This window comes from Streptomyces boninensis (assembly GCF_048572725.1).
GTDB lineage: Bacteria > Actinomycetota > Actinomycetes > Streptomycetales > Streptomycetaceae > Streptomyces > Streptomyces boninensis.
Genome location: NZ_CP183837.1, coordinates 451,461 through 566,803, shown reverse-complemented (window position 1 = coordinate 566,803; position 115,343 = coordinate 451,461). Strand labels below are relative to the sequence as shown.

Below are 115,343 nucleotides of genomic sequence, written 5' to 3'. Positions count from 1 at the left end.
GAGGGCCAGCGGGCCGGCAGCGTCGCCCGGCGCGCCTGGCAGCTGGCGGCGGACTGCGGCGCACAGGCGCTGTGCGACCGCATCCTGCCCGAACGCCGTGCGGCCGCCGGCGACGGCTGGCCACGCGCATCCGGCTCCGGCCGGGCCGGACTGCTCACCCGCGCCGAGCGGCAGGTCGCCGCCCTGGCCGCGGTGGGACACAGCAACCGGGAGATCTCCGCCAAGCTGTACGTCACCATCGGCACCGTCGAGCAGCACCTGAGCCGGGCCTACCGGAAGCTGGGCGTCTCCGGCCGCGGCGAATTACCCGTGGATCTCCACCAGGGCGAAGCAGCCGAGGCGGATCAGCCGGAGGACTCCATCTCGCCCGGCGGCAGCAGCCCTTCGGCGTAGTCGAGCAGCTCCAGGCCCGCCTCGCTGAACAGATACCGCATCCCGCCCAGGCTGTTGGCCAGCTCCTGGGCGCAGCCCAGCACCGAGCGCAGCGCCTCGCCGAGCACCGGCTCCTTCGGCCCCGTGCCCAGCCGCAGCGCCGCCATCCGCAGCCGGGCCAGGTGCACATACACGTAGAGCATGTGCAGGCACTCCCCGGCGGTGCGCCAGTCCCGCTCCCAGGAGACGTAGACGACGGCATCCCGGCTCTCCGGCGAGTCGAAGTGGGCGACGAGGCGCTGCTCCTCGTTGAGGGCGAGCCGCAGCGCCTCGTGGTACAGCGACTCCTGCAGGGTGTACACGCTCGGCTGCGAGAACATGAAGGACGGCACCATGTGATGCAGGCCGAGGCCGGAGAGGAAGGCCGTGAACGGCAGCCCGGTGAAGGTGCAGGAGGCCGTCATCGTGCCCGTCGGCCCCGCCGGCAGCCGGGTCCCGGCCGGCTTGAGCAGCACGAGCGCCGTGAGATACCGGGCCACGACCGCCGCCGCCTCGGGCAGCAGCCCCGGCAGGGTGTCGGCGGCCGCGGTCAGCCGTGCGGTGGTCTTCGGGCCCGGCGTCACCGCCCGTACCTCCGTCAGGCCCACGGCTTTGAGCAGGTGAGGGGCGATGCCGGTGGCGTAGCGCAGGCGCAGCGGACCGGTGCCGACCGCCACCAGCGGATCGGCCGCGGTGCCCAGCACGGCATGCGGCGCGGCGGCGGCCTGGCCGAGCGGTTCCGCGCGGTTGAGCAGCCGGCACAGATACGGCGGCAGCGGGCGGTCGCCGCCCGCCCAGCCGGCGGTGGTGCCGGTGGCGGCCGTGTACAGCCGTGCGTAACGCGAGCGCACGGCGTCGGGGGTGCTGAGCCCCCAGGCGCTGTCGGGCCGGGCGGCATCGGGCGGCGTCGGCGCGCCGGTGGTCGTGGTCAACGGGCTCCTCCTGGGTGCGAAACGCTGACGGATGCGGTGGGCAGCCGGGACAGGGAGGCGTGGGCATACACCACCTGATAGCCGGGGAGCGTGAACAGCGACTCGCGCAGCACCGTGGCGGGTTCCGGCATCAGCTCGCCCACGGGCGCCGAGCCGTAGATCAGGGCCCGCTCCACGGTGAAGAAGTGCAGGTTCACGGCATCGACGCGGCGCTGGTAGACCCACCAGGCGCGGCGTTCGCGCTCGGTGCCGCGGCGGCTCAAGTACGCGTCGGTGGCCCGCTCCTCGAGGTATTGCGCGAACCGCTCGGAGGCGATCTGGCCGAGCGTGGAGCGCACCGGCCGGGCCCGCTCGTACAGGCAGTGCCCGACCTCGTGCGCCACGCCGGCCAGCGCCTCGATCGTCGGGGCGTCCTGGCCGTGCAGCACGAGTTGGCCGTCGTCGCCCGGCTCGCTGCGGAACGGCGTGCCCTCCTCGTCGAGCGACGACGCCTCCAGGATGCCGCGGATCTGCCGGGCCCTGGCGCGCAGCAATGGCAGCCGCGGCAGCAGCTCGGCGGCGGGGGCGTGCGTCGGGTGCCCCAGTACCGCGCGGTCGGCGAGGAAGGGCAGCGGCAGCTCCATCAGCTTCACCAGGTCGCGGGCCGTGAGCGGCAGCAGATCCGCGTACTGCCGCAAGGCCAGGACCTGGCGCAGCCGCCGGTGTGCGGCGTCCGACAGGCGGCGAAGCCAGCCGAGTTCGCGCAGCCGGGCGAGCTTCATCCGCCGGGTGGCGAGCAGCGGTTCGAGCAGCGGGCCGCGGCCGAGCACCGCCTGCCGGTGCAGGGCGCGGCGGTGCTCGGCGTAGACCTGCAGCGCCGGAACGCAGGCGCGGATCAGGCCTACCCGGGCCGAGGTGGCGGCGTCGAAGGTGTGGCTCACCCGCGCGGGGCCGGCCCCTCGTCGTCCATGGAGTTCATCTCGTCGCGGATGTCCTTGGCGAGCTCTTCCAGGTCGGTGGGGGTGGTCATGGACTGATAGCGCGGTCCCGCCGATGTCTCGTCCGACGCTTGCTCGCTGTCCGGTTCCGGGACCTGGGACACGGCGGACGGGTCGTCGTTCTCGTGCCAGGACGACTGGCTGTGACTTGAGGCGGACATGGCTCCTCCTGTCGGTGTACGGGGGGTACAGAGCCATCTTCCGGCGACGGTTAAAGCGAGGGTTGTGTGCGCCTTTCGCCTGCCTTGAGCGGATCCGGCCGGGGCGTGACGGTCCGCCAGACGCCGGGACGGACCTCGCGCCACCCTTCCTGCGCCCGGCCGTCCTGGAGGCGGGACAGCCAGCGGCGGGCGTACGCCTCGAGGTGCCGGTCGCCCAGCGTCCCGGCCAGGTCCAGGCACTGCTGGAAGTGCGGGCGGCAGGCCGCGGGCCCGTCGGCATCGAGGGCGAGCAGTGCGAGCACGCGGCGGGCCTCGTAGCAGCCGCGGGCGTCCTCCGGCGAGGCACCGAGGACGGATGTGGCCAGGCGGCTCGCTTCGTCGTACGCGCCGGCCCCGGCCCGGATGTCGGCGAGTCCGGCCAGCGCCCGGCCGCTCTCGGCGCCGCCGGCCTCCAGGGCGCGCCGGTACAAGTCGTCGGCCACCGCCGGGCGGTGGCGCTGCCAGGCCAGGTCGCCGAGCGAGCGCAGCATCCGCACGCGGGCCGCCGTGTTCCGCGACCGCTCCGCGGCCTCCAGGGCGAGGGTGTGCGTGCGCTGCCAGGCGTCCCAGGAGGCGCGGGCCTCGAAGAAGGCGGTGAGCGCGTCCGCCAGCCGTACCACCTGTGACCACAGGCCTGCGCTGTGCGCCTGCTCGGCGAGGTCGACGAGGGTGCCCTCGCGGCGGGCGAACCAGTCCAGCGGATGCGTGCCGTCCATGCGGGCGGCCCGCTGCGCGGTCGCGGCGTGGTCGGCCGCCGCGGCGCACAGCCGGGCCACGGCCGCCCGCTCCCACGCCGTCGGCTCCTCCTGTGCGCGCCGCTCGGCGGCGCACAGCCGGATCGGCTCCGGCAGCTGGAAGCCGCGGCCGCCCGGCTGCGGACCGAGCAGACCCGCCGCCACCAGCGAGCGCAAGGTGCGTTCGGCCCCTTCGGGGCGGGTGCCGAGCGCACAGGCCGCGGCGGCGTGGGAGATGGCTCCGGGCGGGAGCAGGCTGAGCAACCGGGCGGCCTGGCGCGCCGGTTCGGGCGCCGCGTCGTACACCGCGCACACGGCGGCGCAGTACTCCTCGTCGCCGCCGCGGAGTTCGGCGAGGCGGGTCTCCGGTGCCTGCAGCCGATCGGCCAGGTCGGCCGCGGACCAGTGCCGCTGGGCGGCCAGCCGGGCTCCTGCCGCGCGCAGCAGGCCGGGCCAGCCGCCGCAGAGGGCGGCCAGCTCCGCCCAGCCGTCCCGCGGCTCGGGAGCGTCGAGTTCCTCGATCTCGGCGAGGGCGTCCGGCTCGGCGGGGGCGGGCCGCCGCGTGGGTTCGGGAGCGTCCTCATCGAGCGGGCGGCCCGCGGCGGCGGCGAGCAGCAGCCGCGCGTCGGACCCGCTCAGCGCGTCCAGCGGGAAGACGTGTCCGCCCAGGCCCGGCAGGGCCGCCCGGCAGGTGATCAGGCCGACGCAGCCGCCGGGCAGCGGCAGCAGCGGACGCAGATGCGCGGCCTCGGGCGCGTCATCGAAGATCATCAGCAGTCGGCGGCTCTCGGTCAGCTGCCGGAAGATGTCCCGCAGCTCCGCCACCGGCACCGGCAGCGGCTGCGGCGCACCGAGCGCGGTCAGCAGCCGGGCCATGACCTGCGTGGAGTTGAGCGGCCGGCCGTCGGCGGCGCGCAGCGAGATCAGCACCCTGCCGTCCGGGAAGGTCTCGCGCGCCCGGTGGGCGGCGGCCACGGCGAGCGCGGTCTTGCCGGCGCCGGCCGGGCCGGTCAGCTGGGCGAGGCTGCCGCCGGGGAGGTCGTGCATCCAGCCCGCGATCCGGTCGAGTTCTCCCGTTCTGCCGGTGAACAGCGGGTCGAAGGCGGGCAGTTCCACCGCCGTCCGGGCCCGGCCGGCCGGCGGCGCGGCGACCGCGACCGACTGCCGTCCGGCGCCATTGTCCTGCCGCGTCGCGCGTCCGGCCGCCGGCCGCAGCAGCCCCGGATCGCCCGTCAGAATGCGGCTGTGCAGCTGCTGCAGCCGCCGCCCCGGCTCGATCGCCAGCTCGTCCACGAGGGTGCGGCGCAGTCTGCTGAAGGTCTGGAGAGCGTCGGCCTGCCGGCCGGCCCGGTACAGGGCGACCATCAGGTGGGCGTGGAACTCCTCGTGCATCGGCAGCTCCGCGCACAGTGACTGCAGCTCGCCCAGCAGCTCCTGGTGGTGGCCGAGCTGCAGCTCGGCCCGTATCCGCTGCTCCAGGGCGGCGATACGGACCTCGCTCAGCCGCACCGACATGCTGTGCAGCAGGCTGCCGTGCGGGGTGTCGGACAGCAGCGGACCGCGCCACAGGTCGAGCGCCCGGCGCTGCAGGTCGGCGGCGCGGGCGTGCTCGCCCTGCTCCAGGGCCTCCCGCCCCGTGTGGTGCAGCTCCTCGAATACGGACAGGTCCAGCTCGCGGGGGTCGACGCGCAGCACATACCCGGGGGACCGGGTCAGCAGCGCCTCGCGGCCCAGGTCGGGCACGACCTCCGGGAGCATCTTCCGCAGCTGCGAGACGTAGACCTGCAGCGTGGTCATGGCGGTCCTGGGGGGCCCGTCGCCCCACAGCTCATCGATCAGGCCGTCGACCGAGACCACTTCGTTGGAGCGGATCAGCAGGGTCGCGAGCACCACTCTGACCTTGGACGCGCGCGGAGTCACGCTTCGCGTGTCCGCGGCCGTCCTCACATCCAGTGGTCCCAGCACCCTGAATCGCATACCGCTCCTCGTCGGTCGCGCCGCGGTGCAGGAACCTTTGCTCCCCCCGCGGAGCACCGCACACAGTAGGACCCCGGCCACCCCGATTTCGGACAGCGTGGCCCCGTAATTCCGCCGGCTCACCGGGAGAGCGGCAAGGACCGGGTGCCGCAAGGTTCTCTTTAGCTGACCTGCGGACACTGCGTGGGCCGTACCGAGTTCGCTGTGAGGGAGCTACCTTGACATCGACGCCGCTGACGTTCACGGAAGTCCTCGTCGAACGGGCCGGAGCCCTGCAAGAGGCCGAGGCCCATGTGTTCCTGCCCGAAGACGCGGACGCCATGGCGCAGACGCTCAGCTATGCCGGACTGGACGCCGCCGCCCGGACGATTGCCGTACGGCTGCGAGAGCGTCGCGCCCAGGGGCAGCCGGTGCTGCTGTTGTACCCGTCAGGGCAGGAGTTCCTCAAGGCCTTCGCCGGCTGCCTGTACGCGGGGGCGATCGCCGTACCCGCGCCGCTGCCGAGGGACCGCAAGGAGCGCATGCGCCGGGTCACCGGCATCATCCGCGACACCGGCGCCGGGCTGGTGCTCACCGACGCGGCGAACGCGCCGGAGGTCTCCCTGTGGCTGGCGATGACCGGCCGCGGCGACGCCGTGTGCATGGCGACGGACACCGAGGAAGCAGTGGACCCCGGCCAGTGGCGCATGCCCCGGATCACGCCGGACGACATCGCGCTGCTGCAGTACACCTCGGGCTCGACCTCCGAGCCGCGCGGCGTGATGGTCTCCCACCGCAGCCTGCTGGCCAATCAGGCCGCCTTCAGCCGAGTGGTGCGATCAAGCCCCGAGGACGGGTTCCTGAGCTGGCTGCCGCACTACCACGACCTGGGGCTGATCGCCCAGCTGCTGCACCCGCTGTGGCTCGGCGCCCGGGCCGTGCAGATGCCCGCCCGTTCTTTCATCAAGCGGCCGGTGCGCTGGCTGAGCGCCATCGACGCGTACGACACCACCATCAGCTGCGGCCCCAACTTCGCCTACGACCTGTGTGTGCGCAGGGTCACCGACGAGCAGCTGGAAAGCCTCGACCTGTCGCGCTGGCGGGTGGCCCTCAACGGCGCCGAGCCGATCCGCCCGGAGACGCTGGACGCCTTCGCGAGCCGGTTCGCCGCGGCCGGCCTGCGCGCCGAGGCCGTCTTCCCCGCGTACGGGCTGGCCGAGGCGACCCTGTGCGTATCCGGGGGCGAGCCCGGTCGCGGACATCACCGGCGCACCGTCGACGCGGACGGCCTGGAACGGGGCGAACTGCGGGAGCCGCGTCCCGATGCGCCGACCCGCGAGCTGGTCGGCAGCGGCACCGCGGACGAGTACGAAGTGCGCATCGTGGACGCCTCCCGGCGCGAGCTGCCGCCCGGCGGTGTCGGCGAGATCTGGCTGCGTGGCGACAGCGTCGCCCGCGGCTACTGGCGCCGCCCGGACGAAAGCGCCCGCACCTTCACCGCGAGCCTGGCCGGCAGCGACGAACGCTACCTGCGCACCGGCGACCTCGGCGCACTCGTCGACGGGCAGCTGTACGTCACCGGCCGGCTCAAAGAGGTCATCATCCTCAACGGCCGCAACCTCTACCCGCAGGACATCGAGTGGGCGGTGCGTGAAGTCTCCACCGCGCTCGGCTCGGTGCACGGTGCCGTCTTCACGGTGCAGGCCGAGCGCGAACAGCTCGTGGTGGTCCACGAGGTGCGGGTCCAGCAGGCCGACTGGGAGCGGCTGCGCTCGCTCGCCCGCCGGGTGCAGGCCCTCATCGGCCGCGAGTTCGAGGTGCCGGCGGGCAACGTGGTGTTCGTCCGGCCGGGCAACCTGCGCCGTACCACCAGCGGGAAGCTGCAGCGGACCCTGACCCGCAAGCTGTTCCTGAGCGGCGAACTCCCCAGCCTGTACGAGGTGCTCGACCCCGCCGTGCGCAGGCTGATCCGGCCGCAGCAGACCGGACTCGGCGACGAGCTGCTCCGGCAGGGCCCGCCGTCCGGCCGGGGCGCCCTGCGGTGACCGCTCCGGCCGTATCCCCGCCCGCCCAGATGCGGATCGACCGCATCGAGCGGACGCTCGGGGATCCTGCCGAGACCGCCAACCCCGCGGGCCACGCCCGGCTGCTGGCCGCCGACCGGGCCGGCGTCGTCTGCGCCGAGGCCGAGGCGGTGCTGGACGACTTCAGGATGAACGAGGAGTTCGTGCCGCGCGGGCTCGGCGGCCGGTTCGACTCGCCGGAGACGCTGTTACGTGTGGTGCGCGCGGTGTTCCGCCGCGATGTCGGGCTCGGCATGGGCTACGGCATGACCACCTTCATGGCGGCCTCCGACGTGTGGATGCGCGGCAGCGCCGCGCAGCAGCGCTGGCTGGCCGACCGCCTGCTGGGCGGCGCGAAGGCCGCCATCGCCCAGCACGAGACGGCGCACACCAACGACTTCGTCCGGAGCCAGGTGCGCGCGGACCGGGCGGGCGGCCGTCTCACGGTCACCGGTGCCAAACCCGTCATCAACAACCTGGACCGGGCCGAGGCGCTGGTGCTCTTCTGCCGTACCGCCGAGGACCGCGGCAGCGGCAACTACTCCGCGCTGCTGCTGGATCCGCGGCAGCTGCCCCGGGAGCGGTACCGGATCACCCGCCGGCCGTCCGGCGACTCGGTCGGGCTGCGCGGCTACTTCAGCACCGGCGCCCGCTTCACCGGCTGCCCGATCCCCGACGACGCCCTGCTCGGCCCGGCCGGCAGCGGCATCGTCACCTCGCAGCTGTCCTTCCAGATGAGCCGTACCCTGATGGCCTCCCTGGTGGTGGCGGGCGTCGACACGTCGCTGCGCACCGCCGTACGGGTCGACCGCGAGCTGCGGCCCGGGCTGAACGCGGGCGACGCCGCCCGGCCGGACAACTCCGCGGGCACGCTGACCGGAGCCTTCGTCAATCTGCTGCTGTACGACTGCCTCGCCGTGATCGCCACCCGGTCGCTGCAGCTGCGGCCGGCCGAGGCCAGCATCTACTCGGCGGCGATCAAGTCGCTGCTGCCGAAGGTCCTGCGCGACACCATGTACGACCTGGCCACCGTGCTCGGATCCCAGCTCTACACCCGCGAGGGCACCGTCGGGGTATTCCAGAAGCACCTCAGGGACGTGCCCATCATCAGCCTCGGCCACGCCGGCACCGCCGCCTGCCAGGCCACCATCATTCCGCAGCTCGGCCCGCTGGCCCGGCGGTCGTGGTTCGTCGAGGACCCGGCCCCCGCGGCGCTGTTCCAGCCGGGCGGCGGGAAGCTGCCCGCCTTCTCGTACGACGCGCTGGCCCTGGCCGGCCACCGGGACAGCCTCAGCGCCTCACTGCTCGCCGTCGCCGACTCGATGCCGGGCGGCGGCCTGGTGGAACAGACCTTGCGCACCCTGGCGCAGCTGCTCGTCGCCGAACTGAGCGATCTGCGCCACCGGGTGCTCGACCTGGAGCCCGTCGGCACCGAAAGGGCCGCGAACCCCGCCTGGTTCGCGCTGGTCGACCGCTACATCCTGGTCCTCGCCGGGGCCGCCGTCCTGGGGGTCTGGTGGCACAGCGACCCGGTAGTCGACCCGTTCCTCGCCGACCCCGCGTGGGCGGCGGCCGCCCTGCATCGCATCACCGGCCGGCTCGGCTTCCGGGACGTGGAACTGCCCCCGCAGTGCGCCGCTCGCGTCCACCAGGAGGTGCTGGCCCGCTTCGGCGGCGGCTACGGCTTCGACCTCTACAACACCCCGCTGCCTTACTGACAAAGCCTCTGAAGGAGCAGTCACCATGAGTGATCTGGCGGTCGTGGGCCTGGACTGTGCGTTCGCGGGCGCGGACGGACCCGACGCCTACTGGGATCTGCTGATGCGCGGCGCCGACGCCATCGGACCACTGCCCGCACATCGCCGGCACGGCCCGGAGTTCGACGGACTCGTGCAGGGCGCCTTCCTGGAGCACGCCGACGTATTCGACCACGCCTTCTTCTCCGTCTCCCCGCGGGAGGCGGGCGCCATGGACCCGCAGCACCGGCTGCTGCTGCACAGCGCCTGGCGCGCCCTGGAGGACTCGGGCCGCGCGCCGGGCGGCTACGCGGGCAGCGACACCGGCGTCTTCGTGGGCACCATGAGCAGCGAATGGGCGCAGCTGCACCTGGGCGACTACGACCGCATCACCCCGCAGCTGGGCTCCGGCAGCGCCGGTGGCATGGCGGCCAACCGGATCTCCTACCACCTGGACCTCAAGGGCCCGAGCCTCGCCGTCGACTCCGCCTGCTCCTCCTCCCTGGTGGCCGTGCACCTGGCGGGGAACGCACTGCTGTCCGGCGAGTGCGGCACCGCGCTGGCCGCGGGCGTGAACCTGGTCCTCACGCCGGCGCTCGGCCTGGTCTACCAGCAGATGGGGCTGGCCTCGCCCAGCGGCCGCTGCAAGCCGTTCAGCGCGGACGCGGACGGGATCGTACGCAGCGACGGCGTCGGAGTGGTCGTCCTGCGCAGGCTCGAGGACGCGCTCGCCGACGGGCAGCGCGTCTACGCCGTCATCAAGGGGACCGCCGTCAACCAGGACGGCCGCAGCAACGGCGTCACCGCACCCAGCCGTTGGTCGCAGAAGGAGGTGCTGGCCGCCGCCTACCGCCGCGCCGGAGTCGGCCCGGAGCAGATCCGGTTCATCGAGGCGCACGGCACCGGCACCGTCCTCGGCGACACCATTGAATGCGCCGCGCTGGGGGAGGTGCACGCCGTGCGCCGGGACCAGCCGTGTGCGATCGGCTCGGTCAAGGGCAACCTGGGGCATACGGAGGGCGCCGCCGGCATCGCCGGGCTGATCAAGGTGGCCCTGGCGCTGCACCACCGGATCGTGCCCGCGAGCCGCTTCGCCACCCGGGAGAACCCCCGGCTGCGGCTGGGGGAGCGGGGCTTGCGGCTGCTGAAGGCGCCCGTCCGGCTGCCGGCCGCGGGCACCCTGGGCGCGGTCTCCAGCTTCGGCATGGGCGGCACCAACGCGCACGCCGTCCTCGCCACCGCCCCGCGCATCCGGCGCGCCCCTGCCCGCCGCACTCCGGCCGCCGGGGGCGTGTTCACCCTCTCCGCCGACACGCCGCAGGCGCTGCGCCGCAATCTCGCCGCCCAGGCCGAAGCCGTCGCGCGCCGCCCGCGCGGGGACGCGGCGAGCCTGTGCTGGAGCAGCAATCGGGTCAAGACTGGGCTGCCGTACCGGGCGGCCTTCCCGGTCGGCGACACCGGTGAACTGGTGGCGGCGCTGCGCGCGGCCGCCGAAGGCGAGCCGATGGAAGGCGCCGCGCGCGCCGCCGTCGGCAGGGCCTGGCGCGAGCCGGTCGTCGCCTTCCTCTTCACCGGCGACGACGCCCCGGAGCCGGGCCTGCTCACCGGACTGTACGAGGCGTCGCCTGCCTACCGCCGGTACCTGGACGCCGCCGACGCCGCGCAGGCCCGGCACAGCGGCAGCCCGCTGGGTACGGATCCGGCCGCCGCCGGGCGCACGCTTCCCGCGGTGTTCGCGGTCCAGTACGCCCTGTACCGGACCCTCGGCGAGCTGGGCGTGCACCCGCAGGCAGTCCTCGGCCACGGCGCGGGCGAGTACGCGGCCGCCGTCGCGGCGGGCGTGCTCGGCCTCGAGGACGCGGCCCGGCTGGTGGTCGCGCGCGACGGGTGCACCGACGCCGGCTTCGCCCGTATCGCCGGCGAACTGACCTATGAACGGCCGGAGGTGCCCTACGTCTCCTCGTGCTCCGGCCGGGTGCTCGCGAACGAACCGGTGGCCGCCGGGTACTTCATCGCCCAGGCCACCGAGCCGGTCCGGTGGGCGGACGCCTGCGCCGCGCTGACCCGGGACCTGGAGCCGACCGCGCTCGTCGAAGTCGGCCCCCGTCCTTCGCTGCCCGCGGGGGCCCGTACCGAAGACGCCCGCGACATCCCCCTCGTCCACCCCGCATCCGGTCGCGGCGGTGCGGTCCGCGAGCTCGCGGAGGCGCTGGCCGAGCTCTACCGCTCCGGCGTCGAGCCGCGGTGGGACGGTCTCTACTCCGGCGAGCAGCGCCGGCCCGAACGGCTGGAGCCGTATGCCTTCGCCACCGAGCACCGTTTCTGGCGGCAGCCGGCCCGGCGGGAGCAGCCGGCGACCGGGCAACCACCCGCGGACGCGGCCATGACGCAGCCACCGTCGGCGGACCCGGCCCCGGCCGCCGGGGACCAGGGCGACAGCGATCCGGTGTTCCAGGCGATCGTCCAGGCGGTGGCCGAAGTCGGCGGTCACGACGGCGGACTCGTCGGCCGGGCGACCCGCTTCCATGACGACCTCGGCTTCGACTCGGTGATGATCATGCAGCTCAAGGACCGCATCGAGAGCCGGCTGCCGCAGGCCGGCCAGATCACCGTGCAGCAGTTGCTGCCCGAGCTGCACACGGTCGGGACTCTTGCGGCGTTCCTCAGCGAGTGGATCAGCATTGGAGCGGCGACATGACCGATATCCCCATGCCCTCCCTCTATATCGGCGGTACCGGCGTCGCATTGCCCGGGGCGCCGGTCGGCAATGACGCGCTCAGCAAGGCCTTCGGGATCAGCGAGGAGTGGATCGACCTGTTCGTCGGCACCCAGACCCGCCACTTCGCCTGGGATCTGGCCACCGGCGACATCACCCACACCCTGGCCGATCTGTGCGCCGAGGCCGCGGGCAACGCGCTCGCCGCGGCCGGACTCGAGGCGCAGGACCTGGACTTCCTGCTGCTGACGACCGCGACCCCGGACCTGCTGCTGCCCGCCACCGTCAACGAGGTCGCCGACCGGCTGGGCATCGACCACGTGCCCACGTACCAGATCCAGGCCGGCTGCTCGGGCGCGGTGCAGGCCTTCGACGTCAGCCGGGCGCTGCTGGCGGGCGGCCAGCGCGCGGGTTTGATTCTCTCCGGGGACCTGACGGCGCGATTCATGGACACCCACCGCCGCGCGGCCACCATGCCGACCGAGGAGCTCGTCAACTATGTGCTGTTCGGCGACGGGGCCGGCGCGGCCGTGGTGAGCGCCGAGCCGATCGGCGACGGGGTGGAGCTGTGCGGACTGATCCACTGCTTCATCGGGCTCGGCCGCCCGCCGGGGCAGATCCTCGACTGGGACGGCTCGGTCCGGCGCAGCCCCGGGCGGCAGATGCTCCGCGAGGACTACAAGGCGATCGAGGACCATGTGCCGGCGATGGCCGCCGAAGTGCTGTGGGAGCTGCTCGACATCACCGGCTGGAAGCGTGACGACGTCCAGTTCCTGCTCCCGCCCCAGCTGTCCGGACGGATGACCGAGCGGATCACCGCGCAGCTGGGGGTGCCGGAACTGCGCGAGGTGTCCTGCATCGCCGACACCGGGAACACCGGCAACGCCCTGCCGCTGATGCAGATCGACCAGCTGGTGCCGGCCCTCGCCCATGGTGAGCGCGCTGTGACCGTGGCCATCGAATCGAGCAAGTGGATCAAGGGCGGCATGGCCCTGGAGAAGACGGCCGCGCCGGGCCGGGCGGCCGGCGCCGGAGAACGGGGGCGTGAGTCATGACCGCATCGCCGGCCGGATCGCCGGTCGAGCAGCTGCGCCGGCTGCGGAGCGCCGGCCGGCTGGCCGCCGACTGGCCCCGGGTCCGTACCCTGCTGGCCGAGCTCGCCGACACCGGAGACCGTGAGGGGCCCGGCGTCCTCGCCGACTGGCTCGCCTGCGGCCGCATCCTCGCCGGCCTCGATACGGACCAGGTGCTCGCCCGCCATCCCGCCGCCGACCCCGTAACCGTCGCGATCACCGGTCACGCCACCCTGGCCGAACTCACCGACCCGCTCGTCGCCGAACTCGCCCGGCACGGGATGCCCGCCCGGATCGTCACCGGCGACCACGGCGCCTGGCAGCGCGACCTGACCGACGCCGACGGCCATTTCGCCCTGGCCGAGCCGGACATGACGCTGTGCGTCCTCGACGCGGGTGCCGTATTCGGCGAGGTGGGCGTGCCGTGGAGTGCGACGGACGCGGCGGACGCCTGCGAGCGGCTGGCCGGCCGCCTCCAGGCGGTCTGCGCCGCCACCGCCAAACGCGGCGGCATCCTCGTACTCAACACGCTGCCGCTGCTGCGCACCCACACCCATCAGCTGGTGGACGAGCGGCAGCGGTCGGAACTGGCCGCGATGTGGCGGGAGTTCAACGCCCGGCTGCTTCGGCTGTCCGTGCGCCACCCGCACGTCGTCGTCATCGACCTGGATCCGCTGATCGCGGACGCCGGACCGGCGACCGACCCGCGGCTGGCGCAGTACACGCGGGCCCCGTTCACCGTGGAAGTGCTCGCCGGCTACGCCCGCGAGGCCGGCCACATCCTGCGCTCGCGCCGCGGACTGACCCGTAAATGCCTGGTCCTCGACCTCGACGGCACGCTGTGGGCAGGGGTGCTCGGCGACGACGGCCCCGAAGGGGTCGACGCCGACCCGGCGGGCCTGCGCGGGGCGCCGCACGACGCCCTGCAGAAGGTGGTCAAACAACTCGCGGCCCAGGGCGTGCTGCTCGCCGTCAGCAGCAAGAACGACGTGGGCCCGGTCCTCGAGGCGCTGCGCGGGCGCCGGGACATGACGCTCGGTGAGGCCGACTTCGTGCGCGTACACGCCGACTGGCAGCCCAAGGACAACCATCTGACCGGCCTGGCGGAGGACCTCGGCATCGCCACCGACAGCCTCGTCTTCGCCGACGACTCCGCCGCCGAACGCGCCCTGATCCGCGGCCGCCTCCCGGACGTCGCCGTCGTCCCCCTGAACGGCGAGCCGGCCCTGCACGTGCCGCGGCTGCTGCGCGACGGATGGTTCACGGTGCCGCGGCTGACCGCCGAGGACGCCGGGCGGAGCGGCGACTACCGCGGCACGGCCGCCCGCGGCGAGCTGCGCCGCCGGGTCGGATCGCACGAGGAGTATCTGCGCGACCTGCGGATTCAGGTACGGGTGGCGCCGCCGGAGCCGCGCGAGTACGCCCGGATCGCCCAGCTGTCGCTGCGCAGCAATCAGTTCAACCTGACCGGCGAGCGGCTGAGCGAGGCCCGCGTCGCCGGGCTGGTCGCGGATCCGTCGGCGTGGCTGCTCGCCGTACACGTCGAGGACCGCTTCGGCGACAGCGGCCTGACCGGCGCGGTCCTGGCCCGCCACGCCCCGGACGGACTGCGTCTGGAGATGCTGCTGCTCAGCTGCCGGGTCCTGGCCCGCGGCATCGAACAGGGTGTCGTCGCCGGGCTGCTGGCCGCCGCGGCCGCGCGCGGGCTGCCCGCCGTGCACGCCCGTTACCGGGCCACGCCGAAGAACGGCAGGGCCCGGGCGCTGTATCCGGGGCTCGGGTTCACGGTGCGGGCGCGGTCCGGCGGCGAGGAGTTGTTCACGCGCGACCTGTCCGCGCCGCCCGCGGTGCCCGCCCACCTCACGCTCGATCTGCGGCTGGACGACATCCATGGCGCCGCGGGCGCCCACTCCGGGGAGGCCGAGGTTGAGTTATCTCGGCAGTGAGCCGGATCTCGGCGACATCGTCGGCCTGTTCCGGGACGACCTGGGCGTCGAGCTGACCGCGCGCGAGGCGGACGTCGAGCTGGATGACCTGCCGGGCTGGGACTCCATGAACCTGCTGCGGCTGATCATGCTCGTGGAGCAGGGCACCGGACGGCGGCTGCCGCTGCCCGACGTGCTTCAGGCGCGCACGGTCCGGCAGCTTCATCACCTGATCGCCCACGACGAGGCGAAGGGCGGCATGAGGTGACCGCGGCACCGCCCTCGTCGCCCGCGGGAACCGGGGTGCCACTGGGCGAGCCGATCGCGGTCACCGTCACCGGCGCCGACTGGACCCCGTTCCGCACCGATCTGCGCCGGCACGGCAGCGCGCTGGTCCACGGCCGGCTGACCGACTGGCGGGCCGACGGCGACAGTGCGGCGGTACGGTCCGTCCTCGGCCGCGACTGGCCCCGCTACCGGCAGATCGCGCACGCCGAGATCCGCGAGCGCTACGCCGCCTCCCGGATGCTGCTGAAGCACACCGCCGCGGCCGCCCTGCGGGCCGACGCCGCCGACCTGGAGCTGGCCTACGGGCCCACCGGGCGCCCGTCGCTGCGCGGCTGCGACCAGATCGACATCAGCCTCAGCCACACCGACGACCTGCTCCTGGTCGGCCTGACCACCCGCGGCCTGATCGGCGTCGACGCCGAGCTCGCCGGGCGGCAGCTGTACCGCAACAACCTGGACAAGCACATCTGCACCCCGCAGGAGCGCCGCGACCTGGAGCGGCTGCCGCCCGAGGAGCGCAACCCCTCGCTCCTGCGGCTGTGGACGCTGAAGGAGGCGTACAGCAAGGCCATCGGCCAGGGGCTGCAGTTCCGCTTCACGGAGTTCGGCTTCGGCCCGGACGGCAGGCCGGTGCGGGTCAACCGGCCGGACGGCACGCCGGGGGCGGGCGCCGAATGGTTCTTCCGGACCTACGCGCGCGACGTCGCCGGTGTCGCGTTCATCATGAGCGCCGCCGTGCACGACGCGGGTCTCGGCCGCACGCTGGACACTGAGATCACCACGATGCTGGAGGCCGACACCACCGCCGCGATCAACGAGGCGCTGGCCCGGGGCGGCTGAGCGCCGTACCGGCTCAGAAGTCCTCGACCACCATGGTGACCGCCTCGACGACGGCCCGGCCGGCCTGGGTGAGGGTGAGGGTGACCGGCGCCTGCCTGCGGCCTTCGGCGTCCCGTCCGCGCAGCCCCACCACGGCCGCGCAGCGCATCGCGAGATCCGGTTCCGCGTAGCCGCGGAAGTGGACCTTCAGGGCGGCGAGGGTGCAGCGCTCCGTGGCGAATCCGTAGCCGCGGCCGACCGCGAGCAGGGAGGTCTGCCGCAGCGTCTCCAGCTGCGCGAGGGCGGACAGCTGGCCCTGTGCCGCCTCGTCCGGCAGCGGCCAGTCGGCGGGCAGCCACACCCCCGCCGACAGCCGGCCGTTGGCCAGCGGCGCGGGCCCGTGCACCAGGACGTTCCCGGCGAAGTCGCGGCCCACCTCGGCCGGGTCCACCGGCTGCCCGGGCAGCGGGTCGGGCTCCGCCAGCAGCGCCCGCCCGCGGCTGTGCAGCCGGTGGTTGCGATGCGTCATCGGCGGCAGGAACACCACATTCGCGGTCCCGGTGCCGCACGGCATGTCGTCCAACTGCAGGGCGATGCGGAGCTCCAGGGCGCGCGGCACGCCGTCGATGACCTTGTCGGGCCGTACCCGCAGGACGGCGCTCAGCTCGCCCGGGGCGGCGCCGGTACGCCACGTGCCCACGTCCCGGGCGGCGAGGGCGAAGCGATAGAAGACGCCGGTGCGGCGGGCGGGTATGCCGAAGTGGGTGCCGCCGATGAACTCGCCCGTCTCGCGCACCATTTCGGCGACCGCCTGCAGGTCGTGGAAGCGCCCTGGGCCGTCGCACAGCACCGGATGATCCGCGGGCAGCCGGCCGGTGAGGACGAACTCCTCCTCGCAGTCCGGGGAGTCGGCGAGCCCGAAGGGCTCCCAGGACCGCTGGCGGTGAACGAGACCGCGGCTCTCACTGCTCGGTGCTGGTGGTTCGGCCAGCGAGATATCGCCCCTGTCGGCCACGCGGCGCTGCCTTCCCGTAGATGTGCCGGTCATACGGCAGATGTGCCGCACCAACAGGATCGGACGGGAGGCGGGCGGGCTGCCAGCCGAAACCGGTGGCAGCATGCTGACCTGCAGCAAGTTGGCCGTCAGCGGCCGGGCGGCTCCTGTTCCAGGTCGAGCATCCCGGAGAGGGCGACGTTCACCCCGGCCTGGAAGCGGCTCGCGGAGTCCAGCTCTTCCATGATCTCCGAGATGTGGCGCCGACAGGTGCGCACCGACATGCCGAGGCGGCGGGCCACCATCTCGTCCTTGTGGCCCTGTGCCATCAGCCTGATGATCGCCCGCTTGAGGTCCTCCGTGATCGCGCCGGTGTCCTCGGCGAGCGGGTCGTAGCCGGTGCCCTGGGCCCACAGGTGGTCGTACAGCTTGCACAGGAAGGCGACCAGGGTGGGCTCACGGACGACGATGGCGCCGCTGTTGCGCCCGACGACGTTCTGCTCGGGCAGGAAGACGATCTCGCGGTCGTAGATGGCCATCCGGTCGATCAGCTGATCCGTGGTGCGCACCTCGGCCCCGGCCGCGGAGACCTCGCGGATGTACGCCGTGGTGGCCAGGTCGCTGCGGACGGTGTGCTGGTACAGATGCTGCACGCGCAGGCCGCGCTCGAGCCGTTCCAGGGTGCGGCTGCCCGCCGCGTCCAGCAGATCACTGGGGCGGGCCCCGCCGGGCTGGGCGGTCAGCACCTCCCGAGTGCTGCGCTTGCCGCACTCGTACAGCATGGACTGGACGACGCCCGCGTCGCTGATGACGTCGAAAGCCTCCATGCGATTGCGGCGGCGGCGGCTCTCGAAGTACATGGGCAGCAGCGCGAGCAGGTTGGTACGGGTCACGGTCACGGACCGCTGCAGCTGTCTGATCTCCTGCTCCGCGGGCCCGAGCAGGCCGGCGGCCGCGGCATCGGGACTGACGGGGGCGAGCACGTCCGCCTCGCCGGGCATGGGGTGCAGCAGGTGCAGAGCGAGCAGCCGCTCGCCGATGCGGACCGCCTCGGCCACCGATGTGCCCACGACGTCGGCGATCTGCTCCGGCACGTATCGGCCGGCCTGGACTGCTTCCCGATAGGCGGATATGTCTGTTTCATCCATATCGCCGGACATCGGGCCGGAAGGAAAGGTCTCCGGCATCCTGCCGCCACCCCTTTGCGATTAGAGCATTGTTGCCGTGCAACTTTACTTCGCCGGATAACGCTTGGGGGGCGTTTCCCGGACAGTGCACACTGTGTCCTGATGCAAGTCGAGCATCTACGTGGGGAGGGACATGGATATTTCTGGCCTGCGCCACGCCGGTGGCGCATTCCCCGGCCCCGGAGATGGCGAGGACGACAAGGACGACGAGTGGAGGAAGTGACGGCCGTGGCGGGACGCCGTGGCAAGGGCGGTCTTTAGCATCGCCCAAGCCGAGCCCGGCAGGCTGTGCCGGGAGCCGGTTCCCGGATGTCCCCCACCGGTCGAGCCGGGCCGTGGCCCCGCCCAAGGGTTTCTCCAGGCCCAGGGCGGGGCCTCCTTACGGTCCGCCGCCGGAATTTCTCCCCATGGTGTGAGCCACCTGGGCCCGTGAATTCGCATCCAGTTTCTTGAATATCCGGCTCATATAGGTCTCCACCGTCTTCGTGCTGATGTCAAGCCGCGCGGCAATGGAATGATTGGTGTAGCCCGTCGCCACCAGTTCCGCAATCTGCCGTTCTCTGCCGCTCAGCGTCGTGATGGTCTGCTTCCCGCCTTTGACGGCCGGCGCCTGGACGCGTCCGCGCAATTCCCGGGCCGCCGCGGCGAGCGCGGGGGAGCCGTACTGTTCGGCCGCATGGCAGGCGAGTTCGGCACCCGCCGCCGCCCGGCCGGTATGTCCCGCGGCCAGCCGGACCCGTGCCAGCGGCAACGCCAGCACCGCCAGCACAGCCCCCTGTCCGCAGTCGAGTGCCGTGGCCACCCCACGGGAGAGGTGCTCCTCGGCCGCCCGGCCGGCTCCCACGGCCTGTTCGGCCTCGCCCAGCCAGCGCAGCGCCTCCAAGTGTCCGGCTAGTTGACCGTCGTCGAGTGGGCCGAGCCTGCGGGCGGCGGCCGCCGCAGCCCGGCGGGCGCCGGTCTCGTCGGCGGCGGCAGCGCGGGCCGCGGCGAGCAGCGCGAGAGCGGTCGCCTGGTGCCCGGGTGCCGCCGCCGCATCGGCCACGGCGGCGTCCAGCGCACGGTGGGCCGCGGGCAGCGCGTCCGCACCGGCGCCCGGCTCCAGCGCCAGCGCGGCCGCCTCGGCCGTCACTTCGGCAGTCCGGTACGGAACATCCGCGAGCTCGTCGAGTACTGCGCGCGCCTGGTCCGGGCGGCCGGCGAGGCGCAGCGTGCGGGCGTGCCAGACTGCCGCCTCCGCCCGCGCGTCGGCCGAGCCCGCCTCGTGCAGGTGCGGGCACACCTGCTCGTACAGCGCCGCCGCCTGCGCCAGTGAGCCGGCCGCCACCAGCGCCTTGTGCAGCAGCAGCCGCGCCTCGACCGGACCGTGCGGGTCGGCGCCGATCCGGCGCAGCGCACGTACCGACCACCACGGCCGGGTGAACACGCCGTCCCGCGCGCTGAGCGCGAGCATGCGGACGTCCTGCGCCGTCAGCCGCGGTGCCTGCTCCAGCAGGGCCGCCAGTTCCCGGGCGGCGTCGGGCGCGTCGGCGCGGCGCAGCTCCTCGACCGCGCGGGCCTGGGCGGCAGTTCGCCAGCCGGCGCCCGCGGCCTGATGGACCAGAGCGCGCACCAAGGGACGGGCGAAGGTGAAACGCCCCGCGCCGTCCGCGGGTTCGATCAGGCCTTCGGCGTGCAGTTCGTCGAGGCCGCGCAGGACGTCATCGTGGGGGAGCGGTGCGGTGGCGGCGACCGCGTCCGCGCTGAAGCCGGCGCCGATGACGGCCGCGGCGCAGGCGGTGCGCCAGCCCAGTGAGGACAGCGTGTGCAGGCCGAGCGGCTCACCGGTCAGCGCCGGCGGGTTCCCGGCGGCCAGCTCCTGGATGCCGTACAGCCCGGGCCCGGTGCCGCCGGACACCGCGCGCAGCAGGCCGGGCGTCCCGGCCGCGTCGCGCAGCGCGAGCTCCCGCTGCAGCGGGGGGAGTCCGGCCGCGAGCAGTCCTGCGGACGCACCGGCGTCGAGCGGCTCCAGAGCCAGGTGCCGCACCCGGTCGGCGTCATGGGCGACGGCCGTGAGGTGCCGGCGTACGACGGGGGTGCGGTGGGCCCACACGGTGAGCACGGGATTGTCCGGCGGATGCCGGACAAGATGCGCGAGAAAGTCCGCCACCTCCGGGCCCGCCCGGTGTACGTCGTCGAGCACCAGCAGGAGCCCGTTGTCCTGGGCCATCAGCTCCAGCAGCGACCGCAGGGCGTGGGCGGTCCCGGCCGGCGCGGAGTCCCGGTGGCCGCAGTCGCAGCCGCAGCCGGAGCCGGCCAGCGCCGGGAAGTGCGGCGCGAGTGCCGCGGTCGCCCGGGCTCCGAGCCGCTCGAACAGCGTGCCGTCGGCCCGCGCGAGATGCTCGTCCAGCGCGTCGACCAGCACACCGAAGCTGCCCGGCCCGCCGATGCGCGGCACGCACCCCATGGCCACACCCCAGCCGTCATGTGCGGCGGTGGCGGCCAGCTGCCCGAGCAGCCGGGTCTTGCCGCTGAACGGCTCGCCGGTGATCCGTACGAAACGGGCGGGGTGCACGGGGTCGCGGGCCAGCTTCAATTGCCGCCGCAACTCGGCCAGGTCCCGGTCCCGGGCGGTGGTCGGCGGCTCCCCGCGCATCATGTCCTGTCGCCTTTCGGATAATCGGCGGCTTCGGCCCGTGGATTCCCGGCCATTGCGGCTGTCGGGGCAATTGCCCACGCCCCGATGGATCCGGCCCCGGCATCCGAAGCCCACGGAAGGACAAGTCCGGACTGTTCCGGAACGAATACAGGCCGAAGGATGGCACTCAAAACCGACCGGTGCCGGCGCGACGACACCGCCGGACCGGTCGGCGGCAATCCAACGGCGAGGAGCAGGCCATGCCGAGTGGTGCGGACAGCCCGACCGGCCGCGGCGCCCGGCTCGGGTACGGTGCGGGCGCGCTGGTCGCAGGCACCTTCACCACGCTCCCCGGACTGCTGCTGCTGCCGTATCTCACGGACACCCTCGGGGTGGCCGCCGTGATCGCGGGTCTTGTGGTGCTGGTGCCCAAGGCGTGGGATGTGCTGCTCATCCCGGTGGCGGGCCGCCTCAGCGACCGCACCGCCCGCCGCCCGCACATCCTGTTCGGCGGACTGGCCGCGGCGGCCGGCTTCGCGCTGATGTTCTCCGGCCTCAGCGGCGGCGGCTGGGGAGCGGCGGTGACCGCGGCCGGCTTCTGCCTGGCCGCGACCGCCTTCGCCTTCTTCCAGGCCGCCTACGCCGCCTTGCCGGCGGAGGCCGCCGACCTGGCCGGGGAGCGGATGCGGATCGTGGCCTGGCGGGTGGCCGGCATCGCCGTCGCCGCCGTCTGTGCCGGCATGCTGGCGCCGGCCGTTGTCGACGCCGGCGGCGGCGGGCTCGCCGGGCACCGCTGGGCGGGCGTGTTCGGCGCCCTGCTGATCGGCGCCGGGACGCTCGCCGTATTCGCCACCACCGCCGCCGCGGCGGACGCCCGCGCCGTCGGCCGCCCAGGGAAGGATCAGCCGGGACGCACGACCGCTCGTGCCCTCTGGGACGCGGTGCAGGCCAGCCCTTCGTTCACCGCCCTGCTGCGCTGCACCGTCCTCCACGTCGTCGCGACCGGCTGCCTGCTGGCCGGCACCCCGTACTACGCCGAGCACGCCCTCGACGACAAAGGCCTCGTCGGGCCCATGGTCGCGCTCTTCGTCCTGCCCAATCTCCTGCTCACACCGGCCTGGCGCAGGTTCGGCGCCCGCCGCGGCCAGAAGACGGGGATCATCGTGTCCTCGTCCCTGTTCGCGGCCGGCTGCCTGCTCCTGCTGGCCGGCCCGCTGCTGCCGCTCGCCGCCCTCGCCGTCATATTCCTGGCCGGCTGCGGCCACGCGGGACAGCTGCTCTTCATGTACGGGATGCTCGCCGACTGCACCGCGGCGGACCGCGCCACCACCGGGCACAACCGGGCCGGCGCGATGTCGGGTTGCTTCTCCGCGGGCGAGACCGCGGGCCTGGCGATCGGCCCGTTCGTCTTCGCCCTCGCCCTGCAGCTCTCCGGCTACGCCTCCTCCGGCACCGGCGAAGCTGCGCATCAGGACGGGGCGGCCACCGCCGGGATTCTGACCGGCACCGCCGTGCTGCCCGCCCTCGGCGTGCTGACCGGGCTGGTGCTGCTGCGCCGCTACCGCCTGGGCCCGGCCGCCGACGACGCTACCCGCGGACACGATGCCGTCCGGGAACCGGTCACGCCAGCCGGGCGGGCGGCACGGATTCGGCGCTGAGCGCCGTCGCACGGCCGTCCGCACGGACCAGCTCCACGGCGACGGCGCCCGCCGGCACCACCTCACCCACCACCGCGGCATCCTGCCCGCAGGGGTGCCTCCGTAACGCCGCGAGCGCCAGCTCGGCCGCCTCGGGGGCGACGATCAGGCACACGCAGCCGGCGGTCGCCGCCTGCACCGCATCGACCCCCAGCTCGTTGAGGGCCACCTGCACCTCGTACCTGACGGGCAGCGCGTCCTCGTTGATCCGCAGCCCGAGACCCGTATCACCGGCGTACGCCAGCAGCGTCGCGGCGAGGCCGCCGCGGCCCACGGTGCGCACGGCGCGCAGCGCCCCGGTCGGCACCGCGCCGCGTACCTGGCCCAGCAGCCCGACGAGCGGCGCGCAGCCGGGGGATATGACGCTCTCGTGCCCGAGCGAGGCGCGTACCGACAGCAGATGGGCGCCGAAGCCGCCGAGCGGGGCGCTGACGATGAGGCGGTCGCCGGACCGCGGCTCCGGTCCGTCGCGGGTCGGCCGGCGCACGCCGAGTCCCGCCGTGTGGAGGTAGATCTGGTCCGCCTCACCGGCCCGTACCACGCGCGTGTCCACGTCCATGACGACCACTCCGGCGGCGCCGGCGGCGTCCCGTACCGAGTCGGCGACCCGCCGCACCCGCCGCAGCGGCAAACCCGCCTCGATGACCGCGGACAGGGCCAGGCCGAGCGGGGCGGCCCCCGCGGCGGCGAGTTCGTTGACGGTGCCGCACACCGCCACCTGGCCGATGTCGCCGTCGGCGAAGAAGGGCGGGTCGACGACGTACGTCGCGCTCAGCACCGTCGGCGTCCCCGCTCCCAGCGGCGGGCACGGGCCGAGGGCATCGCCGAGCGCCGTCGCCACGAAGGCGCGCAGGCCGCCGCCCGGCACGAAGCCACGGTCGTCCGGCAGCTCGACGTGGCCCGTCATCGCGAACGCCTCGGAGAAGACGGTCACCGCGTATCCGTCGCTAACACCTGTGCCTGCGCCGTGACCTTGTCCGCCTGCCGCAGCATCAGATTGACCCGTACGCAGCGCCGGCCCTCCGTGTCCAGGCCGGCCGGCTCGGGGCCGGCGACACACCAGAGCGGCAGGTCCAGCTCGGCGTGGCCGCGGACGTGCACGGTGAGTTCGGTCAGGGCCGTGCACTGTGGCGCAAGGCCATGGCCGTGGCCGGCGGCCAGCACGGCGCTCTGCCGTAACGCCTCGACCAGGAGCAGCCCGGGTACGGAGTCGGCGGCGTCGGCAAAGAAAACCGTGCTGTCCGGGTCCACCAGGACGACGGTGGTGTACGCCCGGCCCTCGCGCGTCGGAATCGACACCACCACGTTGTCCGGGTCGACGCGGCCGACCTCCGCCGGGTCGGCCGGGCGCCGTGCCCGTCCGCCGCCCGGCTCCGCCGCGGCGCCGAGCGCCGCGATGCGGCTGGCGGCCCGGTGATTGCGGGCCACGGTCGGCGTGACGAATACCAGTTCGGCCGTGCCTTTGCAGCCGGGGACCCCGCCGACGGCCATCGCGCCCGAGAGCCGTAACCCGCGCGGCACCCCGGCCACCGTCACGGTCGGCGTCGCCCGCAGATCCAGGGCCAGCCGGGCGGCGTCGCCGGCCGCGGCCCAGGCGTCGGTGTTGGTGATCCGTTGCATGAACCGGTAGTACAGGCCCGGTCGTTCGGCCGGCACATCGAAGTGCCGGTGCCCGATGTGCAACCCGGCGCGGCGGGTGAGCTCCACGAAGACCTGTGGATCGTGGCGCAGCGGGTCGTCGTTGAACAGCGGATGCCGCTGCGGCATCTCGCTGCGCACGATGAAGCGTTCCTCGCTCGGCGGTGCGCCGCGCGGGCGCTGCTGGTGATGCAGCTGCCGGTGCACGGTGGTGACATCGAGTCCTGCTGGTGCTTCGGGTCGCGGCATGGCGGGCTCCTCCGGTGCCGGGCGGGCCGGCCTTCTATGGGGCCCGGAACCGGATGCCCAGGCATGGTTCCTCAAGCCTCGCGAGCCCGACGGGCAGCGGCCAAGCATGCGCCGGTGACAGCAAGTTGCCGTGCAGAGACTTCCCGCCGCACACCTGGGCCCGCGTCGCTTTAGCCGTACGCAGGGACCTGTTTGCAGACTCACCCCACAAGGGCCGCAGCGAACTACCTGCCTCCCCGGGCGCGGTCCTTGGGCTCATGTCCGAGCGGCATGGCCGGCACCCGGTTCGACGGCGCTCATCGTCAGGAAGGCGGTCAGGATCATGACCGAGATCTCGGGCGCACCGCGATGAGCGTCACGGTCCGGGTGCCGGCCAAAGTCAATCTCCATCTCGGTGTGGGCCACACCCGGGAGGACGGCTACCACGAACTGGTCACCGCCTTCCAGGCCGTCTCGCTCCACGACACCGTCGAGGCCCGTCCGGCGGCTGAGCTACAGCTCACCGTCGCCGGATCCGACACCGGCGGAGTCCCCGTCGGCCCGGACAACCTGGCGGCCCGCGCCGCCGTGATGCTCGCCGACCGGCTGGGGACGCGGCCGCGGGTGCACCTGCACATCGACAAGCGGATCCCGGTGGCGGGCGGCATGGCGGGCGGCAGCGCGGACGCGGCCGCCGCCCTCGTCGCCTGCGCCCACCTGTACGGGGCCGACGCCGCCCACCCGGCCGTCGCCGCCTGCGCCGAAGAGCTCGGCAGCGACGTACCGTTCGCGCTGTTCGGCGGGAACGCGCTCGGCACCGGCCGCGGCGAGAAGCTGACCCGGCTGCCCGACGGCGGCACGTTCCACTGGGTGTTCGCGCAGGCGCACACCGGCCTGAGCACACCCGTGGTCTTCCGTGAGTTCGACCGGCTCGCCGCACCCGCGCCGGACCCGGCCGCCCCCGACCGGCTCGCCTCGGTCCTCGCCGCCGGCGACGCCGCCGGGCTGGCCCCCCTGTTACGCAACGACCTCCAAGCCGCCGCTCTGCGGCTGCGCCCCGAACTCGGCTCCGTACTGCGGCTCGGCACCTCGGCCGGGGCGCTCGGCGGCATCCTCTGCGGCTCCGGCCCCACCTGCGCCTTCCTGGTCGGCAGTGCGCCCGCCGCGGACGGGCTGGCCCGGGCCCTGGACGGCTCCGGGCAGTGCCGCGCGGTGCACACCGCCACCGGCCCGGTGCCGGGCGCCACCGTCTCCGCCACCTTTGTCAGTGAAGGAGCAGCGTGAATCCCGTAACGACCCGGCCCCCGGAGGGCGCCGCGGCGCCGGTACAGGTGCCGTTCTTCAGTCAGGTGAACACCTTCGAGGAGCTGTGGCCGAAGATCGCGGCCCACACCGAGGACGTGCTCGAGCGCGGCAAGTACTCGCACGGCCGCAAGGTGCTCGAGCTGGAGCGGGCGCTGGCCGCCTACACCGGCGCCCGGCACGCGATCGCCGTGAACAACGGCACCGACGCGCTGACTCTGCTGCTGCGCGCCGCCGGGATCGAGCGCGGCGACGAGGTCGTCGTGCCCGCGTTCACCTTCGTCGCGACCGCGACATCGGTCGTGCTCGCCGGCGGCCGGCCGGTCTTCGCGGACATCGACCCGGTGACGTACGCGATGGACCCGGACTCGCTCGCCTCGGTGATCACCGAGCGTACGAAGGCGGTCATGCCGGCCCATCTGTTCACCCAGCTCGCCGACATGGACGCCATCAACGCCGTCGCCCGTGCGCACGGACTGACGGTGGTGGAGGACAGCGCCGAGTCGATCGGCATGCGCTGGAACGGCACCCACGCCGGGCTGCTGTCCCGGGGCGGCATCCTGTCCTTCTTCCCCACCAAGACGCTGGGCGCGATCGGCGACGCGGGCATGGTCATCACCGACGACGACGAGATCGCCGAGCGGGTGTCGATCCTGCGCCACCACGGCCGGATGGGAAAGACCATCGACCACATCGCCGGCATCTCCAACCTCTCCGGCGCCTCCGGCACCAACTCCAAGATGGATGACCTGCAGGCGGCGGTGCTCTTGGCGAAGCTCGAGCGCCTCGACGCGGACATCGCCCGCCGCGCCACCCTCGCCGCCGCCTACACCGAGCGGCTGAGCGGGATTCCCGGCGTGCTGCGGCTGCCGGCCATCGTGGAGCGCGGCGTCCCCACCGACCCCGTCTTCTACGTCTACGAGATCGAGACCGAGCGCCGGGACGAACTGGTCGCGCACCTCACCGCGCGCGGCATCGGGACCGACACGTACTACCCGATCCCGCTGCATCTGCAGCCCTGCTTCGCCGGCCACGGCCACCGGGAGGGCGACTTCCCGGTCGCCGAGGCGGCCAGCGCCCACGCGGTGGCGCTGCCCTTCTTCCCGGACCTCACCGAGGAGCAGCTCGACTACGTGACCGGCACCATCCGGGATTTCTTCGACGGGAGGCAGCTGTGAAGACCCTGCCCTTCTTCCCGCCCGACCTGTTCGAGGCGGACCGGGACGTTCTGCTGAAGGCGCTGCTGGAGACCGGCACCGACCCGGAACAGCGGTTCATCCTCGGCCGGCGCACGGCGGAGTTCGAGCAGCAGCTCAAGAAGGACACCGGCGCCGGCGACGTGATCGCCTGCGGCAGCGGCACCGGCGGCCTCGAACTGGCCGTCGGAGCCCTGGACATCGGCCCGGGCGACGAGGTGATCGTGCCCGCGTTCTGCTGCCAGCCGGTCGCCTCGTCCGTGGTCAACGCGGGTGCGGTGCCCGTCTTCGCCGACGTCGATCCGTGGACGATGGTCATGGACCCGGACTCCATGGAATCGCTGATCACCGAGCGCACCCGGGCCGTGATGCCCGCCCACCTCTTCTCGATCATGGCGGACATGCCGCGGATCATGGAGATCGCGCGGCGCCACGACCTGCCCGTCATCGAGGACGCGGCGGTGGCCCAGGGCGCGGTGCTCGACGGGGTGCCGGCCGGCCGCTGGGGGACGCTCGGCGTCTTCTCCTTCTTCCAGGTCAAGGCCCTGGGCACCGCGGGGGAGGGCGGCGTGGTGCTCGCCGACGACCCCGAGCTCGCCCGTGCCGTACGCATGCTGCGCAACCACGGGCAGGACGGGGTGACCCGCTTCCTGCACCACCGGGTCGGCCGCAACAGCCGCTTCGACGAGGTGATCGCGGCCTTCCAGCTGCACCGGCTGCCCACCCTCGGCGACCGGCTCGAGCGCCGGGCGCAGATCGCCGACTACTACACGGAGCGGTTCGCCGCCCTGGCCGACAGCGACGTCAAGGCCCCGCCCGCCGGGCGCAACGGACGCTGCTACTACGTCTATTCACTCCAGGTCTCCCGCCGTGAGGACCTGCGGGCCTACCTGATGGAGCACGGCATCGGCAGCCACGTGTACTACCCCACGCCGCTGCCGCTGCAGCCCGCCTTCGCCGCATGGGCGCCCGAGGGCATCGACTGGCCGCACTCCCGCTGGGCGAGCCGGTCCAACCTCGCGATCCCCATCTGGCCGCATCTGACCGACGCCGATGTCGAGCGCATCGCCGACACCATCTGCGACTTCTTCGCCTGAGCGAGACGGAGCACTGCCCATGACCACATCCGTGCAGACCACCCCGCAGGAAGCGGGCGCCCGCCAGGAGTACGTCTTCGACTCCCTGTGGGACCAGGAGACCGAGCGGCTGCGCACCAACGAGGCGATCTGGGACCCCGGCACCTTCGAGCGCTTCAGGTCCCTGGGCGTGAGCGACGGCTGGCACTGCCTCGAGGTCGGCGCCGGATCCGGCTCGGCGGCCCGCCACCTCGCCGAACTGGCCGGGCCCAGCGGCCGGGTCGTCGCCGCCGACCTGGAGACGGTGCGGCTGGACGCCGACCGCGAGGCGGGCACCTTCGAGTGCTGGGAGATCGACGTCCGTGACGACGAGCTGCCCGCCGAGTCCTTCGACCTGGTGCACGCCCGGATGCTGGTGCAGCACCTGCCCGACCGCGAGTCCGTGATCGCCAAGTTCGTACGGGCCCTGCGCCCCGGCGGGGTGCTGTTCCTGGAGGACACCGACTCCTCCACGCTCTTCCGCAGCGCGGCGAGCGAGGACTTCCTGCAGGACGTACGGGCCGCCGGATACGGCCTGATGCGCGAGGCAGGGCACGACCCGCGCGGCGGTCACGTCGACTATCACTTCGCGCTGTCGTCGGGCCTGGAGGACGTCCAGGCGGAGGGCCGCGTGGTGCTGGTGCGCGGCGGCTCCGAGCAGGCCCGTCACTACCAGCTCTGGCTGCAGTTCATGGCCCCGCAGATCATTGCCACCGACCTGGTCGGCCGGGAGCGCATCGACGAGGCGATCGCCGAGATGGGCGACCCGGCCCACAACTGGCTCAGCCAGGTGCAGATATCCACCACCGGCCGCAAGCCGAAGAACGCCTGAAGCTCAAGCGCCGTACGACGGAAGGAGAGGGCATGAGCACCACGACCGCGGCTGTGCCGGCGAGCCGGCTGCTCGCCTACTTCCGGCTGGCCAAGCTGACGTTCTACGACTACTACCTGGCCGCCCCTGTCGTCTGGACCCTGCTGCCCGCCGCACAGCGCGACGACGGGCGGGTGCTGGGCACGCTGCTGGCCGCCACCCTCGGCTGGGTCGCCATGACGGCCGCCACCGTCGCCTTCGACGACGTGCACGGCTACCGCGACGGCAGTGACCACACCAACTACGACCCGGCGCAGAGCCTGCGCAACCGCGCCCGCAAGCCCCTGATCAATGGCGACCTGACGGAGCGCCAGGCAGTGCGGTTCGGTTACGCCGCGCTGATCACCGCCGTCATCTGGCTCGGGATCGCCGCCGCCCTCGCACCGGAGCGCTCCGGCTGGGTGCTGGCCCTGATCCCGTTCCAGGTGGCGATCAGCGTCCAGTACGCGTACGGGCTGCGGCTGAGCTATCGCGGCTGCCAGGAGCTGGTGCTGCTGGCGAGCCCCGGCCTGATGGCGCTGATCCCGTACGGCCTGATCCACGGCGAGCTGAGCGGAGCGATCATCCTCGAAGCCTTCCTCATCGGGCTGTGGTCGCTGCTGGTGTCGGTCTACTCCAACGTCAATGACCGGGTCGGCGACAAGGCCGCGGGCCGGCGGAACCTGGCCACCACCCTCAGCCCGTCCGCGTACCGCATCGCCATCGTGCTGCTGTCGCTCGCCGAGACCGCCGCGCTGCTCGTCGCCTGGGCCGCCGGCGCCGTACCGGCCTCGTTCCTCGCCTGGATGCTGCTGCCGCTCGCCATGCGGGCCCGGCAGTTGGGCGCCGGGATTGTGCGCGGCGACGCGCTGCGCGCCCGGAAGCTCGGCGTCGACACCCACCGCATCGGAGTGGCCGCGCTGCTCGCCGCCAACCTGCTCGTCCTCAGCTGACCCTTCCCTCGAAAGAGCCATGCCGACATGAAGAAGACTCCACGTCCCAAGAATCTGGGCGCGCTGTTCGAGCACTACGCCGGCGCCGGGCCCGTCTGGCACCTCGACCGGCCGTTCGACATCGCGCCCGAGCGCGGCGTCGAGTACGACGTCACCGCGCTGGCCCGGCTGGTCGCCGAGATGTCCGGGCGGCTGTGGGAGGCGGGCCTGCGCTCCGGCGACCGGCTCGCCATCATCAAGGACAACCACCACGACGTGGTGCTGCTGGCCGCGGCCGCCGCCCGCATCGGCGCGCTGCCCGCCATGATCTCCGCCACCAACGACCCGCAGGTGCACGCCGCGATCATGGAGCGGTTCGAGCCGCGCGTACTCGCGGCGTCCGGCTCGGTGCTCGCCGCGGCCGCCGCCGAGGGCGTGCCGCTGGTGCCGCAGACCACGCAGATCGTCGCCATCAACGGGGGCGCGGACCTGGCCCCGAACGCGGTCTCGCTGGCCTCGCTCGAAGGCGCCGACGTCCCGCCGATGAGCCTGCGCCCCGACCACGAGCCGATGATCTGCACCCACACCTCCGGGACCACCGGAGTGCCGAAGCTGGTGGTGCACTCGCCGCAGACCCTCATCGGCGTGCTGACCAAGCTGGAGACGCTGCCGATCCCCGGCCTGTCCATCCGGCCGGACGACGTCTTCGCCTCCTGCATCGCCTTCGTCCACGGCCGCGCCATCACCTGGACCTTCGCCCAGCTGGCCCGGCCGCCGCACAAGGTCGTGGTGCTCGGCGGATCAGAACCCGACACCGCCGCCAAGCTCCTCTCCCAGCACCGGCCGACGGTCCTGGAGGCCTGCCCGAACATCTACCAGCGGTGGGAGCCGCTGACCCAGTCCCACCCCGAGGCCTTCTCCCGGGTGCGTACGTACCTCAACACCTTCGACGCCATCCACCCGCCCACCGTGCGGAAGTTCATGGAGGCCTCCCGGCGCAAGCGCCCGATGTGGGGCCAGGTGTGGGGCCAGAGCGAGACGGGCCCGGTCGCCATGGCCGTCTACTCCCGCAAGCAGATCCGCGAGAACGCCGGCGCCCTCGACCCGGTCACCAACAATGTCGGCCGGCCGATCCCGTTCGTCACCCGCGTGAAGATCGTCGACCCGGAGACCCGCCGGCCCGTGCCGGCCGGCAAGTCCGGAGTCGTGCTCGTACGCACCAAAGGACGCTGCCTGACCTACCTCGGCGAGGAGGACCGGCACACCGAGAAGGACTGGGACGGCTGGTGGAACACCGGGGACCTCGGGGTGCGCTCGCGGACCGGCACCCTGCGCCTGCTCGACCGGGAGGTCGACCTGATCCCCGGCGTCAGCGGCATCGCCCTGGAGTCGGTGCTGCTCGAACGCATCGACCGGGCCACGGAGGTGATCGTCCTCGGCGACCCCGGCGGCAAGCCGGTCCCGGTGATCAGCCTCGCCCACGGCGAGCTGTCCGCGGACGAGTGGAGCGAGGCCACCCGCGGGCTGCCGGAGCTGGCCGAGCCGCACGTCATCGCCTGGGAGGACTTCCCGCGCACCGGCACCTGGAAGGTGCGCCGCTTCGCGCTGCGCCAGCGGGTGCTCCACTCCGAGGCCACCTTCGGCACCGGCCACTGGACCTGACCGGCGCGCCCGCACCGCACCTACCCAACCGACTACGACCGAACGGAACGACGCGATGCCAAAGATCGTGATCATGGGCCAGGGGTACGTCGGCCTGCCGCTTGCCGTGCGCGCGGCCGAGGCCGGCGAGCAGCACACGGTCGTCGGCTTCGACGTCGACGCACAGCGGATCAAGAGGCTGGAGGCCGGCGAGTCCTTCGTGGAGGACGTCGCCCCCGAACAGCTGAAGGCCGTCCTCGCCTCGGGCCGCTACTTGCCCACCACCGAGGAGCGCCGGATCGGCGGCTTCGACGTGGCGGTGATCAGCGTGCCGACGGGGCTGCGCGAAGGCGTGCCCGACCTCAGCCACATCGAGTCCGCGGCGCGCAGCCTGGGGCGCTTCCTGCGCCAGGGCGCCACTGTGATCCTGGAGTCCACCACGTATCCCGGCACCACCGAGGAACTGGTCGCCCCGATCCTGGAGGAGTACTCGGGGCTGAGCGCCGGAGCCGATTTCCACCTCGGCTACAGCCCCGAGCGGATCGACCCGGGGAACCGCGCCTGGACGCTGGCGACCACCCCCAAGGTCGTCTCCGGCATCGACGCCGACTCCCTGCGCGCCGTCGAGGAGTTCTACACGAGCGTCGTCGCCAGCACGGTGGCGGTCAACTCGACCAAGGTCGCCGAGCTGACGAAGCTGATCGAGAACACCTTCCGGCACGTCAACGTGGCGCTGGTCAACGAGCTCGCCATCTACGCCAACGAGCTCGGCATCGACGTCTGGGAGGCGGTCGAGGCCGCGTCCTCCAAGCCGTTCGGCTTCATGCGCTTCACCCCCGGCCCCGGCGTCGGCGGCCACTGCCTGCCCGTCGACCCCGTCTACCTCTCCTGGCGGGTCAACCGGGCCCTCGGCCACCGCTTCCGCTTCGTGGAGCTCGCCAACGACGTCAACGACCACATGCCCGGATACGTGGTGCAGCGCCTGCTCACCGCGTTCAACACCCGCGGCCGCGCCCTCAGCGGCGCCCGCGTCCTGGTCCTCGGCCTCGCCTACAAGCCGGACACCGGCGACGCCCGGGAGTCGCCGGCCGTCCGCGTCGTCGACGGCCTGCTGCGGCTCGGCGCCCAGGTGCGGGCGGCCGACCCGTACGTCGTGGAGTCGGCGCCCATCGACCCGCGGGTGGTACGCGTCGAGCTGGACGCCGAGGAGGTGGCCACCGCCGACGCCGTGGTGCTGCTCACCGACCACTCCGCGTTCGACTACGGACTCGTCACCGAGCACGCCCCGTTCGTCCTGGACTGCCGGCGACGGCTGCCGGCCACCGCCAACGTGGAGTTCCTGTGACGCCCGGCTCCCGGCACGTACTGGTCACGGGCGCGAGCGGATACGTCGGCGGCGCCGTGGCCCGGGCGCTGCTGGACGCCGGGCACGCGGTGACGGGGCTCGTCCGCGACCCCATCGGAGCGGCGCCCCTTGCCGCCGCGGGCGCCCGCCTGCACACCGGCGACATGCTGCGGCCGGACACCTACGTCCCGCTCGTCGCCGGCGTGGACGCGGTCGTGCACGCGGCCCAACTGCGCGCTCCCGGACGGCTGACCCGCTCCCGGATCGGCCGGATGCTCGCCGCCGACGGCGTGATGGCCGCCGCCCTCGCCCGCGCCTGCCTCGCCGGCGGCAAGCGGCTGCTGTACGCCAGCGGCGGCTGGATCTACGGCGACCACGGCGCGCACTGGATCGAGGAGTCGGCCGCCCACCGCCCGGCGCCCCTCGGCACCTGGCACGCCCAAGGGGTGGCCATGCTGCGCGAACTGGGCGGCCAGGGCCTGGACTTCATCGCCCTCCACGCCGGATTCGTCTACGGCCCCGGCGGCAACTTCGAGCGCGCCTTCGCCGCTCCCGCGGCCGCCGGCCGGATCCGCTATCCCGGCGACGGCACCAACTACTGGAGCTGCGTCCACCTGGACGACCTGGCGGCCGCCCACGTGGCGGCGCTGGAGCGGGCCCCGGCCCGGGCGGAGTACAACGTCGCGGACGATTCGCCGCTGCCCCTGGCCGCCTTCGCCGCCGCCACCGCCCGCGCCTTCGAGGCCCGCCCGGCTCAGCCCGTACCCCGCCCGGCCGCCGCCCTCGCCCTGGGCCTGCCCGCCGTCCGCTCACTGACCACCTCCTATCGCCTCAGCAACGCCCGGGCCCGGGCCGAGCTCGGCTGGCAGCCGCGGTACCCAAGCGTCGTCGAGGGCCTGCCGTCAGTGGCCCGGGCCCTGCGCCCACCGGCGCTCACCAGCACCCACAACGCACTGAAAGGGCGGTAAATGATGAGCCTGGATCCAAACGCCCCCGGATGGACCGGGGACGGTCACGCCGTGGTGATCGGCTCCAGCCTCGCCGGACTGACGGCAGCGCGGGCGCTGGCCAACTCGATGGACCGGGTCACCGTCATCGAACGCGACCGGCTGCCCCGCGGCGCCCGCTGGCGGCGCGGCGTGGCCCAGTCCCGGCATGCCCACAACCTCATGGCCGCCGGCCATGAGGGCCTGGAGATCCTGTTCCCCGGCATCTCCCGGGAGCTGATCACCGCCGGCATGGTCCGGGTCCGCATGCCCGAGGACATGCTGCTGCTCGGCCCGCAGGGCTGGATGCCGCGGTTCGACACCGGCCTGTCGATGATGACCGGCACCCGCGACGTCCTCGACGCCGTGGTCCGCCGCCGCCTGCTCGCCGAGCCCAAGGTGACGATCCTGGAGGAACACGAGGTCATCGGGCTCGAGCCGGGCCGCAATGACACCGTCACCGGCGTGTGGGCCCGCCCCAAGGACGCCAAGGCGACCGGCGGCTGGGGCGAGAAGCGACTGATCCCCGCCGAGTTCACCGTGGATGCCAGCGGCCGCAGGTCCCGGGCCCCGCAGTGGCTCACCGAACTCGGCTACGGCGCGCCCGAGGAGTCGGTGGTCAGCGCCAGGACCGCGTACGCCACCCAGGTCTTCGCACCGCCCGTCGGGCACGTCGCCGACTGGACCTGCATGCTGCTGATGGCCTCGCCCGACTGCCCGCGCCAGGGCATCCTGAACCCGATCGAGCGCGGCCGCTGGATGGTGTCGGTCTCCGCCTCCGGCGACGAACGCCCCGCCACCAGCCCGGCCGGCCTGCTGGAGGCGGCCGGCAAGCTGCGCGACCCGGTGCTGCGCGAGGTCATCGAGTCGGCGAGCCCGCTGGGCCCCGTACACGGCTCCGGGCGCACCGAGAACCGGTGGCGGCACTACGAGAAGATGCGCCGCTGGCCCGATCAGTTCCTCGTCCTGGGCGACGCGCTCGGCGCCTTCAACCCCAGCTACGGACAGGGCATGTCGGTGGCCGTGCAGTCGGCACTGGTGCTCGACGAGCTGCTCACCGCCCACGGCACCGTCGTCGGCCTGGCGTACCGGCTGCGGCGCAGGCTCGCGCGGACGATCGCCCCCGCCTGGCAGCTGGCGTCCAGCATGGACCTCGCCTATCCGTGGGCGGCCGCGGCCAGTCCGCCCGGCGCCGTGGATCGGCTCGGCAAGAAGTACATGGACCGGATCGCCGCGGCCGCGGTCACCGACCACCATGCCGCGCGGCTGCTGATCGAGCTGACCATGCTGCTCGCACCGCCCACGGCGGCCTTCCGGCCCCGGGTACTCGCCGCCGCCCTGCGCGGTCCGCGCGGCGAGCTGCCCACCGGGCCGCCCAGCAAAACGCACGGCCCCGGCGCCCGGCGTCCCCGCCCGGCAGCCGCCGCCCGGCCGTCGGCAGAGCCGGCCCCCGCGGCCACCCCGGAACCCGCACAGGCGCGGAGGCAGAGATGACAACCGTCCCGCAGACGTCGCCGGCACCCGCGCCGGCGGGCACGGTCAGCGAGGAGATCACCTTCGGCATCCGCTACGCCGGCGCCGAGTGGACCCTCGCCGCCGAGCTGCTGGTGCCGGCCGGCGGCGCGAGCACGGTGCAGGTACTGCTGCCCGGACTCACCTACGACCGCCGCTACTGGACCGTGCCCGGCGAGCTGGACTACAGCGCGCACATGCTGCGCGCCGGCCACGCCGTGCTGCTCCTCGACCGGCTCGGCACCGGCGCCTCCAGCCGGCCGGACGGCCACCAGGTGAACCTGGATTCCCACGTGGCGAGCATTCACCACGTCGTCCAGGAGCTGCGCACCGGCACCCCGGCCGGACGGTGGTTCCCGCGGGTGGTCACCATCGGCCACTCGTACGGCTCCGGGCTGGCCATCGTCGAGGCGGCCCGGCACCGGGACGTCGATGCCGTGGTGGTCACCGGGATGCTGCACGCGCAGTCGGGCTTCTACAAGAAGGTCGACAAGGTCCACGAGTTCTTCCACCCGGCAGGGCAGGACCCGCTGCTCGCCGGCTCCGGCGCGCCCGCCGACTACCTCACCCAGCGGCCGGGCCGCCGGGCCCGGATGCTCGAGTACGCGCCCGGCATCGACCCGGAGCTGAGCGACTACAACGAGCGGATCAAGTCCACCGCCACCTGGGGCGAGGGCAACTCGCTGCCCGAGACGTACCTCGCCGAATACTCCCGGGCCATCGAGGTGCCCGTCCTGGTGGTGGTGGGGGAGCACGACGCGCTCTTCGCCGGCGACGACATCGGCTTTGCCGCCGAATCGACGGCCGTGCAGCAGTACGAACAGGACTACTACTCCCCGTCCGCCCAGCTGGAAGCCCACGTCATCCCCGGCTGCGGACACTCCCTGAACCTCCACCGCGACGCACCGCGGTGCTACGCCCTGACCCGCGCCTGGCTCGCACGGCACTTGCCCGCCGGGCCCCAGTGATGCCGCACCCTCCACTCAAAAACCCAAGGAGTATTGATGTTAGACAGGCTGTCACGCCTGGTGCTGCGCTCACCGAAGAAGGTAGTGCTGCTGACGCTCCTGTTCGTGTTCCTCGCGGGCGGCGCCGGCAGCGGCCTTCAGGACCGGCTCACCATGGGCGGCTACGAGGCTGCCGGCACCGAGTCCAAGAGCGCCGCCGAGCAGATGGAGAAGACCTTCAAGCAGGGCGAGCCCAATATCCTGCTGCTCATCAAGGACGATCGCGGCGTCGACGACGCGGCCGTGTCCAAGACCGGCCGGGAGCTGACGGACAAGCTCTCCAAGGAGGCGGACCTCACCGGCGTCCTGTCGTACTGGACGGCGAAGAGCGACGCGCTGCGCAGCAAGGACGGCAACGAGGCGATCGTCCTCGGCCGTATCACCGGCGACTTCGACAACCAGGTCGATACGGCCGAGGCCCTGGACAAGGAGTACTCGGGCAAGGTCGACGGCCTTGAGGTCCAGACCGGCGGCTCGGCCATGATGTGGTTCGAGAACACCAAGCAGGCCGAGGAGGACGCCACCAAGGCCGAGTCCATGGTCTTCCCGCTGGTGCTGATCGTCCTGGTCATCATCTTCGGCAGCGCCATGATGGCGCTGCTGCCGCTGACGGTGGCACTGGCCGCGATGATGACGTCGATGGGGGCCCTGTTCGCCGTCACGTTCTTCAGCGACACCTCCAACGTGGTCGTCAACACCACCACGTTCCTCGGGATCGGCCTGGGCATCGACTACTGCCTGCTGTTCGTCACCCGGTACCGCGAGGAGCTGCGGCTGGGCAAGGAGATCAACGAGGCGATCACCACAACGGTGCGCACCTCGGGGCGCACCATCCTGTTCTCCGCGCTGACCGTGGCCGTGGCCTTCCTGGCCCTGTTCGCGCTGCCGTTCACCGTGCTGCACTCGCTGGCCATCGGCTGCATGACCACCGCGCTGGTGGCTGCCGCCGGCACCCTGATCATCGCGCCGGCGCTGCTGAAGTGGATCGGCCCGCGGGTCGACAAGTGGCGGCTGATCAAGCGTAAGCAGGACCCGGCCAAGGACGGCGGCGGCTTCTGGCACAGCCTGTCCACGGCCGTGATGCGCCGCCCGGTCCGGGTCGCGGTCCTGGTGCTCGCCATCGCGTTCGCGCTGGCCCTGCCCGTATCCGACATGAAGCTGCGGCTGCCGGACGAGAGCGTGCTGCCCGCGGATGCCAAGTCGGCGCAGGTCTCACAGGTGCTGAAGGACGACTTCAACACCCGCGAGCAGCAGGCGCTCAACGTCGTCGCGGCAGGTTCGGGCAGCCCCGAGTCCAAGTCCGGCGACATCGACGGCTACGCCAAGGACCTCTCCGCGCTCACCGGCGTCAGCCGCGTGGACGCGTTCACCGGCTCGTACGCCGACGGCAAGAAGGTCGCGCCCGCCGGTGAGGCGAACGCCCGCTTCGGCGCGGCGGACGCGACCTATCTGGCCGTGGTCCCCAGCGTCGACTCGTACGCTCCTGAGGGCGAGGCGCTCGTCGACGACGTACGGGCCACCAAGGCGCCGTTCGACGTCGAGGTCGGCGGTCCGGCGGCGGTCAGCACCGACACCTTCGACACGCTCAAGGAGCACCTGCCGCTGGCCGCGGCCATCCTCCTGCTCGGCATGTTCGTGCTGCTGTTCCTGCTGACCGGCAGCGTGCTGCTGCCGCTGCAGTCGATCGTGCTCACCGGAATCAGCCTGACCGCGACCTTCGGCGCCCTGGTGTTCATCTTCCAGGAGGGCCACATGGCGAGCCTGTTCGGTGACTTCATCATCACCGGGGCGCTCACCTGGACCGTGCCCATCATGCTCTTCGGCCTGGCCTTCGCCCTGGCGATGGACTACCAGGTGTTCATGCTGGCGCGGATCAAGGAGGAATACGACCGCACCGGCGACAACGAACTGGCGGTCGCCGGCGGCCTGGAGCGGGTCGGCAAGGTGGTCACCTACGCGGCCATCCTGCTGTCCCTGGTGTTCCTCGTGCTCACCACCTCCGGCATCAGCTACATGAAGGCCATCGGCCTCGGCATGGCGCTGGCCATCCTGATGGACGCCACGCTCATCCGCGGCGGACTGCTGCCCGCGCTGATGAAGCTGCTGGGCAATGCCAACTGGTGGGCGCCCGGACCGCTCAAGCGGCTGCACGACCGCTTCGGCATCAGCGAGTCCGGGGAAGAGCCGGCGGCCGGCAGCACCGGCTCCGGCGGCGGAGGCGGCGCAGGCGCCTCGACGACGGTCGCCGCGCGTCAGCAACGACGTCGCTGACACCACTACAGCCCGGGGGGCGCGCGGCGCCTGCGCACCCCCGGGCCCCTCATTGGGAGGAGGACAGCCCGATGCCCAGCAGCCGGCTGTTCGGTGACCGGCCGTGTGGCAGTCCGGTCCGGCACTGACAGAGGCGGGCCCGGCCCGGCAGGCGGCCCGCCGCTACGAAAACGACGAACAGCGGTGGCGCGCCGTACGCGAGCGCGACCAGGACGCGGACGGACGCTTCTACTACGTGGTCACGACCACCGGCATCTACAGCCGGCCGTCGTGCGCCGGACCGCCGGCCCGCCGCGAGAACGTGGAGTTCCACGCGTCCCTGGAGGATCTGAACGCCCGCGGCTACCGGCCGTGCCGCCGCTGCTGCCCGGGTGACGTCGAGCCCGACCGCCTGTACGCCGACGTCGTGGCCCGCATCTGCCGGCTGATGGACGCCGCGCCGGCGCGGCCGAACCTGCACGAGCTGGCCGGCAGCGCCGGATACAGCCGCTACCACTTCCACCGCATGTTCAAATCCGTGACCGGGGTGACACCGCACTCCTACTGGACGGCCGTGCGGGCGCGCCGGGTGCGCCGGGCGCTGACGCGGACCCGGACCATAGCGGACGCGATCTACCAGGCGGGTTTCAACACCAACGGCCAGTTCTACGCCGCCTCCTCGGCCATCCTGGGGATGACACCTCAGGCGTTCCGCGCCGGCGGGGCGGGCGTGACGATCCGCTCGGCCATGGGCATGAGCGAGGCGGGACCGGTGCTGGTGGCCGCGACGGACAAGGGCGTGTGCTCGGTCGTGGACGGCCCCGAGCCCGCCGCCCGCGCCCGGCTGGCCCAGCTGCTGCCGCATGCCCGGCAGCAGACAGGCGACGCGTGGTTCGAGGTGCGCGTCGCCCAGGAGGTGGCCGGCGCGCAGGCCGTGCACCCGGCGGCGCTGCTGCTGCCGCCGGAGGTCCGGGCCGTCTGCCGGCACGAGCGGATCCGGCAGTGCCTCGACCCGCTGTTCCACCCGGACATTCAGGCGCAAACGGAACCTTAAGCCCCAAACAGCCACGGTGCGTTGCCATCGTCATCATGCAACCCACACACCTCCCTTCCTCCCCGCCCGCCGCCGGCCGGCTGCCGACGCTCACCGGGCTCCGGTTCGCCGCGGCGCTGGCGGTATTCCTCACCCACGCCGCGATGCCGTTGCCGCTGCTGCGGCTGCTCGCGGACGATGAGGCGGCCCATGACTTCTCGCGGGCGACCACCCATACCGGGTCCATCGGCGTCGCGTTCTTCTTCGTCCTCAGCGGGTTCGTGCTGTCCTGGTCGGCCCGGCCGGGCGACACCATGCGGTCCTTCTGGCGCCGCAGATTCGTGAAGATCTACCCCAACTACGCCATCACCTGGGCGCTGGCCATGCTGGTCTTCGCCGCCGCGTACACCCCGTCCCGCACGGCCATCGCGAACCTGCTGATGGTGCACGTATGGATTCCGGATTTCGACTACCTCTTCAGCGTCAACACCCCGAGCTGGTCGCTGGGGTGCGAGCTCTTCTTCTACGCGTCGTTCCCGCTGCTGCACCGCCTCTTCGCACGCATCCGCCCCGAGCGCCTGGTGGCGTGGATCGCCGCGGTGGCACTCGCCGTCATCGCGACGCCCTGGGTGGCCGAGACCTTCCTGCCCGACCACCCCGCCGTGCCGGTGGTCGACGCGCCGCCCGAGAACTCCACCCTGCAGTACTGGTTCATGTATTTCCTGCCGCCGGTGCGGATGCTCGACTTCATCCTCGGCATGCTCCTTGCCCGAGCCGTGCTCGCGGGCCGGCTGCCGAAGATCGGGATGGTCTGCTCCGGTGTGCTGCTCGCCGGCAGCTATGTGCTGGCCCTGCACGTGCCGATCGGGTACGCGCAGCGTTCCGTCGCCATCGTGCCGATAGCGCTGCTGGTCGCGGCGGCCGCCCGCGCCGACCTGCGCGGCAGCTTCACACCGTTCCGCAACCGCGTGGCGGTCCGGCTCGGCGAGATCTCCTTCGCGTTCTACCTGCTGCACTTCGTCGTCCTCGTCGGCGGCCGGAAGCTGCTCCCCGACGGCCGCATGTACTCCGTCGCGGAAACCGCGTGGCTGCTGGCGGCGATGCTCGTGGTGGCGGTGCTCGCCTCCTGGGCGCTCTACGCCTTCGTCGAGCGGCCCATCACACGCCGCTGGTCCACGCCCCGCAGCCGGCCGCCCGATGAGTCCAGAGTGCCGAGCACAAGCGCAACTTTCTGAGTGACCCGGGCCTGCGGCGCTTCGTACCGTGGCCGCGAAAGACTGGCCCGCAACAGGGAGTTGGATGGTGGCAACCAACGCTCACGGCATACGCAGACGCAATTTCCTCACCGGGGGTGCGGCCGCCTCGTCGGCCGCACTGCTGACGGGCGCGGGCGGCCTGCTCGCGCCCTCCGCGGCCGCCGAGGAGGCGGGCGCGGCGGCCGAGCCGCTGACCACGGTCACGCCCGCCGACAAGCGGTACCCCGACCTGGTGCGGGGATACAACCAGCGCTGGTCCGCCGCGAAGCCGGAGAAGATCTGCCTCGCCAGGACCACCGAGCAGGTGCAGGAGGTGGTGCAGCGCGCCGTGACGGCCGGCAAGCGGCTGACGGTGCGCAGCGGCGGCCACTGCTTCGAGGACTGGGTGTTCAACTCCGAGGTGAACGTCGTCCTCGACATGGCCAAGATGGACCGGATCTATTTCGACCCCGCGAAGAAGGCCGTCTGCATCGAGGCCGGGGCGCAGGTGCTGGACGTTTACGAGCGCCTGTACCGCTCCTGGGGCGTCGCCCTTCCCGCGGGCACCTGCTTCCAGGTCGGCATCGGCGGCCATGTCGCCGGTGGCGGCTGGGGCCTGCTCCTGCGCCGTGACGGCCTGGTGGTCGACCACCTGTACGCCGTCGAGGTCGTGACCGTTACGGCCGCCGGGGTGGCGAAGACCCAGGTGGCGACCCGCGACCAGGCAGACCCGCACCGCGAACTGTGGTGGGCCCACACCGGTGGCGGCGGCGGCAACTTCGGCGTTGTCACCCGCTACTGGTTCCGCACCCCCGGCATGAGTGGCGCCAGCGCCGAGAACGCGCTGATGCAGCCCCCCTCGGAGGTGCTGCTGAGCGCCATCACCTGGCCGTGGGCCGAGATGACAAAGGAACGCTTCACCCGCCTGGTGAAGAACTACACCGACTGGCATGTGAAGCATCTGAAGCCGGGCACCGTGAACGACTACCTGACCAGCTGCCTGTGGCTGAACCACAAGTCGGCCGGCTACATCGGACTGGTCACCCAGGTCGACGCCGGCGCCCCGGGCGCGCAGCAGGCCCTGGACGACTATCTGGCCGCCATTACCGAGGGCCTCGGCGTAACCGCACAGCCCATGACGGTCCCCATGGGCGAGATCGCGGCGCAGCCCGGCCTGGCCAAGCCGCGCCGGATGCCCTGGCTGCAGGCCGCCCGCTCCATCGGCACCACCAATCCGACGCTGAACGACCCCACCCTCAAGTGCGACATCAAGTCCGCGTACTACAAGGCGACAATGCCGGCCGCGCAGATCGACGAGATGCACCGGCATCTGACGCGGGACGACCTGGTCAACCCCACCGCCTGCGTGCAGCTGTCCGCCTTCGGCGGCCGGACCAACGCCGTCGCGACGGACGCCACCGCCGCACCGCACCGGACGGCCGCGTACAAGGGGGCCTGGGGACTGTGGTGGTCGGACCCGGCGCAGGACGACATCTCGCTGCGCTGGATCCGCGAGTTCTACCACGGGGTCTTCGCCGATACGGGTGGCGTCCCGGTCGTGAACGACGTGACCGACGGGTGCTACGTCAACTACCCGGACATCGACCTCAGCGACGAGAAGTACAACACCTCGGGCGTGCCGTGGCACGAGCTGTATTACAAGGACGGCTATCCCCGGCTTCAGCAGGTCAAGAAGAAGTACGACCCACGCGACTTCTTCCGCCACAGCCAGTCCGTCCGGCTCCCGTAGCCCAACGACCATGGAACAGGACACCTGATGGCCAAGCCCAAACGCCCCAAGAACATAGGGGCCCACTTCGACCACTTCGCCGACCGGCCGGGTCCCATCTGGCACCTGGACCGGCCCTTCGACATCGCCCCGGACCGCGGCAAGGCCTACGACCACACCGGGATCGCCCGGCTGGTCGCGGAGATGTCGGGACGGCTCGCCGAGGCCGGTCTCGGCCGCGGTGACCGGCTCGCCATCATCAAGCACAACCACATGGACGTCCTCCTCCTCGCCGCCGCGGCCGCCCGCATCGGCGCCCTGCCGGCCATGATCACCTCGACCTTCGCCCCGGACATCCTCGGCAAGATGATGGAGCGCCTGGAGCCCAAGGTGATCATCGCCGCGGACTCGGTGCTCGCCGCCGCCGCGGAGTCCGGTGTCACCCTGGCCGGACCCGGCACCCGCGTGGTGGCGATCGAGGGGGAGAAGGACCTCGACGGCACCGTCCGCCTGGCCGACCTGGACGGCGCCGGCGTACCTGTCCCGGACCTGCGGCCGGACGCGGAGCCGATGCTGCTCACGCACACCTCCGGCACCACGGGCGTACCCAAGTTCGTGATGCACTCGGCCGACACCATAGGTGTGTACGGGGTGATGGAGACGATCCGCATCCCGTTCCTGTCCACCCGGCCCGACGACACCATGGCCTCCTGCATCGCCTTCGTGCACTCGCGGGCGCTCACCTGGCTCATGGCCCAGTCCGTGCTCATCCCCTCCAAGGTGGTGGTGATGGGCGGCTCCGACCCGGAGACGGTCGTGGAGACCCTCTCCCGGAACCGGCCGACCACGCTGGAGGCCTGTCCGAACATCTTCCAGCGCTGGGAGCGGCTGCCGAAGACGCATCCGCAGCTGTTCACCGACGTGCGGTCGTTCATCTCCACCTTCGACGCCATCCACCCCAGCACGGTCCGCACCTTCCTGGCCGCCACCCGGCGGCGGCGCCCGGTCTGGGCGCAGAGCTGGGGGCAGAGCGAGATCGGTCCGGCGACGCTCGCCGCGTACTCCAAGCGGAAGGCGATGCGCAGCGAGGGCGAGGCGTTCACCAACAACGTCGGCCGCCCGATCCCGTTCGTCACCAAGATCAAGGTGGTCGACGCCGAGACCCGCAAGCCCGTACGGCGCGGCGAGCGCGGCATCGTCCTGGTCAAGACCAAGGGGCTCTGCCTCGGCTACCTCGGCGAGCCGGACCGGCACCGCGAGAAGCTGTGGGACGGCTGGTGGAACACCGGCGACGTCGGCGTCCACCGCCGTACCGGGAGCGTCGAGGTCCTCGACCGCGAGATCGACGTCATCCCCGGCGCCAGCGGCATAGAGCTGGAGAGCCTGCTGCTGGAACGCCTGGAGGACGCCACCGAGGTCATCGTCCTCGGCGATCCGAACGGCGCGCCGGTGCCGGTCGTCTCCACCCACTCCGGAACCCTGGACCGGGACGCCTGGCAGCGTGCCACCGCGGACCTGCCCGCTCTCGCGGAGCCGCGGGTGATCGACTGGAACGACTTCCCGCGCACCGGCACCTGGAAGGTCCGCCGCTTCGACCTGCGCCAGAAGGTCCTGCAGAGCCAGGACACCTATGGCACCGGGCGCTGGACATAAGCCCCGCGATCCCGAGTATTCGTCCCGTGAAAGAGAACCCGTGAGGTGGCAACCCACATGTCTGTTCCATCAACCCCGAAGAGCCGTGTCGTCACGGCCATCGACGAGCTGTTCGTCAACCTCGAGCCGGAGGCGGTGTACCGCCACTGGGCGGAGGACTTCGTCCAGCACAGCCCGCTGGTGTCCGACGGCCGGGAGGGCCTGCGGACCACGATCGTGCAGCTGGGCACCCTCGGCTTCAAGTACGAGATGAAGCGGGTGCTGGCCGACGGGCAGTGGGTCGTGCTGCACGCACACGGCGGCGGCGTCTCCCAGCCGTTCGCCGTCTTCAATCTGCTGCGGGTGGAGGACGACCGCCTGTCCGAGCACTGGGAGGTCGTGCAGCCGCAGATCACCGAAACGGTGAGCGGTCACGGCATGCTGGACGGCGCCACCGAGATCACCGACCTGGACCGCACCGACGCCAACCGGGATCTGGTGCGTACGCTGCTGGAGAAGGTCTTCATCGCCGGAGACCCGGCGGCACTGGACGGCTACCTCGACGGCGATGCGCTGATCCAGCACAGCCCGCAGGTCGCCGACGGCGCCGGCGCGCTGCGCACCTGGATCGCCGAAGGACCGCGCCGGTACGAGACCCTCGACCTGCTGATCGCAGAGGGGAACTTCGTCTGGGCCCAGAGCAAGGGCACCGTCGACGGCAGCCCGCATGTGCTGAACGACCTGTTCCGCATCGACGGCGGAAAGATCGCGGAGCACTGGGACGTCATAGGCGGGATTCCGTCCCAGCTGCCGCACAACAACTCGCTGTTCGCGACCTTCTGAGTGCTCAAGCCCGTGCGGTGCCATCACCGTCATCGACGGTGATGGCACCGCACGGGCAGTCGTCGGCCGCGCTGCGGGCCGCGTCGTGCAGCGCCGCCGCGGGCCGCGGCCGCAGCAGTACGACGGTGCCGTCGGCATCGCTCTGGTCGAACAGCTCCGGGACCGCCCATGCGCACAGCCCGGAGCCACAGCACCGGTCCCGGTCGACACTGATGCGCACGCCGCCTCCTCACCAGGCCACGGGAAGCGCCTCGACGCCGAAGATGAACCCGCGGTAGCGAAAGGACAGATCGGCCATCGGCACGGCAAGCCGCAGCCCGGGCAAGCGGGTGATGAGCGCCTCGAACGCCAGCCGCAGCTCCAGCCGGGCCAGATGCTGGCCGAGGCACTGGTGCATGCCGAATCCGAAGGTGAAGTGCCGCCGTGCCGGCCGGGCGATGTCGAAGCTCTCCCCGGCCACGAACTGCGCCGGATCGCGGTTGGCCGCCGGCGGCAGCACGATCACGGCCTCGCCGGCCCGGATCCGTACGCCGCCGAGGTCGGTGTCGGCGGTCGCCGCGCGCGCCAGCCCGCCCTCGGCGAGCGGCACGAAGCGCAGCACCTCCTCGACCGCCTGGTCCAGCAGGTCGGGACGGGTACGCAGCAGCGCGAGCTGTTCGGGGTGCGTCAGCAGGGCGAGGACGCCCAGCGCGATCATGTTGGCGGTCGTCTCGTAGCCGCCGATCAGCAGCAGCAGCGCGATGCCGATGAGCTGCTCGCGGTCCACCTGCCCGGCCTGCTCGTAGCCGACCAGGCGGGAGAGCAGGTCGTCGCCCGGGGTGCCGCGCTTCTGCGTGGCCAGGCCGTCGAAGTACGCGCGCAGGTCCAGCGCGGTCTGCTTCAGCCGCGCGAGGTCCGCGGTGCCCTCCGCCAGCACGGAGATCAGCCCCTGGAAGAAGGCCCGGTCGGCGTAGGGCACGCCCAGCTGCCGGCACGTCACCAGTGAAGGAACGGGCAGGGCATAGCCGGAGACGAGATCGCCTTCAGGGCCGCCCGCCGTCAGCTCTGCGAACGCCTCTTCGACGGCCTGCTCCACCAGCGGCCGCAGCCGCTGCACCGCACGGACGGTGAACTCGCCCGCCACCAGCCGCCGGTAGTAGGCGTGGTCGGGGTCGTCCATGCCCAGGAACGACAGCGCCCCCGGCGCCGCGCCGCCACCGAACTGCGGATAGCCCGGCGCCGACTGCACCGCCGTGAACCGGTCGTCGGTCAGCACCGCACGCACCTCGGCGGCGCCCGTCACCAGCCACACCGGCAGGCCGGTGACGAAGGTGACGGGCGCGACCGGCTGCCCCTCGCGCAGGGCCCGGTAGGCGTCGAGACGGAACGGCGACTCGCGCTGCGCGGGGAAGTCGAGGGCGCTCGGCAGGCTCGTCACCTGAGGTGGGTACATGTCACCAGATCCCCTTCTCGGGGTCGGCCTGCACCCGGCCGGACGCCAGATCGTCGAGGCCGCCGTCGAGTGCGGCCACGATCTGCTCCACTTCGCCGTCGGTGACGATGAGGGGCGGGATGACCATGATGGCCGGGACCATCGCCAGGTTCGACACCAGCACCCCCCGGGCCTCCACGGCCAGCCGCAGCGCGTTCACCCGGTACGGCTCCCAGGGCGTCCCGTCCGCGTCGGCGAACTCCACCGCATGCATCAGACCGGTCCCGCGGACGGCGGCGATCTCCGGGCGGCCGCGGGCGAGTTCGTCGAGCAGCTCGCGCAGCCTGCCGCCGCGGGCGCGCACCCCCGCCAGCAGCTCGCCGTCGGCGAGTTCGTCGACCACCGCGATGGCGGCCGCGAGCGCGAGCGGGTGCCCGTCGTTGGTGGCCCCGGTGAGGAAGGGGCGCAGCTGCGAGGCTTCCTGCAGCCGCTCGTAGATGCCGTCGGACAGCACGACGGCGGACAGCGGGGCGTACCCCGACGTCAGGCACTTGCCGAGGGTGATGATGTCGGGCGTGGCACCGACCTGTCCGCTGCGGGTGAAGTCGCCGACCCGCCCCATTCCGGTGGTCACCTCATCCATGATCACGTGGATGTCGTGCCGGCGGCAGAAGTCGCCCACGGTGCGCAGATACTCCGCATCCAGGACGTGTCCGCCTTCGCCGACCACCGGCTCCAGCACCACCGCGGTGACCCGCTCGGGGCCGTAGTCGGAGATCATGCGCGGCAGGTCGGCCATGCGGTCGGCCGCCACCGGTTCGAAGGGGCCGCGGGCGTGCAGTACGTCGGGAATCAGCGGCCCGGTCTGGTGGTGCACGTACGGCAGCCCTGTCAGCGCGCCGGCGGTGGCGCCGAAGCCGTGGAACTGCCGCCACAGGCCGAAGACCACGGTGCGTTCCGGGGTGCCCTCGGCCCGCCGCAGATAGCGGGAGAGGAGCACCGCCATCTCCACGACCTGCGATCCATTGCTCGCGAAGCGGATCTTGCCGTACCCGTCCGGCAGGTGGGCGACGATGCGCTCGGCGGCCTCGAGCGCCACCGCCGCGGGCCGGCCGTACGCCTGCAGATTGCTGTACGGCAGCGAGCGCAGCTGCCGCTCGATGGCCGCGATCAGCCGCGGGTTGTCATAGCCGAGAGAGACATTCCACAGCCCGGAGCGCGCGTCGAGATACCAGGTGCCGGCGGCGTCGCGCACCGCGGCGCCCTTGCCCTCGACGAGGAGCTTGTCCGGGGTCAGGTGCTGAAGATAGGTCCGCATCGACGGGCTGTTCCACAGCGCGTAGCGGTCCGGGTCCATCATGGTCGCGGCCCCCGCTCAGAACATCCCGTTGCCGTGCGGCATCTTCTCGGGCACCTCGGTCCGTACGTCCCACAGCTCCGCGATCTTCCCGTCGGCGACCCGGAACAGGTCGGCGAACAGATGCGGCTTGCCGTCGAGGGTGCCCTCGGACTGGGCGAAGACGAAGTTGCCCTCGGCCATGATCCGGTGGAGCTTGAGATAGTCCGCGCCCGACAGCGTCTCGCGCAGCCCCGCCACCCCGTCGGCGATCCCCGTGGCGTGCCGGATCAGCGCGTCGCCGTCGAAGAACTCCGCGGGCGAGGGGCGGGCGCCGCCGATGAAGACGTCCTCGACCAGCCGCCGGACCAGTGCTTTGTTGGCGTCCGTACGGTCGGCGTCGGCGATCTCGCTCGTGCCGTCGCCCATGTCGTGCCCGGACGCGGTCGGCCCGGTCTCCGGGGACACCGCCTCCCAGTGCTCGGCGATCTTGCCGTCGGCGGCGCGGTAGAGGTTGAACAGGATGAGCGGCACCTCGGCGAGCCCGGTGACGCGGGCGTGCAGCAGCACGAACTCGTCGTCGGCGATCGCGCGCAGCAGGTCGTAGCGTGCGCCGGCCCCCTTGGCCTGCTCGGTGAGCTGGCGCAGGCCGTCCCGGCCGTCCGCGCAGAGCGGGCTGTGCTGGATGAAGTCGGGGGCGTAGTAGGTCTCCAGAGCGCCGTCGGTGTCCGTGCCCGCGGTCAGCGCCTTGACGCCCTCGATGATCAGGCTCTTCGTGGTCATCTGTGCTCCAGGATGTGAGTTCGGCGGCGGGGATGTCAGCGGCCGGCGGTGACCGGCAGCGCCTTGAGGGCGCGGGAGAGCAGGCTGGGCTTGTACTCCAGGCGTTCGTCGGCGAGCGTCAGCTCCGGCACCCGGCGGAAGAGCGCACCCAGCGCCGTCTTCCCCTGCGTACGGGCCAGGGGTGCGCCGAAGCACACGTGCATGCCGGAGGCGAAGCTGAGGTGCCGGTTCTCGGTGCGGGCCAGATCGAGTGTGTCCGGCTCCGCGAACGCCTCCGGGTCGCGGTTGGCGGCGCCCCGGACCACGATCACCTGTTCCCCGGCGCGCACGACGGTGCCCGCACCCAGGTCCACGTCCTCGAACGCGACGCGGATCGACAGGTGCGAGGGCGAGTCGTAGCGCAGCAGCTCCTCGACCGCGCTGGGGGTCAGCTCCGGTTCGGCGCGGAAGCGGGCGAGCTGCCGCGGGTGCCGCAGCAGGGCCAGGGCGCCGTTGCCGATGAGGTTGGTGGTGGTGCCGTGGCCGGCGATGAACAGCAGGATGCAGGTGCCCAGCAGCTCCTGCTCGCTGATCTGCCCGTCGTCCTGCGCGGCCACCAGGCGGCTCAGCACGTCCTCGCCGGGCTCCTGGCGGCGCTCGGCCGCCAGTTCCCGGAAGTAGTCGTTGAGAGACGCCAGCGCCTCGTCCCTGGCCTGATGGTTGGCCTGCGAGATGCTGAACGAGGGGCTCACCCCGGCCAGATAGTCGTGCGCCCACTTCTCGATCATCGGGTGGTCGGGCTCCGGGACCCCGAGCAGGTGGCAGATCACCCCGAACGGCAGCCGGTGCGCCAGCGCGGCGATCACGTCGAACCGCGGGCCGTCCGCCAGCGCCTCGTCCAGCAACTGCTCGGTGCGCCGCTCGATGTAGCCGTTCGCGTTGCGCATCACGCGCGGCCCGAACGTATCGCGCAGCACCCGGCGCATCCGCGTGTGGTCCGGCGGATTCATGAAGATGAGCATGTGCCGCTGGTCGGCGAATCCACCGGGCAGCGCGGAGCCGTCACCCGTATCCTCGGCGGCCGCCGCTGTCTCCTCGGCAGCCGCCGCGGCGGGCGGCGGGTATCCGAACCGGTCGTCGCGCATGACCTGATCGCATTCCCGGTGGCGGGTGAGCACCCAGAAGCCGGCCGGGCTGCGGAAGACGGGGCTGCTTTCCCTGAGCCGCTGATAATGCGGATACGGGTCCTGCCTGAAGGTCGGGTCGTCCGGGTCGAAGCCGAGCACATTCCCGGCGCCACCCCGCATCTTCGTCGTGCCGCTCACATGCCCTCCACTCGGATTGCCGGGCACGCCGTCACCTTCTGGTTACGACGGGCAGGCGTCACGCAACCACAGCCGCAGGACAGCCGGGAAGGGACAATTCTCTGCCATATCCATTGCCGGGCCGCGGCTGGACGGACGCGGAATCACGCTATAGGCCCGGTTCCCGCCCGGTGGCCGCCGGATGTGCTGCGAAAACCTGCATGACAAGTTCTTGCCATGCCGATCGGGAAGGGCCATGGCAGCAATAGCAATACGCTGCCGTCATGACACATGTGCGGAATAGGGCCGAGGTGGCGGCCGAACCGGACTTCACCGAGCGGGTGTTGGGAGCGGTGCTCGAAATGTGCCGCGAGCAGCGCTACGAGGAGCTGACCCTGGCCGCCGCCGCCCGGCGGTCCGGCGCCGCCGAGGACGAGCTCACCGCCCGGTGGCCGGCGAAGAACCTGCTGGTCATGGAGGCGCTCCTGCACGCGGTCGCCCCGCACATGAAATTCCCGGACACCGGCGACATCGCGGCGGACCTCGAGGCGCAACTGGCCGCGGTGATCCGCCTCTTCGCCGATCCGGGGATCGGCCCGCACCTGACCGCGGTGATCGCCGACGTGCACGCCGACGAGCGGCTCGCCGCCGCCTTCCGTAAGAAGGTCTACGGGCCCAACCGGACCGTCGCCAGGGCCCGGTTCGAGGTCGCCCAGCGGCAGGGCCAGCTGCGCCAGGACATCGACCTGGACACCGCCGTCGACCTGGTCTTCGGCCCGATCTGGTTCCGGCTGCTGCTCGGCACCTCACCGCTGACCGCGGAACTGGCCACGCACATCACCGACCATGCGCTCGCCGGCCTCGCTCGCGCCGGGGAGGACGACAAGGGCTACGAGGCACCATGAGCAGCACCGAGGACACCGCCACGGGCCGGACGCGCACCGCCCCGCCGCGCGGCGAGAAGCTGGCCGACTACTTCGACTCCCGCACCGGGATCTACTCGGGCAAGAAGCTGATCCGCAAGACCTTCCCCGAGCACTGGTCTTTCATGTTCGGGGAGATGGCGCTCTACAGCTTCGTCATCCTGGTCCTGACCGGTGTCTTCCTCACGCTCTTCTTCGAGCCGTCGATGGGGGAGACCGTCTACGAGGGCTCGCACGACCCCTTGAACGGGATCCGGATGACCAAGGCGTACGCCTCGACCGTGGAGCTCAGCTTCGATGTGCGCGGCGGGCTGTTCATCCGCCAGCTGCACCACTGGGCCGCGCTGGTCATGATCGCCTCGGTGTGTCTGCATCTGCTGCGGCACTTCTTCACCGGCTCCTTCCGCAGGCCGCGCGAGATCAACTGGCTCATCGGCTTCACCATGTTCGTGCTGCTCATCATCGAGGGCTTCGCCGGCTACTCGCTCCCCGACGACCTGCTCTCCGGCACCGGGCTGCGCATCGCCCAGGGTGTCGTGCTGGCGATCCCGCTGGTCGGCACGTATCTGCACATGTTCCTGTTCGGCGGCGAGTATCCCGGCGGCGACGTCATCGGCCGGCTGTATTCGGTGCACATCCTGCTGATCCCGGGCATCCTGGCGGCCCTGGTCGTGGCCCACTTGATCTTCGTCGTGGTGCACAAGCACACCCAGTTCCGCGGCCCCGGCAGGACCGAACGCAACGTCGTCGGGCAGCCGTTGCTGCCGGTGTACGTGGCCAAGGCGGGCGGCTTCTTCTTCTGCGTCTTCGGCCTCCTGTCGCTCATAGCGGCGACCGTCACCATCAACCCGGTGTGGAAGTTCGGCCCGTACCGGCCGGACCAGATCTCCCAGGGCTCCCAGCCCGACTGGTACATGGGCTTCCTCGAAGGCGCGCTGCGCGCCTTCCCCGCCTGGGAGCTGACGCTGCCGGGCGGATACACCGTCAATATGGCGGTGCTGCTGCCCGCCGTCGTCCTGCCCGGGCTGATGGCGGCGGCGATCGCGCTGTGGCCGTTCCTGGAGGCGTGGGTCACCGGCGACCGGCGCGAGCACCACCTGCTGGACCGGCCGCGCGAGCATCCGACCCGCACCGCGTTCGGCTGCGCGTTCGTCGCGTTCTACCTGGTGCTGTTCTTCGGCGGCGCCAACGACGTGCTGGCGCACCGGATGGGCCTGTCGATGAACATGATCACCTGGATCGTACGGATCGGTGTCTTCGTCATACCGGTGGTGACCTACATCGTGACCAAGCGGATCTGCCTCGGGCTGCAGCACCGCGACCGGGACAAGCTCCTGCACGGCCGCGAGACCGGCCGTCTGGTGCGGCTGCCGCACGGCGAGTTCGTCGAGGTGCACGCGCCGCTGGACCGGGGGCGGGAGTACACGCTGCTGTCCCGCGAGGTGTTCAAGCCGCTGGAGGCGCCCAAGCCGCACAACGGCGAAGGCGTCCCCAACCCCCGGCTGCGCCGCCAGCTCATCCGCTACCGCCTCAGCCGCTGGCTGTACGGCGAGCAGGTGCCGACCCCCACCGCGAGGGAGTTCGCGCTGGCGAGGGAGCACAACGGGCACCGGCTGCCCGCGCTCGACGGCCACGAGGCGAGCGGCCAGAACGGTCAGGCGAAGCTCGCCGAGCTCGCCAAGCACGGCAGCCAGGCATCGGAGGACACCGGCACCCGGTGAGATCCCGGCGCCGTGAATGACCCGTGCCCCCGGCCGCACCGACACGGCCGGGGGCACAGCCGCGCTGTCAGCCTCCCAGTGACAGCGCTCGCAGCCGCCCGAGGACCCGGTCCACCAGTGCGCCTGCCGCACCGGTGTAGGCAGCCGGATCCGTCAGGGCGTCGAGGTCTGCTCGGGTGAACGACTTCTCGATCCCGGGTACTTCGCCGAGCAGCTCCGCAAGCGGGCGACCGTCGGCCGCGGCCGCGAGCGAAGCCGTGGTGACGGCGGCCTTCGCCGGTGCCTTGCCGAGCACGGGCGCCAGCCGCGCCGCCAGCCGCTCGGCGACGATCAGCGCACCGGTGCTGTCGAGGTTGGCGCGCATCCGCCCGGCATGCACGCTGAGCCCTCCGGTCAGCTCCGCGGCCGTGTGCGCGGCCCCGCCGACCAGCCGCAGCGCCTCGCGCAGCGGCTGCCACTCGGCGTGCCACGCCCCGGCGGGCCGCTCGTCCTCCGCGAGCAGCGCCTGCGTCACCGTGGCGGTGAGCAGCGGCACCTGCGCGGCGGCCGAGCGGATCAGCGTGGACAGCACCGGATTGACCTTCTGCGGCATCGCTGAGGACGCGCCGCGCCCCGGCGCGGTGGGCTCGCTGACCTCGGCCACCTCGGTACGGGACAGCGACTGCACATCCACGGCGATCTTGCCGAGCGCGCCCGACGCCTGGCCCAGCACCGCGGCCACGTCGGCGAGCGGGGTGCGCACGGTGTGCCACGGCGCCGTCGGCACGGCGAGCCCGAGCTCCGCGGCGTACCGGCCGAACAACTCCGCCACAAAATCGGCGGGGCGGTCCGCCACGCCGGCCGGCGCGTCGATCCGGGCGTACTCCAGATATCCGGCGAGCGTGCCGGCGGCGCCGCCCAGCTGCGCGGGCAGGCCGGAACCGACGAGGGACGCCATGCGCTCGCGGGCGTCGAGGACGCCCTGCAGCCAGGTGGCTGCCTTGAGGCCGAAGGTGGTGGGCACGGCGTGCTGGGTCAGCGTGCGGCCCGCCATCGGGGTGTCGCGGTGCTCCGCGGCCAGCGCGGCGAGATGGTCCGACGTGCGCTCCAGCTCGCCGAGTACGAAGCCGAGCGCCCGCCCGGTGACCAGCATCGCCGCGGTGTCCAGCACGTCCTGGCTGGTGGAGCCGCGGTGCACGTAGTGCGCGGCCGCCGCGTCGCGGGCGGCCACCGCCTCGGTGAGCGCCGCCACCGTCGCCACCACCGGGTTGGCCGCGGCCCGGGAGGCCTCGGCGAGTGCCCGCACATCGAAGTTCTCCGCCCGGCCCACCTCGGTGATCAGCTCGGCCGCCGCGCTCGGCACCAGGCCCATGCGCATCTGCGCCCGGGCCAGCGCCGTCTCCGCGTCGAGCATGGCCTGCAGCCACGCCCGGTCGCCGACCAGCGGCTCGATGGGCGATCCGGCGCGCACCGGCGCGAGCAGACCGGTGTCGTCTTCGGCGTTGGACATCAGGCGGCCCTACCTTCCAGATCACGGGTGAACCCCAGCCATTCGTAGGGTTGTGGCACCCAGGGGGGCGGGGTGTGGCTCTCAGGCTGGCTGCCGTTCGAGGCTGAAGAGGCTTGGCCGCCCCGCTCCCCACGACGACTCGGCCGCCGATTAGGAAGTGCGACAAGGTCGCTGTGTAGGGCAATGCCGGCGAGGTCGTCCGTGGTACGCCAGACAGGAACGACTTCGGGAGCACGATGAGCCGGATATGGGCCGGGATCGACTGCGGCAAGACCCACCACCACTGCGTCGCCATGGACACCGACGGCAAGACCTTGCTGTCGCGCAGGGTGGCCAACGACGAGCAGGAACTCGTCCAGCTCATGGGCGATGTCCTCGACCTCGCCGACGGCCGCGAGGTGACGTGGGCGATGGACATGACCGGCGGTGAACCGGGTCTGCTGATCGCAGTCCTGGTCAACCACATGCAGGAGCTGCTCTACATCCCAGGCCGCATGGTCAACCGAGCGGCCGACACCTACCGGGGCGAGGGCAAGACCGACGCCCGCGACGCCAGGATCATCGCCGACCAGGCACGCATGCGCCGTGACCTCCAAACGATCCGGCCCGACGACGAGACCACGATCGAGCTGCGGCTGCACACCAGCCACCGCACCGACCTGGTCGCCGACCGCACCCGAACCATCAACCGTCTGCGGGGCACCCTGCTGAGCATGTTCCCCGCACTCGAACGTGCCCTGGAACTCACCAACGCCGGGCCGCTGGTCCTTCTCACCGGCTACCAGACACCCGCCTCCCTGCGCCGCATCGGCGTCAGCCGGCTGACCACCTGGCTGCGCAACCGCAAGGTCCGCGGCGCCGAAAGCCTCGCCAAAGCGGCCGTGGAGGCCGCCGCACGCCAACACACCGCCGTGGCCGGAGAGAAGGTCATCGCGAAGATGGTGCACACCTTGGCGAGGGAGGTGATGGCCCTCAACGAGAAGATCGCCGAGATCGACAAGCTCATCGAGGGCCGGTTTCGCGAGCACGAACTCGCCGAGGTCATCTTGAGCATGCCGGGCATGGGGCCCAAGCTCGGTGCCGAGTTCCTGGTCGCCATCGGCGGCAGCCTGGACGGCTTCCCCACCGCGGACCGCCTCGCGGCCTTCGGTGGCGTCGCTCCCGCCCCGCATGACTCCGGCAAGACCAGCGGCAACCTGCGGCGCCCTCAGCGCTACCACCGGCGCCTGCAGCGCGTCTTCTATACCTCCGCGCTGGTCAGCTCCTGGAGCGATCCCAACTCCAAACGGTTCTACGACCGCAAGCGAGCCGAGGGCAAGAGCCACGTCCAGGCCGTCCTCGCGCTCGCCCGCCGGCGCGTCAACGTGCTGTGGGCCCTCATCCGAGACCGAAGGTGCTACCAAGTCACGCCGCCAGTCACGCTCGCCGCTTGACAACAGCATTAGGAAGCCTCCGATCCGGTGGCGGCGCCCGGCACCGTGAACGCCGGGTCGTCGGCGAGCCGGAGCGCGGCGCGGGCGATGGCATCCGAGTCCCCGAGCGTCACCGAGTTGACGCCCGGGCGGATCCCGGCGGCGGTGACCCAGTGCACGGACTCGGTGGGCACACCGTAGGCGAAGCGCCGCGGATGCGGGCGGCCGCCGGCGTCGATGAGCCGGTACGGGCGCTGGGTGACGGCGAGCCCGCCGGTCTCGTACGCCTGCCCGCCGGCGCCGTGCACATGATGGAGCGAGCACTGCCCGGTGGCCTTCAGGTGGCGCAGCAGCGGGTCGGCGGTGCGGCGCAGGTCGATGTCGGGAAGCCGGGCCTCGATCAGCGCCGTCGCCTGCACCGTGGAGCCGAGCACGCGCGGCGAGGTGGCGACGAAGCGGCGGGCCGCCGGGTCGAGGCTGATCTGCACTCCGGGCCCGACGACGGACAGCACGCCGGCCTCGATGAGCGCGACCATCTCCTCGATCCGGGAGGCGGGCGGGCCGATCGACAGATAGGCGTTCAGGGGCGTGTACCACCGGTCGAGGTGCTGGCGGTGGGAGGCGGCGGTGAGCCCGTTGTGGTCGACGAGCAGGCGGATCTCGTTGCGCAGGTCGCGCAGCGCGTCGAGGGCCGATTTCAGCGGGCCGGTCACATTGCCCTCGTGTGCGGCGGAGATGTCCCGGCGCAGCCGGTCGACGAGCCAGTCGCGCCAGGCGGCCGGGCCGTCGAACTGCGCGCCCCGGGTGGGCTGATCGATGGCCTCCCAGTCCCAGCGGTCCGCCGCGGCGATGCCGTACTCGTCCAGCAGCGTCTCCGCGGCGGCGCCGCGCGGCGCGGCGAGGAACCGCTCGCGGAAGGCGTCGACGGCGAAGACATCACGGCTGCGGGCGAGCAGAGCCGTGTAGTAGACCGTCTCGACCTCCTTGGCCACCAGCGGCCAGATGTCGGCTTCGAAGTTCAGGCCGGGGCCGGAGCGGGCTTGCCGGCGCAGCTTCTCCACCATCTTCTCGTCGAGCAGCAGCGGGAGGTGACGGCCGTGGGCGCCCTTCTCGTTCTCGCCGCGCGCGTGGTACGGCACGCCGCGCCGGGATCCGGCGTGCATCCGCGGCTCCCGGCCGGAGGGACGGTAGACGAGTCGGCCGTCGCGGCGCTCATAGCTGCCGCCGCGGCCCTGCGTGAACAGCGCCATGTAGTCGAAGAAGTTCAGCCCCAGACCGCGCAGCAGCACCGGTTCGCCGGGGGCGATGCCGTCCAGGTCGACGTCGGCGGGGTTGGCGGGCCGCAGATGGGTCAGGCCCAGCCGGCGCGCCTCGGTGTGCAGCCGTGCCAGCGGCTCGGGGTCCACGGCCTCCACGTGGCCGATGGACAGCACCACGGCGTCCAGGCCGGTCAGCTCCTGCCCGTTCTCCAGCCGCACCCGCTGGGCCGGGCCGGCCGGCGAGCCGTCGACCGCGGCGTTGTCCAGGGCCACGGCGCGGGTCCGGTGGGTGACGATCTCGACGTGCTCAGGGGCCAGCGCCATCACCCGCTGCGCCACCCACTGAAGGTAGCGGCCGTAAAACGCCCTCGACGGATAGCTGTCAGGGCCGAGCCGGCGCGCCTCGGCCAGGGAACCCTCGTCGAGTCCTGATTCCTCGGGCTCCAGCGGGGCTATCAGCTGCGCCCACTCGTACAGGCTCGGGCCGGTGGCGAGCGGTCCCTCCATCTCCACCGAAGCGTCCGTGAACAGGCTCACCTGGGAGGCGACGGTGTTCATCAGCAGGTGCCGGGATTGGCCCGCGCGCCAGACTCGGCCGGAGCCTGGTTCCTCGGGATCGACCACATGCACCGTGAGATCGACTTCCGGTGCCAGCGCGGCGTTGGCACAGACACGTTCCAGCACCGAAAGCCCGCGAGGCCCGGTGCCTATGACGCACATGGTCAGCTGCTGATTTCCCATCTGCTGCTCCTGATCGCATGAGTCGACGGGGGAAACCGCGTCGATGGACTAGGCGGATTTCGGCGAAGGCGAATGCCCGTGAATGCGTTTCCCTGGGAAAGGAATTCGCTCGTTGGAAGGAAATCCGCTCACTGCGATCGCGGTCAACGAAAGCCGGGTGGCGGCCCCGAAATGCCGCTCGGCGAAAGGGAAATCCGCCATTTCCCTGCTGCGTTCCCGCCGCCCGCCCGCCGACCAGCCCGGGCCCGGTCACATCGGCCGCGGCGCCTTGCCATGGGTTTGTCAGGCGTGCCGCCGCGACCCAAGCGCTGCTTAAGCGCGGCGCCGGAGCATGGGGCGTCTTGAGCCCGCAACGAGTCCGACCTGACCCCAGGGAGTACCGTGTCCCGTCGCCTGTTCACCTCGGAGTCCGTGACCGAAGGTCACCCCGACAAGATCGCCGACCAGATCAGCGACGCCGTCCTCGACGAGCTGCTGAGCCAGGACAGCGGGGCCCGGGTGGCGGTGGAGACGCTGATCACCACCGGCCAGGTGCACATCGCCGGCGAGGTGACCACCTCCGCCTACGCGGACATACCGGCCCTGGTGCGCGAGACCATCCTCAGGATCGGCTACGACTCGTCGGCGAAGGGCTTCGACGGAGCCTCCTGCGGGGTGTCGGTGTCCATCGGCGCACAGTCGCCCGACATCGCCCAGGGCGTCGATGTCGCATACGAGAAGCGCGTGGCCGGCTCCTCCGATGACGCACTCGACCAGCAGGGCGCCGGAGACCAGGGCCTGATGTTCGGCTACGCCTGCAACGAGACGCCGTCGCTGATGCCGCTGCCGATCGATCTCGCCCACCGGCTCGCCCACCGGCTGGCGCAGGTCCGCAAGGACGGCACCGTCCCGTACCTGCGCCCGGACGGCAAAACCCAGGTCACCATCGAATACCTGGGCAGCAGGCCGGAGCGGCTGAACACCCTGGTCGTCTCCTCACAGCACGCCTCCGACGTCGACCTGGACGCGCTGCTCGCCCCGGACATCCGCCGCCACGTCATCGAGCCCGTACTGCAGCGGCTCGCCGACGACGACATCAAGCTGGAGGCCGATGACTACCGCCTCCTGGTCAACCCCACCGGCCGCTTCGAGACCGGCGGGCCGATGGGCGACGCGGGCCTGACCGGCCGGAAGATCATCATCGACACGTACGGCGGCATGGCCCGGCACGGCGGCGGCGCCTTCTCCGGCAAGGACCCGTCCAAGGTGGACCGGTCAGCCGCCTACGCCATGCGCTGGGTCGCGAAGAACGTGGTGGCCGCGGGACTGGCGGAGCGCTGCGAGGTCCAGATCGCCTACGCCATCGGCAAGGCCGAGCCCGTCGGCCTGTTCGTGGAGACCTACGGCACTCATACGGTGCCGGTGGAGCGCATCCAGCACGCCATCGACGAGATCTTCGACCTACGCCCCGCCGCGATCATCCGCGACCTCGACCTGCTCCGCCCGATCTACGCCCAGACCGCCGCCTACGGCCATTTCGGCCGGGACCTGCCGCAGTTCACCTGGGAGCACACCGACCGTGCCGAGGCCCTCCGCGCCGCCGCGGCCTGAGGCGGCGGGGACGGACGCGACAAGACGAGGATCAGCAGATGAAGATCGCGATCACCGGGTCCATCGCCACCGACCATCTCATGACGTTCGACGGCCGGTTCACCGACCAACTGATCGCCGCCAAGCTGGAGACCCTGTCACTCTCCTTCGCCGTCGACGATCTGGAGGTGCGCCGGGGCGGGGTGGCGGCGAACATCTGCTTCGGCCTGGGCACCCTCGGCCTGAACCCGCTCCTGGTAGGCGCGGCCGGCCACGACTTCGAGCCCTACCGGTCCTGGCTGGACCGGCACGGCGTGGACACGACCGGGGTACGGATCAGCGCCACCCGCCGAACGGCCCGCTTCGTGTGCACCACCGACCGCGCACACAACCAGATCGGCTCGTTCTACGCGGGCGCCATGGCCGAGGCCCGGCACATCGACCTCGCCGCCATCGGCGACCGGGCCGGGGGCCTGGACCTGGTGATGATCTCGCCCGACGACCCGGCGGCAATGGTCCGGCACACCCGTCAGTGCGCCGAGGCGGGCATCGTCTTCATCGCCGACCCCTCACAGCAGCTCGCCCGCATGACCCGGGACGACGCCCGCGCCCTGCTGGCCGGACCCAGGTACCTGATCACGAATGAATACGAGAGCGTGCTGATCCAGGAGCTCACCGGCTGGACCGAACAGCAGATACTCGGCCGGGTCGGCACCTGGGTCACCACCCGCGGCGCCGACAGCGTGCACCTGCGCCAGGCCTGCCGGCTCAGCCTCGACGTCAAGTCGGTGCCGGCCGCCGGACCCCTGGAGCCGACCGGCGCCGGCGACGCCTTCCGGGCGGGCTTCCTCGCCGCCCTCTCCCGCGGCCTGCCCGAGGAGCGGGCCGCCCAACTCGGCGCCGCCATGGCCACCACGGCGCTGGAGACGGTCGGCACCCAGACCTACGTGCTGCAGCCGGCCCGCCTCACCGCGATGATCCGCGACACCTACGGCGTCGCCGCGGCCGAAGAACTCTCCGCGCACCTGGCGGTCCTGCGGTGACGGCCACGGACCGCCCCGGCGCGCTGCGGCAAGCGCTCGCCTCCAGGGTGGTGGTCGCGGACGGTGCGATGGGCACGATGCTCCAGGAACACGACCCCACGCTGGAGGACTTCCAGCAGCTGGAGGGGTGCAACGAAGTCCTGAACGCCACCCGCCCGGACATCGTCCGCTCGGTGCACGAGGAGTATTTCGCCGCGGGCGTGGACTGCGTCGAGACCAACACCTTCGGCGCCAACCACTCGGCATTGGGCGAGTACGACATCACCGACCTCATCCACGAGCTGTCCGAGTACGGCGCCCGCATCGCCCGCGAGGCGGCGGATTCCTTCACCGCGAAGGACGGCCGGCTGCGCTGGGTGCTGGGCTCCATGGGCCCCGGCACCAAGCTGCCGACCCTGGGCCACACCCCGTATGCCACGCTGCGTGACGGCTATCAGCAGAACGCCGAGGGCCTGATCGCGGGCGGCGCCGACGCGCTGCTCGTCGAGACCACGCAGGACCTGCTGCAGACCAAGGCCGGGCTGCTCGGCGCCCGGCGGGCATTGGACGCCCTCGGCGTCGACCTGCCGCTGCTCTGCTCGCTTGCCTTCGAGACCACCGGCACGATGCTGCTGGGCTCGGAGATCGGCGCGGCGCTGACCGCGCTGGAACCGCTGGGCATCGACCTGATCGGGCTCAACTGCTCCACCGGGCCCGCCGAGATGAGCGAGCACCTGCGCTATCTGGCGCGGCACTCGCAGACTCCGCTGGTGTGTATGCCGAATGCGGGCCTGCCGGTGCTGACCTCCGACGGCGCGTACTTCCCGCTGACGGCCCCGGAGTTGGCGGACTATCTGGAGAAGTTCGTACGGGACTACGGGCTGTCGCTGGTCGGCGGTTGCTGCGGTACTACGCCGGAGCACATGCGGCAGCTCGTGGAGCGGATGAACGGCCTCACTCCGGTGGAGCGGGAGCCGCGGCCAGAGGCGGGTGCGGCGTCGCTCTATCAGACGGTGCCTTTCCGCCAGGACACGTCGTATCTGGCGATCGGGGAGCGGACGAACGCGAACGGGTCGAAGAAGTTCCGTGAGGCCATGCTGGAGGGCCGGTGGGACGACTGTGTGGAGATGGCGCGGGATCAGATCCGTGAGGGCGCGCACATGCTGGATCTGTGCGTCGACTACGTGGGCCGGGATGGCGTCACGGACATGAATGAGCTGGCGGGGCGCTTCGCCACCGCCTCCACGCTGCCGATCGTGCTGGACTCGACCGAGGTGCCGGTGATCCAGGCCGGGCTGGAGAAGCTCGGCGGCCGGGCGGTGATCAACTCGGTCAACTACGAGGACGGGGACGGTCCTGAGTCCCGTTTCGCGAAGGTCACCAAGCTGGCGCAGGAGCACGGCGCTGCGCTGATCGCTTTGACCATCGATGAGGAGGGGCAGGCCCGTACGGTCGAGCACAAGGTCGCCATCGCGCAGCGGCTGATCGCGGACCTGACCGGGAACTGGGGCATCAACGAGTCGGACATCCTGATCGACTGCCTGACCTTTACGATCTGCACGGGTCAGGAGGAGTCCCGTAAGGACGGGATCGCGACGATCGAGGCGATCCGGCAGCTGAAGAAGCGGCACCCGGACGTGCAGACCACTCTCGGCCTGTCGAACATCTCCTTCGGCCTGAACCCGGCCGCCCGCATCGTGCTGAACTCCGTGTTCCTGGACGAGTGCGTCAAGGCTGGCCTGGACTCGGCGATCGTGCACGCCTCGAAGATCCTGCCGATCGCCCGTTTCGATGAGGAGCAGGTCACCGCCGCCCTCGACCTGATCTACGACCGGCGCAGCGAGGGTTACGACCCGCTGCAGAAGCTGATGGAGCTGTTCGAGGGCGCCACCGCCAAGTCCCTCAAGGCTGGCAAGGCTGAGGAGTTGGCCGCACTGCCGCTCGATGAGCGGCTGCAGCAACGGATCATCGACGGCGAGAAGAACGGCCTCGAAGCCGACCTGGACGAGGCGCTGCAGGCCCGCAAGGCGCTGGACATCGTCAACGACACGCTCCTGGAGGGCATGAAGGTCGTCGGCGAGCTCTTCGGCTCGGGACAGATGCAGCTGCCGTTCGTGCTGCAGTCCGCCGAGGTGATGAAGACCGCCGTGGCCCATCTCGAACCGCACATGGAGAAGTCCGACACCGAGGGCAAGGGCACCATCGTGCTCGCCACGGTCCGCGGCGACGTGCATGACATCGGCAAGAACCTGGTCGACATCATCCTGTCCAACAACGGCTACAACGTCGTCAACCTCGGCATCAAGCAGCCGGTCTCCGCCATCCTGGACGCCGCCGAGGAGTGCGCCGCCGACGTGATCGGCATGTCCGGGCTGCTGGTGAAGTCCACGGTGATCATGAAGGAGAACCTGGAGGAGCTCAACCAGCGCAAGCTGGCCGCCGACTTCCCGGTCATCCTCGGCGGCGCCGCCCTGACCCGCGCCTACGTCGAGCAGGACCTGCACGAGATCTACGAGGGCGAGGTCCGCTACGCCCGCGATGCCTTCGAGGGCCTGCGGCTGATGGACGCGCTGATCGCCGTCAAACGCGGCGTCCCCGGCGCCACGCTGCCCGAGCTCAAGCAGCGCCGGGTCAAGGCGGCCGCGAACACCGCCGTCGCCGAGCGCCCGGTCGACGAGGGCCAGGTACGCTCGGACGTCGCGACCGACAATCCGATCCCCACCCCGCCGTTCTGGGGCACCCGGGTCTCCAAGGGCATCCAGCTCAAGGACTACGCGTCCTGGCTGGACGAGGGCGCGCTGTTCAAGGGCCAGTGGGGGCTGAAGCAGGCCCGCAAGGGCGGCCCCACGTACGAGGAGCTTGTGGAGACCGAGGGCCGGCCGCGGCTGCGCGGCCTGCTCGACCGGCTGCAGTCGGACAACCTCCTCGAGGCCGCCGTCGTGTACGGCTACTTCCCCTGTGTCTCCAAGGGCGATGACCTGATCCTGCTGCACGAGGACGGCACCGAGCGCACCCGCTTCACCTTCCCCCGTCAGCGACGCGGCCGCCGACTGTGCCTGGCGGACTTCTTCCGCCCCGAGGAGTCGGGGGAGACCGACGTGATCGGGCTGCAGGTCGTCACCGTCGGCTCGCGCGTCGGCGAGGAGACCGCGAAGCTCTTCGAGTCGAACTCCTACCGCGACTACCTCGAACTCCACGGCCTCTCCGTCCAGCTCGCCGAGGCCCTGGCCGAGTACTGGCACGCCCGCGTCCGCTCCGAACTCGGCTATGCCGGCGAGGACCCGGACGAGATGCAGGGCATGTTCGACCTCAAATACCGCGGCGCACGCTTCTCCCTCGGCTACGGCGCCTGCCCCGACCTGGAGGACCGCGCCAAGATCGCCGCCCTGCTGGAACCGGAACGTATCGGCGTCAAGCTGTCCGAGGAGTTCCAGCTCCACCCGGAACAGTCCACCGACGCCATCGTCATCCACCACCCGGAAGCGAAGTACTTCAACGCGGGAGGACGCGGATGAGCCTGCGTCGCGAAGGCGGTGGACCCACCTTCTCCTTCGAATTCTTCCCGCCCAAGACGCCGAAGGGCGAGCGCACCCTGTGGGACACGATCCGGCGCGTGGAAGCGCTGCGCCCGGACTTCGTCTCCGTCACGTACGGCGCCGGCGGCTCCTCGCGTGAGCGTACGGTCGCCGTCACCCGCCGGATCGCCGCCGAGACGACCCTGCGGCCGGTCGCCCACCTCACCGCGGTCGGTCACTCCGCGGACGAGCTGCGGCACATCATCGGGCAGTACGCCGACGCCGGCATCCGCGACGTCCTCGTCGTACGCGGTGACCCGCCGGGCGACCCGAAGGGGACGTGGACACCCCACCCCCAGGGCTTCACCTACGCCTACGAGCTGGTCCAACTCGTCCGTACCCTCGGCGACTTCACCATCGGCGTCGCGGCCTTCCCCGAGCGGCACCCCCGGTCGCCGGACTGGGACAGCGACATCCGGCACTTCGTCGCCAAGTGCAAGGCGGGCGCCGACTACGCGATCACGCAGATGTTCTTCGATGCCGAGGACTATCTGCGGCTACGGGACCGGGTGGCGGCCGCCGGCTGTGACACCCCGATCATCCCGGAGATCATGCCGGCCACCGACGTGCGGCAGATCCGGCGCTTCGCCGAACTCTCCGACGCCGCCTTCCCCGCCGACCTGGCCCGCCGCCTCGACGCCGTCCGCGACGATCCGGCCGCGGGTCACCGCATCGGTGTCGACTACGCCACCGCCATGGCCCGCCGGCTCCTCGACGAGGGCGCCCCCGGCCTGCACTACATCACCCTCAACCGCTCTTCGGCGGCGCTCGACATCCACCAGACGGTCCTCGCGGACCACGACCACCTCACGTACCAGACCTCAGGGAGCTCTTAGTGCCAGCTGTACCACCGGCGGACGCCACCGACTTCAAGGTCGTCGATCTGTCCCTCGCCGACTTCGGACGCAAAGAGATCGCGCTTGCCGAGCACGAGATGCCGGGCCTGATCGCGCTGCGCGAGAAGTTCGCCGGCAAGCAGGTCCTCAAGGGCGCCAGGATCACCGGCTCGCTGCACATGACCGTACAGACGGCGGTGCTGATCGAGACGCTGGTCGCGCTCGGCGCCCAGGTCCGCTGGGCGTCCTGCAACATCTTCTCCACCCAGGACCATGCCGCCGCGGCCGTGGCGGTCGGACCCGAGGGCACCGCCGAGGCGCCGGCGGGTATCCCGGTGTTCGCCTGGAAGGGCGAGAGCCTGGAGGAGTACTGGTGGTGCACCGAGCAGGCGCTCACCTGGCCCGGGGTGCCCTCCGGCGGGCCGAACATGCTCCTCGACGACGGTGGCGACGCCACCCTGCTGCTGCACATGGGCGTCGAGTTCGAGAAGGCGGGGGAGGTCCCTGAGCCCGGCGCGGACGACGGCGATGAGTTCCGGCAGATCCTTGCCGTGCTCGGCCGCACGCTGCGCGAACAGCCCACCAAGTGGACCGACGCGGCGGCGGACATCCGCGGCGTCACCGAGGAGACCACCACCGGCGTGCACCGGCTGTACGAGCTCGCCCACGCCGGCCGGCTGCTGTTCCCCGCGATCAACGTGAACGACGCGGTGACGAAGTCGAAGTTCGACAACAGGTACGGCTGCCGGCACTCCCTCGTCGACGGCATCAACCGCGCCACGGACACGCTGATCGGCGGCAAGACCGCGGTCGTCTGCGGCTACGGCGACGTCGGCAAAGGCTGCGCGGAGTCGCTGCGCGGCCAGGGCGCCCGGGTCATCGTCACCGAGATCGACCCGATCTGCGCGCTGCAGGCGGCGATGGACGGCTACCAGGTCGCCACGCTCGACGAGGTCGTGGAGACCGCCGACATCTTCATCACCGCGACGGGCAACCGGGACGTCATCCTGGCCTCTGACATGGCGCGGATGAAGCACCAGGCGATCGTCGGGAACATCGGCCACTTCGACAACGAGATCGACATGGCCGGCCTCGCGGAGCTGCCCGGCGCGGTCAGAGACGAGCTCAAGCCGCAGGTGCACACCTGGACCTTCGAGGACGGCAAGAAGATCATCGTGCTCTCCGAGGGCCGCCTGCTGAACCTCGGCAACGCCACCGGCCATCCGTCCTTCGTGATGTCCAACTCCTTCGCCAACCAGACCCTCGCCCAGATCGAGCTGTTCACCAAGCCGGAGCAGTACACCACCGGCGTCCACCTGCTGCCCAAGCACCTGGACGAGCGGGTGGCCCGGGTCCACCTCGCGTCGCTCGGGGTCAGCCTCACGACGCTGCGGCCCGAGCAGGCCGCGTACATCGGGGTCCCCGTCGACGGTCCGTACAAGCCCGACCACTACCGCTATTGACCCGCCACTACCCGACTGAGGCGCCATGACCGACTCGCGCACCGCACCACGACGGCCCCGGACGGCATCCATCACGCGGGCCAGGACCGGCCTGACCGAGCAGCAGAAGCGGCGGCAGCGGCGGTACGTCGCCGCCATGACCGTGCGCACCAGCTGCGTCGTCGTGATGGCCTGCACCTGGGAGCGCTGGCCGGTGCTCGCGGTGTGTGCCCTCGTCGGTGGGGTGCTGATCCCGTTCGTCGCCGTCGTGGCCGCGCAGGCTTGGTGGCCGCGCGGCCGGGGCGTACGACCGGCCGTCGCCCGCGCGAGCGAGGAGCCGGCCGGCAGGGCTCCACTGGAGCCGAGCCTGATCCTGCCCGCGGACCGGAAGGCCGCTTGACGGCCGTCCGCCGCAAGCGCCGCTTTAGCGGCGCCACGCACCCTGGCAGGGGACCTTTCCATCCTGGCGGGCTCGCAGGCCCGCCAGGCCATCCGTCGAGGAGCACTCGCCATGATGACTCGCACCTTCGGGCAGGCTGCACACGCCGCGGGCCTGCGCGACTGGCTGACCGCCCGCCTGGCGCTCTATCTGGACCGGCGGGAGGAGTCTCTCGACCACCACACCCCGCTGGCCGAGTACGGCATGGACTCGGTCGCGGCGCTCAGCCTGTGCGGTGACCTGGAGGAGGAGCACGACCTGATCGTCGACGTGACCCTGGTGTGGGACCACCCGACGATCTCCGACCTCGTCGCCTACCTGGCCCCCCGCCTGGCCGCGGGCCAGGCAGGGGGGCAGTGAGACCCGCTACCCGGAATGCGTGAGTTGGCGGGCCCGGACCCGGGCCCGCTTCTCCGCGTTCAGCACGTCGTCCAGGGTCAGTTCGGCACCGCCGACGGCGGCCACCTGCTCCTGGACCACTCTGCGTACGGTGGCGACGATCTCGGGGAACGGCAGCCGGCCGTCGAGGAACGCCGCCACGCACTCCTCGTTCGCGGCATTGAACACCGCCGGCGCCACGCCGCCGGCCTCGCCGGCGAACCGGGCCAGTGCGACCGCCGGGAAGGCCTCCTCGTCCAGCGGGAAGAACGTCCACGCCGCCGACTGCGTCCAATCGCAGGCGGGCGCCGCATCCGGCACCCGCTCCGGCCAGCCGAGCCCGAGCGAGATGGGCAGGCGCATGTCCGGCGGGCTGACCTGGGCAAGGGTGGAGCCGTCGGTGAACTCCACCATGGAGTGCACCACCGACTGCGGATGCACGACCACATCGATCCGGTCGAAGGGCATGCCGAAGAGCAGATGGGCCTCGATGACCTCGAGGCCCTTGTTCATCAGGCTCGCCGAGTTCACCGTCACCATCGGCCCCATGTCCCAGGTCGGGTGCGCGAGGGCCTGTTCGGGCGTCACCGTGGCCAGGTCGGCGCGGCTGCGGCCGCGGAACGGGCCGCCGCTCGCGGTCAGGATCAGCCGCCGCACCTCGGCGTCGCGGCCGCCGCTCAGACACTGATAGATCGCCGCGTGCTCTGAGTCCACCGGCACGATCTGCCCCGGCCGGGCCACCTGCCGTACCAGCGGGCCGCCGGCGACGAGGGACTCCTTGTTCGCCAGGGCGAGGATGGCGCCCGACTCCAGGGCCGCCAGCGTCGGCGCGAGGCCGATGGAGCCGGTGATGCCGTTCAGGACGACGTCGCAGCGCGTGCCCGCCAGGGCGGTCGCGGCATCAGGGCCGGAGAGGATCCGGGGGAGCGGGCGGACTCCGTACCGGTCGGCGAGCAGCTGGCGCAGCACCGGTGCGGCCTCGGTACGGGCAACGGCGACGGTGGGCACGTCGAGTTCGCGTGCCTGGTCGGCCAGGAGGTCGAGCCGGCCGGCGCCGGCGGCCAGTCCCAGCACGCGGAACCGGCCGGGGGAGCGGCGTATGACATCGATGGCCTGGGTGCCGATCGAACCGGTGGAACCGAGGATCACGACCTCGCGCGGCCCCAGCCGGTCGGTGGGCGTGGACAGGCGCGGGTCGGCGAGCGCGGCCGGGGTGGCCACGGCCGTTGTGGGGGCGGTCATCTCACGCGGTGACGGGGCTGCCGGCGACCACGGGGTGGTCGCTCTCCAGCGGGCCGTGAGCCGCGGCTCCGCCGGGGGAGCCCACCGACTCGAAGATCTCGATGTTCGCGGGGGTGTACGCGCTCCACTCGTCCGGGACATCGTCCTCGTAGAAGATCGCCTCGACGGGGCAGACCGGCTCGCAGGCGCCGCAGTCGACGCATTCGTCCGGGTGGATGTAGAGCATCCGCGGACCCTCGTAGATGCAGTCGACCGGGCACTCGTCGATGCAGGCCTTGTCCTTCAGGTCGATGCAGGGCTGCGTGATGATGTAGGTCACGGACGGCTCCTCCTCGATGCGGGTTCGTGCGGATGGACGGTCCAGGTGTCGCCGCCGGCGAGGAGCGCGGCGAGGTCGCCCTTGCCCTTTTGTTCGACGGCGGCTTCGAGCTGGTCGGCCATGTCGGTGTCGTAGACGGGGCGGTCGACCGAGCGCAGGACGCCGATGGGGGTGTGGTGCAGGGTGTCGGGGTCGGCCAGGCGGGACAGGGCGAAGGCGGTGGTGGGGGACGGCGAGTGGGCGTCGTGGACGAGGATCTGGGACTGGTTGTCCTCGGTGACGTCGACGATCTTCAGGTCGCCGGTGGTGGTGTCGCGGACGACGCCCTTGGCGCCGTCGGTGCCGAAGCGGATCTGCTCGCCGTGTTCCAGGCGGATCACGGCTTCCTCGGCCTGCTGCTTGTCCTTGAGGACTTCGAAGGCGCCGTCGTTGAAGATGTTGCAGTTCTGGTAGATCTCCACCAGCGCCGTGCCCGGGTGGGCGGCGGCCTGGCGCAGCACCTCGGTCAGGTGCTTGCGGTCGGAGTCGACCGTACGGGCCACGAAGGAGGCCTCGGCGCCGATGGCGAGGGAGACCGGGTTGAAGGGGGCGTCGAGGGAGCCCATCGGCGTCGACTTTGTGATCTTGCCGACCTCGGAGGTGGGGGAGTACTGGCCCTTGGTGAGCCCGTAGATCCGGTTGTTGAAGAGCAGGATCTTCAGGTTCACATTGCGGCGCAGCGCGTGGATCAGGTGGTTGCCGCCGATGGACAGCGCGTCGCCGTCGCCGGTGACGACCCAGACGGAGAGGTCGCGGCGGGAGGCGGCGAGGCCGGTGGCGATGGCCGGGGCGCGGCCGTGGATGGAGTGCATCCCGTAGGTGTTCATGTAGTACGGGAAGCGGGAGGAGCAGCCGATGCCGGAGACGAAGACGACGTTCTCCTTCGCGAGACCGAGCGAAGGCATGAAGCCCTGGACGGCGGCGAGGACGGCATAGTCGCCACAGCCGGGGCACCAGCGGACTTCCTGGTCGGTCTTGAAGTCCTTCATCGTCTGCGGGGCGTTGGACTTCGGCACAAGTGTGAGGGCTTCAGTGAGCATGGAGTACCTCCCGGATCGCGTCGGTGAGCTGTCCGGCCTTGAACGGCAGTCCGCGGACCTGCGTGAACGACAGGGCATCGACCACGTACTTGGCCCGGATCAGCATCGCCAGCTGCCCGAGGTTCATCTCCGGTATCAGCACGTGCTCATAGCGCTTGAGGACCTGGCCGAGGTTGGCCGGGAAGGGGTTGAGGTTGCGCAGATGGGCCTGCGCGATCTTCTCCCCGGCGCCGCGGACGCGGCGGACGGCGGCGGTGATCGGCCCGTACGTGGAACCCCAGCCCAGGACCAGGACCTTCGCCTCGCCGTCCGGGTCGTCGACCTCGATGTCCGGGACGTCGATGCCGTCGATCTTGGCCTGCCGGGTGCGGACCATGAGTTCGTGATTGCCCGGGGCGTACGAGATATTGCCCGACCCGTCGGCCTTCTCGATGCCGCCGATGCGGTGTTCCAGCCCCGGGGTGCCAGGGATCGCCCACGGCCGGGCGAGAGTTTCGGGGTCCCTCTTGTACGGCCAGAAGGTCTTGCTGCCGTCGTCGAGGGTGTGGTTCGGCTGGGTGGCGAACTGCACGCGCAGATCAGGTAGTTCCCCTATCTCCGGGACCCGCCACGGCTCGGAGCCGTTGGCCAGGTAGCCGTCGGAGAGCAGCAGCACCGGCGTGCGGTATGTCAGCGCGATCCGGGCCGCATCCAGCGCCGCGGTAAAGCAATCCGAGGGGGTGCAGGGCGCGATGATGGGGACCGGGGCTTCGCCGTTGCGGCCGAACATCGCCTGCAGCAGGTCCGCCTGCTCGGTCTTGGTCGGCAGCCCGGTCGAAGGCCCGCCGCGCTGAATGTCGAGCACCAGCAGCGGCAGCTCCATCGAGACGGCCAGGCCGATGGTCTCGGACTTCAGCGCAACCCCCGGCCCTGAGGTGGCGGTCACGCCGAGCGAGCCGCCGAAAGCCGCGCCCAGCGCCGCCCCTATGGCGGCGATCTCGTCCTCCGCCTGGAAGGTGCGGACGCCGAAGTTCTTGTGCTTGGACAGCTCGTGCAGGATGTCCGACGCCGGCGTGATCGGATACGAGCCCAGAAACAGCGGCAGGTCCGCCTGCTGAGATGCCGCGATCAGCCCACCGGCCAGTGCGAGATTCCCCGTGATATTCCGGTACGTCCCGGCGGGGAAGGCGTGCGTGGCCGGCGCGATCTCGTACGAGACGGCGAAGTCCTCGGTGGTCTCGCCGAAGTTCCAGCCGGCCCGGTAGGCGGCGATGTTCGCCTCGGCGATGTCCGGCTTCTTCGCGAACTTCGTCCGCAGGAAGTTCTCGGTGCCCTCGGTGGGCCGGTGATACATCCAGGACAGCAGGCCCAGCGCGAACATGTTCTTCGACCGGTCCGCGTCCTTACGCGAAAGGCCGAACTCCTTGAGCGCCTCGACCGTCAGCGTCCCCAGCGGCACCGGATGCACGCTGTAGCCGTCCAGGGAGCCGTCCTCCAGCGGGGAGGCCTCGTACCCGACCTTGGACAGCGCGCGCTTGGTGAACTCGTCGGTGTTGACGATGATCTCCGCGCCGCGCGGCACATCCGGCAGATTCGCCTTCAGGGCCGCCGGGTTCATCGCGACCAGCACGTTCGGCGCATCGCCCGGCGTGAGGATGTCGTGGTCCGCGAAATGCAGCTGGAAGGACGAGACACCCGGCAGGGTGCCCGCGGGCGCCCGGATCTCGGCGGGGAAGTTCGGCAGCGTCGACAAGTCATTGCCGAAAGACGCCGTCTCCGACGTGAAGCGGTCACCCGTCAGCTGCATGCCGTCACCGGAGTCACCCGCGAACCGGATGATCACCCGGTCCAGGCGTGTGACTGTCTTGGTCCCAACGCCCACCACGGGCTCCTCTCGACGGGGGTTCCTGGTTTCGCGTCACCCGCCCGGCCATTCGACCCAGGCCGCCTTGTGAAGGGCTAAAGCGGCCAGATCCTTCAGGACTGCTTAAGCCGGCGTCCCTAGCGTCGGGCAGCATGCCGACCGACGTGCGGGTCCACCATCCGGTGGCAGAGATGGTGGGCCGGGAACTTGACCTGATCGCGGTGCAGGGCCGACTGCGCGACCCGGCGGTCCGGGTGACCACGCTCACCGGCGCCGGCGGGGTGGGCAAGAGCCGGCTGGCCGCAGAGGCCGCCCGCTCGGCCGCCGAGGTCTTCCCGGGCGGTGTCCGCATCGTCGACGTGCCCGCCTTCGCCGGCCCCGAGGCGGCGGTAGAGGGCGTGCGTTCGGCTACGGACGGCGACATCACGGACGGCCGTACGCTGCTCGTCCTCGACGGCATCGAGCACCTGGCCGCCGAGCTCGCCGCCGAGGTCGCCGGCCGGCTCAACGCCCATCCCGCGCTCACCGTCCTGGCAACCGGCCAGGAGGCGCTCGGGATCTACGGCGAACGGGTCATCCCCGTCGCGCCGCTGCCGCCGCCCGGCCCGCTGCTCGAACCCGATATCGCCGATGTCCAGGACAACCCCGCGGTCGAGCTGTTCACCCGCCGCGCCCACGAGGTGAATCCCGAGTTCTCGCTCACCGCCGAGAACGTCGAGGACGTGGTGGGCGTGTGCAATCTGCTCGAGGGCGTGCCGCTCGTCATCGAACTCGCTGCCCGGCGGCTGCGCCTCTTCCCGCTGCGCGAGGTGCTCGCCTGGCTGCACCGCGGCGGCGACAGCCACCTGGCGGGGCCGGTCGACATGCCGCCCCGGCAGCGCTCCACCTGCGCCATCGCCGAGTGGAGCTGCCACGGGCTGGGCGCCGGGCCGCGCGCCGTGCTCGCCCGGCTCGCGCTCTTCGAGGACGGTGCCACCCTGGAGTCGGCCGAGAAGCTCTCCGGCCTCGAAGCGGGCGAGACCGCCGCGGCCTTCGAAGTTCTCCTCGACCGGAATCTGATCAGCCTGGCGGAGCGCCCGCGCGGCGAGGCGAGGCTGACCATGTCCCGTACGATCCGCGCCTACGGCCTCGCCTTGCTGGCGGAGGCCGGGGAGCAGGATGCCGCCGCCGCCCGGCAGGCCCACGCCCAGCACTATCAAAAGCTGCTGCGCACCCTGGAAGGGCGTTTTCACGGCGCCGAGCAGCAGCGCTGGCTGCGGGTGGCCGCGGACGAACACGGCAATACCGCCGCCGCGCTACGGCAGTTGAAGGACGCGGCCGATCCCCTCGGCCGGGCCGCCCTGCTCACCGCCTGCCTACGGCCCTGGCTGGTGCGCGGCGAACTGCGCGAGGGCTTGCGCTGGGCCGATGGCACCGGTCAGGAACTGCAGCTGGACGACGGTGAGGCGAACGAGGAGTCGCTGCGCGCGCGGGGCCTGCTGTACATGGCCGCCGGCGCGTTCGCGGCCGCGCTCGGTGACCACGACGGGGCCGCGCACCGCTACCGGCGTGCCGTCGCCCAGTTCAAGCGGCTGCGCGACGCCCGGCACGGCGCGCTCGCCTCGGCCCGGATGGGGCTGGCCCTCTTCCACTGCGGGGACCGGGCCGTCGGCCAGTCGCTGCTGGCCGCGGCCCGCGGCACCCTCGACGCGCAGGGCGATACCGCCGGGTCCGCCGAGACCGCCGCGGCCCTCGCCGAAGTCCTGCTGGCCGGGGGGCAGACGGAGGAGGCGGACACCTTGGTGACGCGCGCCGAGCGGATCCAGCGGCAGAACGGCGAGATCCGCGATCTCGCCCGTACCCTCGCCCTCCGGGCCCGGCTCGCCCAGCACGCGGGCGACGAGGCCGCCACCCAGGCCGCGCTGCGCGAGTGCCTCACGCTGTACGACTCCATCGGCGAGCGCACCGAACTGCCCGACGCGCTGGACGCGTTCGCTCTGTTCATTCAGGGCAGGGCAGGCCAACCGCAGCGCGCGGCCCGGCTGTTCGCCGCCGCGGAGGCGCTGCGCCGCCGTACCGGCGCCAAGGTCACCGGCGAGCGCGGGGACCGGGTCGAGGCCGCCGTCGCCGAACTGCGCCGGCAGCTCGGCTGGACCGTATTCGCCACCGCCTGGGTCGAAGGGCTGCGGCTGCCGCCCGAGTCGATGGCCGCCGAGGCGCTCGGAGCGGTCGACCGAGGCCGCAGCGCGGAGCGCAGTGAGGCCGCGGCGCTCACTCCGCGGCAGCTGCAGGTCGCCCTGCTCGTCGCCGAGGGCATGACCAACCGGCAGATCGCCCAGCGCCTGAAGATCGCCGAGTGGACGGTGGTCAACCACGTCCGCAACGTGATGCGCAGGCTCGACTGCAGCTCCCGGGTCCAGGTGGCCTGGGCCGTCGGCAGGAGGCACTGATGCCGCGGGCCAAGGAGGGCGGCAGCTCCCCGGTGGTCGACGGCGGCGTCCCGTTCGCCGACCTGCTGGCCGCCGTCCACCCGCCCGCCGATCGCGCCCGCGACTTCTACGCCGACGGGAGCTGGCGGGCCCAGACCGTGCTGCACGACGTGTACCGGGGCGCGGCCATTCACCCGCACCGCGCCGCGGTCGTCGCGCACCGCGCCCACCAGCCGGCTCCCGCCCGCATCGTCCGCGTCTCGTACGGTCAGCTGGCCTCCTACACCGAACGGTTCGCCTACGCCCTCGACGCGCTCGGCATCGGCCCCGGCGACCCCGTCGCCTTTCAGCTGCCGGACCGCTGGGAGACCTGCGCGCTGCTGCTCGCCTGCCTGCGCACCGGCGCCGTCGCCGTACCCGTGATGACCGGGTACGGGGCCCGCGACCTCAAGGCCGCACTCGAAGCCGCGCAGCCGCGGGTATGCGTCGTACCCGACCGCTGGGAGGGGATCGCGCCGGCGGAGATCGTCGCCGATCTCGCGCCCGCGCTGCCCTGGCTGCGCCACCGCGTGGTGCTCGGCGACGCGGCGGCCACCGGCGCGGTCAGCTTCGTACGGCACTTCGTCCGCACCCCGCACGAGCGCCACCACCACACCGCCGGCCGGCTGCCCCTGCAGGCCGACATCGCCGACCGCATCACCGTGATCCTGACCACCCTCGGGCTGCACGGCTCGCACCACATGGCGCTGCACTCGCTCAACACGCTCCACGCCGGCGTCGACAGGGCCGCCGACGGCGCGGGCTACAGCGCGCTGCCGCTGCCCGCGCCGGCCTCGCTGCTGCACACCCTCCTTGCGCCGCTCGCCCGCGGCGCGGCGGCGGTGCTGCAGGACGTATGGGACGCGGACGCGGCGCTCGAGGTGATGGCGGCGTCCGGGGCCCGCACCGCGCTTGCCACCCCGGCGCAGTGGGCGGAGCTCGCGGCCGCACAGCGGCAACAGCCCCGCGCTCTTACGTCGCTCCGGCAGGCCATCAGCTCCGACCCCGCGGGGGCGGCCACCGGGCTCGTACGGGAGATCCAGGAAGCGCTGCGGGTGCCGCTCACCGCGCTCTCCGGTCCGGCGACGGGGGAGGGGAACGAGCCCGGCGGGGACGGCCGTCCGCGGGTGCGCGGCCCGGCTTCGCCGCTCGCCGTCTGGCGGCGGGAGAGCGGCGGCCTGCGGCCGACCTGGCGGTACGAGGGCCCGTCCGGCCCCGGCGACTTCGCGGGCCTGGCCGCCGGCGGCCGGCCCGCACCAGCGGCGCCGGTGCAGGAGATCGGCGGGGTGTTCCTGGTCCCCGTCACCGAGGTCGAGGAGCAGCTGATGAAGCACCCGGCGATCGCCGAGGCGGCCGTGGTCGCGTGCACCGACCCCGAGCACGGCGAACTCGCCTGCGTCGTGGTGGTCCCCAGCGGTGATCCACCGACCCTGACCGAGCTGCGCGGCCATCTCCTCGACGCCGGCACCGCCCCCGCCCATCTGCCCGGCCGCCTCGAGCTGATGGGCGCCCTGCCGCGCACCGATTCCGGCACGGTCCGGCGCGGCGAGCTGCGGCGCCTGCTCGGCAGCCGCCTGTCAGCGCTTTAGCAGGACGCATTGCGCCACTGCCTACCCTGAATTCGAAGTTTCCGGGAAACACCAAAAGGGGCCGCCCCCTCCATGGGATCTTCAGAGGGGGCGGCCGGTCGTTTTCGGGAGTGGGATGCGCGCCGATGGTGGCGCGCGCTGTCTTCGTATCGGCGGCGATTCGCTGCCTTGGTCTGGACTCATAGCACCGCTACGGATGGCTCGCCGGCGCGGTCCGCCTCCGGCATGGATTCCACGATCTTCAGTGCCTCCTCGATGAGCGTCTCGACGATCTTCGACTCGGGCACCGTCCTGATCGGCTCGCCCTTGATGAAGATCTGTCCCTTGCCGTTGCCGGAGGCGACGCCGAGGTCCGCCTCCCGCGCCTCGCCGGGGCCGTTGACCACGCAGCCCATGACGGCCACCCGCAGCGGGGCGTCCAGACCGTCAAGGCCCGCGGTGACCTCGTCCGCCAGCTTCCACACGTCCACCTGGGCCCGGCCGCAGCCGGGGCAGGAGACGATCTCCAGGCCGCGCTCCCGGAGCCCCAGCGACTCCAGGATCTGCAGGCCGACCTTGACCTCTTCCACCGGCGGCGTGGACAGCGACACCCGGATGGTGTCGCCGATGCCCTCGCTGAGCAGCGCCCCGAACGCCACCGACGACTTGATGGTGCCCTGGAACGCCGGGCCCGCCTCGGTGACGCCGAGGTGCAGCGGATAGTCGCACTGGGCGGCCAGCTGCCGGTACGCCTCGATCATCACGACCGGGTCGTTGTGCTTGACCGAGATCTTGATGTCCCGGAACCCGTGCTCCTCGAACAGCGAGCACTCCCACAGCGCCGATTCCACCAGCGCCTCCGGCGTCGCCTTGCCGTACTTCTCCAGCAGGCGCTTGTCGAGGGAGCCGGCGTTGACGCCGATCCTGATGGGGGTGCCCGCGGCGGACGCCGCCTTGGCGATCTCCTTGACCTGGTCGTCGAACTTCTTGATGTTGCCCGGGTTGACGCGGACCGCGGCGCAGCCCGCGTCGATGGCGGCGAACACGTACTTCGGCTGGAAGTGAATGTCCGCGATCACGGGGATCGCCGACTTCTTCGCGATCTGCGGCAGCGCCGCGGCATCGTCCTGCGACGGGCACGCCACCCGTACGATCTGGCAGCCCGCCGCGGTGAGCTCGGCGATCTGCTGCAGCGTGGCGTCCACGTCGGAGGTGACCGTGGTGGTCATCGACTGTACGGACACGGGCGCATCGCCGCCGACGGGCACGTCGCCGACCATGATCTGACGGGACTGCCGGCGGGCCGCCACCGGTTTGGGCGGCAAGGACGGGTTGCCGAGCATGACGGACATAGAATTCCTCCTGCTTTTGTCGCCTTGGCAAACAGCCGGACGGTGTGCGCCGCGAGGGTAGGTCAGGCCGCCTGTGTGGCCCTGAAACGCCTGGACTGCCGCCCGAGCACCTCGGTGACCTGCAGTGCGATATCACCCGGCGTCAGCCCGAGAGCCCGGAGGATGTCAGCGCGCTTGCCGTGGTCGAGGAAGCGCTGCTCGATGCCGAACGAACGCTGCGGGGTGTCCACCCCGGCCGCGCGCAGCTCCTGCGAGATCTGCGCACCCACGCCGCCGGTCAGCCCGTTGTCCTCGACCGTGACGACCAGCCGGTGCCGGGCGGCGAGCCGCGCGAGCGCCGGGGAGAGCGGCTTGACCCAGCGCGGGTCCACGACCGTGCAGCCGACCTTGTCCGCCTCGAGCAGCGACGCCGCGTCCAGGGAAGTCTGCGCCATCGCGCCGATCGCGACGATCAGCACGTCCTCGCTCTCGCCGCGGTGCAGGATGTCGATGCCGCCGACGGTGTCCACGGCGTCGATGTCGGCCTGCACAGGACCCTTGGGGAAACGCACCGCGGTCGGCCCGTCGTCGACCGCGATGGCCTCCCCGAACAGCTCGGCCAGCCGCCGGCCGTCGCGCGGCGCGGCCAGCCGCAGGCCGGGCACGATCTGCAGGATCGACATGTCCCACATGCCGTTGTGGCTGGCCCCGTCGTCGCCGGTGACGCCGGCCCGGTCCAGGACGAAGGTGACCGGGAGCTTGTGCAGCGCCACATCCATCAGGGCCTGGTCGAACGCCCGGTTGAGGAACGTCGCGTACATCGCCACCACGGGGTGCTTGCCGCCCATGGCGAGCCCGGCCGCGGACGTGACCGCGTGCTGCTCGGCGATGCCCGTGTCGAAGGTTCGCTCCGGGAACGCCTCGGAGAACGGCAGCAGCCCGGTGGGCTCCAGCATGGCCGCGGTGATGGCCACCAGGTCCTCCCGCTCGCCGCCGGCCTTGACCAGCTCCTGGCTGAACACCGAGGTCCAGGTCCGCGCCGGCTTCGCCGCCGCCTTGCCGCGGCCGGTGCGCGGGTCGAAGGCGCCGGTGGCGTGGAAGCGGTCGAGTTCGTGGCTCTCGGCGGGCTCGTAGCCGGCGCCCTTGGTGGTGATGGTGTGCACCAGGACCGGACCGCCGTAGTGCCGGGCGCGCTCCAGGGCGCGCTCCAGGGCGACGGTGTCGTGCCCGTCGACCGGGCCGATGTACTTCAGGCCCAGGCCGTCGAAGAGGTTCTGCGGCGCCACCATGTCCTTCAGGCCGTGCTTGGCGCCGTGCAGCCCCTCGTACAGCCGTCCGCCCACCACCGGAGTGCTGGCGACGAGCTTGCCCCACTCCAGGAACCGCTCGTAGCGGTGCGAGGTGCGCAGCTTGGTCAGCTGCTCGGCGAGGCCGCCGATGGTCGGGGCGTACGAGCGGCCGTTGTCGTTCGCCACGATGATGACGGACCGGTCCTTCGCGGCCGCGATGTTGTTGATCGCCTCCCAGCACATGCCGCCGGTGAGCGCGCCGTCGCCGATGACCGCGACCACGCTGCGGTCGCTCTCGCCGTTCAGCTGGTGGGCCTTGGCGAGCCCGTCGGCGTAGCTCAGTGCGGTGGAGGCGTGCGAGTTCTCCACCCAGTCGTGCTCGGACTCCGCCCGCGACGGATAGCCGGAAAGACCGCCGGCCTGGCGCAGCGTGTCGAACTCGTCCGCGCGGCCGGTGACCAGCTTGTGTACGTAACTCTGGTGGCCGGTGTCCCAGATGATCTGGTCCCGCGGCGAGTCGAAGACCCGGTGCAGGGCGAGCGTCAGCTCGACCACGCCGAGGTTCGGGCCCAGGTGCCCGCCGGTCGCGGAGACCTTGCGCACGAGGGTGTCGCGGATCTGCTGGGACAACTCCGCCAGCTGGCCGTGGCTCAGCCGCCTCAGATCCTTCGGCGTGTGCACGCCGGCCAGCAGCGTGCCCAGCTCCTCCTCCCGCGCCCGGTGGCCCGCGGCAGGTATGAAACGGATCTCGGCCCCCGGCTCCAGACCGATCTCTGGCCCGGTGCGCCGCGGATCACAGGCGATCAGCACGTTGTAGTGGTTCGGGAAGTGGGATGCGTCCCAGCCGAGGATGGTGCCGATGCGGGCACCGCCGATCCACACCTCGTCGCCGCGGTCGAGGACACCGCCGCCGGCGATCTCGACGAACCCGAGGAAGCCGACCCGGTCGACGGTGCCGCCCGGGGCGGTGTCCACCTGGTCGGTGGTCACCAGCTCGTGGATCTCGCCCTGCTGGACGCCGCGGCTGGTGTGCGGCTCCAGGACCATGCCGCGGTCGTCGCGGCTGTGCTTGAGGACCTTCACGACGGTGCCGGCGATGCTCTTCTTGCGGCCGTTCTCTGCGTGCGCCATGACTGTTCTACTCCTTGGAAAGAAAGGAAAGCGGGGGAGAAGGGAAGGGGCTTCAGCTGACCGCGGTGGTGCGCTCGGACGCGTACACCTGGCCGACCAGCTCGAGGGTGGCCAGGCCGTCCGGCCAGTGCCGGCGCTCGCCGCGCAGCACTTCGCCGAACTCGCGGAGGACACCGGCGTATTCGTGGGCGAGGGAGGACTTGAAGACCGGGTAGCCGGCCAGCATGTCGGCGCCGATGACGCGGCCGTCGGCGAGCTCCACTTCGATGTCCTTGCGCTCGCCCTCGTCGTACGCCCAGTCCAGGTCCACCACGGCCTCGGTGCCGTCCGCGGTCGACAGGGTGATCCGCGCCTGCCGGTCGACGCCGGCGTTGTCCCGTACGACCGTGGCGTCGGTGAGGGTGACATCGCCCAGGAAGAGGTGCACCAGGTCGATGGCGTTGGGGCCGTTGTCGGCGACCGCGCCGCCGCCGCAGCGGGCGGGGTCGAGATACCAGCGGTCCTTGCCGACGTGCTCCTCGATCAGCTCCCAGTAGCGCACCGTCAGCCGCACCGGCGGGACCTCCGTGCGGAGTTCGGCCAGCAGCCGCAGCACGTTGGCGTTGTAGCGGCGGTGGTAGGCGGTGAACAGGGGCACGTTACGGGCGGTGGCCAGAGCGCGCAGCTCGCGGCCCTCTTCCACGGTGATGCCGAGCGGCTTCTCGACGCAGACGGCGACGCCGGCGGCGAGCGCGTCGCGGACGACCTCGAAGTGCACATCGTTGGGTACGTTGACGACGACCGCGTCCAGGTCCGTGTCGGCCAGCATTTCGCGGTGGTCGCGGTAGACCGGCAGGCGGCCTCGCAGCGGGGCGAGCACCTCCTCGTTGACGTCGCAGACGGCGGCCAGTTCGATGTCTCTCACCTCTGTGGCGAGGGCCTGCAGATAGAAGCGGGAGATGACACCGAGGCCGATGACGCCGACCCTGATCGGCTTGCGGGTACTCATCGGTTTCCTCCGACGGGGGTGGGTACGGACAGCTGAAGGCCGGCGGCGACCTGCTCGAGCTCGCCGAACAGGGCCGCGGACAGGGGTACTCCGTGCGACAGCGCCTCACGGGCGTGCTGCGCCTCCGGCCAGCCCGGATAGCGCACGGGGCGGTCCGGGTCGACGGCGCGGGCGTTGAGCAGCGCGCCGAACAGCTCCTCGGACTGCATCAGGAAATCCGAGTGGGCGCGCAGCCGGCCGGGGGCGATGGCCAGGGCGAAGAAGCCGATGTTGTCGTCCCGCCCGGACTCGGAGGTGGGACCGGTCTCGGCGCCCGGCAGCAGGGCGGCAAGGGTCTCCACCATCAGGCTGAGCGCATAGCCCTTGAACGACCCGGTCTCCGGCCGGCCGCCCAGCCACTGCAGGTGAGCCTCGCCCCGGTCGAACGCGGCCGGGTCGGTCACCGGGTTGCCGGCGTCGTCGGCCAGCCACCCCTCGGGGATCGTGCGGCCGTCCCGGGCGGCGACCCGTATCCGGCCGGTCGGCACCACCGTGGTGGACATGTCCAGGACGTACGGCGGATAGTCGCCGACCGGCACCGCGACGGAGAACGGGTTGGTGCCCAGCAGCGGATCCACCGCGCCCGGCGGCCGGATGATGCGCTGGCCGCCGCAGTTGCTCGCGATGAAGCCGATGGCGCCCTGGGCGGCGGCGTGCCCGGTGAAGTGCCCGGCGACCCCGAAGTGGGTGCCGTTGTACAGCGACACCAGGCCGACGCCGTAGGTCTCGGCGCGCTCCAGCGCAAGATCCATGGAGGCGCGGGCGGACCACAGGCCGAGCGCGTTGTGGGAGTCGACCAGCACGGCCGCACCCCGGTCGGCGACGATCTCGAGATCGGCGTCCGGGTCGGCGCGCCGCTCGTCGAACAGCGGCAGGTACAGGCGGGTCAGGTTGGCCAGACCGTGCGAGGTGATGCCGGTCAGGTCGCCGTGGACGAGGGCCCGCGCCGCGGCCTCGGCCCGGTCGGGGGCGAGCCCGCGTTTGGTGAAGACCTCGGCGGTGAAGCCGAGCAGGTCGTGGTAGTCGAGCCGCACGGTGCCTACGGCGGGTGCGGTGGTGGTGGCAGTAGTCATCGCTTTCCTCAATCAGATGTCTTCGGCGGCGGCCGAGGGCGGTTCAGCGGCGGCAAAGGCGGTCAGTACGCGGGTCACCGCCCCGGCGAAGGACTCGAGCTCGGCACGGTCGGCGAATTCGTCCTCGGCGTGCGCGTTGTTGCGCCGCAGGTCGCCGGGGCCGAGCACGGCGGTGAAGCCGCCGGGCAGGTCGCCGGCCCAGATGGCGTCGCAGGTGAAGGCGGGTTCGTTGGTGGGCCAGCAGGGCAGCCCGGCCGTGCCCGTGAGCAGGTGCTCGGCCCATGCGTCGTGGGCGTCGAGGGTGGGCAGGCCGCGCTTCAGCCAGTCCAGGCGGGTGATCAGCGCCGCGTCGGCGGCGGTGAGCCCGAGCAGCTTGTTGCCGGAGAAGGTGGCGCGGAAGCGGGCGAGGCCGGCCTTGAGCTCGTCGTGCATCGCCCGCTCCAGGGCCATGCCCTCGGCGGCGCTGCCGTACGACAGATTCAGCATCAGCTGCCCGGTGCCGTACACCTTGTTGTGCAGCGGCCCGGTCTCGAGCCCGGCGACGCACACCTGCCCGCTCCCGGCGTACTGCGGCAGGGTCGTGGCGAGATGCCCGGCGAGATGCCCGAGCAGCACGCTCGCGTTGTGTCCCGCCGCGGGCGCGTCGTCGATGGAGTCCGCGCCGTCCACGGCGATACGGGCCGTCATGGACGCGGTGGAGCGGGTCAGCAGCCGGCCGCGGGTGGGCTCGCAGAAGATGTTGATCCGGCCGGTGTAGCCCTTCTCGATCAGCGAGCGGGTGCCGAACACGCCCATGGCGCCGCCCTCCTCACCGGAGACCACCTGGATCAGCACGCCGATCGTGCTGCCGATGCGCGGGTCCGCGGCGGCGGCGGAGCGGATGCCGGCCAGCAGGGCGACGGCCGGCCCCTTGGCGTCGATGGCGCCGCGGCCGAAGAACCGGTCGTCCTCCAGCCGCACCGGCTGGCGCCCGGCGACGGTGTCCATGTGGACGTTGAACATCACCGTCGACTCGGGCGGCAGCTGCGGCCCGAGGCGCAGCACCAGACTGGGCTGCACCTTCAAAAACTCCGGATCGCGGGCCATCGCCGCCCGTACCGAGGCGGGCACCTGGTCGTCGGTGACATCGCCGGGATCGGCGGTGCCGTGCCACTCGACGGCGAAGCCGACCGCGCGAGCGGCCTGCGCATACGCCCGCTGCGCCTCCCACAGCCGCACCTGGCCGCTCGGCTCGCCCTCCAGCGGGCCTGCGGTGGGCAGCGCCAGCAGGTTGAGCAGCAGCGCGTCGTCGGCGGCGATCAGCGGCGCACCGGGTACGCATTCAGTCCCGATCTTCGGCATGGCCTGCTCCTTCCGTGAGGTGGGCGGCGGACGTAAGGACATCGGTGGCGACGAGGCGTTCCAGGGCGCGGCCGTACTCGACGAACAGGCGCGGCCCGTCCTCGCCCAGGTCGGTGCGGGACTCGTGCGGCCGCAGCGCCAGGTGCGGCTCGATGGACCAGATCCCGGTGAAGCCGCTCTCGCGCAGCAGCCGCAGGCAGTCGGCGAGCCGGCTCTCGCCCTTGCCGGGCAGCGTGTAGCGGGCCTGCTCCCCGCTGCCGACGGCGTCCTTGACATGGACGTGGGCGACCGCCTCGGGGCGCTCGGCGAGCAGCCGGCGCAGCACGTCGAAGGCCTGATAGTGGTACGCGGCGCCATTGCCGGTGTCGAAGAGCAGCGCCAGCGCCGGGCTGTCCACCGCGTCGAGCAGCCGCAGCATGCGATCGGCGCTGCGGCCGGCCCAGCCCGCACAGTTCTCGTGCAGCAGCACCAGGCCGTGCTCGGCGGCGCGGGCCGCGAGCAGCCGCATCCGCCGGATGACCTCGATGCCCCAGCGGGACTCGTCCCAGCCGCTGTTGGGATAGGACATGACGCGTACGTAACGGGTGCCCAGCGCGGCACAGCGGGGGCCGAGGCGGTCCAGCTCCCACAGGTCCTGCTCGATGCCCTGATCGATGGGCCGCGACCAGTCCGCGATCCGCGAGTCGACGCAGGCGGTCGTCAGACCCGTATCGGCCAGCGTGGCCACGCAGTCGGCGAATGCCCGGTCGTCCAGGTCGGCGATCGCGACGCCGCCCACGCTGCGCAACTCGATGAGCTGCCAGCCCAGGCCGCGGATGGCCGCGGTCTGCTGCTCCAGGGTCCGCCCGGCCTCGTCCCCGATGCCGGCATAGAGGATGCCGGGGGCGGCCTCGCCGCGCGGGCTGTGCCCGGCGGCCGGTTCGCCCAGGGTGCCGGGACGGCTCTTACGAGGCATGAGGGAGCACCTCCGGGCGGCTCTCCTCTCCGACGCCGGTCGCGAAGGCGTGCTCCGCGGCCGCGGCGCGGGCGCCGCGTGCGAACCGCTTGGCCTCCGCGAGGATTCCGGTGACCCGGGTGTTGAGCCGGAAGTCGGCGTCCAGATCGGCGCCGTTCGTGAACTGCTCGTAGGCGTGCACCAGGAACCGGGCGAGCGAGTCGTCGCGGAACACCGAGTGCGGGATGAGGCCCTCCACCGAGGTGTCCAGGTGGGCGTAGTCGTCCGCTTCGCTGATGGGGTAGTGGCCGACGGCCCAGCCATCGCTGAAGCCGAGCTGTATGACCCGCTCGCGCACCGGCGCGGCGAGGTCGGAGAAGATCTCAGTACGGACGCCGCCGTAGTGGTCGAGCAGCAGCCGGGCCGCGCCCATCTCGGGCACCACGGCACCCTTGACCTGCATGTCGTGGAGTTCGGCGCCGGCGGTGGCGGCATCCCCGGCCAGGGACAGCACCACGCCCACCGAGTGCGGCAGCTCCACGTCGAACGTCGTGGGATGGCCTATGGTGCTCAGCGTCCGCGCGATGCGCGGCTTGCGCTGCGCAATGAACACGGTCTTCAGCTCGCCGAGGTCACCGGAGGCGACCAGTGCCCGCAGCCGCCGGGTGAGCGCGCTCTCCAGCCAGTGCGCCACCACCATCAGCTCCAGTCCGCGCTCGCGCCGCAGCGCGTCGATGGCGGGCAGCTCGTCGACGGTGGCGACCAGCGGCTTCTCCACGAGGATCTTGGTGAAGCCGAGGTCCGCCAGCTCCTTGAGCGGCTGCAGCCGGTTGGTGGGCGGCGTACACAGGTGGACGATGGTGTCCTCGGGGTCGAGCAGATCCCGGGCTCGGGTCAGCGTCGGCACCGCGTACACACTCGGGTCGGTCAGGTGCTTGGCGATCGGGTCGGAGTCGTAGACGACGGGTGGCAGTTGGGAGAAGAGGTGGGCGACGCGCTCCATGCCGCGCAGGCGGCGCAGAACGCTCCAGTGGAGTCCGTGGCCGGCTCGGCCGAATCCGACGATCAGTGTCCTGGGCATGGGAAGCTCACTTCGTAAGGGCGGTCGGGGTCAGTGGCTGCGGTAGGCCACCCGCGTGGCCAGTCCGGAGAACTCCTGCCGCCAGGCCTCGTCCAGCCCCGCGGCGTCCAGGGATGCGCAGGCCTTGTCCACCAGGCCGGCGATGGTGCGTTCGACGATCGCCCGCACCCCGGTCTCGTCCAGCAGCCGGCGCAGCAGGTCGGCATCCCACTCGTCCGCCTGCTGCAGGTGGGCGGCCACCCGCGGGTCGCGCTCGGCGGCAAGGGCGAGCAGGAGCGTCATCTTGTGTTCGGCGATGTCCTGGCCGGTCGGCTTGCCCGCCTCCTCGGCGCTGCCGTACGCGTCGATCAGGTCGTCGCGCAGCTGGAACGCCTCGCCGAGCGCGAGTCCGTAGCCCTCGAAGGCGGCGGCCATGTCGGGCCGCCCGGCGAGCGTGGCGCCGAGGACGAGGGGGCGGTGGATCGTGTAGCGACCGGACTTCTGTACGGCGATCCAGCGCGAGAGCCGCGGGTCTATGACGCCTTCGGCGGCCGCGGCCATGTCCAGGTGCTGGCCGATGACGAGTTCGGCGCGCAGCTCGTCCCAGACGGAGCGGGCGGCGGCCGGCAGCCGGCCGGCCAGCCGGTCGGCGTACACGAAGGCGAGGTCGCCGGTGAGGACCGCGGTGCCCTCGCCGAAGCGGCGGGTCTCGCCCCGCCAGCCGTGCCGGGTGTGTTCGGCGTTGAACACCTCGTGCACGGTGGGGGCGCCCCGGCGCAGCGGGGAATTGTCGGCGATGTCGTCGTGGATGAGGATGAAGGTCTGCAGCAGTTCCAGGGCGCCGGCGGCGTCCACGGCGACCGGCTCGGCCGGGGAACCACCGGCGGCCAGGTACCCGCTGAGGAAGAAGGTCGGACGCAGCCGCTTGCCGCCCTGTCCGATGAATTCGGCGATGGCGTCGACCGGCTGGGCGGCCCGGTGGTCGACCGAGCGCCAGTAGGAACGCTCGCTCTCCAGCAGTGAGTTCATCCGGTTCTCGACGAGCGCGAGCAGTCCGGCTCGGGTCTGCTGAAGGGAGGTGACATCGGCGGTGGGGCGGGGTGTGACGGTCGTCATGGCGGACCTCTTCGGAAGAATGGGGCGGGCTTTTTTCGGGCAGGCGGGGGTAGGGCGGGGTGGTACGGAGTACGGGGAATCCGGCGGCAGTCGCCGGGCGTCAGGCGGCGTCGCCGATGAGGGAAGCCGGCAGGCCGAAGACCTGGTTCTCCTCGGCGGTCCGCTCGATCTCCAGGTCGCCGTAGCCGAATTCGGTGAGCTTTTCGAGGACCTGCTCGACCAGGATTTCGGGGGCGCTGGCACCGGCGCTGACGCCGACCCGCTGCCGGCCCTCGAGCCAGGCGGGGTCCAGCTCGCTCACGTCCGGCACCAGGTGGGCATCGGTGCCCAGCTCGCGGACGACCTCGACCATGCGGATGGAGTTGGAGGAGTTCACGGAGCCGACGACCAGCACGAGGTCGCTGCTGGTGGCGATGGCCTTCACCGCGTTCTGCCGGTTCTGGCTGGCGTAGCAGATGTCGCTCTTCGCCGGGCCGTTCAGGGCGGGGAAGCGGCGGTGCAGGGCGTCGATGATGCCCGAGGTCTCGTCCAGGGACAGGGTGGTCTGCGACAGGTAGCCGACGTTGGCGTCGTCGGGGAGGTCCAGGTTCGCGACCGCCTCTTCGTCCTCGACGATGATGGTGCGCTCGGGCGCCTCACCGAAGGTGCCCTCCACCTCCTCGTGGTCGGCGTGGCCGATCAGCAGGATGGTCTTGCCGTCGCGGGCGTAGCGGCGGGCTTCCTGGTGGACCTTGGACACCAGCGGGCAGGTGGCGTCGATGACGTTGAGGCCGCGGTCGGCGGCGCCCTCCCGTACCGCCGGGGAAACCCCGTGGGCGGAGAAGACGCACACGGCACCGTGCGGCACCTCTTCCTCGGAATCCACAAAGATCGCGCCGCGCTCCTGCAACGAGCGCACCACGTAGTGGTTGTGGACGATCTCCTTGCGCACATACACCGGCGGACCGTATTTCTTCAGGGCCTCCTCCACGATGGAAATGGCGCGGCGCACGCCGGCACAGAATCCGCGCGGCTCGGCCAGAATGACCTTCTTCTGCCCGGTGGAATCCTTCGTCATTTCTGGTGTCTCCCGGTTCGTCGTCTCGAAGTGCTGCGAGCGTGCCGAGACACGTAATGGGACGTCAACGAAATCGGCTCCGGGCGGCTGTGCAGGGGCTTTACACCATGTTTTTCTGCCTGGGTGCTGCCACGGGATCCGGCTGCCTCGCCGCACCTGCCAGCGGCTTGAGGGCGGGGGCGGCGGACCCTGCCATGGGATTGTCACGGCTGCGGCCACCCGGACCGTGGGAGGCGGGCTGACCTGCCTTTAGCCGCACCCTGCCGGGCTGTGCGCACACTGCCGCATGACCGAGACGCCACTGCCCAAGCCGCGTGCAGCGCTCATATCCGAGCTGCAGGACCAGCTGTCCGCGCTCCCGGTCCCGCCGGGGGTACCCGCGCCGAAGATCGAGCGCCTGCTGGAGTTCCTGGGCGATCGAGCCGACGCGGACGAGGCCAGCGCGGCTGTCGTCGACGCCGCCCTGATGAGCGTCATAGACGGCTTCGCCGCGCTGGACGCCGAGGATCCCGAGTCGGGCGCGGAAACCGCCTGAGCCATAGCCCCGTTGCCGCTCCCCGTCCCCCAGCTTGGAGCTCCCAGGCATGAGCATCGCCGTCCTCCTCGCCGACGCCTGTCCCCGGCAACGCCAGGTGCACAGCGTCCAGCTGAACAGCGAACCGGACATCGACGTGGTGGCGCAGTGCGCGGACGGCGCCACGGCCTGCGAGGACGCCCGGCGGCTCCTCCCCGACGTGGTGCTGACGGCGCTCGACCTTCCCGGCACCGGCGGCGTCGCTCTCACCCGCTTGCTTGCCCGGCAGCGTGGCACCAGCGTCGTGGTCGTCGCCGATACGGACGCACCGGACCAGGCGTTCCGGGCGCTCCATGCCGGCGCCAGTGGCTATCTGCTGCGCGGCTCGCCCGGCGGCGAACTCGCGCGGGCGATCCGCCGCGCCGCCTGCGGGCAGGCACACCTCGCCCCGCGCATCACCCGTCCGGTCATCGACCGGTGCATCCACCAGCCCGACGCCCCCGACCTGCATCCGCTCACCCCGCGCGAGCGCGAGGTGCTGCGGCTGATCGGCACCGGACTGTCCACCCAGGAGATCGCCGACCGCCTGATCCTCTCCCGCAGCACCGTGAAGTCCCATGTGGGGCATATCTTCCGCAAGCTGGGCGTGCGCTCACGCACCCGCCTCGTCGCCATCGCCCACGAGAGCGGGCTCATGGGGCCGCCACCTGTGGCCGCCCGTACGCCACCGGAGGGCGGGCGGCCGCTTCTGCTTTAGCGCCGCTCTAGAGGCCCCGGTGAAACTCCGGCCTGTCCATCCGGGCCTCGAACCGAGGGGGGACCTCGTGATCAGCAGACGCTCACTCATCCGCACCGGCGCCGGCGCCGGTGCCGCGGCGGCACTCGCCGCCACCGGCTCCACCGCCGTCCTCGCCGGCGCCGGGACCGCCTCGGCGGTACCGGCGTGGGACAGCCTGAGCAGCGGGTTCGACGGCACCCTGGTGCTGCCCGGCAGCCCCGGCTACGACCAGGCCGTGCAGCTGCACAAGGCCCAGTTCGACGCCGTACACCCGCAGGCGGTCGCCTACTGCACCAGCGCCGCCGATATCGCGGCCTGCATCCGCTTCAGCCAGGACTATTCCGTCCCCTCGGCGGTGCGCAGCGGCGGCCACAGCAACGCCGGTTACTCCACTACGCCCGGCCTGATCATCGACACCTCGCGGCTGAACTCCGTACGGGCAAGCGGCAGCACGGTCCGCCTGGGCCCGGGTGCGCAGGGCATCGACATCGTCAGCACCCTGTCGGCGCTCGGCCTGCAGGCGCCTACCGGCACCTGCCCCACCGTCGCCATGGGCGGCTGGCTGCAGGGCGGTGGCGTGGGCCCGGCCGCCCGGAAGCACGGGCTCGGCGCGGACCGGCTGGTCTCCGCCAAGGTCGTGCTCGCCAGCGGCCGCACCGTGACGGCCTCCGCCACTCAGAACGCCGACCTGTACTGGGCGCTGCGCGGCGGTGGCGGCGGCAACTTCGGCGTCGTCACCGAATATGAGATACGCCCGGTGCAGACGCCCGTGGTCAGCCTGTTCAACCTCGCCTTCGACTGGGCGGACGCCGTCGACCTGGTGCAGGCCTGGCAGGCGCGGCTCGCCGTGGCACCGCGCGAGCTGGACACACATCTCTTCGTTACGTGGCCGACCGACGCCGGCGGCACCCCCAGCGTCGTGGTGGGCGGCAGTTACCTGGGCACCAAAGCCGCCGCGGACGCCGAGCTGGACAAGCTGCTCACCGCCCTGGGCCGCCCGGCGAAGAGCCGCCAGTGCACGGAACTCGGCTACCAGCAGGCGATGATGACCTTGTTCGGCTGTGCCGACAAGACCGTCCCCGAGTGCCACCGCATCGGCTATTCACCCGAGGCGGTGCTGCCGCGCGAGTACAACGCGACCTACCGGCACGTCCTGGCGGGCACGGCGTACTCCCGTACCGCGATCCAGGACCTCCTGGCCCGCATGGAGCACCAGGTGCGGGCCAAGCAGTTCCGCTTCATCGGCCTGTTCGCGTTCGGCGGCCGCATCAACGACGCGGCAAAGAGCAGCACCGCGTACGTACACCGCGACACGCTCTTCGAGATCGGCATGCAGATCGCCCTGACCACCCAGACCCCGTCGGACGACGACAAGGCCGCCGGCGCCGCGTGGATCAACGGGACCTTCGACACGGCCGAGCCGCATTCGAACCATGAGATCTACCAGAACTTCATGGATCCGGCGGTGACGAACTGGCGCGAGGCCTACTACGGGTCGAACCACACGCGGCTGCAGTCGGTCAAGCGCACCTATGACCCGTACCGCTTCTTCAGCTTCGCGCAGGCGATCTGACGCGGAGTTTTAGGTCCCCTTTGGACCGCGCTGTGAGGCTCTCCGCAGCACCCTGCCATGTCAACGGGCGCGAGAAGGGAGCCGAGATGGTCCTGATCGACGATTCGTCGGCGCTGGCCACCGGCCCGCGCCGCAGCACTCCGCTGGTGGGACGCGGCACCGAACTCGGCGAACTCATGGCCTGGTTCGTGCAGGGCGGCGGCGGCCGGCTCACGCTCACCGGTGCCCCCGGCTGCGGCAAGAGCCGGCTCGCCGCCGAACTGCTGGAGGGCGCCCGCCAGGCAGGCTGCGGCAGCGAGCACGTGGACCTAGACGGCCTGTCCGCACGCGAGGTGACCGGCACGCTGTCCGCGCTGCAGGAGCGGGCCGCCACCGGCACGGCCGAGCTCGCCGCCGCTCCCCGCCTCATCGTCCTGGACTGCGGCACGCGGGCCACCCTGGACCTGGCCCAGCTCATTGCCCGCCTCGCGGCAGCCGGCGGCCCGCTGCAGGTGCTCACCGTCGCCCGGCAGCCGCTCGGCGTATACGGCGAGCGCTGCTTCCGGCTCGCGCCGCTGCGCCTGCCCACCGACGCGGAAGCCGGCGACCCGGCCGGCCTCGCCGAGGTGCCGGCGGTGGCTCTGCTGCTGAACCGGCTGCGTTCGGCCCGTCCCGGCTTCCGGTTGACCAAGCACAACGCGGCCGCCGTCGCGGACCTCACCCGGCGCCTGGACGGGCTGCCGCTGGCGCTGGAACTGGCCGCCGCCCGGCTGAAGGTGATGGCCCCGGCGACCCTGGCCGACGAGCTCGAACGATCCCTGAACGCCCTGCACGGCACCCGCGCCGACACCGACTACCGGCACCTGAACATGGCGGTGGCGGTCGCCGGGAGCTTCGCGCGGCTGCGCCCCGACCAGAGCGAGCTGCTGGCCCGCCTCACGCTGTTTGCCGGAGCTTTCGAGGAGCGGGACGCCATCGGGGTCACCGGCAGGCCCGAGGCCGAGGTACGAGCCGTGCTCGGCGAATTCATCGACCACGGCGTCGTTTGGTGCGAGGAACTCCCCGAGGGCCGCCTGCGGCTGCGGGTGCCATCGCTGTGGCGCGGCCACGGCAGCACTCTCCTGCGGCGCACCGGTCGCCTCCAGGCGGCGCGGTCCGCGCACGGCAGATACGTGGCGGGCCTGGCGCTCGCGCTGCTGCCACAGCTGAACGGGCCCCGGCAGCATGCGGCGCGCACCCGCCTCGACCAGTGGCACGAGGACATCCTCACCGCCGTGGACGAGCTCACCGAGACCGGCGAACAGCCCACCGCGGCCCGGCTCGCGACGGCGGCCGTGCCGTACTGGCTCAGCCGCGGGGCGGCCAGGACCGCCGTCGCCCGCCTGATGGCCTTACGGGCCGCGGTCCCCGGCCCGGGCATCGAGGAGGCGCTCGGCGCCGCCCGCCTCGGCTTCGGGGCTGCGGCCGCCGCGACCGCCCATGCCGCGCAGGCGCGGGCCGGGTACACCGTCATCGGCGACCGCCCCGGCGCGGCCAGGGCCCGGCTCACCCTCGCGTACGCGGCACACGCCAGGGGCGATCTGACGGCGGCCCGGGAGCATCTGTCGGCGGTGCTGGAGGAGTGCACCGAACTCGGAGACACCCGCGGCCTCCTGCGGGCGACCGTGCTGCTCGCCGCCGTGCTCGGTGCCCAGGGGGAGTGGGAGCACGCTCTGCGCCTCGCCGGACAGGCGGCTCAGGGCGCGAGCGGGACATCCGACGCCGAAATGGCCGCGCTGGCCGTGCTGGTACGGGCCCAGCTGCTGGCCGGCACCCGGCACACCGAGCGGGCGCTGGCCGACGCCCACCAGGCGCTCCTGGCATTGCACGGCCTGGGTCACGTACCGGCGACCGGCGCCGCCCTGCTGACCCTGGCCGCGGTGCATGCCCGCGCCTCCGGCGACTCGGCCAGGGTGTGGGAGCGGGTGGCGATGCTGGTGGCCGCGGGGCAGGACATCGAGTCGCGGGTGGGCGGGCTGCCGTTCGGCCTGCCGGCGGCGGAGGTGAACCGGATGCGCGCCACTGCCCGGGCGCGGCTGGGCGCGGTGCTCTTCGGCGAGTGGTGCGGTGCCGGCCACCGCTTGACCCCGCGCGAGGCGGTGGCCCGGGCCACCGCCGCCCTGGACACCGACGACCGTCTGCCCACCGACCTGGACACCGCGCGGCTGGCTCCCCGGGAACGCCAGGTCGCGGCGCTGGTGGCCGAAGGCCTGACCAACCGCGAGGTCGCCCGGCGGCTCGGCGTCGCCGAATGGACCGCGGTCAACACCCTGCGCAGAGTGATGCGCAAACTGGACTGCAGCTCGCGCGTCCAGGTCGCCCAGCGGATGCTGCGAACTCCCCGGCACCTGCCATGAAGACCCCGGACCGCGGCGGCTCCGGCCTGTGGTGGAGCTTCCTCGTCGGCCTTGGCCTCTACGGCCGCATCTGGATCCCCGTACCCCCACCCGACCCGCCGACCGCGGCGGGCCCACCTCCCGGCCACCCGGAAACGTGGGATCCCCACGCCCGCCTCTCACGCGAGGAGCAGGACCTGTTCGTCCGCCTGTACGGCGATGAGCCACCACGGGGGAGTCGCCGCGGCAGGACGTAGCGGATTCCTCAGGCACGGGCACGCACCAGATCTGGATGGCGTAGCCGGCGTGCCGGCGGATCTCATCGATGCGTGGTGCTCGAATGCTCCGGCATTACGAATCGCCGGGTCTTGTGCGGCCCGTCGCGCGATCGAGGCAATCCAGCCTTGCGGGGTTATCCCGTGGCCAGGAGCACCCACGGCTCGGACGCCCAAGTTGCGCTCACTCCGGAGGCGTCCTTTCTCGTGGGAACTGACCGAGGACTGCGGCGACACGGTGACCAGCGGCGAGCTTCGGGTGCTCACCGAGCCCGGGGAGCCGGGGTGTCTTGCTCCTTCACCTTCGCCCGGATTGCGCGCGGGTGGCAGGGCGGGCTCGCACGCGAGCCGCCGCCCGCGCACAGCCGCGTACGCGGGACTCGAAGACTGGCCCGCCAAGCACCGCAACCTCTTCCTCCACCCCGCGGCCCGTACACCGCCGAACCTGCCGGCCCCGATCACGACGCCCTGCTGCTGCTCGACATGAGCGCTCCCCGCCCCACGCTCGGTCCGGCTCCCGGATCGACGATGCCGGGAACCTCCTCCCCGTAGGACGGCCGCGCCCGGCCGGGCGCGGCTACGTGGCGGTTGAGGGGCGGGCGTGGTCGGCGGCCCATGACGCGAGGATGCGCAGGCCGTCGTGGGTGGGCGAGCCGACTTCTGCGGTCCATACGACGAGTTGCTGGTCGGGGTCGGTGCTGGCGGTGAGCGTGTCCCAGTCCAACGTCAGCTCTCCGGCGACCGGGTGCAGGAGGGTCTTGGATCCGACGCTGAGAGTGGCAACCTGGTGCGCGGCCCACCACGTGCGGAAGTCGGTGTCCTGGACGCACAGTTCACCGACCAGCGCGGTCAGCCGGGGATCGTCGGGATATTTAGCAGCCTCCATGCGCAGTTGCGCGACCGCCATGCGGGCCACGTTTTTCCAATCCGCATAGAGGTTCCGCATGGCAGGGTCGGTGAAAAGAATGCGGACGTAGTTGCGGTGCTTTTCCGGAACGGCTGCGAAATCGGTGACCATGGCAGCGGCGAGCGGGTTCCAGGCGAGGATGTCCATGCGTCGGCCCATGACGATGGCCGGCGTGGCCGTGAGATCGTCCAGGACCCGGCGCAGCTGCGGCTGGACTTTCTGCTGGGCCCGGCGGCGCGGCCTGGCCGTTTCCTTGCCGGCGAGACCGAACACGTACCGGCGCTGGTCTTCATCCAGGTCAAGGGCGCGCGCGACAGCTTCCAGCACGGGGGCAGAGGCGGACAGGCGGCCCTGTTCGAGACGGGTGTAGTAGTCCGTGGAGATCGCCGCGAGCTGCGCCACCTCTTCGCGTCGCAGGCCCGCCACCCGGCGCTGACCGCCACTGTCGGGCAGGCCCACGGCACGAGGCGTGAGCTCGGCGCGGCGCGCCTTGAGGAATTCTCCCAGCTCGTTCAGATGCGGTGATGGACTCATGCCACCAGTGTCGCAGTGAATACCCGGATCGAGAGGGGGAGAAATCCTTCCCAGGATGTTCCCTTCCCAGGAAGTGTTTCTCCTCTGCACGGATGCCCGGGCCCGTGGCAGCGTAGAAAACACAACGACGAAACGTGACCGAGGAAGGAAGCACCATGGCGGAGAAGCAGTCCGCGGCACAGTAAGCCACACCCGTATTGATCAAGGAGACATCCGATATGGCCGATCACGGCTTCGAGCAGCCCTTCGCTCTCGGTGAGACCAACGACGCCTACGCCGAGAACTTCATCGGGCAGAGCTACCTGGCCCCCCTGACCGGGGGGAGCGTCCCGGTCAGCAACGTGTCCTTCGAGCCGGGCTGCCGCAACAACTGGCACATCCACCACGGCACCGACGGTGGCGGAGACCAGATCCTGCTGTGCACAGCCGGCAGCGGCTGGTATCAGGCGGACGGGCAGGACACGGTCAGCATGACCCCGGGCACCGTCATCCGTGTCCCGGCGGGCACCAAGCACTGGCACGGAGCGAAGGCCGACTCCTGGTTCTCCCACCTCGCCTTCATCACACCCGGCGAGGGCGTCAGCAACGAGTGGCTCGAGCCGGTCACCGACGAGGTGTACGGCCGGCTCCCGAAGAGCGGAGACAACGCATGACCATCCTGAACGAGACCTACACCCTGGCCGACGGCGTCAAGATCCCCAAGCTCGGCCTGGGCACCTGGTTCATCGACGACGAGAAGGCAGCCGACGCCGTCCGTGCGGCCATCGAGACCGGCTACCGCAACATCGACACCGCGCAGGCATACGGCAACGAGCGCGGAGTCGGAGAAGGCATCCGTGCCTCCGGCGTGGCGCGCGAGGACCTGTTCGTGTCGACGAAGCTGGCCGCGGAGATCAAGGACTACGACTCTGCGGTCGCCGCGATCGACGACTCGCTGGCGACGCTGGATATCGGCTACATCGACCTGATGTTGATCCACGCCCCGCAGCCGTGGGACGACTTCCGCGGCGGCGACTACAACGAGGGCAACCGCCAGGCGTGGCGCGCACTGGAAGACGCCCACAAGGCAGGCAGGATCCGCGCGATCGGGGTGTCGAACTTCCTCGAGCCCGACCTGGAGAACATCCTCGATCACGGCACCGTGGCACCCCACGTCAATCAGATGCTCCTGCACGCCGGGAACACCCCGGTGGCACTGCTGGCCTTCTGCGAGGACCGGAACATCCTCGTGCAGGCGTACTCGCCGATCGCCCACGGCACACTCCTCGACAGCCGGCAGATCAAGGCGATCGCCGAGAAGTACGAGGTGAGCGTCCCGCAGCTGTGCATCCGCTACACCCTGCAACTGGGCACCCAGCCGCTCCCGAAGACCGCGAACCCCGAGCACATGCGCTCCAACGCCGACGTCGACTTCGAGATCTCCGAGACGGACATGGCCACCCTGCGCACCCTCGACGAGCGCGACTACGGCGAACACGCCGTCTTCCCCGTCTACAGCGGCAAGTAGACCGCACCCGGGCACCTCATCCGTCGGACAAGCTGGAGGTCAGACATTCACGCCGTAGTCCTGCGCGATGCCGCGCAGGCCCGAGGCGTAGCCCTGGCCGACGGCGCGGAACTTCCACTCGGCGCCGTGCCGGTAGAGCTCCCCGAAGACCATCGCGGTCTCGGTCGAGGCGTCCTCGCTCAGGTCGTAGCGCGCCAGCTCGCGGTTGTCGGCCCGGTTGACCACCCGGATGAAGGCGTTGCTCACCTGCCCGAAGCTCTGATTGCGAGCCTCGGCATCATGGATCGAGACCGGGAACGCGATCTTCGCGATGCCGGCCGGCACGCCCGCCAGATTGACGTGGATCGACTCGTCGTCGCCCTCGCCCTCACCGGTCAGGTTGTCTCCGGTGTGCTCCACCGAGCCGTCCGGGCTGGTGAGGTTGTTGTAGAAGACGAAGTCCCGGTCGGAGGCCACTTTGCCGGACTCATTGCACAGCAGGGCGCTGGCGTCCAGGTCGTAGTCCGCGCCCGTGGTCGTCCGCACATCCCAGCCCAGGCCGACCGTTACGGCGGTGAGGCCGGGCGCCTCCTTGCTCAGCGAGACATTGCCGCCCTTGGCCAGGGAAACTCCCACTGGTCAACCTCCAACTGCTTGATGTTGCACGATCAGGTCGTCACATGGATCAACGCCGGGTCCGGGACAATGGTTCCTAAACTGCGCAACTAATGAAACGTCCAGCCCGCAGGTTCCTCCAGGACGTCAAGGAGCATCGGCAGGGAGGGAGCGCTGGAATTCGCGTTTGCGAACGGCTCCTCGGGGTCCTCAGGCCCTGGGATATGGCCATCCACCATGCCCGGCGGGTCGAGCACCCCCGCGGTGCCGTCGCCGTCGGCGCCGTAGTCACGCTCCAGTATCGGCAGCACCTCGCTCAGCTGGAAGGACTCGATGGCATGTGCCCGGCGGCGGCGTCCCGGATCGACGTACGCAGCTCGTCCGGCTCGAGGTGCTTCAGCAGGAAACCGGCGGCGCCGTGGCGGAGCGCCTCGAAGACGTAGGAGTCCACCCGATAGCTGGCGAGCATCACCACCCGCACCTGGTCCAGCATGCCGAGCTCCCCGAGGTGCCCGTGCAGCGCACAGCCCGCGCACGCCGCGCCCGCCACCACCGCGACCGGCACCGGCCACCGCCGCCACAGCAGGGCGAGCAGCGATACGACCAGCAGCAGCCAGGGTCGGCGGCAGCGCGCGCGTTCGTTGCAGCAGGCGGGCGAGGGGGCTGGCCGCAGCCTCACCGTATGAGGGCAAGGGGCTGGTCGCATACTGCGGCAGGAGTAGCGCGGCGCGGCACGGCGTCAGGGGCCACAACTACTCGACCGTCAGCCGGTACTTCCGCGAGGCGTCCGCGAGTCCCGCCGAGCTGCGTGCCGTGATGGTGAAGGTGGCGGTGTCCGGCGCGGCGGGTGTGCCGGTGATGCCGCCCGTGTCCTTGTTGAGCCTGAGGCCGCGTGGGAGGGCGCCCGTAGTCACCTCGTAGCGGATGGTCGCGGGTGTGTTGGTGGTGACGCGGGCCGCGTACAGGCGGCCGTGGTGCGCTGTGGGCAGCGCCGTGTCCGAGAGGGCGGGGGTGGGGACGGTGACGCTCTCCGGGTCGCCGACTGCCGCACCGTCCGCGTCGACCCGCTGAAGCTTCCACTCCTTGTCGGCGGTGACGACGCTCAGGTGCCAGTTCTTGTTCGTGTCCCGCAGCCGCTCCTTCTGCGCGTCGCTGAATGCGCCGAGGTTACGGGCCATGTCCCACTGCTTGATCGCGTCGAGGATCCGCAGCGCCTGGTCCCCTCCCTCGGTCAGGTCCGCGACCCTGCCCTGAAAGCCCACGCCCGCGTTCAGAGACGCGGCCCGCGCCATCTTGGCCTCGATGCTGACCAGCCCCTCGGACGATTTGAGGCTGATCCAGCCCAGCATCCCGGGCAGGAAGTTGGCGCGGTAGAAGTCGTTGTTGATGAACACCTGCTCCCACGAGGTGGAGCCGACCTCACCCCAGCTCGCCCGGGTCAGTGCGTCCCAGGTATTGGAGGACATCCTGCTGGTCTCGGTGATATAGCCGTCCTTGCGGGCGGTCCCCTCGTAGGTGCCGTTGACCAGGCGCGCCATGCCGTACGCGCCCCATCCGGACTCGGAGGCCGACTCCACGCCGTCGTACGAACTGGCGCGGATGCCGGTGGTGTTCCAGGCGGTGGCGAGGCGGTCCGCGATCTCCCTGATGATGGCCTCGCCGCCGATCGCGCCGTTGTAGCTGTTGACCAGGACGCGCGCCGCGGTGTCGCCGGCGGCGTGCGCGGCGGCGGACGATCCCCACTGGGCGCGCTTTACCCCGGTGAGTTCCCACTTGTCGCCGGAGCCGGACTGGGTGACGGTCGCGTACTCCACGAACTCATCCCCGATGCGCAGGACTTTGCCGTGCGGGCCGCCGTCGGCGAGCAGCGCGTTGTCGTCGAGCACGAGTGTGGTGTCCGTGGCGTTCAGCGCGCTGCCGAGCCGGGCCCGGCCGCCGAGGGCGAGCCGCGGGTCCGCGGCGGTGACGTAGGCGTCGTCGGTGCTGATGAAGTCGGAGATGGTGTGCACTCCGAGGTGGACGCCTTTGGCCTCGGCGGCCTTCACCGCCGCTGCCGCGCCCGCGTCATCGCCGCCCAGGGAGGAGTTGAACTGGTAGTGGCCGGTGGTCTGCCAGGGCCCGACAGCGTTCGGCAAGGAGTAGATGTATCCGATGCCCGCCGCCTTGGCGAGGTCGGCCGCGGCGGGGATGTTGCCGGAATTGAGGTCGCCGAGGACGAGGAAGGACTGGCTGCTCGCCTGCGCGGTCTTCTGCCACTGGCCGTTCTGCGTCGGGTACGGCAGGTCCTCGCCGGCGGCAATGGCCGACAGTACGGTCGGCGTGAGGTCAGGTGCGGCGCCGAACAGCGCGATACGGGATCCCGCGATCAGTCCCTGGTCGTCGGGCAGCGGGCCGACGGGGATGCGGTAGCCGTCCTTTGTCGCGCGGCTGCGTTCCTTGGTGTAGTCGTACGTGAAGGCGCGCAGCACGGAGCCCCACGGGGTCCGTCCGGCCGCGCTCCACTCCTCGTGCGGGGCAACCTGCAGGTCGGACGGATTGCCGGCGACCTCGTTCTCCCAGCCGAAGTCCTGATACTCCTGCGGCCAGGCACCCTCGGTGCGGTCGGTCAGCGGCCGCAGCCCGAGCGCGAAATCACCGTTGCGTACGACGCCGACGGACTCGCCGACCGTCTCCTGCACGCTCGTCGCGTACGGACCCCACAGCAGGGTCTGCAGGTCGCCGGCGGCCGGGCCCTTGACCTTGACGGCCTTGAGGGTGGTGTAGATGCCCTTGGTGACGGCCCGGACGTCGACGGTCACACCCGCGCGGTCGTTGGTGAAGCGCAGCAGCGAGCCGCCGCGGTCGGTGATCGCGACGCGGGTCGGCCGGATCTGCTTGCCGTCGACGACCACGCTGATCAGCGAGGCCGACTTGCCCTCGGCGAGGTACTCGCGGCCATTGCGGATGTCGGTGAGGGACACGACCGTACCGGCTTGGTCGAGCACGACGCCGAGATATCCGGCGACGATCCTTATGCGGCCGTGCGCGCTGCTCAGCGCCGTCTGCCGGGTCGGCACCGCGGCCTGGGCGGGCAGCGTCCCTGTTACGCCCAGGCCGAGCGCGACGGCGCCGACGCCGAGAATTGATCTGCGGGACGGGTACGTGCTCATGCGTGACTCCTTGGGAGAGTGATGACGGCGCCTTCCCGGCGCGCGCGTTCTGCGGCGAACACGACTTCGTGGCCGGCGACGCTCTCGGCGATGCCGGACCTGACGAGCTCGGGCCGGCCCTCGTGCAGGGCGGTGACGAAGGACGCGATCAGTCCGGCGTCGCCGCCGGCGTGGCCTTCGGCGGCCGACGAGCCGTCCAGTGACGTGTCGATGACGGTGGTCTGCTCGGTGCGGAAGTCGTAGACGCTGAGGTGCCGGCCGTCTCCGGTGAGCTGGCCGCGGGTTCCGAAGATCTTGGTGTGCCGGTTCTCCAGCGGAGTGAAGGCCGTCATGGTGAAGGAGGCGGTGACGCCGCCCTCGTACTCGATGTTCACGACCTGGTGGTCGACGGCGTCGTTGTCGCAGGCGTAGACGCAGCGCCCGTACGGGCCGGTGGCCAGCGCTTCGGTGACGGCCTCTTCGGTGAGGTCGTTCTCGGCCATGACCCGGGTGAAGTACCGCTTGGTGCCGCCGTCGCGCAGCCCCTCCCGGTAGATCCGCGCCGCTGAGTACGCGCAGTCCGCCTCGACGGGGCAGGTGAGGCATCGGTCGGTGGCGCCCGCCGGCTTGTTCTCCGGCCGGAAGTGGCGCAGGCCGCCGAAGGAGGACACCCGGCGGGCCTCGCGGCCGACCACGTAACCGAGCCAGTCGATGTCATGACAGGACTTGGCCAGCATCGCGAACGCGGCCTCGTCCTCGCGCCGCCAGTTGCCACGGACGAAGGAGTGCGCGAAGTGGTACCAGCCGACCGGCTCCAGGTGCTCGATCGAGACGATGTCGCCGATCCGGTCGAGCAGGGTGAGCAGCGCCTCGGTATAGCGCGTGTACCGCATGACGTGGCACACCGCCACCATCGCTCCGGTCCGTGCGGCCACTTCGCCGACGGCCGCGGTCTCGGCCGCGGTGGTCGCGATCGGCTTCTCCAGCAGGATGTCGTAGCCGAGTTCGGCGAAGGCCTCCGTCGGCGCGAGGTGGTCCGCATCGAGGGTGCTGATCAGCACGGCGTCGGCGATCCGGCCGCGGGCCGCCAGCTCCTGCCAGGTGCTGAAGACCAGCTCGGGCCTCAGCTCGTGCCGGTCCGCGAAGCTCTTGCGCATTGCTTCCCGCGGTTCGGCGACCGCGACGATACGGGCCTGGTCCGGCCACTGCGCGGCGAACTCGGCGTACGCGGTGCCGCGCGCGCCCGCGCCGGCCACGGCCAGCGTCACCGGGCGGTCCAGCGGCAGACCGACGTGATCGCGCAGATTGATGGGTGACTCGGTCATCTATGGACAGCTCCCTGGGCGCCGCACCGTCAGCCCTTGCCGGCTCCGGCGGTCAGGCCCTTGACGAAGTGCTTCTGGAAGGCGAGGTAGAAGGCGAGGACGGGCAGGGTGGCGAGGAACATCAGCGCGAAGACCTGGCCGTAGTCCTGCTGGTGTTCGCCCATGGCGCGGTAGATGCCGACGGTCACGGTGGTGCCTTCGGCCGGGCCGAGGATGATCAGCGGGTTGAGGAAGTCGTTCCAGATCCACACCCCCAGGAAGATCAGCACGCTGGCCGACGCGGGCCGCAGGAGCGGGAAGACGACCTGCCAGAACGTCCGCATCGGGCCGGCGCCGTCGATGGCCGCCGCCTGCTCCAGTTCGACCGGGATCGTCTTGACGAACCCGGCGAACACGAATACGCCGAACGGGACGTAGTAGCCGACGTTGACCAGCACCAGCCCCAGGACGGACGACATCAGCCCGAAGGAGTCCAGGACCTCGGTGATCGGGGCGATGATCACGGCGGGCGGGATCATCAGGCCCGCCAGCATCACGACGAGCATGACCCTGGCGCCGAATCCGTGGCTGCGGGCGAGGAAGTAGCCGCACATCGCGGACAGGACGGTGAGCACCGTGATGGAGATGGCCGTGACCTCGACGCTGTTGATCAGGCCGTACCAGAACAGGTTGTCGGAGCGGGTGAGGACCTGCTCGATACTGTCCGGCGTCGGTGGGAACGGCAGCCCGGCGGGGGAGTCGACGATCTTGCTGCCGGGCTTGAAGACATTCGTCAGCACCAGGTAGAGCGGCAGGAAGAACACTGCCGTGACGAAGGTGGCCACGGTTGGGCGCAGCCAGCCGCCGGTCTGCTGGTTCTTGCTCAGGCGCAGGCTCATGCGTTGACCTCGCGGCGCTGGAGAAGGCGGAGGGCCACCGTGGAGACGAAGGCGACGAGGACGAGCATCACCACGGCCACGGCGGAGGCGTAGCCGCTCCGGTTGCCCACCAGACCGGTCTGGATGACGTCGAAGGCGATGGTGCTGGTGGTGCGGTCGCCGGGGCCGCCATTGGTGATGACCTGGACCTGGTCGTACGTCTTGAAGGTGCTGATGAGCATCATGATCGTGTTGATCGTCAGGGCCGGCGCGAGCAGCGGCCAGGTGATGTGACGGAAGCGCTCGGCGGGGCTCGCGCCGTCGACGGTCGCGGCTTCGTGCAGTTCGTTCGGTACGCCCTGAAGTCCGGCCAGGTACACCACGACGCAGAAGCCGATCATCTGCCAGGTCAGGATCCAGCACAGCGTGTACAGGGCCAGGTCGGGATCGGACAGCCAGCCCGGCGGGTGGTCCACGCCGGCCTTGTGCAGCGTCGAGTTGAGCAGCCCGTCGTCGGTGAGGATGGACTGCCAGATGACGCTGACCACGACGCCGCTGAGCACGACCGGGGTGAAGAAGACGCCGCGCAGCGCGTTGTAGAGCCAGCCGCGGCGGTCCAGGAGGACGGCGACCGCCAGGCCGATGACGTTGGCGGCGACCGTCACGAGCACGGTGATGATGACCGTGTTGGTCAGCACCTTCCAGAAGTCCGGGTCGCCGGCCAGCAGTTGGTAGTTGCGCAGGCCCACCCACTTCGTGGGCGGGTTGAACGTGTTGCGGTTGGTCAGGCTGTAGTACGCCGCGATGCCGATCGGGACCAGGACGAAGCAGGCGTAGAGCGCGAGGGCGGGCAGGCCGAACAGCGAGAAGTGGCTGAGCCGGCCGATCGTGCGCCTTGTCCGTACGGCCTGATGCTGTGAAGGGTCCGGTGCCGGGCGCGGCTTGGCGGGGCGGTTTTGCGCCGGCGCCCCGGTGTGTGTCGCCGTCATCACGGCGCTCCTTTGCTGCTCGGCTACTGCTCGGCCTTGGCCCACTCGCCGTCGAGGAACCGGGTGAACTGGGATGCGGACTTCTCGCCGGTGAGCAGGTCCTGGACGCCCAGGGCGGCCTTGTCGGCCATCCCGGGCAGCAGGGACCCGTCCCCGGTCTCTATGGAGAAGGCCGGGGTCACCGTGCCCTTCTTCAGCGCCTGCTCGTAGACCGCGAGGGTGGCCCGGTAGACCGGACCCATGCCGCTCGGCGGCCGGTAGCCTTTGACCGCGATGATCGCGCCGTCGGCCTTGACGACGGCATCGAGGTTGGCCTTGTCGAGCTGGAAGGCCAGCGCCCACTTCTTGGCCTTTGCGACGTCCGCGGCCTTGGCGCTGACGCTCAGCCCGCCGCCGGTGAAAGCGGGCACCACGAGGGAACCGTCGTCGGTGGGCCAGGCGAACACGCCGACGTCGAAGCCCGGCTTCTTGGCATCGGCGGACGCGGGGAACCAGGACCCCATCGGGTACATGGCGCCCTTGCCGTCGCGGAACGCCTTCTCGGTGTCGGCGTAGGAGCGGCTCAGCCCGGCCTTGTCGATATAGCCCTTGGCGGCCAGCCGGGCCACCTTGTCGGCCGCCTTGGTGAAGGCCGGATCGGCGAAGCCGGTCTTGCCCGCGGCCCTGGCGACCAGCCACTTCGGGTCGTCCTTGTAGACATCCGTGCCAACCGCCGCGATCAGGGGGTACATGTCCGCCCAGGTGTCCTTTCCCCCGCCGCCCACGACCATGGGGCTGATGCCTTTGGCCTTGAGCTTGGCGCAGGCCTCCAGGAAATCCGCGTACGTCCTGGGCGGGGCGGAGATGCCGGCCTTCGCGAAGAGCTCCTTGTTGTAGTGCACGAGCGGCACGGTCTGGGTGTTGTACGGCAGCTGGTAGACCTTGCCACCGATGGAGTTGGACCTGGGCCAGACGAACTTGGTCAGCTCCCGCGAGGTGAACGCGGCGAGCTTGCCGGACTGGGCGAACCCCTGGGGGTTGAGCCCGATCATGATGTCGGGCAGCTGACCCGAAGAGTCGAGCTGCTTGGCGTAGGCGGTGCGGTCGACGACGGGCGACACGAGCTTCTTGATCTTCACGCCGGGGACCTCGGCCGAGGCCCGCTTGATGGCCGCGTCCCAGTAAGCGGCGTCCAGGTTGGGGGTCTCGAAGGTGAGAAACGACAGTTCCACGTCGCCGCCGGACGCGGCGGACGACTTGCTGCCTGCCGTACAGCCGGACAGGGGCGTCGCCGCGGCAGCTGCGGCAACCGCGCTTCCGGCGAGGAATCTCCGACGATCCATTGCAGCTCCCTAGCGACGATCCGTACGGGATTAATAATGCTGATCGCTTTAATATTTCGACGAGAGCTAGGATGCTGGCACCCGGTGGCGGCAGGGTCAAGAGGGCGGAAAGGTATCCACATGAACTCGCGTGCTCCCGAGCACTGGTACGGAGGGTCGCTGAGCCGCGCCACCACGATCGCGGCGCTGCGCGCGGTCCACGCCGACGCCGCGAGCCGGCTCGACGGTGACCCTTCCGGGGGCCTCACCTTGACCGAGATCGCGCAGCGGGCGGAGGTTTCGCGGCCCATGGTCGAGGGCGCCGTCGAGGAGCTGGCGGATCGCGGACTGGTCGCGGAGATCGTCCCCGACCCCGACGCGCCCCGACCGGTGGGCCGGCCGGCCAAGCGCTATCGGTTCCGCTCCGAGCGCGGGTACGTGCTGGGTGTCGACGTCGGCATCCACGACATCCGGGCGCTGTGCGCCGACCTCTCCGGCACCGTCCACGGCAGCTCCCGGACCGAGGTGTCGGCCGAGCTCGACAACGAGGCGCGCATCGCCGCCGCGCGCACCGCACTCAAGCGCGCCGCCCGGTCCGCGAAGGTCCGCCTGTCCGACGTGCTGGCCGTGGGGGCGGGCACGACCGGTCCCATCGACCCCCGCACCGGCACGGTGGTCATGTCCCCGGCGCTACCTCAGTGGAAGGGCGTAAACCTGAAGGAGGCACTCTCCGGCCTCGGCTCGGGGCCCGTCCTCGTAGGCAATGACGCCAAGCTGGGCGCGCTGGCCGAACACTGGCGCGGCACCGCCGCCGACGCGAAGGACGTCGTCTACATCCTGGCCCGGAAGCTCATCGCGGTCGGGATTCTCATCGACGGCCGGGTGCGGCAGGGCCGGCACGGCAGCGCGGGAGAGATCGGCGTCCTGCGGGCCGCGCGCTGGTACGAGGTCCGCGACGCGCTCGCAGCGGGCCGGCCCATCGACAGCCCGCAGTTCATCGACGACCTGGCCACGGGCATCGCCGCGACCGTACTCGTCATCGACCCGGACAAGGTCATCATCGGCGGCACACTGTCGCAGGCGGGCGACACCCTCCTCAAACCCCTGCGCCGCCGCCTCGACGAACTCCTCCTGTTCCCCATCCCCGTCGAAGCCTCCCGGCTCGGCGACCAGAATGTCGCCCTGGGCGCCATCCGCGTAGCCCTCGACGAACTGGAGCACCAGCTCTTCTCCGGCGCGAGCTGAGCCTCATCGACAACCGCGGCAGAGCTGTCCGTCAGGACGGCACCGATTCGCATCTGGTCGGCGACCAGGCGGAGCTGCCGTAGCGGTTGACCGTGCGCACCTTGACGCAGACCCTGTCCGTCGGCTCCGGGCCCTTGATCGTGTAACTGGTGCTTCCGGTGGAGTATCGCGTGTCGACCTTCTTGCCGGAGGCGGCGCCGTCGTTCGTGTAGTGGATGTCGTAGCTGGTCGCCGCTGAGACCGCCGACCAGCGCACGGTGAGCGATACGGGGCAGACGCCGACACATCCGCTGACGGCGGTGTACTTGAAGCTGAAGCCCGATACCGCGGACGGCGGTGAGCCGCCCGGCTCGTCGCCGGAGCCCGACGACGAGCCTTCGCTGTCGGAGCCGGAGGAGTCGGACCCGTCGTCGCCGCCATCGGAATCGTCGCCCGCGCCGGGTGTACTGCCGCCGTCCGCACCACCTGACACCCCGGAACCGCGGCTTGCGCTCGCCGTGGCGTCCGGCGCACCTGACCCGTCCTTGCCCTGCTCGCCGCCCGTGTCCTTGCCGCGCTTGTCTCCGGCCTCCTTCGAGGCTGAAGTGTCGCGCTGCCCCGTCGGGCCGTCGCTTACGGCACCCTCCCCGCCGACCGTCGCCGTGGAGTCGTGCGAGCCGTCGTCCCCGAAGGACTGGAGCACGGCGGCGGTGCCACCGCCGACGACCAGGACCGCGGCGATGGCCAGCGCCATGATCCTCCGGCGCGGACGCTTGCGGGGCTCGTGTTGCACGGCGGATTCCCCACCGGCGAGGGCCGAGCCGGACGCAACAGACGAGATGGACGGGGCGGACGAGATGGACGGGTCGGACGAGGCCGACGGGTGATCGCCCGCTCCGGCCGGCTCATCCTGCCGCCGCAGTCCCACCGTCGCCAGGTCCACCGGCCTCGCCCGCAGCGCGAAGGTCCCCGGGTCGGCAGGCGCTTCCCGCAGCGGCGCCGCCTCGGCGTCGAGCAGCCGCGCCGACTGCCGCGCGAGGTGGCTGATGACGCCGGCGGGCAGCCAGTCGCCGCCGGACGCGCGGTGCGGCATCCCTGCAAAGCCGACGAGCAGCTCGCCGACGTCCGGGCGATCCTCGACGTCCTTGGCCAGACAGCGAGCGATGAGTTCACGCAGCGCGGCGTCCTCGATGCCGGTCAGATCGGGCTCGTCCTCAACGATCTGGAACATCACCGCATGCTGATTGCTCGCCTCCTGCCCGAACGGCAGCCGCGCGGTCGCCGCATACGTCAGCACGCCACCGAGGGTGAACACGTCGCTCCCGGCCCCGGCGCGCTGTCCGCGCACCTGCTCGGGCGACATGAATCCGGGAGAGCCGACGGCCATCCCCGTACTGGTCAGGAAGGACTCGGCCGACGTCTCCAGGGCGCGCGCGACCCCGAAGTCGATGACCTTCGCACCGTCCACGGTGAGCATCACGTTGGACGGCTTCAGATCGCGGTGCACGATCCCGGCGCCGTGAATGTCTGCCAGCGCCCTCAGCAGGCCTTCGGCGAGAGCGTGTACGGAAGCGGTCGGCAGCGGACCGTGCCGGCGTACGACCTGATCGAGCGAGAGGCCGGGGACGTACCCCGTGGCGACCCATGGCGGTTCGTCATCGGGGCCGGCGTCGAGCACGGGTGTCGTATACCGCTCCGGCACCCTGCGCGCCGCCTCGATCTCCCGCCGGAAGCGCTCCTTGAAGTGCGCGTCGGCGACATGCTCTTCGTGTACGACCTTCACGGCCACGGTCCGGCCGCTGTCCGACCGGGCGAGGAAGACCCGTCCCATGCCGCCGGAGCCGAGCCGCCCCAGCAGCAGATACGGGCCGATGCGCGCCGGGTCGGACACCGCGAGCGGCTTGATACCCCCGACTTCGGCATCGCCCCGCTCGTCGGGTACGTCCCCGTTCGTGCCCCTCATACTGCTCCGACTCCCCGGTTTCCTCGCCCGATCAACGGCGTAGCAGCTGAGGATAGACGCTGCCGGGTCACGCCGCGAAGGCGAGGGCGAGGGCGAGCCGATGAGCGTCACCCGTCCGATGCGCGCCATGCACCCTGTGTTCACCTGCATCAGCTGACCTCTTGGTGAGTGGGCCGCGAAGAGGGTGACGGGGGAGGAGAGTTGAGCGTGGCGCGTGTGGGTGGGACGGCCGGGGATGCCGTGGCCGGCTGGCGGGTCGGCGATGTCGTCGACGGGCGCTACGAGGTGTTGCGGGTCCACGGGGACGGCGGGATGGGGCTCGTGCATCGGGTGCGGCACCTCGGCTGGGGCAGCGATCTCGCGGTCAAGAGTCCGCGAGCGGAGCTGTTCCGCAACACGACGGCGCGGCTGCGGTTCGTGGCCGAGGCGGAGAACTGGGTTTCGCTCGGGCTCCACCCGCACGTCTGCGGCTGCCACTACGTCCGGACGATCGACGGGGTCCCACGGATCTTCGCCGAGTACATCACCGGTGGCAGCCTGCGTGACTGGATCGACGACGGGCGCCTTTACGGGGGCGGGCCGGCGACCGCCGTGGAGCGGATTCTGGATCTGGCTGTGCAGATCGCCTGGGGTCTGGAGCATGCGCACAGCTGCGGTCTGGTGCACCAGGACGTCAAGCCGGCCAATGTCCTTCTGGAGCAGCAGCCCGGCGGCATCGTCGCCAAGGTCACCGACTTCGGGCTCGCGCGCGCCAAGTCCGTGCCGGCGGCCGGGCCCGGGGCGTCCGGCGTGGCCACGACCGGCCCGGGGGAGACCGCTTTTGCCGGGGCGGCCGGGACCCTGCTGGCCACCAGCGTCGGCATGACGCCGGTTTACGCGTCGCCGGAGCAGGGCTCCGGGCAGCGTGTGGGGCGCCGCAGTGACGTCTTCAGTTTCGCGGTGGCGGTGCTGGAGATGTTCAACGGCGGCGTCACCTGGATGAGCGGCGCCGCGGCCGGCCCGGCGCTGCAGGTGCTCCGGCAGGGCGGCCCTGACCGTGCCGGAGTCCCGGAGCTGCCGGAAGGGCTCGCGGATCTGCTCGCGTACTGCCTGCGCATCGATCCCGCCCGCCGGCCGGGTTCGATGGCCGACCTCGCCGGGGAAATCGCCGACATCTACGGGGAGGTCACCGGGCGGACGTATCCCCGCACCGCTCCGGCCGGGGCGGATCTGCGGGCCGACGAGCTCAACAACCGTGCCCTGTCGCTGCTCGACCTGGGCCGGACTCAGGAGGCCGACCAGGCCTTCGCGGAGGCGCTGGCCGCCGACCCCCGCCACCCGCAGGCCACGTACAACGCCGGACTCCTGCGGTGGCGGCGCGGCGTCGTCACCGACGAGGGGCTGCTCGCCGAGCTGGACGCGCTGCGCGGCGAGCAAGCCGTCTCCGCTGAGATCGACCAGCTCGCCGGCCTGGTCCACCTGGAGCGCGGTGACCTCGGCTCGGCAAACGCATTGCTCGCGGACGACGGCGGGCATCCCGAACAGGCCCGCCGTCTCCCCGATGCCCGCACGGTCGCCGGGCGGCACGTGCCGTGGCAGACCTTCCCGTCCCGGTCGGCCTCCCCGGAACACCGGCTGCGCATCACCCCGGATCTGCGCCTGGGGCTCGCCGCCGCCCAGGACCGCACCGTGCAGCTGTGGGACATGAGCAGTGGGCGGCGGCTGCTGGCGCTGTCCGGCCACACGGACCGGATCGACTCCGTCGACATCAGCGCCGACGGCCGCTACGCCGTCTCCGCCGGCTGGGACGGCAGCGTACGGCTCTGGGATCTGGCCGCCGAACGCCTGCTGCGCGCCGTACCCGTCACCCGGTGGGCCGACGGCACCGGCCCTGCCAAGGAGCGGGAGTTCGACCGGCAGAACGAGCTGAACCGGCTCGCCGGCCGTCCCTTCGTGACCGCGACCCGGGCCCACCCCGACAGCCCGATGCTCAATGCCGCCGCCTCCGCTGTCCGGTTGAACGCGGACGGCAGCGTAGCCGTGTGGGCCGAGGCCGACGGCCGGATACAGGTCTGGGATCTGCCCGCCGGCCACCCGATCGCCACGCTCGACGGCCACTCCGGCGGCCAGCGGGCGGAAGTCAGCCCCGACGGGCGCTGGGTGCTGGGCGGCAACGGCACCGAGGACGCCGTCGTGCGGCTGTGGGATCTGAAGACCGGGGAGTGCGTGTGGCACCGGGAGGACTACGAAGGCCGGGTGGCGGAGCTCTGGCTCGCACCCCGGGGCGACGCGGCGGCCATCCTGGGCCAGGACAAGGTCGTACGGATCTGGAGTCTCCCGGACGGCCGCTGCCGGCAGGTCCTGCGGCTGCCGACCGACTTCCACGCCAAGTCGGGCGAGCTGAGCGCGGACGCGCGCTCCCTGCTGATCGGCGGCTACGACGGCGCGGTCCTGTGCTGGGATCTGGAGAGCGGCCACTGCCTGCGCACCTTCCGCGGGCACGAGGCGGCAGTCGGCACGGTGCGGCACGCCGGGGACGGCCGGCACGCGTTTTCCGCCGCACTCGACGGTTCGACCCGGCTGTGGCGGCTCCCGGCGGCCTTCCACGCCCCCACTCAGCTGAGCCGGCCGCGCGGGCACGGCGAACTCGACCGCGCCGACCAGCAGGTGAGGTCGCTGCTGGCCGAGGCGAGCGCCGCGGCGGCCGCCGACCGGACGGCGGACGCGCTCGCGCTGCTGGGCCGGGCCCGCGCCCTGCCAGGCAGCGAACGCGACCCCCGGATCCTCGCGGCCCTGCGGGCACTCGCCGGGCGTACGGTCCGCACCGGCGTCCGCGCCGCCTGGCCGGCCAGGACGCTGGACGCCCGCCCCGGCGAGTACCGCGACGTCATCAACAGCCGCAGCACGGCCCTGACCCGGGACGCCCGCCTCGGCGCGTACAGCGACGTCGACGGCCGCATCCAGATCTGGAACCTGGCCGAGGGCCGGCGCGAGCGCATCCTGCGTTCAGGAGAGGGAGGCGTGCATGCCCTGCGCCTGAGCCCGGACGAGCAGACGCTGTCCGCCGTCGAACGCGACATGATCACGACGTGGTCGCTCGAGTCGGGCGAGCGCACGGGCACGCTGCGGCTCGGCCGCAGCCATCCGGTCACCCTCAGCGCGGACGCCCGGCTCGCCCTCGTCGTCGATCGCGGCGCCCGCACGATGGCCCTATGGGAGCTTGCCTCGGGCCGCCAACTGCAGTCGATACCGCTCGACAACGTCATCGTCGGCGCGCTGTCCCTCGGCGCGGACGGGAAGCGCGCCGCCTCGATGGCCAACGACCGGGTGATCCGGCTCTGGGACCTGCACGCCGGCCGGTGCTTGCAGGCCATCCAGCTGGAGTCGCCCCACACCACGCCGGTGTGCCTGAGCCCCGACGGCACGTTCGTCGTGGCGGCGGAGGCGTCCGCCTGGGCCACTGAGGGCGGGCGGGCGGTTCCGGGGAGCGGGCTGCGAACCCGGATCCAGGTGTGGGACACCGCGACCGGCGACCTCGTGCGCGCCTTCGAGCCGTACAAGGGCATGCTGAGCCACCTTGCGCTCAGCGCCGACGGCCGGTATCTCGCCTCCGCCGGGGTGGAGCCGGACGTGCGGCTGTGGGAGGTGGCAACGGGCCGCCTGCTGCACACCCTGGAAGGCCACCAGAAGACCGTCACGGCGCTGACGCTGGACCCGGACGCGAACTTCCTCCTCACCGCGGACCGCGACGAGCGCCTGCGGCTGTGGGAACTGGACTGGTCCCTGAGGTAGGAGCGAGCCAGGCACATCCTGAAAGGGGACATTCTGTCGTATTGACATGATCATGCAGGGTGATGAGCCTGGCATCTGCGCACAAATGTGCCGCATCGCTGCAAGGGGGGCTCATGAGACGAAGAGTAAGCGCGGTGCTCACCGCGGCCGCACTCCTGGCGGGCGGATTGCTTGCCGCACCGCCTGCCCAGGGGAAAGTGCCGGCGGCCGATGAACCGGCCGCGGCGGATGCCGTCAAGGTGTTCCGCGCGGAGGTCACCAAGGAGCAGGTGCCGCTGCTGCTGAAGGCGGGTCAGGACGGGCATGAACTGGCCGAGCGGGCACCGCAGAAGGGCACCGCGAGCATCGAGCTGTATCTGACCGACCAGCAGGCCGATCAGCTGCGCGGGCAGGGCGTCGAGATGTCCGAGCACAAGGTCTCCGCGCGGGCACAGCAGAAGCTCGCGGCCGCCGGCGACGGCGTCTTCCGCCCGTACGGCGGAAAGGGCGGGCTCAAGGAGGAGATCGTCAAGACCGGTCAGGCGCACGACGGGATCACGAAGGTCGTGTCGATCGGCAAGACCGTCAAGGGCCAGGACATCCTCGCGCTCAAGATCAGCAAGAACGCCGACCGCACACGCGACGGCTCCAAGCCCTCCACCCTCTACCTCTCCAACCAGCACGCCCGCGAGTGGATCACTCCCGAGATGACCCGCCGCCTGATGCACCACTACCTCGACAGCTACGGCAAGGACCCGCGGGTCACCAAGATCATCGACAACACTGAGCTGTGGTTCGTCCTCTCCGCCAACCCCGACGGCTACGACTACACGCACGCCGCCGACGGCAACCGCCAATGGCGCAAGAACATGCGGGACAACGACAAGGACGGTACCCACACCGCCGCCGACGGCGTCGACCTCAACCGCAACTTCGCCTACAAGTGGGGCTACGACGACGAAGGTTCGTCTCCGGACTTCTCCAGCGAGACCTATCGCGGCACCTCCGCGATGTCCGAGCCGGAGACGGCGGCGATGGACCGCTTCCAGAAGCGGATCGGCTTCACGTACGGGATCAACTACCACTCCGCCGCCGAACTGCTGCTCTACGGGGTGGGCTGGCAGGTGGCCACGCCGTCCCCGGACGACGTGCTCTACAAGGCGCTCGCCGGAACGCCGGAGAACTCCGCGGTGCCCGGCTACCGGCCGCAGATCTCGTCCGAGCTGTACACCACCAACGGCGACACCGACGGGCACGCGGCCAATGTCAATGGCGCGGCATTCTTCACGCCGGAGATGTCGACCTGCCAGACCATCTCCAACCTCGATCCGAACGACCCCTGGAACGCGGAGGACTGCGCCTCCGTCTTCACCTTCCCCGATGACGAGAAGCTGATCCAGGACGAGTTCGCCAAGAACATCCCGTTCGCGCTGGCGGTCGCCGAGACCGCGATGCACCCCGACCAGCCGTCCTCGCCGGTCGGCATCGAGGCGCCGGACTTCACGGTCGACAAGTTCACCACCTCGTACGCCCGCGGCGCGGACCAGGAAGTGACCGTCACCGCCCGCAAGTCGGTGCGCGACAAGGAGCTCAACTACCGCATCAACGGCGGCCGTACGCACGACGAGGACCTGGACTCCTGGCGCGGCGGCGAGCGCTTCGGCGGCGAGGACAACCTCTACTTCGACGAATACCGCGCGGAGATCGAGGACGCCGACCCGGGCGACAAGGTCGAGGTCTGGTACACCGGCCGTACGAAGAAGGGCAAGCGGGTCTCCAGCGAGCACTTCACGTACACGGTCGCCGAGCGGCCCCGCGCCTCCACTCTCGTGGTGGCGGAGGAAGGCGCCGCACAGAAGCACGCGCAGAAGTACGTGGACGCGCTGAAGGCCAATGGCCGCAGCGCGATCGTCTGGGACGTCGCCACCCAGGGCGCCCCGCACCCGCTGGCCGTGCTCGCGCACTTCGGCACGGTGGTGCACTACACCGGCGACCCGGCGCCCGGCGGCCCCACGACCCTTGCCCTGCGGGCGTATCTCAACGAGGGCGGCAAGGTCGTCGTCGCCGGCGAGCGCGCGGGCGGGAATGTACGGATCGGGCGCGCGAACTCCGATGACTTCGCGCAGTACTACCTCGGTGCGTACGAGCGGCTCGCGGCGCCTGGCGCGCAGACCTTCGACGGCGACGGGGCGCTGGGCGGCGTGGACACGCCCGTCTCGGGAGCCGAAGGCAATCCGCTGGACAGCGCGGGCCGCTACACGGTCACGTCGGACACGCTGCCGGCGGACGATTTCCCGCTGTTCAGGAGCGCCCAGGCCGGCAGCTATCCCGGCGTCGCGAATCCGTATGCCCCGTACGAAGGCGCGGGCATGGCCTCGTCGAAGCACGCGGACAGCGACTGGCAGCGGCTCACCCGGACCATCGACCTGACCGGGGTGACCGCGGCCGACGCGCCGGAGCTGCGGATGACCGTGAACTGGAATGTCGAGCCCGGCTACGACCACGCGCTGCTCGAAGCGCGTACGGCGGGCGGCGACGACTGGACGACCCTGGCCGACAAGAACGGGAACACCTCGCAGACCGTCCCCGAGGAGTGCGGGGCAGGGTTCTTCATGCAGTCGCACCCGTTCCTGGCGCGCTATCTGACCCGCAGCGGCAGCACCTGCACCGCTGGCGGTACGAGCGGGGCCTGGAACTCGCTGACCGGCGCCTCAGACGGCTGGAAGCCACTGGCCTTCGACCTCAGCGCCTACGCCGGGAAGAAGGTCGAGGTGTCCCTGAGCAATGTCACCGACCCGTCGTTCGGGCTGCGCGGCGTCTTCGCCGACAACGCCCAGGTGGCAGTCGGCGGTCAGGTCACGGAGACCGAGGGCTTCGAGGCCTCGCTCGGCGCCTGGAACGTGTCCGCACCACCGGCCGGAAGCCCGAACATCACGGGCGACTGGTCCAGGACCGGCGAGCTCTACAAGCCGTACGCGGCGGTCACCACGCGTGACAGCGTCCTCGTCGGCTTCGGCCTGGAACACATCCCCGGCCAGCCGGCTCGCAACCAGCTCATGGGCAAGGCCCTTGCCGCGCTGAGCCGCTGACCCGAGGCCGAAGACCCGGGCCGGACCGGCATAGGTGGTGTCGGTCCGGCCCGGCTTTGGCCGTGGGGACGGTGCTCAGCGCAGGTAGTGGCCGAACTCCGACTTGGTGACCGGGGCTCCGAGGTCGACCGGAGCGAAGGAGGTCGCGTCGTCCGTGGTCAGGCCGGCGGCGGAGCCGCGCAGGGCCCACACGGCGCCCGCCGACGCGTTCTCCGCGACCGCGGCGGCGGCAAGGTCGCGGTGACCGTCGCCGTTGATGTCGAGGAGCTCACACGACTCGCCGAACTTGTCGCCCTTCTCGGCGACTCCGGGCACCCCGGCCGTGTTCTGGTGCACGTTCTTGCTGCCCTCGCCGACCACGCCCTTGGCGCTGCCGTGCAGCAGTGCGACCGAGCCCGCGTCGGCGAGGCCGCTGAAGTCCTCGCCGGCGATGCCGACGGCGACGTCCGCGTGGCCGTCGCCGGTCACGTCCTCCACCGCGATGCAGGAGCCGACCCGGTCGCCGGACTCCTGAGCGCCGTAGAAGCCCGGCAGCGTCTGGTCGAAGGTCTGCTTGCGGTCGCTGGGGCCGTCCGCGGAGCCGTGGACGACGGTGACCTTGCCGCCGCCCTGGCCGCTGCCGAGGACCACGTCGTCGAAGCCGTCGGCATCGATGTCACCGAGGTCGACCGAGCTCTCGTCGCCGCTGGCGGCGAAGTCCTCGAGCGCGGCCGAGTTGGTGAAGCCCTTGGCGCCGCCGAGCAGCACGTGGTTGCCCCACACGCCGTCGCCGTCGTACGTCCAGACAGCGATGTCATCGTGCTTGTCGCCGTTGACGTCGCCGACGGCCTTGGGCAGCACCGGGCCGCTGATCGAGTCCGGGCCGTCGATGCACGAGTCGGTGTCGGCGCAGCCCGCGCCGTCGTCGTCGTAGCCCCACCACTCGGACGGGTCGAGGAAGTCGAGCTTCTTGGTGGGCTTGCCGTCCCGCGAGATCGGGCCCTTCCAGAGGTTCGCCGGCTGCTTCACCGGGTCGTCGCCCGCGACCTCGGCGGCGCCGAAGAGGGCCAGGTCGGCCTTGCCGTCGGCGTCGAAGTCGCCCACCTGCGGCGCGCGTTCGAAGCCGGGCAGGGCGGTGCCGCCGGTGAGGCCGTCGGCCGAGCCCCAGAGCACCACGGCGCCCGCGCCGCCATCGGCCGTACCGATCACCAGGTCGCTGTGGCCGTCGCCGTCCAGGTCGCCCTTGGCGAAGGTCTGCCCGAAGCGTTCCTTCGCCGTGGCGCTGCCCGGCACGCCGCTCGTCGAGCGGCTCACGAGGGTCTTGTCCGCCGGGTCGATCCCGTCCGCGGAGCCGTACGTCACGGCCACGTACCCCGCGCCGGCCTTGCCGGAGACGGTGCCGCCGGGTGCGCCGGAGACGAGGTCGGCGAAGCCGTCGCCGTTGAAGTCGTCCGCCGCGGCCGCCTTGCCGTCCGCGGCGCTCGCCTCGTCGGGCGCGAAGGACCAGACGGTGAGGCCGCCGGCCACCAGGGCCGCCGCCGCGAGCGGCGCGACCGCACGCCGGCCGAGGCCGGCGCGGGCGTGCCGGGCTCCTTGTCCTTCAGGGTGTTGTTTCACGAAATGTCCTTTGGTCGTCATGCTCTGTCCATCCAACCCCGTTCGCCCCAGTGGACCTCGTGGGCACCACGATGGTTGTACGGAACCGGCATTCGGACGGCGCCGATCACATCGGATGCCGTCAATCACCCGACTTGGTGCACAGTGAATCTCTATGACTACACCTGCGGAGCTGCTGCGCTCCTTCGCCCGCACACGCGCCTCGCTCGACGGCGAGGAGGTCACCTACTGGTGGACGGGAGACATCTACTCCTGGGCCCCCGACGAGCCGTACCAACGCATCCTCGGCTTCGAGGGGCTGAACGTCGCCCGCCTCGTCCAGGATGACGAAGCCGGCCCGGACGCCTACCAGCTACTCGCCCGGGAGGCCGCGTTCTTCCTGGACCCCGCCAGCCGCGAGATTCTGCGGACCTGGCAGGACCTGCCGGTGCTGCACATCTGGAACGACCCGGTGAACCAGAGGTGGCGGCCCTTCCCCATCCCGACGACCGAGCTCGGCGGGCAGGTGTGCTTCAGCCTGGAGATCCCGCTGTCCTATCCATCGCCGCTGCCCGTGGCCGACTACCCCGTGCACTCGGCCGGCGACACGTACAAGGCTCTCGAGTGCTTCCAGTTCTTCGCCGGCCACGGCGACCTGGCGGGCACGGCGCCCAGCGTCCCGGCCACCATGTCGTGGACGCGGATGTCTCCCTGGCTTCCGTGGATGGCCCGCGGACAGCGGCCCGGCGGCCTCACCTTCCACTGCCGGGGACGCAAGCTCGACTCCTACCAGGAGGTCCCGCAGCGCACCCGTGCCTACATCGCCGCGCACCA

At 71.6% G+C, this 115,343-nt stretch carries 88 protein-coding genes (2 of these 88 cut by a window edge); 48 read left to right on the top strand and 40 right to left on the bottom strand.

Going from position 1 to position 115,343, the window contains the following annotated elements; all coding sequences use genetic code 11:
• Positions 1-393, top strand: partial view of an AAA family ATPase gene (locus ACNNMR_RS02465; RefSeq protein WP_419992814.1) — the end only. The gene continues 2,334 nt to the left of window position 1, outside the view; 393 of the gene's 2,727 nt are visible here — the last part of the coding sequence; the start codon falls outside the window, past its left edge; it ends in the stop codon at positions 391-393.
• On the opposite strand, the gene ACNNMR_RS02460 is transcribed toward ACNNMR_RS02465, so the two are convergent.
• From ACNNMR_RS02460 to ACNNMR_RS02445, 4 genes are read right to left on the bottom strand one after another with little or no spacing between them, the layout of a single operon-like run.
• Positions 345-1,343 carry a hypothetical protein gene (locus ACNNMR_RS02460; RefSeq protein WP_419992813.1) on the bottom strand — a complete coding sequence of 333 codons (999 nt, stop codon included), beginning with the start codon at positions 1,341-1,343 and terminating at the stop codon, positions 345-347. The genes ACNNMR_RS02465 and ACNNMR_RS02460 overlap by 49 nt on opposite strands.
• Positions 1,340-2,263: a hypothetical protein gene (locus tag ACNNMR_RS02455; protein ID WP_419992812.1), complete on the bottom strand. Its 924-nt coding sequence runs from the start codon at positions 2,261-2,263 to the stop codon at positions 1,340-1,342. Before ACNNMR_RS02455 ends, ACNNMR_RS02460 begins: the two co-directional genes overlap by 4 nt.
• Positions 2,260-2,481 (bottom strand): hypothetical protein, encoded by a 222-nt coding sequence (locus ACNNMR_RS02450; RefSeq protein ID WP_419992811.1) that lies wholly within the window; start codon positions 2,479-2,481, stop codon positions 2,260-2,262. Before ACNNMR_RS02450 ends, ACNNMR_RS02455 begins: the two co-directional genes overlap by 4 nt.
• A 50-nt stretch (positions 2,482-2,531) precedes the next feature.
• Positions 2,532-5,144 (bottom strand): BTAD domain-containing putative transcriptional regulator, encoded by a 2,613-nt coding sequence (locus ACNNMR_RS02445; RefSeq protein WP_419992810.1) that lies wholly within the window; start codon positions 5,142-5,144, stop codon positions 2,532-2,534.
• Between the two features lie 305 nt (positions 5,145-5,449).
• Here ACNNMR_RS02445 and ACNNMR_RS02440 point away from each other — a divergent pair, with 305 nt between their 5' ends.
• Genes ACNNMR_RS02440 through ACNNMR_RS02410 form a run of 7 tightly spaced genes read left to right on the top strand, consistent with a single transcriptional unit; the run spans position 5,450 to position 15,851 of the window.
• Positions 5,450-7,255, top strand: a complete 1,806-nt coding sequence (locus tag ACNNMR_RS02440; RefSeq protein ID WP_419992809.1) for a fatty acyl-AMP ligase — start codon at positions 5,450-5,452, stop codon at positions 7,253-7,255.
• A complete protein-coding gene (locus tag ACNNMR_RS02435) occupies positions 7,252-8,991 on the top strand; it encodes an acyl-CoA dehydrogenase (protein ID WP_419992808.1) in 1,740 nt (579 codons plus the stop codon). Before ACNNMR_RS02440 ends, ACNNMR_RS02435 begins: the two co-directional genes overlap by 4 nt.
• A gap of 25 nt (positions 8,992-9,016) precedes the next feature.
• Positions 9,017-11,707 (top strand): type I polyketide synthase, encoded by a 2,691-nt coding sequence (locus tag ACNNMR_RS02430; RefSeq protein ID WP_419992807.1) that lies wholly within the window; start codon positions 9,017-9,019, stop codon positions 11,705-11,707.
• Positions 11,704-12,780, top strand: a complete 1,077-nt coding sequence (locus tag ACNNMR_RS02425) for a 3-oxoacyl-ACP synthase III family protein (RefSeq protein WP_419992806.1) — start codon at positions 11,704-11,706, stop codon at positions 12,778-12,780. Before ACNNMR_RS02430 ends, ACNNMR_RS02425 begins: the two co-directional genes overlap by 4 nt.
• Entirely contained in the window at positions 12,777-14,744 is a 1,968-nt protein-coding gene (locus tag ACNNMR_RS02420) for an HAD-IIIC family phosphatase (RefSeq protein WP_419992805.1), read from the top strand. The genes ACNNMR_RS02425 and ACNNMR_RS02420 overlap by 4 nt, the downstream gene beginning before the upstream one ends.
• Entirely contained in the window at positions 14,725-14,991 is a 267-nt protein-coding gene (locus ACNNMR_RS02415) for an acyl carrier protein (protein ID WP_419992804.1), read from the top strand. The genes ACNNMR_RS02420 and ACNNMR_RS02415 overlap by 20 nt, the downstream gene beginning before the upstream one ends.
• Complete coding sequence (locus ACNNMR_RS02410) at positions 14,988-15,851, top strand: 4'-phosphopantetheinyl transferase family protein (RefSeq protein WP_419992803.1); 864 nt, start codon at positions 14,988-14,990, stop codon at positions 15,849-15,851. The genes ACNNMR_RS02415 and ACNNMR_RS02410 overlap by 4 nt, the downstream gene beginning before the upstream one ends.
• A 13-nt stretch (positions 15,852-15,864) precedes the next feature.
• On the opposite strand, the gene ACNNMR_RS02405 is transcribed toward ACNNMR_RS02410, so the two are convergent.
• The 3 genes from ACNNMR_RS02405 to ACNNMR_RS02395 all read right to left on the bottom strand — a co-directional run bounded on the left by ACNNMR_RS02405 (position 15,865) and on the right by ACNNMR_RS02395 (position 20,646).
• Positions 15,865-16,845: an AfsA-related hotdog domain-containing protein gene (locus ACNNMR_RS02405; RefSeq protein WP_419992802.1), complete on the bottom strand. Its 981-nt coding sequence runs from the start codon at positions 16,843-16,845 to the stop codon at positions 15,865-15,867.
• 128 nt (positions 16,846-16,973) lie between these two features.
• Positions 16,974-17,972, bottom strand: coding sequence for a LuxR C-terminal-related transcriptional regulator (locus tag ACNNMR_RS02400; RefSeq protein ID WP_419992801.1), 999 nt, complete (start codon positions 17,970-17,972; stop codon positions 16,974-16,976).
• Positions 17,973-18,390: 418 nt separating this feature from the next.
• The gene (locus tag ACNNMR_RS02395) at positions 18,391-20,646 is read right to left on the bottom strand and encodes a LuxR C-terminal-related transcriptional regulator (RefSeq protein ID WP_419992800.1); all 2,256 of its coding nucleotides are present in this window, start codon (positions 20,644-20,646) and stop codon (positions 18,391-18,393) included.
• 239 nt (positions 20,647-20,885) lie between these two features.
• Here ACNNMR_RS02395 and ACNNMR_RS02390 point away from each other — a divergent pair, with 239 nt between their 5' ends.
• A complete protein-coding gene (locus ACNNMR_RS02390) occupies positions 20,886-22,283 on the top strand; it encodes an MFS transporter (protein WP_419992799.1) in 1,398 nt (465 codons plus the stop codon).
• Here ACNNMR_RS02390 and ACNNMR_RS02385 read toward each other — a convergent pair.
• Complete coding sequence (locus tag ACNNMR_RS02385) at positions 22,246-23,256, bottom strand: AIR synthase-related protein (protein WP_419992798.1); 1,011 nt, start codon at positions 23,254-23,256, stop codon at positions 22,246-22,248. The two genes, ACNNMR_RS02390 and ACNNMR_RS02385, sit on opposite strands and share 38 nt — an antisense overlap.
• The gene (locus ACNNMR_RS02380) at positions 23,253-24,209 is read right to left on the bottom strand and encodes an AfsA-related hotdog domain-containing protein (protein ID WP_419992797.1); all 957 of its coding nucleotides are present in this window, start codon (positions 24,207-24,209) and stop codon (positions 23,253-23,255) included. The genes ACNNMR_RS02385 and ACNNMR_RS02380 overlap by 4 nt, the downstream gene beginning before the upstream one ends.
• A gap of 348 nt (positions 24,210-24,557) precedes the next feature.
• On the opposite strand from ACNNMR_RS02380, the gene ACNNMR_RS02375 reads away from it, so the two are divergent.
• From ACNNMR_RS02375 to ACNNMR_RS02300, 16 genes are all read left to right on the top strand, one after another.
• Positions 24,558-25,472: a 4-(cytidine 5'-diphospho)-2-C-methyl-D-erythritol kinase gene (locus ACNNMR_RS02375; RefSeq protein WP_419992796.1), complete on the top strand. Its 915-nt coding sequence runs from the start codon at positions 24,558-24,560 to the stop codon at positions 25,470-25,472.
• Positions 25,469-26,668: a DegT/DnrJ/EryC1/StrS family aminotransferase gene (locus ACNNMR_RS02370; RefSeq protein WP_419992795.1), complete on the top strand. Its 1,200-nt coding sequence runs from the start codon at positions 25,469-25,471 to the stop codon at positions 26,666-26,668. Before ACNNMR_RS02375 ends, ACNNMR_RS02370 begins: the two co-directional genes overlap by 4 nt.
• Positions 26,665-27,783: a DegT/DnrJ/EryC1/StrS family aminotransferase gene (locus tag ACNNMR_RS02365; RefSeq protein ID WP_419992794.1), complete on the top strand. Its 1,119-nt coding sequence runs from the start codon at positions 26,665-26,667 to the stop codon at positions 27,781-27,783. The genes ACNNMR_RS02370 and ACNNMR_RS02365 overlap by 4 nt, the downstream gene beginning before the upstream one ends.
• A gap of 19 nt (positions 27,784-27,802) precedes the next feature.
• Positions 27,803-28,633, top strand: a complete 831-nt coding sequence (locus ACNNMR_RS02360; protein ID WP_419992793.1) for a class I SAM-dependent methyltransferase — start codon at positions 27,803-27,805, stop codon at positions 28,631-28,633.
• 32 nt (positions 28,634-28,665) lie between these two features.
• The gene (locus tag ACNNMR_RS02355; protein ID WP_419992792.1) at positions 28,666-29,604 is read left to right on the top strand and encodes a UbiA family prenyltransferase; all 939 of its coding nucleotides are present in this window, start codon (positions 28,666-28,668) and stop codon (positions 29,602-29,604) included.
• 27 nt (positions 29,605-29,631) lie between these two features.
• Positions 29,632-31,245, top strand: coding sequence for a class I adenylate-forming enzyme family protein (locus ACNNMR_RS02350; protein ID WP_419992791.1), 1,614 nt, complete (start codon positions 29,632-29,634; stop codon positions 31,243-31,245).
• 55 nt (positions 31,246-31,300) lie between these two features.
• Complete coding sequence (locus ACNNMR_RS02345; protein ID WP_419992790.1) at positions 31,301-32,569, top strand: nucleotide sugar dehydrogenase; 1,269 nt, start codon at positions 31,301-31,303, stop codon at positions 32,567-32,569.
• Positions 32,566-33,537 carry an NAD-dependent epimerase/dehydratase family protein gene (locus ACNNMR_RS02340; protein ID WP_419992789.1) on the top strand — a complete coding sequence of 324 codons (972 nt, stop codon included), beginning with the start codon at positions 32,566-32,568 and terminating at the stop codon, positions 33,535-33,537. The genes ACNNMR_RS02345 and ACNNMR_RS02340 overlap by 4 nt, the downstream gene beginning before the upstream one ends.
• Positions 33,538-33,540: 3 nt before the next feature.
• Entirely contained in the window at positions 33,541-35,049 is a 1,509-nt protein-coding gene (locus ACNNMR_RS02335) for an NAD(P)/FAD-dependent oxidoreductase (protein WP_419992788.1), read from the top strand.
• Positions 35,046-36,035 carry an alpha/beta hydrolase gene (locus ACNNMR_RS02330; RefSeq protein WP_419992787.1) on the top strand — a complete coding sequence of 330 codons (990 nt, stop codon included), beginning with the start codon at positions 35,046-35,048 and terminating at the stop codon, positions 36,033-36,035. Before ACNNMR_RS02335 ends, ACNNMR_RS02330 begins: the two co-directional genes overlap by 4 nt.
• Positions 36,036-36,071: 36 nt before the next feature.
• Positions 36,072-38,345 (top strand): MMPL family transporter, encoded by a 2,274-nt coding sequence (locus tag ACNNMR_RS02325; protein ID WP_419992786.1) that lies wholly within the window; start codon positions 36,072-36,074, stop codon positions 38,343-38,345.
• A gap of 103 nt (positions 38,346-38,448) precedes the next feature.
• Positions 38,449-39,378, top strand: coding sequence for a bifunctional transcriptional activator/DNA repair enzyme AdaA (locus tag ACNNMR_RS02320; RefSeq protein ID WP_419992785.1), 930 nt, complete (start codon positions 38,449-38,451; stop codon positions 39,376-39,378).
• 35 nt (positions 39,379-39,413) lie between these two features.
• The gene (locus tag ACNNMR_RS02315) at positions 39,414-40,592 is read left to right on the top strand and encodes an acyltransferase family protein (protein WP_419992784.1); all 1,179 of its coding nucleotides are present in this window, start codon (positions 39,414-39,416) and stop codon (positions 40,590-40,592) included.
• A 67-nt stretch (positions 40,593-40,659) separates the two neighbouring features.
• Positions 40,660-42,342: an FAD-binding protein gene (locus ACNNMR_RS02310; RefSeq protein WP_419992783.1), complete on the top strand. Its 1,683-nt coding sequence runs from the start codon at positions 40,660-40,662 to the stop codon at positions 42,340-42,342.
• Between the two features lie 27 nt (positions 42,343-42,369).
• Entirely contained in the window at positions 42,370-43,974 is a 1,605-nt protein-coding gene (locus ACNNMR_RS02305; protein WP_419992782.1) for a class I adenylate-forming enzyme family protein, read from the top strand.
• A 57-nt stretch (positions 43,975-44,031) separates the two neighbouring features.
• Entirely contained in the window at positions 44,032-44,796 is a 765-nt protein-coding gene (locus ACNNMR_RS02300; RefSeq protein ID WP_419992781.1) for a nuclear transport factor 2 family protein, read from the top strand.
• A 4-nt stretch (positions 44,797-44,800) separates the two neighbouring features.
• Here the strand turns inward: ACNNMR_RS02300 and ACNNMR_RS02295 are convergent, their stop codons facing one another.
• Genes ACNNMR_RS02295 through ACNNMR_RS02275 form a run of 5 tightly spaced genes read right to left on the bottom strand, consistent with a single transcriptional unit; the run spans position 44,801 to position 49,630 of the window.
• On the bottom strand, positions 44,801-45,016 hold the full coding sequence (locus ACNNMR_RS02295; RefSeq protein WP_419992780.1) for a ferredoxin: 216 nt from the start codon (positions 45,014-45,016) through the stop codon (positions 44,801-44,803).
• 9 nt (positions 45,017-45,025) lie between these two features.
• A complete protein-coding gene (locus ACNNMR_RS02290; protein ID WP_419992779.1) occupies positions 45,026-46,213 on the bottom strand; it encodes a cytochrome P450 in 1,188 nt (395 codons plus the stop codon).
• 16 nt (positions 46,214-46,229) lie between these two features.
• Positions 46,230-47,567 carry an aminotransferase class III-fold pyridoxal phosphate-dependent enzyme gene (locus ACNNMR_RS02285; protein WP_419992778.1) on the bottom strand — a complete coding sequence of 446 codons (1,338 nt, stop codon included), beginning with the start codon at positions 47,565-47,567 and terminating at the stop codon, positions 46,230-46,232.
• Positions 47,568-47,582: 15 nt separating this feature from the next.
• Complete coding sequence (locus ACNNMR_RS02280; RefSeq protein ID WP_419992777.1) at positions 47,583-48,326, bottom strand: nuclear transport factor 2 family protein; 744 nt, start codon at positions 48,324-48,326, stop codon at positions 47,583-47,585.
• Positions 48,327-48,361: 35 nt separating this feature from the next.
• Entirely contained in the window at positions 48,362-49,630 is a 1,269-nt protein-coding gene (locus tag ACNNMR_RS02275) for a cytochrome P450 (RefSeq protein WP_419992776.1), read from the bottom strand.
• A 263-nt stretch (positions 49,631-49,893) separates the two neighbouring features.
• On the opposite strand from ACNNMR_RS02275, the gene ACNNMR_RS02270 reads away from it, so the two are divergent.
• Positions 49,894-50,514, top strand: coding sequence for a TetR-like C-terminal domain-containing protein (locus tag ACNNMR_RS02270; RefSeq protein ID WP_419992775.1), 621 nt, complete (start codon positions 49,894-49,896; stop codon positions 50,512-50,514).
• On the top strand, positions 50,511-52,253 hold the full coding sequence (locus ACNNMR_RS02265) for a cytochrome b (RefSeq protein ID WP_419992774.1): 1,743 nt from the start codon (positions 50,511-50,513) through the stop codon (positions 52,251-52,253). The genes ACNNMR_RS02270 and ACNNMR_RS02265 overlap by 4 nt, the downstream gene beginning before the upstream one ends.
• A 67-nt stretch (positions 52,254-52,320) precedes the next feature.
• Here ACNNMR_RS02265 and ACNNMR_RS02260 read toward each other — a convergent pair whose 3' ends face one another.
• Complete coding sequence (locus ACNNMR_RS02260; protein ID WP_419992773.1) at positions 52,321-53,742, bottom strand: class-II fumarase/aspartase family protein; 1,422 nt, start codon at positions 53,740-53,742, stop codon at positions 52,321-52,323.
• A gap of 236 nt (positions 53,743-53,978) precedes the next feature.
• Here ACNNMR_RS02260 and ACNNMR_RS02255 point away from each other — a divergent pair, with 236 nt between their 5' ends.
• Complete coding sequence (locus tag ACNNMR_RS02255) at positions 53,979-55,175, top strand: IS110 family transposase (protein ID WP_419992772.1); 1,197 nt, start codon at positions 53,979-53,981, stop codon at positions 55,173-55,175.
• Positions 55,176-55,183: 8 nt separating this feature from the next.
• Here the strand turns inward: ACNNMR_RS02255 and ACNNMR_RS02250 are convergent, their stop codons facing one another.
• The gene (locus tag ACNNMR_RS02250) at positions 55,184-57,154 is read right to left on the bottom strand and encodes an FAD/NAD(P)-binding protein (protein ID WP_419992771.1); all 1,971 of its coding nucleotides are present in this window, start codon (positions 57,152-57,154) and stop codon (positions 55,184-55,186) included.
• Positions 57,155-57,535: 381 nt separating this feature from the next.
• Between ACNNMR_RS02250 and metK the strand changes: the two genes are divergently transcribed.
• The 7 genes from metK (at position 57,536) to ACNNMR_RS02215 (ending at position 66,397) form a co-directional block, all read left to right on the top strand.
• Complete coding sequence (gene metK / locus ACNNMR_RS02245; RefSeq protein WP_419992770.1) at positions 57,536-58,744, top strand: methionine adenosyltransferase; 1,209 nt, start codon at positions 57,536-57,538, stop codon at positions 58,742-58,744.
• 38 nt (positions 58,745-58,782) lie between these two features.
• Positions 58,783-59,766, top strand: coding sequence for a carbohydrate kinase family protein (locus ACNNMR_RS02240; RefSeq protein WP_419992769.1), 984 nt, complete (start codon positions 58,783-58,785; stop codon positions 59,764-59,766).
• Positions 59,763-63,260 carry a methionine synthase gene (gene metH, locus ACNNMR_RS02235; protein ID WP_419992768.1) on the top strand — a complete coding sequence of 1,166 codons (3,498 nt, stop codon included), beginning with the start codon at positions 59,763-59,765 and terminating at the stop codon, positions 63,258-63,260. The genes ACNNMR_RS02240 and metH overlap by 4 nt, the downstream gene beginning before the upstream one ends.
• Positions 63,257-64,156, top strand: coding sequence for a methylenetetrahydrofolate reductase [NAD(P)H] (gene metF, locus ACNNMR_RS02230; protein ID WP_419992767.1), 900 nt, complete (start codon positions 63,257-63,259; stop codon positions 64,154-64,156). Before metH ends, metF begins: the two co-directional genes overlap by 4 nt.
• Complete coding sequence (gene ahcY, locus ACNNMR_RS02225) at positions 64,156-65,619, top strand: adenosylhomocysteinase (protein WP_419992766.1); 1,464 nt, start codon at positions 64,156-64,158, stop codon at positions 65,617-65,619. The genes metF and ahcY overlap by 1 nt, the downstream gene beginning before the upstream one ends.
• Positions 65,620-65,644: 25 nt before the next feature.
• Positions 65,645-65,998, top strand: a complete 354-nt coding sequence (locus ACNNMR_RS02220) for a DUF3099 domain-containing protein (protein ID WP_419992765.1) — start codon at positions 65,645-65,647, stop codon at positions 65,996-65,998.
• A gap of 111 nt (positions 65,999-66,109) precedes the next feature.
• The gene (locus ACNNMR_RS02215; RefSeq protein ID WP_419992764.1) at positions 66,110-66,397 is read left to right on the top strand and encodes an acyl carrier protein; all 288 of its coding nucleotides are present in this window, start codon (positions 66,110-66,112) and stop codon (positions 66,395-66,397) included.
• A 6-nt stretch (positions 66,398-66,403) separates the two neighbouring features.
• On the opposite strand, the gene dxr is transcribed toward ACNNMR_RS02215, so the two are convergent.
• The 4 genes from dxr to ACNNMR_RS02195 are packed head-to-tail and all read right to left on the bottom strand — an operon-like array spanning position 66,404 to position 70,919.
• A complete protein-coding gene (gene dxr / locus ACNNMR_RS02210; protein ID WP_419992763.1) occupies positions 66,404-67,657 on the bottom strand; it encodes a 1-deoxy-D-xylulose-5-phosphate reductoisomerase in 1,254 nt (417 codons plus the stop codon).
• A gap of 1 nt (position 67,658) precedes the next feature.
• Entirely contained in the window at positions 67,659-67,976 is a 318-nt protein-coding gene (fdxA, locus tag ACNNMR_RS02205) for a ferredoxin (protein ID WP_419992762.1), read from the bottom strand.
• Entirely contained in the window at positions 67,973-69,055 is a 1,083-nt protein-coding gene (locus ACNNMR_RS02200) for a 2-oxoacid:ferredoxin oxidoreductase subunit beta (protein WP_419992761.1), read from the bottom strand. Before ACNNMR_RS02200 ends, fdxA begins: the two co-directional genes overlap by 4 nt.
• The gene (locus ACNNMR_RS02195) at positions 69,045-70,919 is read right to left on the bottom strand and encodes a 2-oxoacid:acceptor oxidoreductase subunit alpha (RefSeq protein WP_419992760.1); all 1,875 of its coding nucleotides are present in this window, start codon (positions 70,917-70,919) and stop codon (positions 69,045-69,047) included. Before ACNNMR_RS02195 ends, ACNNMR_RS02200 begins: the two co-directional genes overlap by 11 nt.
• Positions 70,920-71,050: 131 nt before the next feature.
• Here ACNNMR_RS02195 and ACNNMR_RS02190 point away from each other — a divergent pair, with 131 nt between their 5' ends.
• Positions 71,051-73,327 carry an ATP-binding protein gene (locus ACNNMR_RS02190; protein WP_419992759.1) on the top strand — a complete coding sequence of 759 codons (2,277 nt, stop codon included), beginning with the start codon at positions 71,051-71,053 and terminating at the stop codon, positions 73,325-73,327.
• Complete coding sequence (locus ACNNMR_RS02185; protein ID WP_419992758.1) at positions 73,327-74,934, top strand: AMP-binding protein; 1,608 nt, start codon at positions 73,327-73,329, stop codon at positions 74,932-74,934. The genes ACNNMR_RS02190 and ACNNMR_RS02185 overlap by 1 nt, the downstream gene beginning before the upstream one ends.
• Before the next feature lie 179 nt (positions 74,935-75,113).
• Here the strand turns inward: ACNNMR_RS02185 and ispG are convergent, their stop codons facing one another.
• The 9 genes from ispG to ACNNMR_RS02140 all read right to left on the bottom strand — a co-directional run bounded on the left by ispG (position 75,114) and on the right by ACNNMR_RS02140 (position 86,272).
• Entirely contained in the window at positions 75,114-76,265 is a 1,152-nt protein-coding gene (gene ispG, locus ACNNMR_RS02180) for a flavodoxin-dependent (E)-4-hydroxy-3-methylbut-2-enyl-diphosphate synthase (RefSeq protein ID WP_419992757.1), read from the bottom strand.
• A 62-nt stretch (positions 76,266-76,327) separates the two neighbouring features.
• Entirely contained in the window at positions 76,328-78,664 is a 2,337-nt protein-coding gene (gene dxs / locus ACNNMR_RS02175) for a 1-deoxy-D-xylulose-5-phosphate synthase (RefSeq protein WP_419992756.1), read from the bottom strand.
• A gap of 52 nt (positions 78,665-78,716) precedes the next feature.
• On the bottom strand, positions 78,717-79,652 hold the full coding sequence (locus ACNNMR_RS02170) for a Gfo/Idh/MocA family protein (RefSeq protein WP_419992755.1): 936 nt from the start codon (positions 79,650-79,652) through the stop codon (positions 78,717-78,719).
• Complete coding sequence (locus ACNNMR_RS02165) at positions 79,649-80,764, bottom strand: Ldh family oxidoreductase (RefSeq protein ID WP_419992754.1); 1,116 nt, start codon at positions 80,762-80,764, stop codon at positions 79,649-79,651. The genes ACNNMR_RS02170 and ACNNMR_RS02165 overlap by 4 nt, the downstream gene beginning before the upstream one ends.
• A gap of 12 nt (positions 80,765-80,776) precedes the next feature.
• On the bottom strand, positions 80,777-82,105 hold the full coding sequence (locus tag ACNNMR_RS02160) for a M20/M25/M40 family metallo-hydrolase (RefSeq protein WP_419992753.1): 1,329 nt from the start codon (positions 82,103-82,105) through the stop codon (positions 80,777-80,779).
• Complete coding sequence (locus tag ACNNMR_RS02155) at positions 82,086-83,060, bottom strand: sugar phosphate isomerase/epimerase family protein (protein ID WP_419992752.1); 975 nt, start codon at positions 83,058-83,060, stop codon at positions 82,086-82,088. Before ACNNMR_RS02155 ends, ACNNMR_RS02160 begins: the two co-directional genes overlap by 20 nt.
• Complete coding sequence (locus ACNNMR_RS02150) at positions 83,050-84,120, bottom strand: Gfo/Idh/MocA family oxidoreductase (protein ID WP_419992751.1); 1,071 nt, start codon at positions 84,118-84,120, stop codon at positions 83,050-83,052. The genes ACNNMR_RS02155 and ACNNMR_RS02150 overlap by 11 nt, the downstream gene beginning before the upstream one ends.
• Before the next feature lie 30 nt (positions 84,121-84,150).
• Entirely contained in the window at positions 84,151-85,215 is a 1,065-nt protein-coding gene (locus tag ACNNMR_RS02145) for a polyprenyl synthetase family protein (RefSeq protein ID WP_419992750.1), read from the bottom strand.
• Positions 85,216-85,315: 100 nt separating this feature from the next.
• Entirely contained in the window at positions 85,316-86,272 is a 957-nt protein-coding gene (locus tag ACNNMR_RS02140; RefSeq protein WP_419992749.1) for a 4-hydroxy-3-methylbut-2-enyl diphosphate reductase, read from the bottom strand.
• Between the two features lie 286 nt (positions 86,273-86,558).
• Here ACNNMR_RS02140 and ACNNMR_RS02135 point away from each other — a divergent pair, with 286 nt between their 5' ends.
• The 5 genes from ACNNMR_RS02135 (at position 86,559) to ACNNMR_RS02115 (ending at position 91,748) form a co-directional block, all read left to right on the top strand.
• Complete coding sequence (locus tag ACNNMR_RS02135) at positions 86,559-86,807, top strand: hypothetical protein (RefSeq protein WP_419992748.1); 249 nt, start codon at positions 86,559-86,561, stop codon at positions 86,805-86,807.
• Between the two features lie 49 nt (positions 86,808-86,856).
• Entirely contained in the window at positions 86,857-87,543 is a 687-nt protein-coding gene (locus ACNNMR_RS02130) for a LuxR C-terminal-related transcriptional regulator (RefSeq protein WP_419992747.1), read from the top strand.
• Positions 87,544-87,610: 67 nt separating this feature from the next.
• A complete protein-coding gene (locus ACNNMR_RS02125) occupies positions 87,611-89,137 on the top strand; it encodes an FAD-dependent oxidoreductase (protein WP_419992746.1) in 1,527 nt (508 codons plus the stop codon).
• Positions 89,138-89,223: 86 nt separating this feature from the next.
• Complete coding sequence (locus ACNNMR_RS02120; RefSeq protein WP_419992745.1) at positions 89,224-91,512, top strand: ATP-binding protein; 2,289 nt, start codon at positions 89,224-89,226, stop codon at positions 91,510-91,512.
• Positions 91,509-91,748 carry a DUF6059 family protein gene (locus ACNNMR_RS02115; RefSeq protein ID WP_419992744.1) on the top strand — a complete coding sequence of 80 codons (240 nt, stop codon included), beginning with the start codon at positions 91,509-91,511 and terminating at the stop codon, positions 91,746-91,748. Before ACNNMR_RS02120 ends, ACNNMR_RS02115 begins: the two co-directional genes overlap by 4 nt.
• A 595-nt stretch (positions 91,749-92,343) precedes the next feature.
• Here the strand turns inward: ACNNMR_RS02115 and ACNNMR_RS02110 are convergent.
• A complete protein-coding gene (locus tag ACNNMR_RS02110) occupies positions 92,344-93,207 on the bottom strand; it encodes a helix-turn-helix domain-containing protein (protein WP_419992743.1) in 864 nt (287 codons plus the stop codon).
• A gap of 218 nt (positions 93,208-93,425) precedes the next feature.
• Between ACNNMR_RS02110 and ACNNMR_RS02105 the strand changes: the two genes are divergently transcribed.
• Both ACNNMR_RS02105 and ACNNMR_RS02100 read left to right on the top strand, forming a co-directional pair.
• Positions 93,426-93,860, top strand: coding sequence for a cupin domain-containing protein (locus tag ACNNMR_RS02105; RefSeq protein ID WP_419992742.1), 435 nt, complete (start codon positions 93,426-93,428; stop codon positions 93,858-93,860).
• Entirely contained in the window at positions 93,857-94,714 is an 858-nt protein-coding gene (locus tag ACNNMR_RS02100; protein ID WP_419992741.1) for an aldo/keto reductase, read from the top strand. The genes ACNNMR_RS02105 and ACNNMR_RS02100 overlap by 4 nt, the downstream gene beginning before the upstream one ends.
• A 39-nt stretch (positions 94,715-94,753) precedes the next feature.
• Here ACNNMR_RS02100 and ACNNMR_RS02095 read toward each other — a convergent pair whose 3' ends face one another.
• The 8 genes from ACNNMR_RS02095 to ACNNMR_RS02060 all read right to left on the bottom strand — a co-directional run bounded on the left by ACNNMR_RS02095 (position 94,754) and on the right by ACNNMR_RS02060 (position 102,929).
• Positions 94,754-95,329, bottom strand: coding sequence for a TerD family protein (locus ACNNMR_RS02095; protein WP_419992740.1), 576 nt, complete (start codon positions 95,327-95,329; stop codon positions 94,754-94,756).
• 89 nt (positions 95,330-95,418) lie between these two features.
• Positions 95,419-95,619 (bottom strand): hypothetical protein, encoded by a 201-nt coding sequence (locus tag ACNNMR_RS02090; RefSeq protein ID WP_419992739.1) that lies wholly within the window; start codon positions 95,617-95,619, stop codon positions 95,419-95,421.
• Positions 95,620-95,624: 5 nt separating this feature from the next.
• Positions 95,625-95,987: a hypothetical protein gene (locus ACNNMR_RS02085; protein WP_419992738.1), complete on the bottom strand. Its 363-nt coding sequence runs from the start codon at positions 95,985-95,987 to the stop codon at positions 95,625-95,627.
• A 73-nt stretch (positions 95,988-96,060) separates the two neighbouring features.
• Positions 96,061-98,457, bottom strand: a complete 2,397-nt coding sequence (locus tag ACNNMR_RS02080; protein WP_419992737.1) for an Ig domain-containing protein — start codon at positions 98,455-98,457, stop codon at positions 96,061-96,063.
• Positions 98,454-99,761, bottom strand: coding sequence for a Gfo/Idh/MocA family protein (locus tag ACNNMR_RS02075; protein WP_419992736.1), 1,308 nt, complete (start codon positions 99,759-99,761; stop codon positions 98,454-98,456). Before ACNNMR_RS02075 ends, ACNNMR_RS02080 begins: the two co-directional genes overlap by 4 nt.
• A gap of 29 nt (positions 99,762-99,790) precedes the next feature.
• On the bottom strand, positions 99,791-100,639 hold the full coding sequence (locus tag ACNNMR_RS02070) for a carbohydrate ABC transporter permease (protein WP_419992735.1): 849 nt from the start codon (positions 100,637-100,639) through the stop codon (positions 99,791-99,793).
• Positions 100,636-101,607, bottom strand: coding sequence for a carbohydrate ABC transporter permease (locus ACNNMR_RS02065; protein WP_419992734.1), 972 nt, complete (start codon positions 101,605-101,607; stop codon positions 100,636-100,638). The genes ACNNMR_RS02070 and ACNNMR_RS02065 overlap by 4 nt, the downstream gene beginning before the upstream one ends.
• 23 nt (positions 101,608-101,630) lie before the next feature.
• Positions 101,631-102,929, bottom strand: a complete 1,299-nt coding sequence (locus tag ACNNMR_RS02060) for an ABC transporter substrate-binding protein (protein ID WP_419992733.1) — start codon at positions 102,927-102,929, stop codon at positions 101,631-101,633.
• Positions 102,930-103,049: 120 nt separating this feature from the next.
• On the opposite strand from ACNNMR_RS02060, the gene ACNNMR_RS02055 reads away from it, so the two are divergent.
• The gene (locus ACNNMR_RS02055; protein ID WP_419992732.1) at positions 103,050-104,153 is read left to right on the top strand and encodes an ROK family transcriptional regulator; all 1,104 of its coding nucleotides are present in this window, start codon (positions 103,050-103,052) and stop codon (positions 104,151-104,153) included.
• A 31-nt stretch (positions 104,154-104,184) separates the two neighbouring features.
• Here the strand turns inward: ACNNMR_RS02055 and ACNNMR_RS02050 are convergent, their stop codons facing one another.
• Positions 104,185-106,095 carry a protein kinase domain-containing protein gene (locus tag ACNNMR_RS02050; RefSeq protein WP_419992731.1) on the bottom strand — a complete coding sequence of 637 codons (1,911 nt, stop codon included), beginning with the start codon at positions 106,093-106,095 and terminating at the stop codon, positions 104,185-104,187.
• Between the two features lie 207 nt (positions 106,096-106,302).
• Here ACNNMR_RS02050 and ACNNMR_RS02045 point away from each other — a divergent pair, with 207 nt between their 5' ends.
• Both ACNNMR_RS02045 and ACNNMR_RS02040 read left to right on the top strand, forming a co-directional pair.
• Positions 106,303-109,866: a protein kinase domain-containing protein gene (locus tag ACNNMR_RS02045; RefSeq protein WP_419992730.1), complete on the top strand. Its 3,564-nt coding sequence runs from the start codon at positions 106,303-106,305 to the stop codon at positions 109,864-109,866.
• A gap of 113 nt (positions 109,867-109,979) precedes the next feature.
• Complete coding sequence (locus ACNNMR_RS02040) at positions 109,980-112,934, top strand: M14 family zinc carboxypeptidase (protein WP_419992729.1); 2,955 nt, start codon at positions 109,980-109,982, stop codon at positions 112,932-112,934.
• A gap of 75 nt (positions 112,935-113,009) precedes the next feature.
• Here ACNNMR_RS02040 and ACNNMR_RS02035 read toward each other — a convergent pair whose 3' ends face one another.
• The gene (locus tag ACNNMR_RS02035; RefSeq protein ID WP_419992728.1) at positions 113,010-114,530 is read right to left on the bottom strand and encodes an FG-GAP repeat domain-containing protein; all 1,521 of its coding nucleotides are present in this window, start codon (positions 114,528-114,530) and stop codon (positions 113,010-113,012) included.
• 154 nt (positions 114,531-114,684) lie between these two features.
• Here ACNNMR_RS02035 and ACNNMR_RS02030 point away from each other — a divergent pair, with 154 nt between their 5' ends.
• On the top strand, positions 114,685-115,343 hold the 5' portion of the coding sequence (locus ACNNMR_RS02030) for a DUF1838 family protein (RefSeq protein ID WP_419992727.1). 88 nt of this gene lie beyond the right edge of the window; only the first 659 of its 747 coding nucleotides appear in the window; the start codon lies at positions 114,685-114,687; its stop codon lies off the right edge, out of view.

Bases quoted from the DNA above. Each gene is read 5' to 3' on its own strand.
- ACNNMR_RS02080 (WP_419992737.1), bottom strand. From the start codon at position 98,457: ATGAGCACGTACCCGTCCCGCAGATCAATTCTCGGCGTCGGCGCCGTC.
- ispG (WP_419992757.1), bottom strand. From the start codon at position 76,265: ATGTCCGTCATGCTCGGCAACCCGTCCTTGCCGCCCAAACCGGTGGCG.
- ACNNMR_RS02315 (WP_419992784.1), top strand. From the start codon at position 39,414: ATGCAACCCACACACCTCCCTTCCTCCCCGCCCGCCGCCGGCCGGCTG.
- ACNNMR_RS02050 (WP_419992731.1), bottom strand. From the start codon at position 106,095: ATGAGGGGCACGAACGGGGACGTACCCGACGAGCGGGGCGATGCCGAA.
- ACNNMR_RS02100 (WP_419992741.1), top strand. From the start codon at position 93,857: ATGACCATCCTGAACGAGACCTACACCCTGGCCGACGGCGTCAAGATC.
- ACNNMR_RS02115 (WP_419992744.1), top strand. From the start codon at position 91,509: ATGAAGACCCCGGACCGCGGCGGCTCCGGCCTGTGGTGGAGCTTCCTC.
- ACNNMR_RS02110 (WP_419992743.1), bottom strand. From the start codon at position 93,207: ATGAGTCCATCACCGCATCTGAACGAGCTGGGAGAATTCCTCAAGGCG.
- ACNNMR_RS02065 (WP_419992734.1), bottom strand. From the start codon at position 101,607: ATGACGGCGACACACACCGGGGCGCCGGCGCAAAACCGCCCCGCCAAG.
- ACNNMR_RS02300 (WP_419992781.1), top strand. From the start codon at position 44,032: ATGTCTGTTCCATCAACCCCGAAGAGCCGTGTCGTCACGGCCATCGAC.
- ACNNMR_RS02380 (WP_419992797.1), bottom strand. From the start codon at position 24,209: ATGCCGCGACCCGAAGCACCAGCAGGACTCGATGTCACCACCGTGCAC.
- ACNNMR_RS02240 (WP_419992769.1), top strand. From the start codon at position 58,783: ATGAAGATCGCGATCACCGGGTCCATCGCCACCGACCATCTCATGACG.
- ACNNMR_RS02190 (WP_419992759.1), top strand. From the start codon at position 71,051: ATGCCGACCGACGTGCGGGTCCACCATCCGGTGGCAGAGATGGTGGGC.
- ACNNMR_RS02420 (WP_419992805.1), top strand. From the start codon at position 12,777: ATGACCGCATCGCCGGCCGGATCGCCGGTCGAGCAGCTGCGCCGGCTG.
- ACNNMR_RS02335 (WP_419992788.1), top strand. From the start codon at position 33,541: ATGAGCCTGGATCCAAACGCCCCCGGATGGACCGGGGACGGTCACGCC.
- ACNNMR_RS02060 (WP_419992733.1), bottom strand. From the start codon at position 102,929: ATGGATCGTCGGAGATTCCTCGCCGGAAGCGCGGTTGCCGCAGCTGCC.
- ACNNMR_RS02040 (WP_419992729.1), top strand. From the start codon at position 109,980: ATGAGACGAAGAGTAAGCGCGGTGCTCACCGCGGCCGCACTCCTGGCG.
- ACNNMR_RS02430 (WP_419992807.1), top strand. From the start codon at position 9,017: ATGAGTGATCTGGCGGTCGTGGGCCTGGACTGTGCGTTCGCGGGCGCG.
- ACNNMR_RS02160 (WP_419992753.1), bottom strand. From the start codon at position 82,105: ATGCCGAAGATCGGGACTGAATGCGTACCCGGTGCGCCGCTGATCGCC.
- ACNNMR_RS02390 (WP_419992799.1), top strand. From the start codon at position 20,886: ATGCCGAGTGGTGCGGACAGCCCGACCGGCCGCGGCGCCCGGCTCGGG.
- ACNNMR_RS02265 (WP_419992774.1), top strand. From the start codon at position 50,511: ATGAGCAGCACCGAGGACACCGCCACGGGCCGGACGCGCACCGCCCCG.
- ACNNMR_RS02120 (WP_419992745.1), top strand. From the start codon at position 89,224: ATGGTCCTGATCGACGATTCGTCGGCGCTGGCCACCGGCCCGCGCCGC.
- ACNNMR_RS02155 (WP_419992752.1), bottom strand. From the start codon at position 83,060: ATGCCTCGTAAGAGCCGTCCCGGCACCCTGGGCGAACCGGCCGCCGGG.
- ACNNMR_RS02330 (WP_419992787.1), top strand. From the start codon at position 35,046: ATGACAACCGTCCCGCAGACGTCGCCGGCACCCGCGCCGGCGGGCACG.
- ACNNMR_RS02270 (WP_419992775.1), top strand. From the start codon at position 49,894: ATGACACATGTGCGGAATAGGGCCGAGGTGGCGGCCGAACCGGACTTC.
- ACNNMR_RS02325 (WP_419992786.1), top strand. From the start codon at position 36,072: ATGTTAGACAGGCTGTCACGCCTGGTGCTGCGCTCACCGAAGAAGGTA.
- ACNNMR_RS02150 (WP_419992751.1), bottom strand. From the start codon at position 84,120: ATGCCCAGGACACTGATCGTCGGATTCGGCCGAGCCGGCCACGGACTC.
- ACNNMR_RS02305 (WP_419992782.1), top strand. From the start codon at position 42,370: ATGGCCAAGCCCAAACGCCCCAAGAACATAGGGGCCCACTTCGACCAC.
- ACNNMR_RS02170 (WP_419992755.1), bottom strand. From the start codon at position 79,652: ATGAGTACCCGCAAGCCGATCAGGGTCGGCGTCATCGGCCTCGGTGTC.
- ACNNMR_RS02260 (WP_419992773.1), bottom strand. From the start codon at position 53,742: ATGTCCAACGCCGAAGACGACACCGGTCTGCTCGCGCCGGTGCGCGCC.
- ACNNMR_RS02285 (WP_419992778.1), bottom strand. From the start codon at position 47,567: ATGATGGACCCGGACCGCTACGCGCTGTGGAACAGCCCGTCGATGCGG.
- ACNNMR_RS02450 (WP_419992811.1), bottom strand. From the start codon at position 2,481: ATGTCCGCCTCAAGTCACAGCCAGTCGTCCTGGCACGAGAACGACGAC.
- ACNNMR_RS02280 (WP_419992777.1), bottom strand. From the start codon at position 48,326: ATGACCACGAAGAGCCTGATCATCGAGGGCGTCAAGGCGCTGACCGCG.
- ACNNMR_RS02140 (WP_419992749.1), bottom strand. From the start codon at position 86,272: ATGACGAAGGATTCCACCGGGCAGAAGAAGGTCATTCTGGCCGAGCCG.
- ACNNMR_RS02250 (WP_419992771.1), bottom strand. From the start codon at position 57,154: ATGGGAAATCAGCAGCTGACCATGTGCGTCATAGGCACCGGGCCTCGC.
- ACNNMR_RS02395 (WP_419992800.1), bottom strand. From the start codon at position 20,646: ATGATGCGCGGGGAGCCGCCGACCACCGCCCGGGACCGGGACCTGGCC.
- ACNNMR_RS02135 (WP_419992748.1), top strand. From the start codon at position 86,559: ATGACCGAGACGCCACTGCCCAAGCCGCGTGCAGCGCTCATATCCGAG.
- ACNNMR_RS02220 (WP_419992765.1), top strand. From the start codon at position 65,645: ATGACCGACTCGCGCACCGCACCACGACGGCCCCGGACGGCATCCATC.
- ACNNMR_RS02165 (WP_419992754.1), bottom strand. From the start codon at position 80,764: ATGACTACTGCCACCACCACCGCACCCGCCGTAGGCACCGTGCGGCTC.
- ACNNMR_RS02075 (WP_419992736.1), bottom strand. From the start codon at position 99,761: ATGACCGAGTCACCCATCAATCTGCGCGATCACGTCGGTCTGCCGCTG.
- ACNNMR_RS02345 (WP_419992790.1), top strand. From the start codon at position 31,301: ATGCCAAAGATCGTGATCATGGGCCAGGGGTACGTCGGCCTGCCGCTT.
- ACNNMR_RS02355 (WP_419992792.1), top strand. From the start codon at position 28,666: ATGAGCACCACGACCGCGGCTGTGCCGGCGAGCCGGCTGCTCGCCTAC.
- ACNNMR_RS02375 (WP_419992796.1), top strand. From the start codon at position 24,558: ATGAGCGTCACGGTCCGGGTGCCGGCCAAAGTCAATCTCCATCTCGGT.
- ACNNMR_RS02145 (WP_419992750.1), bottom strand. From the start codon at position 85,215: ATGACGACCGTCACACCCCGCCCCACCGCCGATGTCACCTCCCTTCAG.
- metF (WP_419992767.1), top strand. From the start codon at position 63,257: ATGAGCCTGCGTCGCGAAGGCGGTGGACCCACCTTCTCCTTCGAATTC.
- ACNNMR_RS02185 (WP_419992758.1), top strand. From the start codon at position 73,327: ATGCCGCGGGCCAAGGAGGGCGGCAGCTCCCCGGTGGTCGACGGCGGC.
- ACNNMR_RS02400 (WP_419992801.1), bottom strand. From the start codon at position 17,972: ATGGATGAAACAGACATATCCGCCTATCGGGAAGCAGTCCAGGCCGGC.
- ACNNMR_RS02350 (WP_419992791.1), top strand. From the start codon at position 29,632: ATGAAGAAGACTCCACGTCCCAAGAATCTGGGCGCGCTGTTCGAGCAC.
- ACNNMR_RS02200 (WP_419992761.1), bottom strand. From the start codon at position 69,055: ATGCTCACTGAAGCCCTCACACTTGTGCCGAAGTCCAACGCCCCGCAG.
- ACNNMR_RS02425 (WP_419992806.1), top strand. From the start codon at position 11,704: ATGACCGATATCCCCATGCCCTCCCTCTATATCGGCGGTACCGGCGTC.
- ACNNMR_RS02070 (WP_419992735.1), bottom strand. From the start codon at position 100,639: ATGAGCCTGCGCCTGAGCAAGAACCAGCAGACCGGCGGCTGGCTGCGC.
- ACNNMR_RS02105 (WP_419992742.1), top strand. From the start codon at position 93,426: ATGGCCGATCACGGCTTCGAGCAGCCCTTCGCTCTCGGTGAGACCAAC.
- dxs (WP_419992756.1), bottom strand. From the start codon at position 78,664: ATGGCGCACGCAGAGAACGGCCGCAAGAAGAGCATCGCCGGCACCGTC.
- ACNNMR_RS02130 (WP_419992747.1), top strand. From the start codon at position 86,857: ATGAGCATCGCCGTCCTCCTCGCCGACGCCTGTCCCCGGCAACGCCAG.
- ACNNMR_RS02215 (WP_419992764.1), top strand. From the start codon at position 66,110: ATGATGACTCGCACCTTCGGGCAGGCTGCACACGCCGCGGGCCTGCGC.
- dxr (WP_419992763.1), bottom strand. From the start codon at position 67,657: ATGACCGCCCCCACAACGGCCGTGGCCACCCCGGCCGCGCTCGCCGAC.
- ACNNMR_RS02255 (WP_419992772.1), top strand. From the start codon at position 53,979: ATGAGCCGGATATGGGCCGGGATCGACTGCGGCAAGACCCACCACCAC.
- ACNNMR_RS02055 (WP_419992732.1), top strand. From the start codon at position 103,050: ATGAACTCGCGTGCTCCCGAGCACTGGTACGGAGGGTCGCTGAGCCGC.
- ACNNMR_RS02360 (WP_419992793.1), top strand. From the start codon at position 27,803: ATGACCACATCCGTGCAGACCACCCCGCAGGAAGCGGGCGCCCGCCAG.